Annotated in this window: 104 protein-coding genes, 5 tRNA genes, 3 rRNA genes, 1 pseudogene and 2 riboswitches (2 of these 115 only partly in view); of the genes and pseudogenes, 102 read left to right on the top strand and 11 right to left on the bottom strand. The window is 27.8% G+C overall.

Features of this window, described 5'->3' with window-relative positions; genetic code table 4:
- The 3 genes in view from pstA to phoU are tightly spaced (at most 11 nt apart) and all read left to right on the top strand, a layout consistent with a single transcriptional unit that may run on beyond the window.
- On the top strand, nt 1–410 hold the end of the coding sequence (gene pstA, locus SHELI_RS03895; protein WP_069116849.1) for a phosphate ABC transporter permease PstA. It extends 1,756 nt beyond the left edge of the window; the window shows 410 of its 2,166 coding nt (coding positions 1,757–2,166); its start codon lies off the left edge, out of view; the stop codon is at nt 408–410.
- Nucleotides 382–1,251: a phosphate ABC transporter ATP-binding protein PstB gene (gene pstB, locus SHELI_RS03890; protein WP_069116847.1), complete on the top strand. Its 870-nt coding sequence runs from the start codon at nt 382–384 to the stop codon at nt 1,249–1,251. The genes pstA and pstB overlap by 29 nt, the downstream gene beginning before the upstream one ends.
- An 11-nt stretch (nt 1,252–1,262) precedes the next feature.
- Entirely contained in the window at nt 1,263–1,961 is a 699-nt protein-coding gene (gene phoU, locus SHELI_RS03885) for a phosphate signaling complex protein PhoU (protein WP_069116845.1), read from the top strand.
- A 28-nt stretch (nt 1,962–1,989) separates the two neighbouring features.
- Here phoU and SHELI_RS03880 read toward each other — a convergent pair whose 3' ends face one another.
- Nucleotides 1,990–2,637 carry a hypothetical protein gene (locus SHELI_RS03880; RefSeq protein WP_157087587.1) on the bottom strand — a complete coding sequence of 216 codons (648 nt, stop codon included), beginning with the start codon at nt 2,635–2,637 and terminating at the stop codon, nt 1,990–1,992.
- A 72-nt stretch (nt 2,638–2,709) separates the two neighbouring features.
- Between SHELI_RS03880 and ftsY the strand changes: the two genes are divergently transcribed.
- The 8 genes from ftsY to SHELI_RS03840 all read left to right on the top strand — a co-directional run bounded on the left by ftsY (nt 2,710) and on the right by SHELI_RS03840 (nt 11,213).
- Entirely contained in the window at nt 2,710–3,699 is a 990-nt protein-coding gene (ftsY, locus tag SHELI_RS03875) for a signal recognition particle-docking protein FtsY (RefSeq protein ID WP_069116843.1), read from the top strand.
- Nucleotides 3,692–4,009, top strand: coding sequence for a YlxM family DNA-binding protein (gene ylxM, locus SHELI_RS03870; RefSeq protein ID WP_198146088.1), 318 nt, complete (start codon nt 3,692–3,694; stop codon nt 4,007–4,009). The genes ftsY and ylxM overlap by 8 nt, the downstream gene beginning before the upstream one ends.
- Nucleotides 4,009–4,770 (top strand): TIGR00282 family metallophosphoesterase, encoded by a 762-nt coding sequence (locus SHELI_RS03865; RefSeq protein WP_069116835.1) that lies wholly within the window; start codon nt 4,009–4,011, stop codon nt 4,768–4,770. The genes ylxM and SHELI_RS03865 overlap by 1 nt, the downstream gene beginning before the upstream one ends.
- An 89-nt stretch (nt 4,771–4,859) precedes the next feature.
- Nucleotides 4,860–5,225: a hypothetical protein gene (locus SHELI_RS03860; RefSeq protein WP_069116833.1), complete on the top strand. Its 366-nt coding sequence runs from the start codon at nt 4,860–4,862 to the stop codon at nt 5,223–5,225.
- Between the two features lie 96 nt (nt 5,226–5,321).
- A riboswitch (SAM riboswitch) is annotated at nt 5,322–5,414 on the top strand.
- 65 nt (nt 5,415–5,479) lie between these two features.
- Complete coding sequence (gene metK, locus SHELI_RS03855) at nt 5,480–6,625, top strand: methionine adenosyltransferase (RefSeq protein WP_069116831.1); 1,146 nt, start codon at nt 5,480–5,482, stop codon at nt 6,623–6,625.
- Nucleotides 6,626–6,674: 49 nt separating this feature from the next.
- A complete protein-coding gene (gene trmFO / locus SHELI_RS03850; protein ID WP_069116829.1) occupies nt 6,675–7,988 on the top strand; it encodes a methylenetetrahydrofolate--tRNA-(uracil(54)-C(5))-methyltransferase (FADH(2)-oxidizing) TrmFO in 1,314 nt (437 codons plus the stop codon).
- Nucleotides 7,989–8,058: 70 nt separating this feature from the next.
- Entirely contained in the window at nt 8,059–10,182 is a 2,124-nt protein-coding gene (locus SHELI_RS03845; RefSeq protein ID WP_069116828.1) for a biotin/lipoyl-containing protein, read from the top strand.
- 62 nt (nt 10,183–10,244) lie between these two features.
- Nucleotides 10,245–11,213, top strand: coding sequence for a 3'-5' exoribonuclease YhaM family protein (locus tag SHELI_RS03840; RefSeq protein ID WP_069116827.1), 969 nt, complete (start codon nt 10,245–10,247; stop codon nt 11,211–11,213).
- Between the two features lie 32 nt (nt 11,214–11,245).
- Here SHELI_RS03840 and SHELI_RS03835 read toward each other — a convergent pair whose 3' ends face one another.
- The 3 genes from SHELI_RS03835 to SHELI_RS03825 all read right to left on the bottom strand — a co-directional run bounded on the left by SHELI_RS03835 (nt 11,246) and on the right by SHELI_RS03825 (nt 15,779).
- Nucleotides 11,246–11,656, bottom strand: coding sequence for an HIT domain-containing protein (locus tag SHELI_RS03835; RefSeq protein WP_069116825.1), 411 nt, complete (start codon nt 11,654–11,656; stop codon nt 11,246–11,248).
- A 98-nt stretch (nt 11,657–11,754) separates the two neighbouring features.
- Nucleotides 11,755–13,476 (bottom strand): lipoprotein, encoded by a 1,722-nt coding sequence (locus SHELI_RS03830; RefSeq protein WP_069116823.1) that lies wholly within the window; start codon nt 13,474–13,476, stop codon nt 11,755–11,757.
- A complete protein-coding gene (locus tag SHELI_RS03825; protein ID WP_069116821.1) occupies nt 13,476–15,779 on the bottom strand; it encodes a lipoprotein in 2,304 nt (767 codons plus the stop codon). Before SHELI_RS03825 ends, SHELI_RS03830 begins: the two co-directional genes overlap by 1 nt.
- 141 nt (nt 15,780–15,920) lie before the next feature.
- On the opposite strand from SHELI_RS03825, the gene sufC reads away from it, so the two are divergent.
- Genes sufC through SHELI_RS03795 form a run of 6 tightly spaced genes read left to right on the top strand, consistent with a single transcriptional unit; the run spans nt 15,921 to nt 21,244 of the window.
- The gene (gene sufC / locus SHELI_RS03820) at nt 15,921–16,664 is read left to right on the top strand and encodes a Fe-S cluster assembly ATPase SufC (protein WP_069116819.1); all 744 of its coding nucleotides are present in this window, start codon (nt 15,921–15,923) and stop codon (nt 16,662–16,664) included.
- Nucleotides 16,664–17,434 carry a SufB/SufD family protein gene (locus SHELI_RS03815; RefSeq protein WP_069116818.1) on the top strand — a complete coding sequence of 257 codons (771 nt, stop codon included), beginning with the start codon at nt 16,664–16,666 and terminating at the stop codon, nt 17,432–17,434. The genes sufC and SHELI_RS03815 overlap by 1 nt, the downstream gene beginning before the upstream one ends.
- A gap of 1 nt (nt 17,435) precedes the next feature.
- Entirely contained in the window at nt 17,436–18,650 is a 1,215-nt protein-coding gene (locus SHELI_RS03810; RefSeq protein WP_069116817.1) for an aminotransferase class V-fold PLP-dependent enzyme, read from the top strand.
- An 11-nt stretch (nt 18,651–18,661) separates the two neighbouring features.
- Nucleotides 18,662–19,102, top strand: coding sequence for an iron-sulfur cluster assembly scaffold protein (locus tag SHELI_RS03805; protein ID WP_069116816.1), 441 nt, complete (start codon nt 18,662–18,664; stop codon nt 19,100–19,102).
- Complete coding sequence (gene sufB / locus SHELI_RS03800) at nt 19,102–20,514, top strand: Fe-S cluster assembly protein SufB (protein ID WP_069116814.1); 1,413 nt, start codon at nt 19,102–19,104, stop codon at nt 20,512–20,514. The genes SHELI_RS03805 and sufB overlap by 1 nt, the downstream gene beginning before the upstream one ends.
- Before the next feature lie 22 nt (nt 20,515–20,536).
- Nucleotides 20,537–21,244, top strand: a complete 708-nt coding sequence (locus SHELI_RS03795) for a DnaJ domain-containing protein (RefSeq protein ID WP_069116812.1) — start codon at nt 20,537–20,539, stop codon at nt 21,242–21,244.
- A gap of 27 nt (nt 21,245–21,271) precedes the next feature.
- Here SHELI_RS03795 and SHELI_RS03790 read toward each other — a convergent pair whose 3' ends face one another.
- Complete coding sequence (locus SHELI_RS03790) at nt 21,272–21,511, bottom strand: NifU family protein (protein WP_069116810.1); 240 nt, start codon at nt 21,509–21,511, stop codon at nt 21,272–21,274.
- An 88-nt stretch (nt 21,512–21,599) separates the two neighbouring features.
- On the opposite strand from SHELI_RS03790, the gene SHELI_RS03785 reads away from it, so the two are divergent.
- Nucleotides 21,600–21,929 carry a S1 RNA-binding domain-containing protein gene (locus tag SHELI_RS03785; protein ID WP_069116809.1) on the top strand — a complete coding sequence of 110 codons (330 nt, stop codon included), beginning with the start codon at nt 21,600–21,602 and terminating at the stop codon, nt 21,927–21,929.
- 23 nt (nt 21,930–21,952) lie between these two features.
- Complete coding sequence (locus SHELI_RS03780) at nt 21,953–23,233, top strand: glucose-6-phosphate isomerase (protein WP_069116807.1); 1,281 nt, start codon at nt 21,953–21,955, stop codon at nt 23,231–23,233.
- On the opposite strand, the gene SHELI_RS06195 is transcribed toward SHELI_RS03780, so the two are convergent.
- The gene (locus SHELI_RS06195) at nt 23,214–23,531 is read right to left on the bottom strand and encodes a hypothetical protein (protein ID WP_069116805.1); all 318 of its coding nucleotides are present in this window, start codon (nt 23,529–23,531) and stop codon (nt 23,214–23,216) included. The genes SHELI_RS03780 and SHELI_RS06195 overlap by 20 nt on opposite strands.
- A gap of 37 nt (nt 23,532–23,568) precedes the next feature.
- Here SHELI_RS06195 and SHELI_RS03770 point away from each other — a divergent pair, with 37 nt between their 5' ends.
- The 23 genes from SHELI_RS03770 (at nt 23,569) to ftsZ (ending at nt 48,691) form a co-directional block, all read left to right on the top strand.
- Entirely contained in the window at nt 23,569–23,937 is a 369-nt protein-coding gene (locus tag SHELI_RS03770; protein WP_069116803.1) for a hypothetical protein, read from the top strand.
- A gap of 74 nt (nt 23,938–24,011) precedes the next feature.
- Nucleotides 24,012–24,512 carry a dUTP diphosphatase gene (locus SHELI_RS03765; RefSeq protein WP_069116801.1) on the top strand — a complete coding sequence of 167 codons (501 nt, stop codon included), beginning with the start codon at nt 24,012–24,014 and terminating at the stop codon, nt 24,510–24,512.
- 29 nt (nt 24,513–24,541) lie between these two features.
- On the top strand, nt 24,542–25,753 hold the full coding sequence (locus SHELI_RS03760; protein WP_069116799.1) for a hypothetical protein: 1,212 nt from the start codon (nt 24,542–24,544) through the stop codon (nt 25,751–25,753).
- 26 nt (nt 25,754–25,779) lie between these two features.
- The gene (locus SHELI_RS03755) at nt 25,780–26,520 is read left to right on the top strand and encodes a TrmH family RNA methyltransferase (RefSeq protein ID WP_084449255.1); all 741 of its coding nucleotides are present in this window, start codon (nt 25,780–25,782) and stop codon (nt 26,518–26,520) included.
- 45 nt (nt 26,521–26,565) lie between these two features.
- Nucleotides 26,566–27,981: an NADP-dependent glyceraldehyde-3-phosphate dehydrogenase gene (locus tag SHELI_RS03750; protein WP_069116797.1), complete on the top strand. Its 1,416-nt coding sequence runs from the start codon at nt 26,566–26,568 to the stop codon at nt 27,979–27,981.
- Nucleotides 27,982–28,084: 103 nt separating this feature from the next.
- Nucleotides 28,085–28,858, top strand: a complete 774-nt coding sequence (locus SHELI_RS03745) for a MurR/RpiR family transcriptional regulator (RefSeq protein WP_069116795.1) — start codon at nt 28,085–28,087, stop codon at nt 28,856–28,858.
- Between the two features lie 97 nt (nt 28,859–28,955).
- On the top strand, nt 28,956–30,569 hold the full coding sequence (locus SHELI_RS03740) for a PTS transporter subunit EIIC (protein ID WP_084449254.1): 1,614 nt from the start codon (nt 28,956–28,958) through the stop codon (nt 30,567–30,569).
- A 3-nt stretch (nt 30,570–30,572) separates the two neighbouring features.
- On the top strand, nt 30,573–31,001 hold the full coding sequence (locus SHELI_RS03735; protein WP_069116793.1) for a PTS sugar transporter subunit IIA: 429 nt from the start codon (nt 30,573–30,575) through the stop codon (nt 30,999–31,001).
- Nucleotides 31,002–31,011: 10 nt separating this feature from the next.
- Nucleotides 31,012–31,911 carry a phosphogluconate dehydrogenase (NAD(+)-dependent, decarboxylating) gene (gnd, locus tag SHELI_RS03730; RefSeq protein ID WP_069116791.1) on the top strand — a complete coding sequence of 300 codons (900 nt, stop codon included), beginning with the start codon at nt 31,012–31,014 and terminating at the stop codon, nt 31,909–31,911.
- 142 nt (nt 31,912–32,053) lie between these two features.
- Nucleotides 32,054–33,403, top strand: coding sequence for an APC family permease (locus SHELI_RS03725; protein ID WP_069116789.1), 1,350 nt, complete (start codon nt 32,054–32,056; stop codon nt 33,401–33,403).
- Between the two features lie 615 nt (nt 33,404–34,018).
- A 16S ribosomal RNA gene (locus tag SHELI_RS03720) occupies nt 34,019–35,528 on the top strand.
- Between the two features lie 300 nt (nt 35,529–35,828).
- Nucleotides 35,829–38,739 (top strand): 23S ribosomal RNA (locus SHELI_RS03715).
- Nucleotides 38,740–38,846: 107 nt separating this feature from the next.
- Nucleotides 38,847–38,952 (top strand): 5S ribosomal RNA (rrf, locus tag SHELI_RS03710).
- The 16S, 23S and 5S rRNA genes sit together here, the layout of an rRNA operon.
- 59 nt (nt 38,953–39,011) lie before the next feature.
- The gene (locus tag SHELI_RS06045) at nt 39,012–39,620 is read left to right on the top strand and encodes a hypothetical protein (protein WP_232306375.1); all 609 of its coding nucleotides are present in this window, start codon (nt 39,012–39,014) and stop codon (nt 39,618–39,620) included.
- A gap of 35 nt (nt 39,621–39,655) precedes the next feature.
- Nucleotides 39,656–40,708, top strand: coding sequence for a phenylalanine--tRNA ligase subunit alpha (gene pheS / locus SHELI_RS03705; RefSeq protein ID WP_069116787.1), 1,053 nt, complete (start codon nt 39,656–39,658; stop codon nt 40,706–40,708).
- A gap of 12 nt (nt 40,709–40,720) precedes the next feature.
- Nucleotides 40,721–43,132: a phenylalanine--tRNA ligase subunit beta gene (gene pheT / locus SHELI_RS03700; protein WP_069116785.1), complete on the top strand. Its 2,412-nt coding sequence runs from the start codon at nt 40,721–40,723 to the stop codon at nt 43,130–43,132.
- A complete protein-coding gene (locus tag SHELI_RS03695) occupies nt 43,132–43,632 on the top strand; it encodes a YceD family protein (RefSeq protein WP_069116784.1) in 501 nt (166 codons plus the stop codon). The genes pheT and SHELI_RS03695 overlap by 1 nt, the downstream gene beginning before the upstream one ends.
- Before the next feature lie 21 nt (nt 43,633–43,653).
- Nucleotides 43,654–43,830 carry a 50S ribosomal protein L32 gene (gene rpmF / locus SHELI_RS03690; protein WP_023789849.1) on the top strand — a complete coding sequence of 59 codons (177 nt, stop codon included), beginning with the start codon at nt 43,654–43,656 and terminating at the stop codon, nt 43,828–43,830.
- A gap of 98 nt (nt 43,831–43,928) precedes the next feature.
- Nucleotides 43,929–44,243 (top strand): hypothetical protein, encoded by a 315-nt coding sequence (locus SHELI_RS03685; protein WP_069116783.1) that lies wholly within the window; start codon nt 43,929–43,931, stop codon nt 44,241–44,243.
- A gap of 135 nt (nt 44,244–44,378) precedes the next feature.
- Complete coding sequence (mraZ, locus tag SHELI_RS03680) at nt 44,379–44,810, top strand: division/cell wall cluster transcriptional repressor MraZ (protein WP_069116781.1); 432 nt, start codon at nt 44,379–44,381, stop codon at nt 44,808–44,810.
- Nucleotides 44,811–44,814: 4 nt separating this feature from the next.
- Complete coding sequence (gene rsmH, locus SHELI_RS03675; protein WP_069117615.1) at nt 44,815–45,756, top strand: 16S rRNA (cytosine(1402)-N(4))-methyltransferase RsmH; 942 nt, start codon at nt 44,815–44,817, stop codon at nt 45,754–45,756.
- Nucleotide 45,757: 1 nt separating this feature from the next.
- A complete protein-coding gene (locus SHELI_RS03670; protein WP_069116779.1) occupies nt 45,758–47,359 on the top strand; it encodes a hypothetical protein in 1,602 nt (533 codons plus the stop codon).
- Between the two features lie 24 nt (nt 47,360–47,383).
- Nucleotides 47,384–48,691: a cell division protein FtsZ gene (gene ftsZ / locus SHELI_RS03665; protein WP_069116776.1), complete on the top strand. Its 1,308-nt coding sequence runs from the start codon at nt 47,384–47,386 to the stop codon at nt 48,689–48,691.
- A 43-nt stretch (nt 48,692–48,734) separates the two neighbouring features.
- Here the strand turns inward: ftsZ and SHELI_RS03660 are convergent, their stop codons facing one another.
- Nucleotides 48,735–49,271 (bottom strand): hypothetical protein, encoded by a 537-nt coding sequence (locus tag SHELI_RS03660; protein ID WP_069116774.1) that lies wholly within the window; start codon nt 49,269–49,271, stop codon nt 48,735–48,737.
- Between the two features lie 159 nt (nt 49,272–49,430).
- On the opposite strand from SHELI_RS03660, the gene SHELI_RS03655 reads away from it, so the two are divergent.
- Nucleotides 49,431–49,628: a hypothetical protein gene (locus SHELI_RS03655; RefSeq protein ID WP_069116773.1), complete on the top strand. Its 198-nt coding sequence runs from the start codon at nt 49,431–49,433 to the stop codon at nt 49,626–49,628.
- A gap of 406 nt (nt 49,629–50,034) precedes the next feature.
- On the opposite strand, the gene SHELI_RS03650 is transcribed toward SHELI_RS03655, so the two are convergent.
- Entirely contained in the window at nt 50,035–50,517 is a 483-nt protein-coding gene (locus SHELI_RS03650) for a hypothetical protein (protein WP_069116771.1), read from the bottom strand.
- Between the two features lie 114 nt (nt 50,518–50,631).
- Here SHELI_RS03650 and SHELI_RS03645 point away from each other — a divergent pair, with 114 nt between their 5' ends.
- From SHELI_RS03645 to SHELI_RS03590, 12 genes are all read left to right on the top strand, one after another.
- Nucleotides 50,632–51,558, top strand: a complete 927-nt coding sequence (locus SHELI_RS03645) for an alpha/beta hydrolase (RefSeq protein WP_069116769.1) — start codon at nt 50,632–50,634, stop codon at nt 51,556–51,558.
- 24 nt (nt 51,559–51,582) lie between these two features.
- On the top strand, nt 51,583–52,986 hold the full coding sequence (locus tag SHELI_RS03640; RefSeq protein WP_069116767.1) for an ATP-binding cassette domain-containing protein: 1,404 nt from the start codon (nt 51,583–51,585) through the stop codon (nt 52,984–52,986).
- Between the two features lie 14 nt (nt 52,987–53,000).
- On the top strand, nt 53,001–54,026 hold the full coding sequence (locus tag SHELI_RS03635; RefSeq protein ID WP_157087584.1) for an ABC transporter permease: 1,026 nt from the start codon (nt 53,001–53,003) through the stop codon (nt 54,024–54,026).
- Nucleotides 54,004–55,035 carry an ABC transporter permease gene (locus SHELI_RS03630; RefSeq protein WP_069116764.1) on the top strand — a complete coding sequence of 344 codons (1,032 nt, stop codon included), beginning with the start codon at nt 54,004–54,006 and terminating at the stop codon, nt 55,033–55,035. Before SHELI_RS03635 ends, SHELI_RS03630 begins: the two co-directional genes overlap by 23 nt.
- A gap of 18 nt (nt 55,036–55,053) precedes the next feature.
- On the top strand, nt 55,054–55,908 hold the full coding sequence (locus SHELI_RS03625; RefSeq protein ID WP_069116762.1) for a MurR/RpiR family transcriptional regulator: 855 nt from the start codon (nt 55,054–55,056) through the stop codon (nt 55,906–55,908).
- Nucleotides 55,908–56,258 (top strand): hypothetical protein, encoded by a 351-nt coding sequence (locus tag SHELI_RS03620; RefSeq protein ID WP_069116761.1) that lies wholly within the window; start codon nt 55,908–55,910, stop codon nt 56,256–56,258. Before SHELI_RS03625 ends, SHELI_RS03620 begins: the two co-directional genes overlap by 1 nt.
- A gap of 339 nt (nt 56,259–56,597) precedes the next feature.
- Nucleotides 56,598–59,306 (top strand): isoleucine--tRNA ligase, encoded by a 2,709-nt coding sequence (ileS, locus tag SHELI_RS03615; protein ID WP_069116759.1) that lies wholly within the window; start codon nt 56,598–56,600, stop codon nt 59,304–59,306.
- A gap of 13 nt (nt 59,307–59,319) precedes the next feature.
- Nucleotides 59,320–60,135 (top strand): signal peptidase II, encoded by an 816-nt coding sequence (locus tag SHELI_RS03610; protein ID WP_069116757.1) that lies wholly within the window; start codon nt 59,320–59,322, stop codon nt 60,133–60,135.
- Nucleotide 60,136: 1 nt separating this feature from the next.
- Nucleotides 60,137–61,051, top strand: coding sequence for an RluA family pseudouridine synthase (locus SHELI_RS03605; RefSeq protein ID WP_069116755.1), 915 nt, complete (start codon nt 60,137–60,139; stop codon nt 61,049–61,051).
- Between the two features lie 9 nt (nt 61,052–61,060).
- Nucleotides 61,061–62,392: a hypothetical protein gene (locus SHELI_RS03600; protein WP_069116754.1), complete on the top strand. Its 1,332-nt coding sequence runs from the start codon at nt 61,061–61,063 to the stop codon at nt 62,390–62,392.
- 21 nt (nt 62,393–62,413) lie between these two features.
- Nucleotides 62,414–62,890 carry a deoxycytidylate deaminase gene (locus tag SHELI_RS03595; protein WP_069116752.1) on the top strand — a complete coding sequence of 159 codons (477 nt, stop codon included), beginning with the start codon at nt 62,414–62,416 and terminating at the stop codon, nt 62,888–62,890.
- Nucleotides 62,891–62,958: 68 nt separating this feature from the next.
- Nucleotides 62,959–63,054: riboswitch (purine riboswitch) on the top strand.
- Between the two features lie 69 nt (nt 63,055–63,123).
- Complete coding sequence (locus SHELI_RS03590; RefSeq protein WP_084449251.1) at nt 63,124–64,650, top strand: NCS2 family permease; 1,527 nt, start codon at nt 63,124–63,126, stop codon at nt 64,648–64,650.
- Nucleotides 64,651–64,829: 179 nt separating this feature from the next.
- On the opposite strand, the gene rnhC is transcribed toward SHELI_RS03590, so the two are convergent.
- Nucleotides 64,830–65,726, bottom strand: a complete 897-nt coding sequence (gene rnhC, locus SHELI_RS03585) for a ribonuclease HIII (protein WP_069116750.1) — start codon at nt 65,724–65,726, stop codon at nt 64,830–64,832.
- Between the two features lie 104 nt (nt 65,727–65,830).
- Here rnhC and SHELI_RS03580 point away from each other — a divergent pair, with 104 nt between their 5' ends.
- The 17 genes and pseudogenes from SHELI_RS03580 to SHELI_RS03500 all read left to right on the top strand — a co-directional run bounded on the left by SHELI_RS03580 (nt 65,831) and on the right by SHELI_RS03500 (nt 81,299).
- Nucleotides 65,831–67,456 (top strand): CvpA family protein, encoded by a 1,626-nt coding sequence (locus SHELI_RS03580; RefSeq protein ID WP_069116748.1) that lies wholly within the window; start codon nt 65,831–65,833, stop codon nt 67,454–67,456.
- 3 nt (nt 67,457–67,459) lie between these two features.
- Nucleotides 67,460–67,780, top strand: a complete 321-nt coding sequence (locus tag SHELI_RS03575; protein WP_069116746.1) for a holo-ACP synthase — start codon at nt 67,460–67,462, stop codon at nt 67,778–67,780.
- A gap of 13 nt (nt 67,781–67,793) precedes the next feature.
- Entirely contained in the window at nt 67,794–68,663 is an 870-nt protein-coding gene (locus SHELI_RS03570) for a thymidylate synthase (RefSeq protein WP_069116744.1), read from the top strand.
- Nucleotides 68,663–69,133 (top strand): dihydrofolate reductase, encoded by a 471-nt coding sequence (locus tag SHELI_RS03565; protein WP_069116742.1) that lies wholly within the window; start codon nt 68,663–68,665, stop codon nt 69,131–69,133. Before SHELI_RS03570 ends, SHELI_RS03565 begins: the two co-directional genes overlap by 1 nt.
- 5 nt (nt 69,134–69,138) lie before the next feature.
- Nucleotides 69,139–70,053, top strand: a complete 915-nt coding sequence (locus SHELI_RS03560) for a lysophospholipid acyltransferase family protein (protein WP_084449250.1) — start codon at nt 69,139–69,141, stop codon at nt 70,051–70,053.
- A gap of 20 nt (nt 70,054–70,073) precedes the next feature.
- Complete coding sequence (locus SHELI_RS03555; protein WP_069116740.1) at nt 70,074–71,381, top strand: thymidine phosphorylase; 1,308 nt, start codon at nt 70,074–70,076, stop codon at nt 71,379–71,381.
- A gap of 84 nt (nt 71,382–71,465) precedes the next feature.
- Nucleotides 71,466–72,692, top strand: a complete 1,227-nt coding sequence (locus SHELI_RS03550; RefSeq protein WP_069116738.1) for a PhnD/SsuA/transferrin family substrate-binding protein — start codon at nt 71,466–71,468, stop codon at nt 72,690–72,692.
- A 171-nt stretch (nt 72,693–72,863) separates the two neighbouring features.
- A complete protein-coding gene (locus SHELI_RS03545; protein WP_069116737.1) occupies nt 72,864–74,129 on the top strand; it encodes a PhnD/SsuA/transferrin family substrate-binding protein in 1,266 nt (421 codons plus the stop codon).
- Nucleotides 74,130–74,191: 62 nt separating this feature from the next.
- A pseudogene (gene phnC / locus SHELI_RS06270) lies at nt 74,192–74,959 on the top strand (phosphonate ABC transporter ATP-binding protein).
- A gap of 2 nt (nt 74,960–74,961) precedes the next feature.
- Nucleotides 74,962–77,601: a PhnE/PtxC family ABC transporter permease gene (locus SHELI_RS03535; RefSeq protein ID WP_069116736.1), complete on the top strand. Its 2,640-nt coding sequence runs from the start codon at nt 74,962–74,964 to the stop codon at nt 77,599–77,601.
- An 8-nt stretch (nt 77,602–77,609) separates the two neighbouring features.
- The gene (locus SHELI_RS03530; protein ID WP_069116735.1) at nt 77,610–78,557 is read left to right on the top strand and encodes a DHH family phosphoesterase; all 948 of its coding nucleotides are present in this window, start codon (nt 77,610–77,612) and stop codon (nt 78,555–78,557) included.
- 311 nt (nt 78,558–78,868) lie between these two features.
- Entirely contained in the window at nt 78,869–80,746 is a 1,878-nt protein-coding gene (locus tag SHELI_RS03525) for an ABC transporter ATP-binding protein (protein ID WP_069116734.1), read from the top strand.
- Between the two features lie 115 nt (nt 80,747–80,861).
- Nucleotides 80,862–80,937: transfer RNA gene (locus SHELI_RS03520), tRNA-Thr, on the top strand.
- Between the two features lie 7 nt (nt 80,938–80,944).
- Nucleotides 80,945–81,028, top strand: a tRNA-Tyr gene (locus tag SHELI_RS03515).
- A gap of 7 nt (nt 81,029–81,035) precedes the next feature.
- A tRNA-Gln gene (locus tag SHELI_RS03510) sits at nt 81,036–81,110 on the top strand.
- A gap of 17 nt (nt 81,111–81,127) precedes the next feature.
- Nucleotides 81,128–81,203: transfer RNA gene (locus SHELI_RS03505), tRNA-Lys, on the top strand.
- Nucleotides 81,204–81,210: 7 nt separating this feature from the next.
- Nucleotides 81,211–81,299: transfer RNA gene (locus SHELI_RS03500), tRNA-Leu, on the top strand.
- A 98-nt stretch (nt 81,300–81,397) separates the two neighbouring features.
- Here the strand turns inward: SHELI_RS03500 and SHELI_RS03495 are convergent.
- A complete protein-coding gene (locus SHELI_RS03495; RefSeq protein ID WP_069116732.1) occupies nt 81,398–82,330 on the bottom strand; it encodes a lipoprotein in 933 nt (310 codons plus the stop codon).
- A 233-nt stretch (nt 82,331–82,563) separates the two neighbouring features.
- Here SHELI_RS03495 and rpmG point away from each other — a divergent pair, with 233 nt between their 5' ends.
- From rpmG to SHELI_RS03375, 24 genes are all read left to right on the top strand, one after another.
- Nucleotides 82,564–82,707: a 50S ribosomal protein L33 gene (gene rpmG / locus SHELI_RS03490; RefSeq protein WP_023789764.1), complete on the top strand. Its 144-nt coding sequence runs from the start codon at nt 82,564–82,566 to the stop codon at nt 82,705–82,707.
- A 57-nt stretch (nt 82,708–82,764) separates the two neighbouring features.
- On the top strand, nt 82,765–83,835 hold the full coding sequence (locus SHELI_RS03485; protein WP_069116730.1) for an aminopeptidase P family protein: 1,071 nt from the start codon (nt 82,765–82,767) through the stop codon (nt 83,833–83,835).
- A gap of 16 nt (nt 83,836–83,851) precedes the next feature.
- Entirely contained in the window at nt 83,852–84,559 is a 708-nt protein-coding gene (uppS, locus tag SHELI_RS03480) for a polyprenyl diphosphate synthase (RefSeq protein WP_198146087.1), read from the top strand.
- A gap of 3 nt (nt 84,560–84,562) precedes the next feature.
- Nucleotides 84,563–85,639 carry a phosphatidate cytidylyltransferase gene (locus SHELI_RS03475; protein ID WP_069116726.1) on the top strand — a complete coding sequence of 359 codons (1,077 nt, stop codon included), beginning with the start codon at nt 84,563–84,565 and terminating at the stop codon, nt 85,637–85,639.
- Between the two features lie 14 nt (nt 85,640–85,653).
- On the top strand, nt 85,654–86,781 hold the full coding sequence (gene dxr / locus SHELI_RS03470) for a 1-deoxy-D-xylulose-5-phosphate reductoisomerase (RefSeq protein WP_069116724.1): 1,128 nt from the start codon (nt 85,654–85,656) through the stop codon (nt 86,779–86,781).
- Between the two features lie 3 nt (nt 86,782–86,784).
- Nucleotides 86,785–88,074 carry an RIP metalloprotease RseP gene (rseP, locus tag SHELI_RS03465; RefSeq protein WP_069116722.1) on the top strand — a complete coding sequence of 430 codons (1,290 nt, stop codon included), beginning with the start codon at nt 86,785–86,787 and terminating at the stop codon, nt 88,072–88,074.
- A gap of 12 nt (nt 88,075–88,086) precedes the next feature.
- On the top strand, nt 88,087–92,514 hold the full coding sequence (locus SHELI_RS03460; protein ID WP_069116720.1) for a PolC-type DNA polymerase III: 4,428 nt from the start codon (nt 88,087–88,089) through the stop codon (nt 92,512–92,514).
- A 107-nt stretch (nt 92,515–92,621) separates the two neighbouring features.
- A complete protein-coding gene (locus tag SHELI_RS03455) occupies nt 92,622–93,113 on the top strand; it encodes an LSm family protein (protein WP_069116718.1) in 492 nt (163 codons plus the stop codon).
- 33 nt (nt 93,114–93,146) lie between these two features.
- A complete protein-coding gene (locus SHELI_RS03450) occupies nt 93,147–94,016 on the top strand; it encodes a hypothetical protein (RefSeq protein ID WP_069116716.1) in 870 nt (289 codons plus the stop codon).
- A 39-nt stretch (nt 94,017–94,055) separates the two neighbouring features.
- A complete protein-coding gene (locus tag SHELI_RS03445) occupies nt 94,056–96,083 on the top strand; it encodes an ATP-binding cassette domain-containing protein (RefSeq protein ID WP_069116715.1) in 2,028 nt (675 codons plus the stop codon).
- Nucleotides 96,084–96,464: a hypothetical protein gene (locus SHELI_RS03440; RefSeq protein ID WP_069116714.1), complete on the top strand. Its 381-nt coding sequence runs from the start codon at nt 96,084–96,086 to the stop codon at nt 96,462–96,464.
- Nucleotides 96,465–96,490: 26 nt separating this feature from the next.
- Complete coding sequence (ybeY, locus tag SHELI_RS03435; protein ID WP_069116713.1) at nt 96,491–96,961, top strand: rRNA maturation RNase YbeY; 471 nt, start codon at nt 96,491–96,493, stop codon at nt 96,959–96,961.
- A 19-nt stretch (nt 96,962–96,980) separates the two neighbouring features.
- Entirely contained in the window at nt 96,981–97,385 is a 405-nt protein-coding gene (locus SHELI_RS03430) for a diacylglycerol kinase family protein (protein WP_069116712.1), read from the top strand.
- A 10-nt stretch (nt 97,386–97,395) separates the two neighbouring features.
- On the top strand, nt 97,396–97,803 hold the full coding sequence (cdd, locus tag SHELI_RS03425) for a cytidine deaminase (protein ID WP_069116710.1): 408 nt from the start codon (nt 97,396–97,398) through the stop codon (nt 97,801–97,803).
- Nucleotides 97,804–97,822: 19 nt separating this feature from the next.
- Complete coding sequence (locus tag SHELI_RS03420; protein WP_069116708.1) at nt 97,823–98,548, top strand: hypothetical protein; 726 nt, start codon at nt 97,823–97,825, stop codon at nt 98,546–98,548.
- 76 nt (nt 98,549–98,624) lie between these two features.
- On the top strand, nt 98,625–99,302 hold the full coding sequence (locus tag SHELI_RS03415) for a hypothetical protein (RefSeq protein ID WP_069116706.1): 678 nt from the start codon (nt 98,625–98,627) through the stop codon (nt 99,300–99,302).
- 13 nt (nt 99,303–99,315) lie between these two features.
- Nucleotides 99,316–100,497 carry a hypothetical protein gene (locus tag SHELI_RS03410; RefSeq protein WP_069116704.1) on the top strand — a complete coding sequence of 394 codons (1,182 nt, stop codon included), beginning with the start codon at nt 99,316–99,318 and terminating at the stop codon, nt 100,495–100,497.
- A gap of 26 nt (nt 100,498–100,523) precedes the next feature.
- Nucleotides 100,524–101,426 carry a GTPase Era gene (gene era / locus SHELI_RS03405; protein ID WP_069116702.1) on the top strand — a complete coding sequence of 301 codons (903 nt, stop codon included), beginning with the start codon at nt 100,524–100,526 and terminating at the stop codon, nt 101,424–101,426.
- Nucleotides 101,427–101,436: 10 nt separating this feature from the next.
- Nucleotides 101,437–102,219 carry a DNA repair protein RecO gene (gene recO, locus SHELI_RS03400; protein WP_069116700.1) on the top strand — a complete coding sequence of 261 codons (783 nt, stop codon included), beginning with the start codon at nt 101,437–101,439 and terminating at the stop codon, nt 102,217–102,219.
- A gap of 110 nt (nt 102,220–102,329) precedes the next feature.
- A complete protein-coding gene (locus tag SHELI_RS03395) occupies nt 102,330–103,703 on the top strand; it encodes a glycine--tRNA ligase (protein ID WP_069116698.1) in 1,374 nt (457 codons plus the stop codon).
- Nucleotides 103,704–103,724: 21 nt separating this feature from the next.
- Nucleotides 103,725–105,662 (top strand): DNA primase, encoded by a 1,938-nt coding sequence (dnaG, locus tag SHELI_RS03390; protein ID WP_069116697.1) that lies wholly within the window; start codon nt 103,725–103,727, stop codon nt 105,660–105,662.
- 2 nt (nt 105,663–105,664) lie between these two features.
- Nucleotides 105,665–107,086: a sigma-70 family RNA polymerase sigma factor gene (locus tag SHELI_RS03385; protein ID WP_069116696.1), complete on the top strand. Its 1,422-nt coding sequence runs from the start codon at nt 105,665–105,667 to the stop codon at nt 107,084–107,086.
- A gap of 2 nt (nt 107,087–107,088) precedes the next feature.
- Entirely contained in the window at nt 107,089–107,790 is a 702-nt protein-coding gene (locus SHELI_RS03380) for a tRNA (adenine(22)-N(1))-methyltransferase (protein ID WP_069116695.1), read from the top strand.
- Nucleotides 107,777–108,571 (top strand): Nif3-like dinuclear metal center hexameric protein, encoded by a 795-nt coding sequence (locus SHELI_RS03375; RefSeq protein WP_069116693.1) that lies wholly within the window; start codon nt 107,777–107,779, stop codon nt 108,569–108,571. The genes SHELI_RS03380 and SHELI_RS03375 overlap by 14 nt, the downstream gene beginning before the upstream one ends.
- Nucleotides 108,572–108,599: 28 nt before the next feature.
- Here the strand turns inward: SHELI_RS03375 and ispH are convergent, their stop codons facing one another.
- On the bottom strand, nt 108,600–109,469 hold the full coding sequence (gene ispH / locus SHELI_RS03370) for a 4-hydroxy-3-methylbut-2-enyl diphosphate reductase (protein ID WP_069116691.1): 870 nt from the start codon (nt 109,467–109,469) through the stop codon (nt 108,600–108,602).
- 109 nt (nt 109,470–109,578) lie between these two features.
- Between ispH and SHELI_RS03365 the strand changes: the two genes are divergently transcribed.
- The 6 genes from SHELI_RS03365 to SHELI_RS03340 form a co-directional block, all read left to right on the top strand.
- Complete coding sequence (locus SHELI_RS03365) at nt 109,579–110,316, top strand: hypothetical protein (RefSeq protein WP_069116687.1); 738 nt, start codon at nt 109,579–109,581, stop codon at nt 110,314–110,316.
- A 427-nt stretch (nt 110,317–110,743) separates the two neighbouring features.
- Complete coding sequence (locus SHELI_RS03360; RefSeq protein WP_069116685.1) at nt 110,744–111,601, top strand: HAD family hydrolase; 858 nt, start codon at nt 110,744–110,746, stop codon at nt 111,599–111,601.
- Nucleotides 111,598–112,701 carry a nicotinate-nucleotide adenylyltransferase gene (locus SHELI_RS03355; RefSeq protein ID WP_069116683.1) on the top strand — a complete coding sequence of 368 codons (1,104 nt, stop codon included), beginning with the start codon at nt 111,598–111,600 and terminating at the stop codon, nt 112,699–112,701. Before SHELI_RS03360 ends, SHELI_RS03355 begins: the two co-directional genes overlap by 4 nt.
- A gap of 1 nt (nt 112,702) precedes the next feature.
- Nucleotides 112,703–113,377 (top strand): 5'-methylthioadenosine/S-adenosylhomocysteine nucleosidase, encoded by a 675-nt coding sequence (gene mtnN / locus SHELI_RS03350; protein ID WP_069116681.1) that lies wholly within the window; start codon nt 112,703–112,705, stop codon nt 113,375–113,377.
- Between the two features lie 29 nt (nt 113,378–113,406).
- Nucleotides 113,407–114,141: a class I SAM-dependent methyltransferase gene (locus tag SHELI_RS03345; RefSeq protein WP_069116679.1), complete on the top strand. Its 735-nt coding sequence runs from the start codon at nt 113,407–113,409 to the stop codon at nt 114,139–114,141.
- A gap of 107 nt (nt 114,142–114,248) precedes the next feature.
- Nucleotides 114,249–115,343 carry the 5' portion of a hypothetical protein gene (locus SHELI_RS03340; RefSeq protein WP_069116677.1) on the top strand. 252 nt of this gene lie beyond the right edge of the window, so 1,095 of the gene's 1,347 nt are visible here — the first part of the coding sequence; it begins with the start codon at nt 114,249–114,251; its stop codon lies beyond the right edge, outside the window.

Here is a 115,343-nt window from a genome sequence, read left to right as displayed (position 1 = left end):
TCTCATCTGGAGCGACATTAACAACGCAAATCTACATGATGGCAGCAGAGGGAAGTAGTGCAGAAACCCTAGGTATTGCATATGAATTAGCAACGGTTACAATATTATTAGTTTTAGGATTAAATTGATTGAGTAAATATCTTGCTAAATTACTAGATCCTGCTAGAAACAAAGTTGGATTTAAACAATATTGAAAAAACAACTATAACAGAATATTTAAACATAGCTATAAAAATGATTTCATCTTTTTAGGAAAATCAATTAAGTCTAAATTTAAGAAATTAGCAATAATATTTAACTTTAAAAAAGCTAATATTTATTTGAAAAACATCAAAACTCGTAGATCGGTTATAAAAACTATAACCAAGGAGGCAAAAGAAAATGGCGGAAATAAAAAATCAACAAGATAACACGATTGAAGATACTGATTTAAAAGTACTTGATGAAAAAGAGTTACTAAGTAAACCAAAGAAAAAATCAGCTAGGGACAAAAAAGTTGTTATTGATATTAAAGATGTAAATTTTTATTATAACCAAGGTGCTAAACAAGCGCTTTCTAATATAAATTTAAAAATTGTTGAAAATCATGTAACTGCATTTATTGGCCCTTCAGGTTGTGGTAAATCAACATTACTTAGATCAATAAACAGAATGAATGATTTAGTTGATAATGCAAGTCTTGAAGGGGAAGTAATTGTAAATGGTAAAAATATTTATGAGCCAGGATTTGATGTTGTAAGACTAAGAACCGAAGTTGGTATGGTTTTTCAAAAGGCCAACCCATTTCCAATGTCAATTTATGATAATGTTGCTTTTGGTCCAAGAAATCAAGGAGTTACAGATAAAAAAGCTTTAAACCAAATAGTTGAAGACTCGCTAAAAAAAGCCGCTTTATGAGATGATGTTAAAAATTATTTAAAAGATTCTGCGTTAGGTTTAAGTGGGGGTCAACAACAAAGACTATGTATAGCAAGAGCAATAGCTATGAGACCAAAAATTCTCTTGATGGATGAACCAACAAGTGCATTAGATCCAATTGCCACTTTAAAAGTTGAAGAACTTATTTTAAAATTAAAAGAAGAGTATACAATAGTAATAGTAACCCATTCAATGGCTCAAGCCACCAGGGTAAGTGATTTTACAGCATTTTTCCTACAAGGAGAAATTGTGGAATATGATAGAACTAAAAAAATATTTACTAACCCGAAAAATAAAAAAACAGAAGATTATATTTCAGGAAGATTTGGATAGAAGGTGATATAATGTCATACAATAAAATATTGGACAATGATATTAAAGTTATTAAAAAAGATTTGATTAATATAGTTGAATTAACTAAATCTCAATATGCTAAAACATTTGAAGCGCTTAAAAATAATGATTATGATTTAGCAATAAATGTTGTTCGCGATGATTTAAAAATCAACGATGCACAAAACAACTTTACAAGAATGGCATTATGAAAAATTGCAAAGCAACAAATGGTTGCTGGTGATTTAAGGCTAGCGGTTGGAGGAGTTTTAATAAGTAGAGAGATCGAAAGAATCGCTGACGTTGCTAAACATATTTGTAATTTCACGATTAAATATAAACCAGCCACACTTGAAATTGACTATATTTCAAAAATGTTTGATCTAGTTAATGAAATGCTTAATATTATATCTTCTCTTATAGAAAATTTCGATAATGACCAACACGTCAAGGTTATGAGCATGGAAACTGATTTGCATAATCAATTTTCTGATCTAAGCCTTAAATTAGCAGAAAGATTACTTGAAGTAAAAGATAAAGCTGATTCTAAAAAAGTTATAACAATAATTAGACAGTTAAAAAACTTAGAAAGAGCCGGAGAACACCTAATAAATGTTGAAGAAACAGTTCATTTTATTAGATCTGGTAAATTTGAAGAATATGGTGAAACAATTTTAAATAATTTTGATGAAAAAACAAACAAAAAATAAAATAAAACCTCTTGATTTTCAAGAGGTTTTATTGTGGGATATCTTGATACAAAGGAAAGTAAATTGTATTAGAACCTAAAAATTGAGCCTTCAGATTTCCGTTATCATCAATCTCATAAAAGTTAAGATAATCAAAAAAATCTTTTTCGTTATTTAAAAATATTTTATCCGAACACGCTTTATTAAAGCTTTCTTTAAAAGTGCTTTCTAGATAATCAACAATTCCATCCATATATTTGATGTCGCTAGGGAGTATTATTTTATTACTTCTTAAAATTTCTTCTTGAATTTTTGTTACATTATCGTAATTATATAAAAATACATCAAATGTTTTTGTAATTGATTTACCTAAACAATATCTATTTTCTTTATCAGAGAACTTCAAAGTTAATTTAAAATCTTCGTAACTTACAAACTCGTAATTTGCTAGAGAATAAATAACTTTTCCTAATTCATAATCATGTAAATTGTTTTTTATAATTAAATCTAAATTACTGATAACAAACTCTTCAACAGTTCCTTGATAATTCATATCGTATTTAAAGTATAAATCTATTTCATTATCACGCAAAAAAAGTCTATGCTTACTAAGGCTAGATTCAGTATATTTATATAGTTCATTTAATGGATGTATATTTATTTTTAGTCCAAATAACATCTTCAACCATTTTTTCACTTTAATCACCTAATTTTTTCTAAAATTCACAATTTATTATACAATTAATTATATAGAAATTGGAGAAAAAAGATGGGTTTTTGAAGCAATTTAAAAAAAAGAAGAGAAGATAAAAAAAGAATAAAACAACATAAAAAGGAGCATAAAACAACTCTTACTTTCTCAAAAGACATAAAAAAATTAAGTAAAAAGTATAAAAATCCAAATAGTGATTTTTTTGAAGAACTAGAAAACATTTTAATTAAAACTGATATGGGAATGAAAATGGTTTTAGAAATATCAAATCGTGTTCAAAAAAAAGTAAAACCAAAGCATGAGTTTTCAGATATAAAAGAAATAATAGTAGAAGAATTATATGATGCATATACCGATTCAAAGAAGTACAACACAAATTTAAACTGAAAAGATGGCAGATTGAACATTTTTATTATGGTAGGTGTTAATGGTGTTGGTAAAACAACAAGTATTGCAAAAATAGCTAACTATTTTACACAAAAAGGAAAAAAAGTATTAATAGCAGCAGCAGATACATTTAGAGCTGGTGCCGTAGAACAACTTGAAGAATGATGCACAAAAAGACTAACAGGAGTGGATTTAATTAAAGGAAACTCAAGTGACCCAGCAAGTGTTGTTTTTGATGGTGTAAAAAAAGGAATAGAAGATAAGTATGACCTTTTGTTAATTGATACAGCTGGAAGACTCCAAAATAAACAACATTTAATGAAAGAACTTGAAAAAATGACCAAAATAGTTCAAAAAAGTGTCATTGATGGTCCACACGAAAGATTGCTTGTGATTGATGCTCAAACCGGACAAAATGGAGTTAATCAAGCGAAAGCTTTCTCTGAAGCAACAGATGTTACAGGCATTGTTTTAACCAAAATGGATGGTACAAGTAAAGGTGGAATTGCTCTTGCGATCAAAGATATACTAAATATTCCTGTAAAATTGGTAGGTTTTGGTGAAAAAGTTGACGATATTAAAGAATTTGATATTGATGATTATGTATGAGATTTAGCAAGTGATTTTATGGAAAATGAGGATGATGAAGAAGATGAATAATCTTTTAAAAACTAGTGAATCAACTCAATTGTATGATTATTACAAAGAAATCTTAACTGAAAAACAAAGACAATATTTTGAATTATATTATTTTGAAGATTTAACATTGCAAGAGATTAGTGAAGAACTAGGAGTTTCAAGAAATGCTGTTCATGACAGTATTTCAAAAACAATGAATTTACTAAATGATTTAGAATCAAAATTAAAATTAATGAAAAAGTCTGAAATTATTAAAAAAGGATTAGATGACTACAAAAATAAAAAAATTACAATTGATAACTTAAACGATATCATTGAAAGGGAATTATAATGAATTTTTTGATAATTGGAGATATTTACTCAAAATCAGGGCGAGATGTTTTAGAAAAACGATTACCTAATATAATTGAGGATGAAAATATAGACTTTATTATTGCCAATGGTGAAAATATATCACATGGTAAAGGTATTAATAAAAGTCACTACGATTTTTTAAAAAACTTAGGAGTTGATGTGATAACTTCAGGAAACCATATTTTTAAAGTTAAAGAAACACTTGAATTTATTAAAGAAACAAAGGATTTATTAAGACCAATTAATATGTATAGTGAGTTACCTGGAAATGGATCAATTGTTATTAATAAAAACGGCTTAAATATTAGAGTTACAAATATAATGGGTAATTCATTTATGGAGCATTCAAATAAAGCTTATGAAATAATTGACAATTTAATCCAAAAAGATAGTAGTGATATTCATATAATTGATTTTCATGCTGAGGCAAGTGCAGAAAAAATTGCTTTTGCTTGAAATTATGATGGAAAGATAACAGCACTTGTAGGAACTCATACGCACGTACCAACAGCAGATGAAAGAATTTTACCAAAAGGGACTGCTTTTATCACCGATATAGGTATGACAGGACCTATAAACTCTATTATAGGAGCAAATCCTGATGAAGTGGTGTTTAAAGATAGAACTGGTTTACCAACTAAATTTAAACCTAGTGAAAATCCAGGAAGAATAAATGCAGTTGTTATAAATGTTGAAAATAAAAAGGCAATTTCTATAAAAAGACTATCAACTATGTAGATAATATATTAAAATAGATTGTAGCATTTATGGTATAATTATTATGATAAAAATACCTAAATTAGTGATAGTAATGGGAGATGGCAATTATGAAAAGACATGACAAACTAAGAAATCTACATGAAGCGTTATTTGCCCTTGACAAAGAAGTTAAAAATGTTTGTAAAGGTATTGAGCAAAGATTAAGAACGGTTGCTAAATACAAAGATACTTACGAGAGGATTCTAACAGAAGTTGAATTTGAAAGAAAAAATGAAATGTATGGTAGATCTACGATTTATGATTTTGAACGAATGAGAATAAATCTTGAACAAGATGCTGGAAATGTTATTTATGAGGCAATAAATGTTATGGGTAATGATGAATTTATAATCAGAAAACAAAATGTCATCTTTGCATTCTGGTTCATGGGTCAATTTGATGTGTATGCATTAGACTTATCACATAATGACTAAAAATGCAGTAAAACTGCATTTTTTTATTTACAAATTTAGTAAAAAAGTTATATCATTTTTTAAATATTTTGTTATTATTAAGGAGATAAATATAACCTTTTATTCAGAACTACAGAGAGAATAAACTCGATGAAGTAGTAGCAACCTATTAATTTAGGTGCTTAAATTAGGGGAAACCAGCAATAAGAGAAAGACTGAGTTACTGTGGCCCCTTTGAGGTCATTTTTTATTAGTAAAAGGAGAATTTTAAATATATGAAAAGATTTTTTACAAGTGAATCTGTGTCTGAAGGGCACCCTGACAAGCTTTGTGATCAAATTTCAGATGCTATTTTAGATGCTTGTTTAAAACAAGACCCATTTTCTAGAGTTGCTTGTGAAACTGTTGCAAGTAAAAACTATATATTGGTAACTGGAGAAATAACTTCAAAAGCTAAGGTGGATTATGAAGAACATGTTAGAGCTGTTCTTAGAAGAGTAAAGTATTCAAGTGCAGAAACAGGTATTGATCCAGATAATTGTGAAGTACAAATTAAAATAAGTGAACAATCACCAGATATTGCACAAGGAATCTCGATAAAAGATGAAATTGGTGCTGGTGACCAAGGGATAATGTTTGGATATGCAATAAATGAAGCTGAGTCTTATATGCCTTACTCAATCCAACTTGCTCACGATTTAGTGCACTTAGCAAGTAGACTTAATAAGGCAGGATTATTCAAATATGCTCAACCTGATATGAAATCACAAGTCACTATGAATTATACAAACCCTAAAAATCCAACAATATCAACAATTTTAATGTCAGTACAACATGATGAAAATTATGATAAAGAAGAATTTGAAAGTTTTATTAAAAAAAATATAATGGATGTAATAGCAAAGAGACATAATTTGAATACAGACTTTGAATATTTAATTAATCCTACAGGTAAATTTGTTATTGGTGGACCGCTTGGAGATGTTGGTTTAACAGGAAGAAAAATTATTGTTGACACATATGGAGGATATTCAAGACATGGTGGAGGGGCTTTTTCTGGAAAAGACCCAACAAAAGTGGATAGAAGTGCTGCCTATATGGCAAGATATGCAGCTAAAAACATAGTGGCTGCTGGACTTGCAGATCAAGTTGAAATTCAAGTGAGTTATGCAATTGGTAGACCAAACCCAATTTCATTATTTGTTGAAGCTTTTGGTACAAACAATGTTCCAATGGATATTATTTATAAGGCTATAAATGAGAATTTTTCATTTAATGTAAAAAAAATAATTGAAACCTTAGATTTAAGAAAACCTATTTACTTTAGAACTTCAAAATATGGACATTTTGGAAAAAAAGAATTTAGTTGAGAAAAGCTTGATAAAGTTAGAGATCTAAAAAACTATTTAGAAAAAAAATAAAAACCAAAACTTTAATAGTTTTGGTTTTTATAATACGTTAGGAGAAATTATGGAAGTTACAATTATTGGAGCAGGACTAGCTGGTTGTGAATTGGCATATCAATTAGCTAATAATGGAATAAAAGTTATACTTTATGAAAAGAAAAAAAGAATAAAAAATGAAATTCAAAAATTAGATACTTTTGCTGAATTAGTTTGCTCAAATTCTTTGAGAAGCACATCGACACAAAATGCTGTTGGTATTTTGAAAAAGGAACTAGAACTATTAGGTTCTTTTGTTCTTGATTGTGCATACAAAACACAAGTTAAAGCAGATGACGCGCTTGCTGTAGATAGAGCAAAGTTTTCAGAACTTATAGATAAAAGAATTAGAAGCCACAAAAATATAACAGTAATCGAAGAAGAATTGATTGAAATAGATGATAAAAAAATTAATGTAATATGTTGTGGACCTTTGATAACAGAAAGCTTTCAAATTAAAATTAACGAATTAATTGGAAATCAAAAGCTATTTTATTTAGATGCCTCAGCTCCTATAATAAAAAAAGATTCAATTGATTTTGAAGTGGCATACTGAAATTCAAGACATAATAATGATAAAAGTTATATATGTTTACCATTAAATGAAAGCCAATTTGAGGATTTTCATAAGAACTTGTTAGAAGCTAAACAAGTTGAACTAAAAGATTTTGAAAAAAAAGTATTTTTTAGAGGATGCCAACCAATAGAACAACTTGCAAAACAATCTAAAAAACTTTTGTTAAATGGACCAATGTCTCCTAATAATTTAGCAACAAAAGAAATTGATCCATATGCTGTAATCCAATTAAGAAAGGATGATGCTATTGATGAACTATATAATATGGTAGGTTTTCAAACTAATTTAACTTGACCGGAACAAAAAAGAATATTTAAGTCTATTCCAGGTTTAAATAACGCTGAGTTTGTAAGGTTTGGAGTTATGCATAAAAATAATTATATTAACTCCCCCAAAATATTAAATAAAAAACTTCAAGTTATGCGAAATAAAAAAATCTTTTTTGCAGGGCAAGTAGTTGGCGTGGAAGGTTATATTGAGTCGTTTGCATCAGCAATGATAGTTTTTATAGCTTTATTTTGCCAACATCACGGAAAAAAGTTTGAGCCTTTTCCTCAAAAAACTATTTTAGGTTCTTTGATTGACTATGTTACTAATCCTAAAATAAAATATTTAAAGCCAATGAAAGCAAATATGGGAATTATTAACACACTTAATAAAAAATTTGATACAAGGTTTGAAAAAAATGAATATATTTATCAACAAAGTATGAAAGCTCTAAAAAAATATATTGAAAAACTTGGTTTAAAACCTTTACAAATATAAAACAAATGAGGTAAAATAAAAATAAGTGTTTATGGGCAAACATTTATCTTTATTTGAAGAGGGCTAAAATATGGAAAAAGTTAAATTCAAAAACTCGCGCAAATACAAAGGTATAGTAGAAAGTGTTTTGGTTAGTGATGGTCAACCAGTAAAAGCTGGCGATTTATTAGCAAAAGTTTCTACACAAGTTGAGAAGTTTGAAATCAAATCTCCTATAAATGGATATATTAGAAATATATATATAATTGAATCTTTAATTGTATCGCATGGAGATACGCTTTTTGATGTTATTAATTGAAGAGAGTTAGACGTTTTGTTAAGAAAACCTTCAGAAATGAATGATACTCTTAAAGAGGGTTTAGAAAATTTTAATGTTATTGAAAATTTAAACAGAACTGAAACAATAGAAGTTGATTCTGAAATTAATAATACTTATGATCTTGAGGAATTGAATTCTTTAGAGATTGAAAGCGAAGATACAACCAATGATTTTGAGTTTAATAAAGAATCAACAATTGATGAATACATTAACAATGAAAAAGAATTAGCGCATAATAATGAAAATAAAAATGATGGAGATTTTGAAATAAAAGAAGACATAGAGACTGAATCTTCTGAAGTTAAAGACATCGATGATGAACCTATAGTTATAGATGAAATCAGCATTAAAGAAACTATAATTGAAGATGATGAATCAACTAAAACATTTGACTTTAATGATAAAAAGCCATTTAGCATTGGAGAAGAAAACAACAACAAAAAAATAAGTTATGAAGATAATTTTAGCAGTATCAATAATAATGTTGTTGATGCTCAGGGGATAACAAAAGAATTAGATAATTTGAATAGTATTAATTTTGAAAGTTTTGAGAATTCAGAAAAAGAATACTTTCTAGAAAAAACTATTGATACAAATGAAGATACTAATTTTATAAATAAAAGTCCAGTTTTAAATAAAATTGATATAGAAGAAGCTTTGAAACATGAAAGTCAAGAACCAATAGTAGAAAATTCTAGATCAATCAATGTTATAGAAGAAAAAATATTAAAAGAAAACAATGAACTAAAATTAGCAAATTCTGAATTAAATGAAAAATCAGAAAAAAGTATTGCTCATGATGAAAAATCTTTAAATGATGCTGAAAAACCTGAGGAGCAAAATAAAAATTACGATTTTGATAGATTATCTCAAAAAAATGATCAATCACTAATTGAAGAATTCAATTTTGAAGATTTAGAACAAATTGATAAAAAAGTTGAAAAAGTTTTTGCAGAGAGACCTCAATTTAAAGAAGAAAATCATATTAAAATTTTGGAGCAACAAGGTTCAAAATTGCGTGAAGACAAAGACTTGCTACCTAATGAATTTAAAAAGAAACATGAAGAACATCACATTGATGGTAAATTAAAACATACAATTGAAGAAATGAAAAGGGATATATATAAAGCAAATAAACAAGTTTTATATTTAAAAGAAAAAATTAGAAGTCCTTTATTTTCAATGGGTAAAAATCAAGCTGTTTCAGAAATTCATACTCAAAGAAAAAAAATTAATGATTTAGAAATTGAAATTAGAAATTTGAATAATTTATTGCAAAGCTCATCTACTAATTTAAACAATGAAAGAGTTTCAATCAATAATTCATCAAGAAATGTAAGTGTACTAAACTTTGAGGTTGATATAACAGGATTATTAAATCTATATGCATTGATGGAAAAATCATTTTCTCTAAAAGGTATCGAATTTAATTTATCAAGTTTCTATATAAAAGCACTTAGAGTAGTTTTAGATGAATTTAAAGAATTAAATCTAGATGGTCTCAAAATGATTAGTCTTGGAAAAAAATTTAAGAAATTATTTGAATATAAAGATATTTCGATAAATAAAGATGACTCTATTTTAGAGATATCAAAAAGAATAATACATAGTCCATTTGGTCAAAAAACACAAAAAGTTGTTTTACTAGATTTATCAGATTATAATATACTTTCATCAAATTTACAATTAGCAAATAGTAGTGTGATTTCTTTAGCTATTGGTGATGTACATTCTAAAGTTAAAGGAGAAATGATTTTATCTAGCTATGTAAACGTAACATTGAGTTTTGATAATAACTTTATAGATTTAAATAAAGCAACGTTGCTAGTTCAAGAATTTAACAAAATAATTACAAATCCAGGGTTGTTAATTTAAAGCACCTTTAAAAAAGTGCTTTTTTTTGTTAAAATATATTATTGACAAGAGGAAATTATTATATGTGAATTAAGGAAATAAACGCAGATAGCAAAAGTATTGAAATAAACTCAAGAGTAGAAAAGGTTATACTTTCTACAGGTAATAATGGTTCAAATTACTTAATCTTAAACTTAGTGGACAAAACAGGCAGAATTGAAGCAAGGCTTTGAAATTGCTCTGAAAAAGATTTAGAGTTAATAAAAGAAGGGGAAATAATTAGAGTTGATGGTGTTGTAAATGTTTATCGTCAACAGCTACAAATAAAAATCAACTCGTATCATATTATAGATCCTGAAGAATATTTGAATTATGGTATAAATGACGATATGTTTGCAATAACAGCCCCATTAAATATAGATAAAGGTTTTGAATGGCTTTTAAAAACCATCGAAGAAGTAAAAAATGAAGTATATCGAAAAATTACATTATCAATAATAGATGATTATTTAGATGAGTATAAAACTTATCCTGCAGCAACCTCAATTCACCATAATGTAATAGGGGGACTATTTTGACACAGTTTTTCATTGCTAAAAGCAGCTAAAAATTTGCAAGAAATATATGCTTATGCACAAATAGATTGAGATTTAGTTTTTTGTGGAGCTGTTTTGCATGATATTGGTAAAGTTATTGAAATGAAGGGTAAGAACGCCTCTGAATATACTGATGAAGGGAAGTTAATTGGTCACATTTCAATAGGAAGTATGTTTGTTAATGCAAAAAGTAAAGAATTTAATCTATCAGATGAACAACACCAAGATGCTGTCAAATTACAACATATCATTTTAGCGAGTCATGGGAAACACGAGTATGGTTCTCCAGTTGAGCCAAGTTTAATTGAAGCTATAATAGTTTCTTCACTTGATGCACTTGATGCAAGAATTTATAGAGTGAATGAAGAACTACTAAAAACGGAAAAAAATGGTTGAACAGCAAGAATTATGACTGAAGATGGAAGAAGTTTTTTAAAGCATTTTAAAAAACAATAATAAAAAACCTAGCGTTGATGCTAGGTTTTTTATTATAAAAATCATTTGTGAATAACTTCAAAATCTTTTTCATCATTAGGATCTCTTTTAATTGAGAAACCATATCCATGTTCTTTTACATATTTTGGAATTATATGTTCATGGTAATGAAATACAGTTTGATATGCTTCTACACCTTGATTAGATACATAGTTAAATCCTACTGGCTTCTTTTTTAATTTAGATTTTAATAGTTTAACTATTTCTTTTTTAGCCTTAGCAACTTCAACAAGATATTGTTCATCTGTTTGTTCAAAATTTTCTGAGTGTTTTTTTGGAACTACTAAACAATGTCCCTCTGAGTTTGGATTTGCATCCAAAAAAGAAACTACATAGTCATTTTCATAAATTTTATATGTTTTAACTTCACCATTGGCTATTTTACAAAAAATACAATTTTCCATATTTATAACTTCCTTCTATAATGTTATTTTACAAAAAATCCAATTAATTACCTATATTTTTTAAATATTAAATAAAAAAAGTTTATTTAAATAAACTTTTATTTATCTTCATCTTTATCTGTTTTAATGTATTTTCCAATTGAATCATATAAACCAGCATAATAAACCAAATCAGCATCTAAGTATTTTGAATAAAGTACTGTTTTAGCTATTTCTGAAGTTGAGCTATCTTGTGAAACTAAATATTTAATTTGGTTTACCATAGCTCTTGCTTTTTCTTTTGAGTCTTTAATTAAATTTTGAACATCTTTTGAATGATATTCTTTATTATTGTCTTGATTTCAGATATCTGCATATTTTGTGTTGTTGATTCCAGATCAACCAAATTGAATTGCTTTCTTACTATCATCAGTTGCACCTTGAACTTCATAAGTGCTTTGTCCACTTGATTCAACACTTGCTCCTAATAATTCAATCATATATATTGGAAGTACAAAGACAATTTCTTCAATATTTTTATCGCTTGAATCTTCATAATATGGATTTCCAGATTTCATCAAGATTCCTGCTTTTGTAGCTGCTTTAACAGCACTTTCATAACTTTTTGAAGCAATTGGACTAGTTCCTAATGATGAACCATTATCATAAACTGTAAACCCTTTATATCCTTGATTTCCAAAGAATGAGTCATAAGCATTTGAGTTATCACCATTATATATTAGGTTATCTTTTTGCAAAGCGGTTGCAAGTTCACCCATAACATCTTTTATTAAACTTTTATCTTTTAATATTTCTCCATTTGTTGGGTCAACTGCTTTAGAATAAATATCATTTAATGCTGTAGTTACTTTAGTTTCATTTTTTCTTTCAAATTTATAAGATCAAACCATTCTAACGTTTGTAGTTCAATTTCTACCAGTTCCTGTTGTATTTGTTGTAAATCATGATTGAGTTTTTGCAAATAGGGGAGAACTAGTATTAATATATGCTCCATAATCTGTTGATTCGTTTGATGTTGGTAAAATTGAAAATGCATTTGAGTCAATGTAAGACATAGTCAAGATGTTATCGATGATATCTTTTACTAATTTATTATCAAAATAATCTTGAAATCTTAGTCTTAAAGCAGTTTTTGCAGTAATTTGATGTTCTGCACCTTTGTCGTCATTTACATAAAATGGATTTGTTGAACTAGTTAAATCAGCTAATTCTGGAGTATTAGATGGAGTGCTTTTGTCTTCCGCTCTAATTGATCAAACTTTTTTTCCACCATCTTTTAAAATACTTATTTTAGATTTAGCTTTAACTGTAAATGTGTTGTTTTTAACATCTTTTACAACAACATCTTCAGTTGGGTTTAATGAATAAAGTTTTGAGTCTATTTGAGTTAAATCTAATCTATTGCTTGATATCGATGTACTGTATTCAGTAAACAATAAATCTTCAGCTACAGTTCCTGCTTGCAAGTTATAGTTGTTTAAAAATGAATCAGGTAATTTACCATTTTCACCAAGGTCTTCATATTTTTGTAAACCTAATTTATCTAAATTTGCATTTGTAGATTCATAACCATATTTTTTACCTAATAAATCATTAATAATTTTTACAACAGTTGCTGTAATATCTGCATCAGAGAATAGATCTCCAAAATCTTTATATGCTAAAGATGGATCTCCACCAGCAATTGATGCAATTAATTGTCTTGCTAAATCACGGTTTAATTTTGCTGATGTTGGTCTATCTTTATTACATGCAACAGCAACAGCTGAGGTAGAAACAACTAATGATGCAGCTCCTAGTAATCCTAAAAGTTTTTTCATTATAAATTACCCCCTAATTGATTGCTTATGTAATGCATTGCAAGACTTTTTGATACGACTGGTTTTTCGATGCTTCAAATAGCAGATACAGTAGCATCTAAAGTATCAGAACTAAATTTTTCATTATTTATCATTGATTTTGGATATCCAGAAGTTGTATTTGCAGCAACTTCTTTTTTTCAATTTGTATATTTATCCATAAATCTAATAACTGGAGCTATAGATAAGTTTGTTTCTGCAACAGTTATTTTATCTACAGTTCAACCTTCAAGAGATTTTGCCACTTCATCCCCGTGTTGGTTTTTTGGATCATCTTGTCCAAAAACAACTAATTGTTTTACAAAGTTGTCAACTGTATCAATAGATGTTATATCTTTGAAATAAGTAAATACTGATGTCATTCAATATGTTTCACTATCTGTTGAACTTGTTAATGAAACTCATTTTTTCAAGTCAGAAACTATATCAAATGAAACAGGAGCATCACTAATACCTCCAATTAATGAGCTATTAACTAAATATCTTAGGTAATCACTTTTGATACCACTATTTAAATGTTTCATATAGTCGGTTTCATCAGTAACTCCAACCCCTGATAAATAAGCTACTTTTTTATTGTCATCTAATTTATGGAAATTATTAAATCATTGCAATTGTGTTAAATCAGATTCATTTGATTCTGAATAAGTTTTTAATTTATTGTAACCATCGATTGACACGATGTGTAACCCATCTGTTTCCATAAACATAAGTTTATCGTTATAACCTTTTAAAACACCATAAAAGTCTTTACCATCTGTTGATTTTCTAGATAATGGTGTAATTATTTGAGTTTCAAAGTTCTTTTTAAGAGCATCTTTGTCAACATTTGAAGTTAAATCTTCAACTTTAAGTTTTGGATCAATTGTTGCTGGTTTAACTTTATCGTTTCCAAATACGTAATCATAAACAACAGTTTTTAAAGTATTTGAAAAATCAGTTGATGATAAAGTTAATAATTTATCATATTTTTTAACTGTTGCTGTTGAAAGAATTGAAGTAACTCTTGTATTATCTCTCAAAGCAGAAATTCAAAATTGATTGTTGTCTTTTTGTCCAGCTTCATCCACTTGAACAAGATCTAAATCTGAATCATCTTCTGATTCACCTGGTTCACTTGGAGTAGGTAAATTTGTATCTCCATTAGATGTTAATGTTGCCAATAATTTAGTTGCATCAATTGCACTTAAATCATTATCACCTTTAAAGTCATCATAAGTTAATCCGTCATCAAATTTTCCATTTGTTGCAAATGGAATTGTGATTTCACTAATAGCTAATGGTGCTTTAGTTTCATAAAATTTATTTAAAAAGTATAGTTGAGATTTACTTAACATACCTTTTCTTGTATCAGAAGAGCTAGTTTGTCATTGTAAAATATCTTCTGGCACGTCATTTTTTATATAAGTTGTTTTAATGTTTTGGATTTTAGCTTTTGCATCAGCTGCTGATAAAGATACTTCTGAAGATGAAGAATCTGAAGGTTTGTTCAAGTTTACATCAACTCATTTGCTTGTATCATTAGTTTGTGCATTCAATATTTGTGATATTGCTTTTTTATCAGTGTTATAAACTTGTTCAAATTTTGCATCATCACCAATAACATCTAATAAGTTTGCTAATTTTGTTTTAACTGATTGAATTGAAACTCAGTTAACTCCATAGCTATCTGTATTTAGTAAAACATCTAAAATTGCTTTTGAAGCACTATTGGTTGAGTCTGATAATAGAATATTTGCTTTATATTTGTTTTCTAAGAAAGATTGATCCATATCTTTAGTATCTTCTTGATACACTGTATATTTCTCAACAAGCATTTTTCTTCATTCTTTTTCTCAGCTTTTACCATTTTTAACTCTGTAAGTATCTTTTTCTCTTTGCATTTGTAGATCTACAGATTTTTGTAAAGTATCTCATTTGTATTTTAAAGCTTCTTTAAGACCTTTGTTGTAATCTTTGTTACTATTGTAGTCTTTCTCATCTTTGTTCATAACTGTTTCAGAATTTGCTAATAATGAAACATTTAACAATTGAAGCATTTCTAATAAAAATGATTCTCTTTTTGTTGGTCCCGAACTATTTATCAATTCCCACAATAAGTCTGAGGAATCTAATTGGGCGTGTCCGTCTAATGAAGTTAAGAATTTAACTAAAACAGAGTTCCCGTCTTGTTTAATATCATATTTGCTACCACATGAAACTGCCATTGTTCCAGCACTTCCGATTAGTGATAAGCTGCTTAGTAGTGTTAATAACTTTTTCACACTATTCACTCCTTGAATTTTGTTATCAAAGTAATTATAAAGAAAAAAAGTCATTAAACAAAATAAATTTAAACTTTTTATTAACTTATAGAGTAAGTTTGCCAACTAACATTTATAATAAAATAAGTTAGGAGAACGTTTATGCATAAAATTGAAATAATTAATTTACATGTAAGTATTGAAGAAAAAGAGATTTTAAAAGGGGTTAATTTAGTTGTTAATTCTGGAGAAATTCATGCTTTAATGGGACCAAATGGTAACGGAAAATCAACACTGTTAATGGCGATAATGGGGCATCCTAAGTATGAAATCACTAAAGGTGATATATTACTAGATGGGCAAAGTATTTTAGAAATGAGTGTTGATGAAAGAAGTAAGGCTGGTTTATTTTTAGCAATGCAAAACCCTCAAACTATTCCAGGAGTTTCAAATCTTGAGTTTTTGAAGTATGCATTTAATTCTCATAGTGATGAAAAACACAAATTAAAAGACATTATTCAAGATATAAGAACTAATGCAAATCAACTTGATTTTGATCTAAATATGCTAAAAAGATTTGTAAATGATGGATTTTCAGGTGGAGAGAAAAAGAAAAACGAGATTTTACAATTAAAAATGTTAAATCCAATTTTTAGTTTGATAGATGAAATTGATTCAGGATTAGATGTTGATGCATTAGAAATTGTGTCTAAAAATCTAAATAGCATTGATTTAACAAAACAAGGGTTATTAATTGTTTCTCATTATGACAGATTTTTCAAGCAAGTTAAACCAACCCATGCACACGTAATTATTAATGGAAAAATAATTAAAAGTGGGGGTATTGAATTAGTTGATAAAATAAACAAAGAAGGTTACAACTGAGCTAAGGAAGTTAATGCCTAATGAAAGATATTTTTAAATCTGATAAAGTTAAAGATTTATCAAATAGTTTATTAAAAGAAATTGTTTATAAGAACTCAACAAATGATGTTGTAACCCTTGCTAATGTTGATGGAGATATAAATTTTATAATAGATAATGATTGTGAAGTTAATTTATCAATCTTGTTACTACCAATAACCAATAATGATAAAAAAATATTTAATCTTAACTTTGATTTACATCAACACTCAAAACTAACCTTAAATATTGCAAACTTAAGCAATGTAAGCTGTGATGATAATATTACTATTAACTTGATTGAAGAAGGATCATCAATTGAATTCTATAGTTCAACAATTTTAAATAAAAATACTGAAAAAAACTCTATTATCAAAGTTGTTCATTTAGCAAAAAATACAACTTCAAATATAAAAGCCTATGAAGTATTAAAAGATACTTCCAAAGGTTTTATTAGATGCATAAGTGATATTAGACAAGGTTCAAGCTCTAGTGAAGCGCATCAAGAATTAAGATTACTAGTTTTGGATAAAAATGCAAAAGCAAATTCAGATCCTGTTTTACTTATTGATGAAAACGACATTGTTGCAAGTCATGCAAATGCTATCGGAATGCTTGATCCTGACCAAATATTTTATCTTGAATCAAGAGGGTTGTCTAAGACTGTTGCCCAAGAATTAATAATTAATGGATATTTTGAACCTGTGTTTATTGGTTGTGAAAATGAAGAAATTGAGATTTATTTAAAAGAAATTTTAAAAGGAATGAATTAATATGAGCTTTAAAAAGGACTTTCCATACTTTAAGTTTAATAAACAAGACATTTATTTTGATTCTGCAGCAACAAGTCTTAAACCAAAAGTAGTTTTAGATGCTGAAAATTACTACAATACTCATATTGCTGCTAATGCACACAACAATCTTTTTCGTAATGCTTTTTATGCAAATAACTTAATAGATGAAACAAGACAGTTGGTTGCAAATTTTATTGGTGCTTATGATAAAAATGAGATTATCTTTACAAGTGGTGCAACTCAATCCTTAAACACTGTTGCTTTTGGTCTTAAAGATTATTTAAACAATGAAGATGAAATTGTACTAACAGATCTTGAACACTCTTCAAATTTATTGCCTTGAAGAGTTTTAGAAGAGAAAATAAACTTTAAAATAAAGTATTTTGATTTGAATGATGATGGATCAATATGTATAGAAAAAATTCAAAACTGTGTTACAAAAAATACTAAGGTAGTATCGTTTGCATCAGTTTCAAATACAGTGGGTGCAGCTAATAATATAAAAGAAATAGTTAAGAAAATTAGAAGCATCAACAAAGATGTTATTGTGATTATTGATGCAGCACAATCTATTTTTCATAAACTTACTAATGTAAAAGAGTGAGACATTGATTTTTTAGCTTTTTCAGCACATAAAATGTTTGGTCCTTTTGGTTTGGGAATTTTATGAGGTAGAATGAGTTGATTAGAAAAAATTAATCCCTTAATGTATGGAGGGGGAAATAACTCGTTTATTGAATATGATAAATTTAGGTTGGCAAAAATACCACATAAATTTGAAGCAGGTACCTTAAATTTAAGTGCTATTTCTGGACTTAAAGCAGCTATATGTTATATAAATCAGATTGGCTTAAGTAAAATTCAAAACTATTTGATAATGTTAAAAAATCATTTCGTTAAAGCGGTTGAAAGTTTAGACAAAGATAAATATATTTTTTACAACTTAGAGAGTGATGAACCAATAATTTTAATGAATATCAAAGGAATAAATGCCCAAGATGTTGGGGACTTTTTTAACAAAAAGTACAATATATTAGTTAGAGTTGGTAAACATTGTGCAAGACTTTCGCACCACTTTTTAAAAGTGGAGAACACACTTAGAATTAGCCTTTCAATTTACAACGAAAAAGCAGATTTAGATACTTTGATTCTAGCTTTAAATGATATTGATAACTGAATGGAAACTGTTTTATAAAGGAGTTAATTATGTTAGATAAAAAAGACAAAATAATGTTAAGACAAATAATTATGGAACACTATACTGAACCAGAAAATAAAGGTATATTAACTGATGCAAAAAACTCTTTTATCAAGTTTCAAGATTCTCAATCATGCGCTGATGCTATTGATGTGCAAATAATTTATGAAGATAGTAAAATTGTTGATGCTAGATTTGATGGAGTATCATGTTCTATAAGTGGAGCTGCAGTTGATATCTTGTGTAGTTTGGTTAAAAATAAAACTAAGCAAGAAGCTTTAAAATACTTAAATAATTATCATAATATGATTACAGGAAAAGAATATGATGAAGAATCGCTTGGTGAATTGATTGTGTTTTGAGAAATTCACCATCAAGGAAATAGAATAAATTGTGCTCTTTTAGGAGCTGATGGAATTAGATCTATTTTGGAAAATGAGGTCAAGTAATGAAAAAATTAAAACAAGAAAAAGAAATTAAAGAGATAAGTAATTATAAATATGGTTTCAATGAGGGAGAACTCTCATCGCTAAGTGTTGGTAAAGGTTTAAATGAACAAATTATTAGAGATATTTCAAAAATAAAACAAGAACCAGAATGAATGCTTAACTTTAGACTAGAAAGCTTAAACAAATTTGAAGGTATGAGTCAACCAAATTTTGGACCAGATTTGAACTTTATTGACTTTCAAGATTATTATTACTATACAAGGGCAACTGATAAAGTGGTTGATAGTTGAGAACAATTGCCAGATAACATCAAAAAAACTTATGATAGACTTGGAATTCCCGAAGCTGAAAAAAACTTTTTTATGGGTATTAATGCTCAGTGAGATGCAACTCCTGTATATGAACAACTAAGACAAGAAGTCTCTGACTTAGGAGTTGTTTTTACAGATTGTGATACCGCTTTAAAAAATTATCCTGAAATATTTAAAAAATATTTTGGAACACTTGTACCTAGTACAGATAATAAGTATGCTGCTCTAAATAGTGCTGTTTGGTCTGGAGGAACTTTTATTTATGTTCCAAAAGGGGTAAAAGTTGAAAGACCATTACAAGCATACTTTAGAATTAATTATCAACAAGCAGGTCAATTTGAAAGAACGCTAATCATTGTTGAGGATGATGCTGAACTTCACTATGTTGAAGGATGTACTGCACCGATTTACTCAAAAAACAATTTACATGCAGCAATAGTAGAGATTTTTGTTGGAAAAAGAAGTCATGTAAGATATACAACTGTTCAAAACTGAAGTGATAATGTTTTAAACTTAGTTACTAAAAGAAGTTTGGTTGAAGAAGATGGTCGTATGGAATGAGTTGATGGAAACATCGGTTCAAAAATAAATATGAAATATCCCTCATGTATTTTAAAGGGAGACAGAGCTCAGGGCGACACTATTTCAATTGCAGTTGCTAAAAAAGGGGTTTATCAAGATGCGGGAAGTAAAATGATTCATTTAGGAAAAGAAACAAAATCAAAAATTGTTTCTAAGTCAATTACTTTTCAAGGTGGTACTGCAAATTATCGTGGTTTAGCATTTATTGGTAAAGATGCTATCAATTCAAAAGCAAGAGTGGAGTGTGATACTTTGATTTTGGATAATCAATCACATTCAGACACTATTCCACAAAATAAAGTTCACAATAACGAGTCACAAATTGAACATGAAGCTACAGTATCAAAAGTTAGTGAAGAGCAACTATTTTATTTGATGTCTAGAGGAATTAGTGAGCAAGAAGCACTTGAATTGATTGTTATGGGGTTCTTAGAACCGTTTACTAAGGAATTACCTTTAGAATATGCAGTAGAACTAAATCAACTGATTAAAATGGATATGGAAGGTTCTGTTGGTTAAAACTATTTTGGGAGGATAAAGTATGGACAATATACAATATATAATTTCTGCAGTTGTTATTGCAGCAGGAGTTGTTGTTTGACTAGCAATCACTTTAATTAAAAAAAGTAAGGAAAAAGATGTTAAAGAAAAGTTCAAAAAAATAAAAGTCGAAGATGTTATTGTTCTTACAAAAGATAACAAAGAAAAATGAATGTTTTTATTAAAAAAACAAAACCATTTATTTTTAGAACCTTATAATAATTTTTTAGAACACCCATGATATAAAGATTTTTTTTATGATGAAGCAAATATTTTAATAAATTATGAAAATAACGGATTTATTAAAGAAGTTGATGAAATATGACAATTGAGAAAAAAGTCACTAAAGTTGTTTAAGTTTGAAAAAGATTATCAAAATTACTATTCTATATTTGAAGAGGAAAAAATGGATTTAGAAAAAGAAATTGAAGTAAAAATAAAAGAATTACAAAAAAATAAAATTGATAAATTAATTAAACTAGAAAAAAAGCAAATTTTAGAAACAGTAGAGATTCCAAAAGATTTAAATCCTTATGAGGTTTTAGGTGTAGACCCAAGTATGCCATTTAAAAAAATAGAAGAAGTATACTTTCAATTAGCTAAAATTTATAAAGACGATTTAAATAAAAAAGCTAATGATAAATATCAACAGTTAGAGTGAGCAATCGAAACAATCGAAAAAGAAAAACAAAGAACAGATAAAAAATAGGTTTAATCTATGATTAAACCTATTTTGTTACATTATTAATTCTACACCATCAATATCGTATGGAAATTCTTCAAAAAGTATACTCTCAATTCCTTCTTTGTAAGTAATTTCTGTTAATCCACATCCAACACAATTTCCCAATAATCTAATGTAAACAATGCGGTCTTTTAAGGCCACAAACTCCATATCGCCACCATCTTGTGTAACATATACTCTTAATTGATCTAAAATATCTTTAACTTTTTGTTCTAATTCTTTAATTTCCATTTTTTCCTCTAAAATCAATATTTTTGGTCTAAACCCTTAAATATTTCCTAAAATAAGTTTATAATTTTTATAGAAGGAGAGCAAGGAAATGTTAGAAAAAGGTCAAAAAGTTAAAGCTAAGGTAACAAGTATTGTTAACTATGGTGCCTTTTGTGAAGTTGTTGATAATGAAAGTGTTGTAAAAGGTTTGATACATATTTCAGAATTTTCAGATTATTTCGTTGGTGATATTAGTCAATTTGTTAAAGTTGGAGAAGAAATTGAATTAGAAGTCATTGATTTTCTAAGTGATAAAAATCAAGTAAAATTGAGTTTTAAAAGAATAAGACCACAACTTTTAAAAGAGAAAGAATCTAAAATTAAAGAAACTGGAGATGGTTTCGATAATTTAAAAAATATGATACCAAATAAAGATTAACAATTACATAAGGAGCAGGATTTATGATAAAAGTAGATTTTTCAAAATCAAAAGTAGAAGAAGAAATTAAAAAGTTTGATAAAAATAGAGTACAAAAAGTACATGAAATGATTGAAAACAAAACAGGTTTAGGAAATGATTTTTTAGGATGATTGGATTGACCGGAAAATTATAACAAAGAAGAATATGCAAAAATGAAAGAGGTTGCATCAAGACTCCGTAAAGAAATAGATGTTTTACTAGTTATTGGAATTGGCGGTAGTTACTTAGGTGCAAGAGCTGCTGATGAAATGATTAGAGGCCTATATCATACAGATAAAGTAGAATTGATTTATATTGGAAATACGATCAGTTCTAGCTACACAAAGCAAGTTTTAGATTACTTAAAAGGTAAAGAGTTTGCGATTGCAAATATATCTAAATCGGGAACAACTACTGAACCCGGAATTGCATTTAGAGTTTTTGAGAAATACTTGATTGATAGCAAATCAAAAGAAGTTGCTAAATCAAGAATAGTAGCTGTTACTGATAAAGCAAAGGGTGCTTTGAAACAATTAGCTGATGGAGAAGGTTACCAAACTTTCACTATTCCAGATGATATTGGTGGTAGATTTAGTGTATTTACACCAGTGGGTATATTTCCATTATTAGTTGCTGGAGTTGATACAGATTCTTTATTCAAAGGATCTCAAAAAGCTATGAAAGATTTAAAAAGTCTTGATAATAGCGCATACCATTATGCAGTTGCAAGATATATCTTACATACCCAAAAGGGTTATGCATCAGAAACACTTGTAAGTTATGAACTACAAATGCAAATGTTTAATGAATGATGAAAACAATTATTTGGTGAATCAGAAGGAAAAGATGGTAAAGGATTATTTCCAACTAGTTGTGTATTTTCAACTGATTTACACTCATTGGGACAATTTATTCAAGATGGAACAAAAAATGTTTTATTTGAAACAATTATTGATGTAAAACATCCACAAGAAGATATTAATGTTCCGACAAATGAGCAAAATTTAGATGGTTTAAACTATTTAACAAAAAATTCATTTCATAAAATTAATCAAACTGCACTTGAAGGTGTTTTAGAAGCTCACTCAATAACTGGGGGAGTGCCAAACATTGTTATTGAATTTGAAAAAATGGATGCAGAAATGTTTGGATATGCAATCTACTGATTTATGAAGGCGGTTGCTATGAGTGGTTATTTACTTGAAATAAATCCATTTAATCAGCCAGGGGTTGAAGTTTATAAACAAAATATGTTCAAACTTCTTAAAAAACCAGGCTATTAAAATAAAAAGTTTTAGAAAATTTTCTAGAACTTTTTATTTGAAATAATATATAAAATAAAAAAAATTTATGTCTAATATGAGGAAATATGAAAAAATTGTTAGCAATAATGAGTTCTTTTGGATTGGTTGCAACTAAGTTCTTTTTCAGCAGTGTTTGTGGATCGAAAGAATAGCAACCACAACTTTCATATGTTGAAGGTAAAAGTGATGCAGATGTTATAGCATACTTAACAGATTCAAAAAAAGTAAAAGTTGTTTTAAGTGACAAATTATCTGAAAATGGACCATTATCTATCATTTACAATAAATTAGGTTTAGATTACCCTGATTCAGATATGACACGTTCAGAATCAATGCTACATGTTAAAAATGTATCTGGTACATATGTTGAAGTTCAAGATAAAAATAGTGAGAGTTTTTTAGGATCATTAAAAAGTTTATTTGTAGAATTATCTGATTTAAAAGTTAAAGCAACTAAAGATAAAGATGATGCAACTTTAACTGATGAAACAATCTACTTATTCACAATTAAGGGTTCAAAAGATGATAAAAGTTTTACACTTTCTTTAATTTCTACAAAACCAACTTTAAAACAAAAAGGTGAGATTCAAAACACTGAAGAAAACCCAGTTCAAAACAAAGTTTTATTTGTAAAAACAATTGCAATACCTCAACCCAAAGCCGAAGATCTTGCAAAAGTATAAAAAAAATAAATTTATGTCAAAACAATAGTGTAAACTATTGTTTTTTATTTAAAATTAAAGTATTGGGAGGCAAAATGATAAATATAACAAATATTAAAAATCTTATAGAAAAACAAAAAAAATTGGATGCAAATATTGAAAGCACACATAATATACCTCAAAATGAAGAAACTTTATCTAAAAAAATAGTTGCTTTATTTGTAGAGTTTGGAGAATTTATAAATGAGCAAAGAGAGTTTAAATTTTGATCAAATAAAAAAGCTAGTGAAAAAGATGTTTTATTAGAAGAGTATGTTGATGGAATACACTTTATTTTATCAATTGGTTATACAATCGGGTTCAATCCAGATTCTTATAAATTTGATTTAAAAAATAAATCAATAATTGATATTTATTTAGAATGTTATGAAAAACTTGCAATTTTTAATAAAAATAGAAGTATAGAAAATTATATTAACCTATTAAATAGTTTTTTCTCAGTGGCATCGATCCTCAACTTCAGTGAAGAAGATATATTAGATGCTTATGATAAAAAAAATAAGATTAATTTTAAGAGAATAGAAGAAAAATACTAGTCATTGTTTTTAGAGAAGGAGGTTAATTTATGGCGAATAATAAATCAAAAAAACATAATAATGAAATTTATGATTATAAACCATCTAATCCAAAAGATCCAAAAATACCAGATCTATTTTTAGAATCTGAGGATTTAGCAAATGAAGAGTCAAATCATGAGTTTGCTGATTTTAAGACTAGCACAAAAACTATCGACTTAAGTGAAAAAGAGATTAAGAAAAGCTACTCTTTATATGACATAACAGCAACAGACAATAATGAAGATTATGCAAAATCAAAGTCAGATGCAAAAAGCTTGATTGATAGAATTAAAAATGCACAAAGGGAAAGTATAGAAAATAATCAACAAGAAATAATTTATGAAAATAATCCTGAAACTGGAACATCTGACTTTATGAATTCACAAGAAAACAGTGAAACAACTCCAACTGAAAACAAAACAGTTATGCCAGACCCAAATAGTAAAGACAGACTATTTAGTACATATAGAATTGACCAAGCACTTCCCAGAAGTCCGTTTAAAGATGCAAAAACAAGAATAGAAGAGGCATCAAGAAACTCTAGAGAAAGAATATCTAAACAAGATATCGAAACAATCGTAAATACTTTCAGACATAAAGTAGTGAAAACAACTAAATATGAAGTTGTTTTAAAAAATACAAAATTTGGATTTGAAATTTATAATAATAGTTCTGATGGTAGATGATGAGTAGCAACTGTTTGTTTTGAAGAAATATGAAACCCTAGAAAAGCTAGTTTTATAACTTTTTGAACTGGTAATACATTTATCGGCTATGGAATGCCTACTTTAGAAACAGTTATCAATAAAACCCATGAGTTGATGAATAACGGGAGAACTGGAAGGGTTGTATGAAAAGATTTTGTTTGTGATTGAGATGAAAAACATAATAGATTAATTGCGTCAGACACACCAAAACAGTTTTCTTGAAAAGAATATCAAAAAATTGTTAAATGATGAGAAACAAATAAAATATTTATTTTAGTAAAGCAAAAAGATGTAAAAGATTATGAAGACATTATGAATGAAGTTAAAGAAAAAAAACAAAGAGGCGAAAGAGTTAATCCTTTGATCAGCTTACAATCAAAATTAGTCGATCCACCAAGAAGAGCCCAACACCTTTATGGTTACCCAGTTGAAAATCCTGATTACAAGGGAATGGACTATTTAAACCCAGAAAATAAATTATATGAAATTGGTTTTACATTCACATCTGAATAAAATCCTATTTGAAGGAAGGAAAACATATGATAGAAAAAATAACTTCAGTTAAAAACAGTTTAATTCTAAAAGCACTTGAATATAAAACCAAAAAAAGTCAATTGGAAGATAAAAAATATTTGATAGAAGGATTAAATATTGTTAATGAAGCTATCAAAAATAATGTTGTTGATAAAATTTTTGTAACCAAAAAATTTGTTAATACCTTTCAAAACATTGATGTTATTGAAATAAGTGATAATGTTGCTCAAAAACTTAGTGATTTAAAAAATAGTCAAGAAGTTTTTGCTATTTGTAATATTGTAAAAAAAGATTTTTTAGATAGTAATGTTTTAATTTTGGATGATGTTCAAGATCCAGGTAATTTAGGGACATTGATAAGAAGTGCCTTTGCGTTTGGTTTTAATAACATCATTTGCTCTGAATCAACTGTGTTTCTTTTTAATTCAAAAGTTTTAAGAGCAATACAAGGTAATCATTTTGATTTAAACATAGAATATTGCGATTTAGAAAAAAGAATAGTTGAATTAAAAAATGAAGGATATACAATAATATCTACAAATTTAAAAGAAAAAAACAGTATTTTTGATTTTGAATCTCATGATAAAATTGCTTTAATTTTAGGCAATGAAGGTAACGGAGTTAGTGAAAGGGTTCAGAAATTAGCACAAAAAAATGTCATTTTAAAAACTTCTGAAAAAATTGATAGTTTAAATGTTGCAATTGCAGGATCAATTATTATGCATGACATTTTCAATGTGAAATAATTTTTTATGCAATAGTTGTATAATAATGGCGGAGGATTGAAATTAATGAGAGAATACAAAGCACTTATAAATAATGAATTTATTGATAATGGTCAATGAGTTGAAATATTAAATCCAACTACTCTTGATGTTGCAGGAAAAGTTAGCGCTTTAAAAGAAGAAGACGTCAATAAAGCATACAAAGCCGCAAGAGATGCGCAACCTCAATGAGAAGCAAAAACATTGCTAGAAAGAATAGCAATTTTAAAAAAATTCAGAGATGAAATTCTAAAAAATAAAGATGAATTAGCTCAAATTATGGCCGAAGAAATAGCTAAAGGGGTTAAAGAAGCTTTAAATGAAGTTATTAGAACAGTTGAAATAATTGATTACACTTTTGAAGAAGTTAAAAGATTAGACCCATTGGCAATGACAGGTGAAGGAATGGGGGCAAGAAATAAGTTAGGTATTTTTAGCAGAGTGGCTAAAGGTGTTGTTTGTGCCATTTCTCCATTTAACTATCCATTCAATCTAGCTTTGGCAAAAATTATTCCTGCCTTAGTTACTGGAAATACTGTTGTTTTCAAACCAGCAACAGCAGGTAGTCTTGTAGGGGCTTATATGGGTAAATTGGCGGTTGATGCTAATTTTCCTAAAGGTATTTTTAACATTGTTACAGGAAGAGGAAGAGATATTGGAGATATTATTACTTCAAATCCTGAAATAAATATGATTTCTTTTACAGGTAGTGTAAATATTGGTAAACAAATTCGTAAACAAGGAAGTTCAACAGATCTTGTTTTAGAACTTGGAGGAAAAGACCCTGCTTTAGTATTGGATGATAAAAATTTAGAAAAATATGCAGATGAAATAATTGCTGGTGCTTTTGGTTATTCAGGTCAAAGATGCACTGCAATTAAAAGAGTTTTGGTAAGTGATAAAATAGCTGATAAATTAGTTCCTTTACTAAAAACTAGAGTTGAAGCACTTAAAGTGGGTAGTCCTTTTGATAATGCAAACATTACTCCTGTAATTGATGAAAAATCAGCTGATTTTATTCAAGGTTTAATAGATGATGCCAAGGCTAAAAATGCAACCATTGTTTATGGTGACAAAAAAGAAAAAAACTTGATGTGACCATCATTAGTTGATCATGTGACAGTCGATATGAAATTAGCTTGAGAAGAACCATTCGGTCCAGTATTACCAATAATCAGAATTAATGATGTTGATAAAATGATTGAGATTGCAAATCAATCAGAGTTCGGTTTACAAGCCAGTGTCTTTTGCCAAGATTTATCAACAGCAATAAAAGTAGCTAAAAAAATTGAGACAGGAACTGTTAATTTAAACAGCAGACCACAACGTGGTCCAGATTGTTTTCCATTTTTAGGTATAAAAGATTCTGGAGAAGGTGTTCAAGGAATAAGAGAGTCATTAATTAGTATGACAAGATATAAGGGTATAGTTATAAACTATTAAAAAAAACTTCTTTTAAGGATTTAATTCTTGTAAGAAGTTTTTATTTATTTTAACCACTTAAAGTATATAATAGTTTTAATGATTGCTAATATAAGAGGTTGCAATGGAAATAAAAAATCATAATTTAATTAAAAAGTTAGAAATAATATCTTCTTCAAATGAAAATTCAGTTAAAAAATTACTAGCAAATTTTTTCTTGAGCAATCTTGATAGAATAAATAATTTAAGTATTGCTGAAGTATCTGAAAAATGCTTTTGTAGCAAATCAAGTATTGTGAAGTTTGCAAAAGAGCTAAATTTAAATGGATATAAAGAATTAATTTCAGTATTAACCTGAGAGCACTCAATATTTAAAACACTAAAATCAAAAAAAACAAACTTAAAATACAATTTTAATTTTTTTAACAATATTCAAGAAAATATTGATCAATTAAAAAATTATAATTTCGAAACATTTCTAGAAATATCTACATATTTAAAAGATAAAAAGCCAAGAGTTTTTTTGTTTGGTAAAGGACCAAATATCCACATAAATACAATTTTTAATAATTATTTAATAAAGTTAGGGTATAGTGTTTTTCACTCTAGTGATTTTGATGTGCAAGAAAAGTATGTCAATAATGTTGAAGAGGGTGATGTGTGCTTTGTTCTAAGCTATTCTGGTTTAACTTCATCTATAACTAAAATTTTTGAAATAGCTAAATCTAAAAATGCGAAAGTTGTATTGGCAACTTCAAATTCTAATACAGAAATGTTTAATGATAGTGATTTTACATTTTTAATTAAAAACAATGAAGAAGTTCTTGTCAATCAAAGAAACTCAATCATAAGTTTTAATATTCTTGTAATGCAAATAATTTATTTGCTAAGTAATTAGTGAACTAGTTTACTAGTATAATAACAAATTCAAGAAAAAAACTAATAAATGAGACTTTATTTTATCTTTATATAATTAATTCAAGGAGGATACTTGAATGAAAAACGTAAAAGAAAAAATAAAAGATGATACAAACATAAAAATGAAGCTTGATGAAATGAAAAACTCAAATATTAAAGCCAGTGATTCCTTTAAAATAAAATTAAAAAAATCAATTCAAAGAGCTGGAAGTTTTATGGCTGGAATGATTATGCCTGTTGTAAGTATTTTGATTGCATGAGGTTTACTAGCAGCTGCTTTTCTGGGTAGTTATAAAGTTGATGCAAGCGGAAATACTGAATGAGTTAAAAAAGGATGATTTAATTCAGAAGCAGTTGGTCAATTGATTGAACCCTGTATAAAATATTTGATTCCAATTTTAATTGGTTATACTGCTGGAAATATGGTTTATAAAGTTCGTGGTGGTATGATGGGTGCTTTTATAACAATGAGCATAATTATTGGTAGTGAATACATTTACTCAAATATGGCTGCAGATTGGGTGCTTGGAGATAAAACAGCTAAAGAAGTTGGATCACCTAATCAAATTGTTGGAGCTATGATTGTTGCGCCGTTAACAGTTTATGTATATAAAAAAATTGAATTAACTTATATAAATAAAATTAAACCTGGATTTGAAATGCTTGTAAGAAACTTTAGTTTAGCATTGTGAGCAATAGTATTTGGTTTAGCAACATTCTTTTCATGAGGATTTGTAATGTATGGAATAAGTTATGTAATGGTGGCAATTATTGAGCTATTTACAAAATTTAAATGACTATTTCCATTTATGTCAATACTAACTGAACCGTTAAGAGCTGTATTTCTAAATAATGCTTTAAATCATGGTGTTATGAGTCCCTTAGGTCTTACTGAGGTAGCTGAAAAAGACTATTCTGCATTCTTTATGGTTGGAGGTAATCCTGGTCCTGGATTTGGGCTGTTATTAGCATATGTTGCTTGAAGAAAACAACAAAGAGGAGCAGCAGCTGGAAGTAGTGCAATTCAACTTATTGGAGGTATTCATGAAGTTCACTATGTATATATTCTTGCAGAACCAATTATGATACTTTCAACAATTGGAGGTGCATTTGTTTCATTAACAATAGTTGCTTTATTTGGTGGGGGTGCCATTGCACCAATTTCACCTGGTAGTTTAATCTCTGTTATATCAATGTCAGGATCTGCTATGAGAATACTTATAAATGTTGCAGCAGTTTTTGCTGGAGCTCTAACTTCATTTGGAATAGCAAGTTTTATAATGATTTTCAACCGTAAAAAATCTGCAAATCTACAAGCTGTTACTGTAACTGATGAAGGAATAACTTTTGAAGAAAATAAAAAAGAAGTTATTCAACCGCAAGTCGCTTTCAATTTCAAAAATGCAAAAATCATTAAAGTTGCATGTGATGCAGGGGTTGGCTCTAGTGCAATGGCGGCAGGTATTTTAAAAAAATGAGTAAAACAAAATGAAATTGATGTAGATGTTAGCAATTGTGCAGTAAAAGATCTAACCCCTGATGTTGATATTGTTGTTACAATGCATAACTTTAAAGAAGTGGCGAGTGAAAACTCACCAAATGCTTACATATATACTGTAAAACAATATTTAGGTAAAGATGTCTTTACAGAATTGCAACAAAAATTGATCGCAGCTAAAAAAGGAGAGTAAAGAATGCAAATAAAAGATGAGTTTATATTTATTGATGAAGATTTAAAAAGTAAAGAAGATATATTTAGTTTTTTGGAAAACGTCTTGATTAAAGGTGAAATTGGTAATAAAGATTTTATCGATTCTATGAAACAAAGAGATAAAACTGCCAGTGTTGCTATCGGGAATTATCTTGCTATACCACATTGTGATTATAGTTTTTCATCAAATATCAAAAAACAAGAGCTAGTATTTATAAAATTAAAAAATAAAGTTATGTGAGATGAAAATGAAGTTTTATTTGTAATTGCTTTGATTTTAAAAAATGAAGGGCAACTAGAAATATTGGCAAATATCGGAATAACATTCAGTGATGAAGATTTAGTTTTAGAGTTTCATAAAAACTTAACAAAAAAAGAACAAGTTAATAAATTTATTGAAGAAAATAGCTAGGAGAAAATGTATGAAAAATATTGGACTAATAGGATTGGGAAAAATGGGAATGGGATTAGTTAGAAATCTACACAGAAACGGATATAACCCCATTGGATATGATAAAAACCAAGATATGTATCAAGAATTACAAAAAGAAAATATCAATATTGCACAAAATATGGATGATTTAATTTCTAAATTAGAAAAACCAAGATATGTAATTATGTTTGTAAATGCAGGAGCTCCAACAGAAGCTGTCTTTAAAGAACTGATTGAAAAATTAGAACCTGGAGATTGTATCATTGATGCTGGAAACTCATATCACAAGGATTCAGTTAAAAAATATCACATTGCAAAAGAACATAAATTAAACTTTGTGGATGCAGGAATAAGTGGAGGGCCATCAGGGGCTTTAAATGGAGCTTGTGCAATGGTTGGTGGTGATCGTGAAGTTGTTGAAGGTCTAGATAAAATGTTTAGTGATATTTGTGTTAAAAATGGTTATTTACATACTGGAAGTATTGGTAGTGGGCATTTTGCTAAAATGATACACAATGGAATTGAGTATGGAATGATGCAAGCAATTGCTGAAGGTTATCAAATTTTAGAAAATTCAGACTATGAATATGATTACAAAAAAGTTTCTGATTTATGAAACAACGGTAGTGTTATAAGAAGTTGATTAATTGAACTAATGAGTGATATTTTTAGCCAAGATAAGGATTTAAGTGGTTATACTGAAATTATGAGTATGAATGGTGAGGGTCTATGAACTATTCAAGATGCTTTATCACAAGGAACACCAGCCCCTGTGATTGGACTTTCTGTTATGATGCGTCAAGTGAGTCTTCAAGAAAAAAACTTTGCAGGTAAAGTTATCTCTGCATTGCGAAATAAGTTTGGTGGTCATGAAATTGTTAAAAAATAAAATGAGTTTTAACTCATTTTTTTGTATAATATTTTAAATTTAGTATAATAAGTGTAGTAAATTTTAGATATTTGATTAATTTACCATATATGTTAAAATAAGTGTGTAATTTTGGGTGCTAATTATTGATAGGGGAAATGTTATGAAAAAATTGAGCATATTTAATTTTGTTACAAGTATTTTTGCGGCATTATTTATTTTTGTTTATGTAATAGTGTTATATACAGGTAATGGTTATAAAATAATTTTTGGAACAGATCTAAAAAATCTTGTTGGTTTATCAATAGTTGGAATATTATTGATTTTATTAGCGATAGTTTTAGCAATAATGGGCATTTTATCACTTAGTTTAAGTAAAAATAAAAGTGTAAAAATCATCAATTTAGTATTTGCTTGTTTGCTATTAGCTTTAACATTTGTAAGTTTTTTTTCATTGCCATGAAAAAGTTTAATAGAAGGTACATATTTTGATTTAAGTAATGTTGTTTTTAGTCAAAAAATAAATTATTGATTATTCGGAATAGTAGCTATAGTTTTTTTAATATTTAGTGTAGTATTTTCATCGCTTATAAATCAAAAAACAGAAAGTACCAATAAACCTAAAGATAAACATGAAAAAATGAAATCTCCAAATAACCAAGCAATGCAAAACAATCAAAGTTATCAAGAAAATCAAAGCAATGTTAATATGGCTCAATTTGGTGTACAACAACAGTATCAAGATAATTCAATTGATCAGTCCTTTACATCAACCCCAAACGAAGAAACTGTAAATATTGCAGATAAAATTAAAAAATTGAGAGACGATTTGTCAGAAAACAAATTTGATGAACTTCACTCTCAAGAACAAGCAAATATGACCGAAGAAGAAAACTATGGTAATGATTTAAATCAATGAAATACACAAGAAATTGTAAATGATCTTGAATTACAACAAATTCAAGAGGATTTTTCTAATACAAACAATAATGTAAATAGTATCCCTAATAAGATTAATAGTGTGCCAGCACCACAACCAATTCCAGGGGGTTTATCAAAAAACTCTAACGTTGGAAATACAGCTGAATTCTATTATGATAACAATACACTTAAAGATCCTTACAAAGAAACTATTGTTCCAAGAAGGGTGGCTAAAGAAAAAGCCAATGATTATAAAGGCCCTATTGGTAATATACCTAGACAAGAAAGCAAGTATGTTAGCGAAACAAGAAGACAAGCTTTTGTTGATGAAAAATATCAAGGTAAAGTATTCTTGGGGGATAGTGACCGTATTTGAGAAGCTATGAAAAAACAAAATAGAAATATAGTTCCCCCAAAAAAGGAGAATAATAAAAACTTAGATATTTCTAATTCAGAATCCAACATTATTAATCAATTTAAAAGAGATGCAACAACAACTTTAGAAGTTGATACAAAAAATATTTTTGATCCCATTAATGACGTTGAAAATGATGATTCTAACGCTTCTTCAACTGTGGAATGAGATGATTAACCCTTAAGTGGGTTTTTTTTATTTGTTTTAAAATAGTTAAGACTAAAATGTCAAAAATAATTAAAAAATTAATATATATTTTGTATATTTAATAATTACTGTGCTAATATATGAAAGCTGACAAGTTTTCAACTTTCGGCGCAAAAGCAAAAAAAATTAAATATTTTATGTTTTTGCAAAATACTGTGCTAATATATGAAAGCTGACAAGTTTTCAACTCTAAGCAACATGTAATAATAAAAAAACAAAAAAAATTAAATATTTTATGTTTTTGCAAAATACTGTGCTATGATATGAAAGCTGACAAGTTACGAACTTGAAGCACAAAAAAATAAAAATAATTTACATTTTGCAAAATACTGTGCTATGATATGAAAGCTGACAAGTTTTCAACTCTAAGCAACGTATAACAAAAAAAATAAAAATAAATTAAGAAAAACTATTGACTTGATTTAGAATTTATTGTAAATTTATATATGGCTCGCTCATATGCGAGAAAACGATCTTTGAAAACTAGATAGAACAACAACAACCAAATTATTGTACAAAATACATTCAATTTTTTGAGTAAATAAACAGATATAGTCATGAATCAAAATATTCGCATTAATTTTTTTTAATGAGAGTTTGATCCTGGCTCAGGATGAACGCTGGCGGCATGCCTAATACATGCAAGTCGAACGGGGTGCTTGCACCCAGTGGCGAACGGGTGAGTAACACGTATCTAATCTACCTTTTAGTGGGGGATAACAGTTGGAAACGACTGCTAATACCGCATACGACACCATTATGGCATCAGAAGGTGTTAAAAGGCCCGTTTGGGTCGCTAGAAGATGAGGATGCGGCGTATTAGCTAGTAGGCGGGGTAATAGCCCACCTAGGCAATGATACGTAGCCGAACTGAGAGGTTGATCGGCCACATTGGGACTGAGATACGGCCCAGACTCCTACGGGAGGCAGCAGTAGGGAATTTTTCACAATGGGCGAAAGCCTGATGAAGCAATGCCGCGTGAGTGATGACGGTCTTCGGATTGTAAAGCTCTGTTGTAAGGGAAGAAATGCTAGAAGAGGAAATGCTTTTAGTTTGACGGTACCTTACCAGAAAGCCACGGCTAACTATGTGCCAGCAGCCGCGGTAATACATAGGTGGCAAGCGTTATCCGGATTTATTGGGCGTATAGGGTGCGTAGGCGGTTAGTTAAGTTTGAGGTTAAAGACTGGAGCTCAACTCCAGCGCGCCTTGAAAACTGGCTAACTAGAATGCAGGAGAGGTAGATGGAATTCCATGTGTAGCGGTGAAATGCGTAGATATATGGAGGAACACCAGTGGCGTAGGCGGTCTACTGGCCTGTTATTGACGCTGAGGCACGAAAGCGTGGGGAGCAAATAGGATTAGATACCCTAGTAGTCCACGCCGTAAACGTTGAGTACTAAGTGTCGGCATTAGTCGGTGCTGCAGCTAACGCATTAAGTACTCCGCCTGAGTAGTATGCTCGCAAGAGTGAAACTCAAAGGAATTGACGGGGACCCGCACAAGTGGTGGAGCATGTGGTTTAATTCGAAGCAACGCGAAGAACCTTACCAGGGCTTGACATCCAGTGCAAAGCTATAGAGATATAGTGGAGGTTAACATTGAGACAGGTGGTGCATGGTTGTCGTCAGCTCGTGCCGTGAGGTGTTGGGTTAAGTCCCGCAACGAGCGCAACCCCTATCGTTAGTTACTAACATTAAGTTGAGGACTCTAACGAGACTGCTAGAGGAAGGTGGGGATGACGTCAAATCATCATGCCCCTTATGTCCTGGGCTACACACGTGCTACAATGGCTGATACAAAGAGTCGCAATCTCGCGAGGGGGAGCTAATCTCAAAAAGTCAGTCTCAGTTCGGATTGAAGTCTGCAACTCGACTTCATGAAGCCGGAATCACTAGTAATCGCGAATCAGCAACGTCGCGGTGAATACGTTCTCGGGTCTTGTACACACCGCCCGTCACACCATGAGAGTTGGTAATACCAGAAGCACGTATCTTAACCGTAAGGAGAGAGCGTACCAAGGTAGGATTAGCGATTAGGGTGAAGTCGTAACAAGGTATCCGTACGGGAACGTGCGGATGGATCACCTCCTTTCTATGGAGTTAATCATAGTAAATTAGTTTATATAAGCTGAGCGAATCGATAAAACAGCTTATGACTAAATCTGGTTCTATCTAGTTTTCAGAGATTGTTTAGCATTTATTTATAAATGCTCATTCTCTGAAAAAAAATTGTTCTTTGAAAACTGAATATTAGATGAAAATAGACATTTTATTTTTCTTACGTTTCATATTAAAAAAAACGTATATAGTAACTTTAAAATTAAATTACTAAGAAAAACTGAAATTTCATATTTATTAGATTATCTATAATGCAAAATAGGATTTCTTTATATAGAAAGTATAGTAAGGGCATATGGTGAATGCCTTGGAAAATGGAGCCGATGAAGGACGTGACTACCTGCGAAAAGTTTCGGGGAGCTGGAAGTAAGCTTTGATCCGGAAATGTCCGAATGGGGAAACCCACTATGATTAATCTCATAGTATCCATAACTGAATACATAGGTTATGTGATGGGAACCTAGGGAACTGAAACATCTTAGTACCTAGAGGAAAAGAAAACGAATGTGATTCTGTAAGTAGCGGCGAGCGAAAGCGGAACAGGCCAAACCGGTCTACGGGCCGGGGTTGTAGGACTCTTGTTAGAGTTACAAAATTAGTGTATAGCAGAAACTGTTGGGAAGCAGTGGCGTAGAGGGTGATACCCCCGTATGCGAAATGCACTAATCTCGAGAGAGTATCCTGAGTACGGCGGGGCACGTGAAACCCTGTCGGAATCTACCCAGACCACTGGGTAAGCCTAAATACTACCATTTTACCGATAGTGAACCAGTACCGTGAGGGAAAGGTGAAAAGTACCCCGAGAGGGGAGTGAAATAGTCCCTGAAACCATATGCTTACAAGAAGTCAGAGCCCGTTAATGGGTGATGGCGTGCTTTTTGTAGAAAGAGCCGGCGAGTTACGATAACATGCAAGGTTAAGTAGAATATACGGAGCCGTAGTGAAAGCGAGCCTTAATAGGGCGTTTAGTATGTTGTCGTAGACACGAAACCAGGTGATCTAGCCATGAGCAGGTTGAAGTTAGGGTAAAACCTAATGGAGGACCGAACCAACGTTCGTTGAAAAGACCGTGGATGACTTGTGGCTAGGGGTGAAATTCCAATCGAACCTGGAGATAGCTAGTTCTCCCCGATATAGCTTTAAGGCTAGCGTCGAGGTTAAGAGTTATGGAGGTAGAGCTCTGAATGTATGATGGCCCCACCTAGGGGTACTGATTACAATTAAACTTCAAATGCCATAATTTCATACTCGGCAGTCAGAACATGGGTGATAAGGTCCATGCTCGTGAGGGAAACAGCCCAGATCTACAACTAAGGTCCCTAAATATACGCTAAGTGTGTAAGGATGTGAAGGTGCACAGACAGCTAGGAAGTTGGCTCAGAAGCAGCCATCTTTTAAAGAGTGCGTAACAGCTCACTAGTCGAGTGCCTTTGCGCCGAAAATGTACCGGGGCTTAAGCGTATTACCGAAGTTTAGGATTTACAGTAATGTAAGTGGTAGGGGAGCGTTCTAAGGGCGATGAAGTCAGACCGTGAGGACTGGTGGAGCGCTTAGAAGAGATTATGCCGGCATGAGTAACGTTTGGAGGTGAGAATCCTCCATGCCGTTTGACCAAGGTTTCCTGGGCAAGGTTCGTCCACCCAGGGTTAGTCAGGACCTAAGGCGAGGCCGAAAGGCGTAGTCGATGGACAACAGGTTGATATTCCTGTACCACCTAATAAAGTGATGGAGTGACGGAGAAGGATAGTGGATGCCGGCTGTTGGTTATGCCGGTCTAAATACAAAGGAGTGTACGTTGGCAAATCCGCGTGCTATAACTCTGAAGTATGATGGGGAGTGAACGCTTCGGCTAGTAACGAAGTCCATGACTCCACGCTTCCAAGAAAAGCTTCTAGCGTTAATTTATTAGGTGCCTGTACCTATAACGAACACACGTGGTCAAGGAGAGAATCCTAAGGCAAGCGAGATAACTATAGCTAAGGAACTCTGCAAAATAACCCCGTACGTTCGCAAGAAGGGGTGCTCACTTATGGTGAGCCGCAGTGAAGAGGGAGGGGCAACTGTTTAGCAAAAACACAGCTCTCTGCAAAGTCGTAAGACGAAGTATAGGGGGTGACGCCTGCCCAGTGCCGGAAGGTTAAGAGGAGATGTTAGCTTCGGTGAAGCATTGAATTGAAGCCCCGGTGAACGGCGGCCGTAACTATAACGGTCCTAAGGTAGCGAAATTCCTTGTCAGGTAAGTTCTGACCCGCACGAAAGGCGTAATGATCCCTTCGCTGTCTCGGCTATAGACTCGGTGAAATTTTAGTACCAGTGAAGATGCTGGTTACCCGCAACTAGACGGAAAGACCCCGTGGAGCTTTACTATAACTTAATATTGAATCTTGGTGTAACATGTAGAGGATAGGTGGGAGACTTTGAAGCGGTCACGCTAGTGGCCGTGGAGTCATCCTTGGAATACCACCCTTGTTATATTGAGGTTCTAACCTAGACCCGTTATCCGGGTCAGGGACAGTGTTTGGTGGGTAGTTTGACTGGGGCGGTCGCCTCCTAAAATGTAACGGAGGCGCTCAAAGGTACCCTCAGTACGGTTAGAAATCGTACGAAGAGCGCAAAGGTAGAAGGGTGCTTAACTGCGAGACTTACAAGTCGAACAGATGCGAAAGCAGGACTTAGTGATCCGGCGGTCCCGTGTGGAAGGGCCGTCGCTCAACGGATAAAAGTTACCCCGGGGATAACAGGCTTATCTCCCCCAAGAGTTCACATCGACGGGGAGGTTTGGCACCTCGATGTCGGCTCATCGCATCCTGGAGCTGTAGTCGGTTCCAAGGGTTGGGCTGTTCGCCCATTAAAGCGGTACGCGAGCTGGGTTCAGAACGTCGTGAGACAGTTTGGTCCCTATCTGTTGTGGGCGTAGGAAAATTGAGAAGAGCTGTTCCTAGTACGAGAGGACCGGAATGGACGCACCCCTGGTGCTCCTGTTGTCACGCCAGTGGCACAGCAGGGTAGCTATGTGCGGAAAGGATAATCGCTGAAGGCATCTAAGCGAGAAGCCTCCTTCAAGATGAGTTTTCCCATTCTTCGGAAGTAAGATCCCATGTAGACCACATGGTTGATAGGTTGGGTGTGTACGCACGGTGACGTGTTTAGCTTACCAATACTAATAGATCGAGAGTCTTTCTAGAAAGAAAACCTAAGTTAAAATTTTGTATTAAAAGAAATCTACATCTAATGTTCAGTTTTGAGAGAACAATTTGGTTTTTAAAACCTTTATCTCTCTAAAAAATTCAGATCTGGTGGTCATAGCGCTAGGGTCACACCTGTTCCCATGTCGAACACAGAAGTTAAGGCTAGCTGCGCCGACGATAGTATAATGCGAAAATAGGACACTGCCAGTTCAGAAATAAAAGACTCCATATTTATATGGAGTTTTTTATTAATTTTTTATAAAATTGTAATGACGGTTATGTGAGGTGATATTTTGTTAAACGATATTGTAGAGTATGTAAATCAAAAGTATACAAAAGAAAATCAATTTACAATTATTAATGAAGTTAGATTTAATTGGCAGTTTAAAGGTTTTCCAGAAATATTAAATATAAGTGAATTTTGCACATATATTGAAACAAAGCTACAAATTAGTTTAACAAAGCTACAAGAAGATGACTTTTTTACAAAAATTAAGCAAATGAGAACATTATTTTTAGACTTTATCAAAGATTTAAAAGGGTTTAAAAAAGAAAATCTTGAAACATATCTAAAAACATATATAAAAAAAATTTATTTTGCGATTAAGGATTTTATTAATAGTATTCTATTTGAGTACATATTTTTTTCATATATTCATGCAGATATTTATTTAAATTATAAACACTATGACATAGATCTTTTTTATATATGACAATTTACAAATCTTGAACTTAGTATGACTAAACTAAAAAAACAGTTATTTATTTCGATGAACAGAACAGAAAAAGAACTAGATTTTGTTATAAAAGAATTGGACCAAAAAATAGTATTTTTGAAATCAAAATCAAAGAAAGAAGAATTAGAAGCTATTATTTAGTATAATCAAATTGCAGAATATTTGGAGGACATTTTATGATCAAAAGATTAAATGAAATTCTTGAGGAATTTAAAGAGAAAGTAAAAAATTATAAAACAAAAGAACAATTAGAAAACTTAAAAAGAGAATATGGATCAAAAGACTCAGTTCTTAATGAAGTTTTAAGAAATCTTAAAAATGCTTCTCCAGAAGAAAGAAAAGAAATAGGTATTCGTGGAAATGAAGTTAAAGAAGAAATCTATGGAACTATTGGTGAATTAATTGACAAAATAAAATATAAAGATCTAAAACAACAATTGGAAAATGAAAAAGAAGACATAAGTATTACTGGAATAGATTTCAAAAATGGCACAAAACACCCATTAAATTTAGTAATTGAAGAAATAAGTGATATTTTTAGAGAACTTGGTTATGACATGGTTGCTGGAACTGAAATTGAAAGTGATGAATATTGCTTTCAAAAATTAAATATGCCAATTGGACACCCAGCAAGAGATATGCAAGACACATTTTATATAAATGAAAAACAAGTTTTGAGAACTCATTGTACAAATATGACAGCAAGAATGTTAACTCAATTATCTCAAACAAAAATTAAAGAAAAAAATATAGCAGCAGTTAGTTATGGAAATGTATACCGAAGAGATGACGATGATGCTACACATTCACATCAGTTTATGCAAATTGATGGTTTTGCTGTTGGTAAAAAAATAAGCTTTGCAAATTTAAAATGAACATTGGAATATATGTGTAAAAGACTTTTTTCAAATGATACAGAAATAAGAATGAGACCGAGTTTTTTCCCCTTTACAGAACCTAGTTGTGAGGTTGATATAACTTGTGTAAATTGTAATGGAAGTGGATGTAGAATTTGTAAATCTACTGGTTGAATTGAGATTTTAGGATCAGGAATGATAGATCCAGAAGTTATTAAACTGAATGGCCTAGATCCTAATGAAATTGGTGGATTAGCATTCGGTATTGGTGTTGAAAGAGTAGCTATGCTAAAATATGGAATTAAAAATATTAGAGATTTTTATGAAAATGACATCAGATTTTTAGAACAATTTAAATTTTTTGGGGAATAGGAGATAAGAAACATGGTTATTACTAGAAATTGATTAGAGCATTTTATTGATTTAGATAATATAGGGGATGATGAAATAACAACAGCTTTAAATTCCTTGGGGTTTGAAGTAGATGCTTATAGATCATATAAAGAAATAAATGACTCACTAATTGTTGGTCATGTTGGTCATGTAAGTCCAATGGAGGGTACGTCACTTAATTTTTGTTTTGTAGATTTAGGCGATGATTTAGTTAGTCCAATAGTTTGTGGCGCAACTAATGTAAAAGAAGGACAATATGTATTGGTTGCCCCACCAGGAACAACTATTGCTAATGGAATGACTTTAACAAAAAGAGAAATAAAAGGTAAAGTATCTGAAGGAATGATTTGCGCTTTAATTGAATTTGGTATGGATCAAAGCTTGCTTAATGAAGAAGAAGTTGATATCATTTATCCCATTCATACAAAGTCAGACCCTTATTCATTGATAGGAAGCCCTGAAGCTCTTGAAATTATTGGGTTTGAAGACTCTGTTTGAGAAGTTGATTTAACATTAAATAGAAGTGATGCTTTAGGGGCATTTCAATTAGCAAAAGAAATAGCAAATTATTTTGATAAAAAAATAAAAGATTATACTAATATATTTAAAACTAGAAAATCTGAACACAATGTGCCTGTTTCTATCAAAGAATCTAAAGACTTGAAAAACGTATTAAGAAGATGCTCGATGCAATTATTTGACATTAAACAAGTAAGTAGTATTGATAAAATTGAGCAAAAAATATTTTCTAATCAAGATATTTGAATGAAATTTTCTCAATGTAAAACACAAAACAATTTTTGACTTGATTTATCTAATGCAATAGCAATTGAGTCTGGTCAGCCAGTGATTTTATTAGATGCAGAAAAATTAAAAACACAGTTAGAAATAGTTAACAATCCAACAAAAGATAGACCTGTTAATTATCAACTATTATGTGCTGGAGAAGTTGTTTCAACATTGGGTGTAAGCGTTGAAAGTTATTTTTTACCAACCGAAGAAACAAAACAAGTATTAGCAATATATTTATCTTTAAATCCTATTGAAATGAGAAAACAACAAAAATCTTATAATAGTAGTAGTGTTTTTTTACAAAGATGAATGAAACCTATCAGTTCAAAAATACATAAGTTGGCCAGTGATAGAACAGTTTATTGATTTGATCAATATGGTTTGTATGGCTCAAGCACAGATTTAGAAACACAAATTGAGAGTGATGAACAAGATGTAACAATAGAGGTAAACTTGGAATTTATCAACAACTTGTTAGGAATGAGTTTGAAAACTAAGGAAATTAAAGAATTATTTAAAAATATTGATTTTGAAGTAGAAGAAGCTGATAAACATAATCTTAAATTTAAAGTTGACCCAAATAGAACTGATATAAAAAATAGCGCTGATATAGTGGAAGAGATAGCTAGATTATATGGGTACAATAATATTGAATCAAAAGCACCAGAAATAATAGCAACTGCTAAATCTAAAAAACTTGAAGATAAAGTTTTAGGCAATGTTGAGTCATATTTGTTAGGTCAAGGATTTAATAACATCAAATCTTATTCACTAACAACCAAAAATGATGCTTTAAAATGAGATTTATTTGATATTAAAGATCCTGTTAATTTAGCTTCACCATTAAGTCAATATAGAGAAACATATCGACTTAGTTTAGCGATGGGTTGTATAGAAAGTGCTAGTTTGAATTACTCAAGAGGAAATAAAAACATAAAACTTTATGAAGTTGGAGATGTATACAACATAAAAGGGGTTAGAGAAAAGCGTCTTTGTGCAATTGTAAGTGGTGATATTTTAAACCAAAAGGCATATGATTTAAATCTACATTCTTCATATGCTTATATAAAAGGAATAGCAGATAAGATACTTAATTGTTATCAAATATGCCCAATGGATTTAAAAATTGAAAATATTAATAAAGATAATGATGATATTCATCCTCATATAAATGCACAAATCAGTTATAAAGATGAACTGATCGGGTTTGTATTCAAACTTAATCCAAGATTTGAACAAGCAAAAAAGCTAGATGATACATATTTGCTAGAATTCAATTTGAGTTCTATTAATCAACTTTTTAGTAGAGAAATTAAAGCAATTGAAATACCTAAATTTCAAAAAACCTCAAGAGTTGTAACAATGTTATTGAGCTCAAATGACCAATACACAAAAGTAATAAACACAATAAAAAACGATGTTAACTACATTGTGAGCTTTAAATTAGTTGATATTTATCAAGATGAACAATTAGCTGAAAAAAAACTAAAAGCGGTTAGTGTGGGATTTGAGTTTAATTCTTCAGAAAAACAACTGTCTGATAATGATGTTTCTAAGGAATGAAACAAAATACTTGCAAATATTGATAAATTAAAGATTGAAGTGAAATAATGCTTAAAAAAGAAATAGAATCAAAAAAACAAATAAAGTTCGACAAATCTTTTATTATTCCTGAAGATTATGAATATAATAATGTATTAATTAAAAACATTAGTGATTTAAAAGTTAAGGGAGAACTAAATTATCAAAGCTCAATTAAGGGATTACAAGTTCAAGCCATAATTTTAGCAACAATTGAAGCAATTGATGCTAGAGATGGAAGTATTATTGTATTAGAAAACCAAGAGTTTGAGTGAGATGATGAATATTTTTTTGAAAATGTGAATGATGATCAGCATAATTTAATTTTAGGTGAAGAATTTAGCATATTAGACTATGCAATTGATCAAATACTTTTAAATATACCTATGAATTTAACAAATAATTATGGTAAAATCTCTCTTGTCGGTAAAAACTTTAAATTAATGACCGAAGAAGAATACGAGCAAGAACAAGAAAATGAAATAGATCCTCGTTGGGATAAATTAAATGATTTTAAGTTCAAAAAATAAGATTATTATGGAGGTGTAAACATGGCTGTACCATTTAGAAAGACCAGTAAGGCTGCTAAAAATAAGAGAAGAAGTCATCTTGCTTTAGTAAGCTCAGCAATTATCTCATGTCCAAACTGTGGTAGTATGATAAAACCACACCGTGTTTGTCGTGAATGTGGATATTACAAAAACAAAGAAGTAAAAAAAGTTGGTTAATAAAAAAACAAGAAGAAATTCTTGTTTTTTTATTAAAAAATTTAAAAAAAATTGTCAATAATTATAATTTTTATACGGTTATATAAGTGGAGGTAGATATGAAAACAAATTTAGAGATTTTTCACGAGTTATCTGAAGAGATAATGCGTTCAGCAATTTGCTTGGCTTTATTCGAGAATAAAATTGATGTAAATCTAATCGATGAAAATCAAATAAATTTGGGTCATCTATTAAGTAAATTAGACCCAGTAATATGCTTGGGTGTGACTAACTCTATATATTATCACTACACTAATTTAACTAAACATTTAACCATTGTTTTAAAAAGTGATGCAATAAAATATTTAAGAAAAATAGAGCAAAAATCATACCTAGATAGTGTAAGAAAACTAGAATCAAAAATTATTCACTAGTATGATTGATCAAAAAAGAGGTTAAAAAACCTCTTTTTATTTTTTAAAAAAGGGGGTAATTTTTGTTAAAATTCGCTTGAAAATAGAATAAAGTGGTATATAATAGAAATGTGTGGGAGAAAGTGGGGGGAAAGTATGTTACTTGGAACATTTGAACATAGTATCGATGATAAATTTAGACTTACTATTCCTTCAAAACTAAGAAATAAATTAGGCAGTTCAGTTTATGTTTCAAAGGGCGTTGGAAAGTACCTTGAACTGAGAACCCCAGAAAATTTCACAGAACTACTATCTGAAATAAAGAAAAATAGTAGTTTTAATGAATCTACAAGAATGATCGAAAGATTAATTTTGTCAAATTCTGATGAATTATCAATTGATTCATCAAATAGAATTAAAATTCCTACAATTTTGTTGGAAAAAATAGGAGTCACAAAACAAATCTATATCCTAGGGCTAGGTAATAGAATGGAAATTTGGGACAAAGCTACATATGATGAAGAACAAAAATTATTAAATGAAGAGAAAATCTATGCAGCTGCAGAAAAATTGGGCGGAGACAAGTAACATGATTCAAGAGCATATACCAGTTCTTTTGAAAGAATCAATCGAGTTACTTAATATTAATGAAAATGGAATTTATGTCGACTGCACATTGGGCCGTGCTGGTCACAGTAAAGAAATTTTAAAAAAACTTAAAAAAGGTCATTTATATGCAATAGATCAAGACAACGAGGCCATTCAAAGTAGCAAAGAAGCTTTAAAACAAGTTTCAAACAACTTTACTATTTTGGAAGGTAATTTTGCATATATGAAGACTTTGCTAGCTTTACAAAATGTTGATAAAGTTGATGGTATTTTATATGACTTGGGAGTATCTTCTCCACAATTTGATAATGATTCTAGAGGATTTAGTTATCGTTTTGATTCTGAGTTGGATATGAGAATGGATGTTCTAAATAACAGTTTAACTGCAAAAAAAGTTGTAAACGAATATGATCAAAAGCAATTAAGTGAAATATTTAAATATTTAGGTGAAGAACAATTTGCATTTGGAATATCTCAAAAAATTGTTGATTATAGAAAAACTAAGGAAATTAAAACTACGGGTGAACTTGTTGAAATTATTAAATCAGCATTGCCTCAAAAAATTCTTAAAAAGAAGAAACATCCTGCAAAAAAAGTATTTCAGGCTTTAAGAATACATGTAAACAATGAGTTAGAAAATTTAAAAAAATCTTTAATTCAGGCTTTAGAGATTATAAATAAAAATGGAGTTATAGTAGTTATAACTTTTCATTCTCTTGAAGAAAAAATTATCAAAAGTATTTTTAAAGAAAAAACTATTGATAATGATGATAAATTTTTGTCTAAATTACCTGTTCAAAATTTGATTAGTAAAAAAGAGTTTGAGTTATTGATTAAAAAACCAATAACTGCAAGTGAAGAAGAGTTGAGTGTAAATAGAAGAGCTCATAGCGCTAAACTTTGAGCCATTAAAAAGGTGGGATAATATGAATACAGAAGTCTACGCAATACTTGAGATTACAAAAAAAGAGTTTAGATTTATAGTTGGACGTTATAGAAATAATTTAGGTCTAAAAGTCATTTTTAAAGAGCGCTTTAAAGGTCAATGATTAAATGATAATGATGAGATAATTGATGTTAATTTAGCAAAACTAAAACTTGCAAAAGTAATTAAACAATATGAAACCACTTTTAATGAAAAATTAAATTCTATTGGTATTATTTATCCTACTAAAACCCTTAAGGTTAGAAGCGCAACAACAATTGTAACTACAGATCCAGAAACAAAAGTATTTAGTGCAAATAATCATAAGTATTTAATCAATCAAGCAAAATTACAAAATGAAAATGATTTTGATAAAGTTGTTTTAATAAGACCATATGAATATATGATTGATAGCAAGTTGAAAAAAAATAGTGTTAAAGAAGGAATAAAAGCTACAACTGTTGCAATGTTTTCAAATGTATACACAATAAACAAAAAAGTAGCGGAAAGTCATAATCAAATAATATTAAAAAATAATAAAGAAATACTTTTAAAAAATATACACACATATGCAACTGCAATACAATGTATAGATAGTGAGAATTTCAGAAAACCAACTATTGTTGTTGATTGAGGATATGAATACATTGATATGTCATTTTATTCTAAAGAAACCTTAGTTAAAAGAATAATGCTACCATTTGGAATAGAAAACATAATATCAAATGTTGCTAATTGCATGTTAGCTAAACCAGCGATTGTTGAAAGTTATGTTTTTAAAATGTTAAACTTTAAATCAAATAAAAGTGATGACAAAATTTTGTATCGAAAATATAATACTCAAATCAAAAAAAATATTGTATTTAGTGCAAAACAAATTAAAGATATAGTTATTTCAGAAATATTTAATGCAATTAAAAAAATAGATGCTGAAATACATAAAGAAGCTATCAAATCATCAAAAGGATTTAAAGTATATTACAATGGTAAAATCACTGAAATAGCAGGCTTTGCAAATATGCTAACATTTAGTGAATTTGGACGTGATTCTTTAATTTATTATTCAAAAATAACAGGTGCCAATGAAATATGAACAACTGCAATATGTGGATTGATAAAATTAGCAAATCAATTCAATAAAACTACAAGCAAGTTTATAACAAGTACTAAACATTATTCTAAAGATATAGGTACAAACAACCCTAGTAATAAAGGGTTTAAAAATACTCATTTTGGTCGATCAATTGGTCAAAATGTACCACCACATGGCTTCCATCCAAGTCAACAACAATTTGTGCCAAAAAATGTACCACCATTTGTAGCGCAAGCTACCAGAAGTATGCCAATGAATGGAAGAAATATCAACCAATTTAGTCAAGTAGATATGATTGCTCAAAATCAAAGATACAATAATGAAAAAAACAATTATAATAATTTTGATACCCATAATAATCAATTTATAAATAGAAGTAATGTTGCTTGAAATCAAAATTTTATAAATAATTCAAATGAGCAAATGTATAATATAAATGATAATCGAATGCAACAAAATTACCAAGGTTTAAATAATTTTAATCCTAATGGTCATTTTATAAAAAAATAGTAGATTGATAAAAGGAGAATTTATATGTCTAATAAAGAATTTAATCAAGCTGCCAATATCAAGGTAATCGGAGTTGGTGGTGGAGGTTGCAATGCTGTAAACCGTATGGTTGATGATGATGTCCAAGGAGTAGAGTTTATAGTTGCAAATACTGATGCTCAAGTAATTGCTGCAAGTAAAGCAGAAAAAAAATTAATACTTGGTAGAGAGATTTCAAAAGGTCTAGGAGCAGGGGCAAACCCTGAAGTAGGAAGAAAAGCAGCATTAGAATCAGAAAAAGAACTTAAAGAATTACTTAGTGGAGCCGATCTAATATTTGTTGCATCTGGAATGGGTGGAGGAACAGGTACTGGAGCTGCTCCAGAAATAGCAAGAATAGCTATGGAAACAGGAGCTTTAGTAATTGCAATTGTTACAAAACCATTTAGATTTGAAGGTCGTTTAAGAAACAGTTATGCTGCACAAGGTGTTAATGAGTTAAGAAAATATGTAGACTCAATTATTGTTATTTCAAATGATAGATTATTACAAATTATCGGAGGAATTCCAATTCAAGACTCATTTAGAGAAGCTGATAACATTCTTAAACAAGGTGTTCAAACAATTACGGATTTAATTGCTGTTCCTGCAATAATTAATCTTGACTTTGCTGATGTAAGAACAGTTATGAAAAATAAGGGTAATGCTTTATTCGGAATTGGAATAGGGACAGGCCCAGACAAGGCGATTGAAGCTGCTAATAAGGCTATAACAAGTTCTTTATTAGAAACTTCAATTAGGGGAGCAAAAGACGCTATTATAAACATCACAGGTGGTAAAAATGTGTCTTTAGTTGATGCTTATGATGCTGTTGATATTATTCAACAAGCTAGTGGTGCAGATGTAAACTTTATTTTTGGAATAGCTATTAATGAGCATTTAGATGATGAATTAATTGTTACGGTAATTGCAACTGGATTTGATGAAGATTATGAAAGTACCAAAGCAAAAAACAGCTCAGATTACGATAATGAATACAGTCAACAGCCTATTCAACAAGAGCCTCAACAACAAATAAACCAACAAATGCAAGCTACAAATGAAGTTGAAACTATGTATGCAAAAAGAACTAGTTTTATGGAAACTGACCCAAATAAAAGACCTAGTTATGCACAACAACAATCTCAAATAAGCGAAGATGAGTTAAGAAATGTTTCAAATAGAATGGATCAGTGAAAAGATGCTGCAAATTCTCCACAGCAACAACAAGCTGCTCCAATAGCACAAAAAATAGAAGAAACAAGTGATGATGAGGATGGAGACTTCCCACCATTTTTAAGAAAAAAATGATAATCAAAAATAATAAAAAAAATCAGTTTTACTAAACTGATTTTTTTTATGATGTAGCTCATTTATATACAAGTTCATAATATTTGTAATAATTTTCATTTACTTTATAAATTCCTAAGTCTTCTTCACCTTTTCCGATAACATTTTTATATTGCTCATCTAAAGCTTCTTTTGTAAATGGTTGTAAGTAAAATTCTTGATCCGCATAATCTTCATGTTTTTCAGATTTTATTGTTAAAATGTCACTCTCTTCAAATGTTGTATTTCAAATATAACCATAAACATATCTTCATGTAAATTCATAAACCATGTATTTTTGTCAATTTTCATTTCCTAAATTAAATTCTTCTAGAGTTTTTGTCTCATAACAAGAATTTTCTTGTTCACAATCTAAATTATATTTATTTAAATAGTCTATATGACCATCTAAATAACTTGTAGCTTGTTTAATTAGTTCTTCTTTTGTTGTTGGTTTATTAGTTGTTTCAATTCATGATGGCTCTGTATTCTTGCAACTCATTGCGCTACTTGCAGATCCAACCAAAACACTACTAAATGCTAATAATGATATAAGTTTCTTCATAATTTTATCCCCTTCATTACAAGTTTATTATACTAAAAAACTTAAATTATAAAAATAATAAACACTAATATATTGTAAAAATTTAAAAAAAAACGAGAAAAATTCTTGTTTTTTTCTTTTACATTTGTTATTATTTTTTTGGTAATGGAGGACCGAAAAATGAGACGTGTTAATCTATGTGAAAACAATGCTAGTTTAAATAACTCATTTTTTGTTGTACCGAAATTATCATTAAACAATATGTTTTTTAATGATATTTTAATGTCAAATAATTCTGTTGAATCAACAGTTTTATTTAATATTAAAAAAATTTCAGGCATTACAACTACCAAGTGTAAAACTGTATTTATGAATTAAAGAACTTATTTAATGATAATATAGACCTAATAAAGCGTTTAATTAAAACAATAAATAATTACTCAACACTTAATTTATAGATACATGATTACATTGATTACTCGATGTTTATATGTTATATAGATTAGGTGTTTTTTTATTAAATAATTGCTTTTAGTCAATATTATCAAAAAACACCCCCTTTAAAATTAAAACTTAGATTCATTAAAGATACATTTTTCCTTTAATGTGTATGTACTCCCTAATAATTTTTTCAAGTATTTTTAAGAATCTAAGTAAAAAAATTGCTAATATATTAAAAAAATAATGAAAGAAAGAACAATATAAACTAATTTATTAATTAAAACATGATATGAATATTAATTAAAAATGTTTATATAAAAACTCATCATAATGATGAGTTTTTTTATGCATAAACAACGATTCAATAAATAATACTTGTGATCAACATCAGTCCTGCAATGCTTATTATAATTTTACTTTTTCTTCTATTTATACCTTCATCTGTTGTAAAAGTTGATTGGTATCTTCTTCTAGAATCATTATAAAATTTTGCTGTTTTATTATTTCTTAGTCAACCCATAACTAACCAAACCAAAATACCAAGACCAGCTATTGCTGTTGTTATATATTCAGTTCTATCAATATCTTTCATAATAAAAACCGATACTATAAAACTTAAACCTAATAGTGCCAAAAAAGTACCAAATATTATTAAATAATCAAACCATCTTAATTTTTTTGCATCAATGTATTCTACTTCTTTTTGCACTCCCCCAGATTGAACTTCAGAAACAATATCTTCTCTTTGTTGTTTATAAGCTTGTTTTCGATCTTTTATGTGTTCTTTTAAACTATTTTTATAACTATCTTTATTTTTGTCTTTCATATAACAGATACCTCAAAGATTATTATAATTTAATTAGACAATTAATTATAAAATTAATTAATATTATATAATCTTTCATTTTATATTAAAATTATTTTTAAGAGGAACTTGATTATGAAAAAAGTCATAGTAGACAAATTAATAAAAATTATAAATAGTACAAAAGCGGGAAATGCCAATTTTTATACAACTTATGGTTGAGAGCAATTATTAAACTTATATAAAGATTCTTTAACAAGTGAATATAATTTAGATCCAATAAGTTTTGATAATTTTGAAAATTGAAAAAAAGTAATTGTTGATAATAGGATACATGCCATTTATCACTTAAATAAAGTAAAAACAAATAAATGAATTATAGGTTGTCATGGTTATAGTAGTTCAAAAGAGTCAAGTGCATTATCAAGTTGATTTTTAGAAAATTTGGGTTATAACATTATGGTTTTTGATTTTATAAATCACGGAGAATCAGATGAAGGGTTAGTTACTTTTGGTGTGCATGAGTTAGATGCATTAACAAAGGTTGTAAATTACTTACATAGCAACTTTAAGGTTAAAGAGATGGGTTTGATTGGTTTTAGTATGGGTGCTTTTACTGTTAACTTATTTTCACTGTTTGATAAAAAAATAATTAAAAAATCTAAATTAAAATTTGTAATATCTGACTCATCATATATGGATATAAAGCTAATATTTAAAAAAATTCTTAATTTTACAACAGACCCAATTCAGAAATATGTTGAGTCGCTTATGGATGAAGTAATCAAAAAATATAGAAAAGATTTTAATATAGATGTCTTAAAATATGATATTGTTAAATTAATAGAAATAAATAAAAAAACGGTTCCAGTTTTATATATTCATTCTAAAAAAGATCTCGTAACGTACTACAAAGATAGTGAAAAACTTTATGAGTTGAGAAAAGCAATTTCCAAAAAAGATAAACTTTTACTTTTTGATAACGGACCGCACGTCCAAACGCAGTTGAAGCATACTAAACAATATATTGAAGCAGTTAAAGATTTTTTGAAAAACATTTAAAATTTAGAAATGAGGTACACGCTTATGGATGTTAAAAAAGAACTTTTAGTTGAGTTAGAAAATGTTAGTAAAATATTTAATCAAAAGATTTGAGCTATAAAAAAAATAAACTTAAAAATCTATAAGGGTGAAGGAATGGCTATTATTGGTCCCAATCAATCGGGGAAAACAGTTTTGGGAAGACTTATAGCCAATCAAATTCCTCAAACTAGTGGGATAATTGAATATAATTTTACAAAAGATGACGCTTTATCATCTATTGGTTTTCAGTTTCGTCAAACTACATGACCAGACGGATTTACGGTTAAAGATATAGTTGAATTATACAAAGGAATTTATAATATAAGAGACCAAGAATGATTAGATAATTTGTCTAATGTTTTTGATATTAATTCAAGGTGAAAAAGAAGACTAGAAAGTTGTGCTACTTCATGATTGCAACTTTTTTCTCTTTATCTTGCTTTTTTACACAAACCTGAATTAGTTGTTTTAGATGAGGTCTCAAGTACCATTGGACTTGATATGAGAACTAGAGTAATTAATTTTTTAAAGAATTACAAAGAACAGCATAATGCAACTTATGTCATTGTTTCTCCTGATAAATCAATTTTTACTGAATTATGTGACAGAATATTGGTTATGGAATCTGGATTAATATTATCTGATGATCATATCTCATGTGAGGATACTAATTTCGATTATGACGATTACTGTTTAAAAATACTTTCTTCAATTGAAACAAAAGAAGCTAAATTAAAGCCAGACCCAGTTTTCAGACCGATATTAAAAAAATTTGAGTCTAAAATGGAAAAAGTAAATACAAGTTATGAGAAGTTAAAATCAAAAGAAGAAGTTTTGGATTTTTTTGAGATAGATGAAACTCTTATTTCAATTAGAAATAGCAGTTTTTTCTTACAAGAACTTTATTCAAAATTATTATATTTAGCGTCTAATGCATTGAACAAATCAAGTATTGATGATGTTAGAGAAGCCACTAAAACTTTGCTCATTAAAATAAAGCATTTAAATAAAATATATAAAAAAGTAAAAAACACACATAATTATAAAAAAGATATTCAAAAATATCTTCAAAAAATAAATGATTTTAAAATATATTTGAAAAAAGATTTTTTACCTATATTTAAATCGAACAAAATTATTATTTCAGGAAATGAATTAACAGTTGATTTATCTGAAGAAGAAATTACAAAACTAAGATTTTTGAAGAAAAAGTATATACAAGAAGAATTACGTATTATGAAACTTGAACAAAGAATTTTAAAAAGACAACAAAAATCGAAAGTTGATAACTTGACAAAAGAAAATGATCCAAAAGGAATAAAATTAGAAAAAGAATTAGCACATCAATTAGAAATAGAAATGGAAAAACAAATAGAAAAAGATATTGAAAAAACTATCGATGATTAGAAAGGCAAAAAATTATGGGAAAGTGGCATATTTATAAAGTTCTATTTAGAATGCAACTTCGCAATTATTTAAGAGATAAGTTTAACTTATTTTCTGGTTGAATAATTACTTTAATTACCTTGGTTGTATGATTGTCTTTTAGAGATACAACCGACGGGGGATTAACTTATGATCCATTCGTTTTAGCTGGTGCGATTGGAGTTTGTGGTATTAGAAATTGTTTATTTAACTTTGCTAAAACTATTCACGAGTTTAAAAATCGAGATTTTTTCAATAGATTGTTTTCTACAAATATTTCAAAAAAATTTATATTTTTTGCAATAGTATCATTTAACATATGTGCAAACTTTGTTGTGACGCTAGTAACTTTTTTGATTGCAATGATTTATCCTGAACAAAGAGACACAATCAAAAACGTTAACTGACTTTTATTCCTTGTAGGTTATTTTTTACTTTTATTAATTTCAAATTTAATGGCATTTATAATTGTTTTTGCAGCAAAAAAACTAGAATGAGTATATACAATCGGAAATATTTATTACTTTGGTTCAGTATATTTATTAGGTTTAGGGTTGCCATTTAATGTTATTGTTACACAACAGTGATTATTTTATATAACTTATCTTTTTCCACAAAGGTATATGTTGTCTATTATGGAAGCTGGTTGAATAAATGCTCCAAGCTTTAAATATAAATCTTCAGCTGGTAGTGATATTTCTTTTGGATATGGAGATCATCCTTGAATTCCATATGTTGCTTCAATTTTAATTGTGTTTGTAGCGGCAGTAATTGTGTTTGCTTCATTTAAAAAAGTATTTGAATTTGAAAATAGAAAATGAAAGAAATATAAAAATAAGAACAAACACTTGGGAATTATTTATTCTATAAGTAGAACTACATCATTGCAAGAATTAGAGAGTTTGATTGAAGTTAGAGACTCAATTGATTTAAATATTAAAAAATTAAACAATAAATTAAAAGAAATTAAAAAATCAGATAGTGCGAGGTGAAGAAATTATGGAAAAAAAATGAAGGATTAAATTAAGAACCGGATTAGTTTCTTTTAGTTCTCTTTATCGTTTATCATTTAAAACATACTTACGATCACCCATTAATGTTTTTTTAGGAATCTTTTTATTTTATTTTATTTGTTTAATGTGATTACTTTTTAGAAGTGACGATCCATTTATTTTAGCCTCAGCAACAGGAGCTATTATTGTTAGAAATAGTATTCATATGTTATATAGAAATTTAAGTATTCACAAAGTTACTGGTTTTAGTACTAAATTAGAATTTACACCCGTTAACCCTGTGTCACTTTTGTTAGCACATATTACAGCTAACTTAACAATTGTTTCAATTGCTTGTGCTGGTTTGATGGGTATTGTATCTATATTATTTGGTCACCAAAGATTATTAATTGCTAATGTAAATTGGTATATGTATATTTCAGGAGCATTGTTATTATATATAACTTTTGTTTTGATGTGTTTTATAATGTATATTTATGTAAATGATGTTCCTTTAGCGATGATATTTGCAAATATGTTTTATATTATTAGTTGATATTTTTTAGGTTGTGCTTATCCTTACTACATTCTTTCAAAATATCAAATTTTAAATTGAATTATGTATTTTTTTCCAGCTAGATATATGATGAATGTTATGCAAGCAGGGTGAGTTAACTCAACAAATTTGAAATATACAGACACTTTAAATGCAGGAAAATATAATGTTGATTGAAAATTAACAGATCATTTAACCTTACCATACTTTGTAACGCTTGGGATTATTATTTTCTTAGTTATAGTATTAGCAACAACAATTATTTTTAAATTAAACAAACACAAAAAAGATAGTTATGGTGCAAGCTTAATACAAAAATTGTCAAGTAGATATATTAGTGAAATTAAACGTTGTGGAAGTTTAGAAGATTTGAAAAATTTAAGAAACAATCACTTAAAAGAAATAGGGTATAATAAACGTGGCTTTAACTATGGTAAAATAAATAATAAGAGCAGTAAAGAAAGTAAGTCGAAACCCAATTAGTTAGGAGGGGATTGTTAAGTGAAAATTTTAAAATTAGATGAATCGAAATTGAATAGTACAGAGTTTGCAATTGTTAATGAAATAAATACCAATCCAGATTATTTTTGTAGTCATTCAATTCAAGAGGTATCAAAAGCTAGTAATGTTAGTCCAAGTACAATGACAAGGGTATGTCAAAAACTTGGGTTCAAAAGTTTTAAATCCGCACAAATGTTTGTGTATGAAAAATCTAGAATGGAAAGTGAATATTACAAGTTAGGTGAAGATAATACACCTCAACAAGTTATCCATAATGTAAAGGGTAGTGCTTTATTTACAATAAATGAAACATTAAGTAACCTTGATCCTGCTTATGCAGAAGAAATTTCGCATAAAATTTATCAATCTCAAAGAATAATTGTTTTTGGTTTAGAACAACAAGAAATTTCAGCAACATTATTTGTGCAAAACTTATCAAAAGTTAATAAAGAAGCTTATGCGGTTTCAAATATTCACCTTTTTGCCCAAAAAGCAATCTTTTTTACCGAAAATGATTTTTGTGTATTTGTTTCAAGAACGGGTTGAACCAAAGAGGTTATTGAGGCAGCTAAATGAGCTTTAAAAAGAGGTATTTCAATTTTAATTTTAACAACTGATTTAGATACAACACTTGAAATGATTGGCGAAGAAAATAAACACTTAATCTACGCTATTGAGACTCAAACTCTAAATTACGACAAAATCAAATATCCTTCTGTATCTTCTTTACCTGGTGAATTGATTATTTTTGATGTTTTATTTAATATTCTAGTTGTTCAGCATAAAGAATTCAAAGAAAAATTTGAAAAAACAAATGAAATATCAATGAGTTGAAACTTTAAAGGTCACATTTAATGGATAATTCAGATTTATTAAAAAGAATTGCTGAACTAGAACAAGAATTAGAAATATACAAAGAAAAAGAAGATTTTTATGAAAATGGAATGGCTAGTATTCAAGAAATGGCATTAATTGCAAGAAAAAATTCTGAAAGAATAATAGCAAGATCAGTTGAAATTGCTTTTAGAATCAAAGACATTATGCAAAAAGGATTAGCAAGAATAAATAATAACCCAAATGACTATGAAAAAATAGTTAAAGAGTTTTTAGAAGAAAACAAAGAGTTATTTGAATTGGACAGCGACAAAATTCAAGCCATGGCCAAAAACATAGCTGAAAAAGTTGAAAAATATGATATAGACTAGTTTTTTAAACATATGTACAAAAAACTATTGATTAGAATTTTTAGTTTGATAAAATAAAAGAGCATATTATTACATAAATTTATGTTTTTAATTTTCGAATAAGACAACAATTTATAATTTAAACTTCCAGAGAGTTAGTGTTTGGTGTGAACTAACAGTTTAACTATAAATTTATCACTTATTTTAAATGGAGAAGAAAAGAATTCATTTCTTAGTAGAACTCCACGGTGTTCGCGTTATAGAACATGAAAGATGCACAATAAAAATATTGTGTAAATAAGGATGGTACCGCGATCAAACGCTCCTTTTTTAGGGGCGTTTTTTTATTGAAAGGAATATATGGAAAAGAATTATAAAGACACGTTACTTATATTTCAAACAAACTTTGATATGAAGGCTGATTTGAAAAATAAAGAACCACTAATACAAGAAAAATGATTAAAAAATAAAATATATAACAAAAAAATAGAATTAAATAGCAAAAAACAAAACTTTGTTTTACATGATGGTCCACCATACGCAAATGGTGATATCCACGTAGGTCATGCTTTAAATAAAGTTTTAAAAGATTTTATTGTGCGTTGAAAAAACTCAAGAGGTTATAACTCACCATTTATCTTAGGGTGAGATACACATGGTTTACCAATTGAAACAGCGGTTACAAAAACTGGTGTTGATAGAAAGTCAATGCCACCAGCAGATTTTAGAAGTTTATGTAAAGAATATGCGCTAGGTCAAGTTAAAAGACAAGCAGTACAGTTCAGTAGACTTGGTATATTTACAGATTTTGATGTTAAATATATAACTTTGACAAAAGATTTTGAAGCTAGTCAATTAAAGTTATATGCAAAAATGATTGAAAAAGGTTTAATCTACAGAGGATTAAGACCAATATATTGATCACCATCAAGTGAATCTGCTCTTGCTGAAGCTGAGATAGAATATAAAGACATTAAAGGACCATCAATTTATGTTGGATTTCCTGTAAAAAATGATGAACAGTTCACAAATACACAAATAGTAATATGAACAACTACACCTTGAACACTTCCATCAAACCAATTAACTTGTGTTAATGCTGAAATGGATTATGTTTGAGTAAAACCAGCAAATAAAGATGTTAAATATATCTTAGCTAAAAATTTATTAGAAGAAGTTTCAGAAATAGTTGAGTGAGAAAATGTAGAAATACTTGACGAGTTTAAAGGGACTAGATTGAATAAAGTTGAATATCAACATCCTTGATATGATGACAAAAAAGCTTGAATAGTTCTTGGAGATCATGTTAGTGATTCAGCAGGTACTGGATTAGTTCATACTGCTGGAGGATTTGGGGTAGATGACTTTAACATTGTTGTTGAAAACGGAATGGAAGCATTTGTTCCAATTGATGACCAAGGAAAATTTAATGCAAAAATAAATGATAAAAGACTTGAGGGAGTTTTTTATGATGATTCAAACAAGATTGTTGGTATGACTTTAGAAGAAAAAGGCTTAGTGCTTAAATTAAAATTTGTAAAGCACTCATATCCACATGATTGAAGAACAAAAAAACCAATTATTTATCGTGCAACAAGTCAATGATTTGTTAGTTTAGAAAATGTCAAAAAAGAAATTGATAAAGTAATTGTTGATAATGTTACAACTTCTCCACCTTGAGCGAAAGAAAGATTGAGAAACATTATTGCTGAAAGAAATGATTGAACCATAAGTAGACAAAGACTTTGAGGTGTACCAATTATTGCTTTTTATGATAAGGATTTAAATCCAATTTATGATAAAGATGTTGTAAATTATGCAGTAAAAATTGTTCAAGAAAAAGGAACAAATGCTTGATTTGAATTAGATGCAGATGAATTTTTAGCACCAGAAAACAAAGGAAAAGGTTGAACTAAGGAAAAAGATATTTTAGATGTTTGATTTGATTCAGGAAGTACAAATATAGCCTTAGAAGATAACTTTGGATTAAAAAGACCTTATGATGTTTATTGTGAAGGAACTGACCAATATAGAGGATGATTTAACTCATCAATGATTAACTCAGTTGTTTATGATGGAAAATCTCCATATCGTCAATTAATTTCTCATGGGATGACAAATGATGAACAAGGTAAAAAAATGTCAAAATCAATTGGTAATACAGTTGACCCAATTGAATTGTCAAACGATTTAGGAGCAGACATTTTAAGATTATGAGTTTGTTCTGCAGATTATACTGATGATCAAAAATTAGGAAAAGAAATAATTAAACAAATTACTGAATCTTATAGAAAACTTAGAAATACAATTCGTTTTATATTGTCAAATTTAGTTGATTTTAATACTGAAAAAGATTATAAAAAGGAATTGGAACCAGTTGATAAATTTGCTTTACATACTTTAACAGTTAAAAAACAAAAATTTGTTGAACTTTTCGATAGCTTCAAATTTAATGCAGCTTTAAAAGTTTTAAACAACTATGTAATAAATGATTTATCAGCATTTTATCTTGACTTTATAAAAGATATAATTTATGTTTATGGAAAAGATTCTTTGAGAAGAAGACAAGTCCAAACAGTAATGTATGAGCAATTATGAGCACTATTTGATATGCTAAGACCTATATTGCCTCATACAATCGAAGAAGCTTATTTTAATTTGGAAGTTGATAATAAATTAGATTCAGTACATTTATTAGATGTAAAAGAACAAAACTTCTTATGAGATGAAAAAAACCTAGAAATTTGAAATAGTGTTTTAATGCTAAGAGACGATATAAATGAAGCTTTAGAAAAAGCAAGAAATGAAAAAATAATTAAAAAAGGTTTTGAGGCAAAATTAACACTTACTTTAAAACCAGGTTTTGAATATTTAAAAGATATTCAAGATTTACAACAAATCTTAATAGTTAATTCAATTGAATTTGATTCAAAAGTACAAGATTCAAGCAACAAGGTTGCACAAGTTACAGTTGAATTAAAAGAAGGTTTAAAATGTGAACGTTGTTGAGCAATCTATGATGAATTAGTAGAAGATATTTGTCAAAGATGCTATGATGTTATTAAATAAAAGGGTGAAGTAAATGGATAACATTAAAATTTTTTTTAAAAAACACAACTATGCTTTTAGATACAAACTACTTTGATGTCTACCAATTTTAATATTCCTTATAGCTTTAGATTGAATTTCTAAAGCTATTGTTGTTTCTAAAATGGAATATAGTTCAGATCCAGTTAGTGGAGTGCCAGGATTACTAAGATTTAGATATCTTTTAAATCCTGGGGCTGCGTTAAGTATGAATGCAGGTAAACCTTTTGTGGCTATTTTGTTAGCCACATTAGTAACTGTATTTTTAATGGCATTGTGATTATTTTTAAATCAAAAACTTTGGCTACAACCTATTAATTTTATGTTATCAGGAAGTATTGCTAATGTTGTTGGAAGAATTTGAGCGCCAGTTATTCCTGATGGATTTCCAAGTGCAGGAACCAAAGGTGGTGTAGTTGACTTTTTAGAATGAGATTTTAATTTTCTAGGGTCTCAAAGTTATACTTTTAACTTAGCTGATGTTTATGTAAATATTTCAATAGCAGTATTGATAATTGCTTTTATAATTTTTAGTTGAGGAGAAATTAAAGCATACATATACAAAAAACAAGATGTTTTTTATGAAGAGTTTTTAGAATTCAGAGATAGTTTGGCGATTTTAGAAAATAGTTATTTAGAAAGTGTTAGAAAAAAGTCAATTAAAAATCAATTTAGTTTATACAAAAACTATTTACAAAATAAAAAAACATTGAAGAGAAACTGAATTGAACAAAAAAAACTGCTGACACAATCTAAATTGAAAGTTTTAGATAAAACACAAAAAGATAACGATAAAGCTAAGGACTCATAAAATGAAAAAAATACAAATAATAATTGAACAAAACGGCGAAAGAATTGACAAGTTTTTAACAGATTATTTTAAAGAAGAATATGATTTTTCAAGAAGTTTTATTCAAAAAATGATTAGTGAAAATCTAGTTTTGGTTAATCAAAATAACATAAATTCTAACTATAATCTTTTGACAAATGACATAATTGACATAACTTTAAAAGAACCAGAAGAATTAGAAAATAAACCTCAAGACATCGATTTTGAAATTGTTTATGAGGATAGTGATATGCTAGTTGTAAATAAACCTAATAATTTAGTTGTTCACCCAGCTGCTGGAAACCCTGATAACACATTGGTAAATGGACTTTTATTTAAAGTTAAAGACCTTTCTTCTATTGGTGGTGTATTAAGACCTGGAATTGTGCACAGATTAGATAAAAAAACAACCGGTTTAATGTTGGTTGCAAAAAATGATAAAACGCATAAAAATTTAACAAATATGCTTTCAGAAAATAAAATACACAAAGAATATTTAGCACTTGTACAAGGAATTATCGAACCCAATAAAGGTACTATTGATGCGCCAATTGGTAGACATAGAAACGATAGAAAAAAAATGACTGTAACTGATATAAATTCTAAAAAGGCTGTTACTCATTTTGAAGTTTTAAAAAGATTTGAAAAAAACACGCTAATTAGATGTATTATAGATACAGGACGAACACATCAAATCAGGGTTCATATGAATTTTATTAAGCATCCTGTGGTGGGGGACAATTTATATGGTTTTAGAGAAGACCAAAAAAATGAATTTGGACAATATCTACATTCACACAAAGTTTCGTTTAATCACCCTATAACTGGGGAAAAAATGGAGTTTTCTTGTGATTTGCCAAAAGAATTTAATGATAAAATAAAAGAGTTAGAAAAATAGGTGTTTGCAATGGCAATTAGTAACAATGATTTAAAAATATCTTTAATTCATTACTTAGTAAAGGTTGAAAAGTATAAAGTTGACCCAAAATTAAGTAGTGATTTTAATGTTTTTTTATATAATAAAAACTCAATTTATCAAGTTATTTCCATTACAGTGGGAGAAGCATCCTTAGAAATAGAAAATAAAAAAATTGAAAAGCTTTCAATTTCTTTAAAAAGTGCAAAAAGAGAAAAGATTAATGTTCTTAAGATAGCAATTTTTGAAGGAAAACAAGATGGTGTAATTTGTATAACTAGCATTGCTGATGCAAAAGAAAAATTAAAACAACATTTTGCTAAAATCATTAACTTAAAAGAAGTTGAAGAAACAAAACAAAATGATGACGATGAAGAACTATCAGAAGAAGAATTATTAAAAACATTACAAGATCCTAACAGTTCAAGTAATATTAAGCTAAAAAAACTAGCTTCTAGAATGAATTCTAATAGTTTGGTGTCAATTATTTTAATGATTATGTTCTTATTATTACCTATTATTTGCTTTGGTATTGGAATCTATTGAGCACAGTCAGACCCATTGCTTTCTTCAGGACCTGTAAGTTCGCTATTTTTTGGAGCATCAAATAAAGCTCTTACAATCATAGGAAAACAATTTTGAAGGCTATTTACATATGGATTTAATGTTCAAAATTACGGAGTTATAGCTGGAGGTCTACAACTTTTATTAATAAGTGTACCTTGTCTAAAGTTGTCTAAATATACAGAAGGTATAGTGGGTTCATATAAATTTGCACTAGCAATGTTTATTACATATCCGTTAACAGGGTTATTTACATCTGTTTTGATGCCTTCATATATTTTTAGTGGAGTTTCGGTTTTTAGTGCTAGTGTTATTGGGTGTTTGGCTGTAACAACATGAACTAAAAAAAATGATCCAATAACTTTATTTTCTAAAAATAGATTATTTTTCCCTATAATAATTTTAATTTTATATAATTTTTTAGTTAATGATATGGGAGCGATGGTAGTTATAATTGTTGCTATTGGTATCTCTTCATCAATTACACTATTCTTCACATACAATTATTCAAAAGTTGATTTTTACATTGCTTTTCCTTGTTTGATAATTGGGTCAATTATCATTATTCCAATAGTTTTTTGAATAGTTCCTACTTATGGTTTAGCACCAGATGATATTAGTATGGCAGCATTACTATATTATGTTAGAAAAGGGATCTTTAGCAGCGATTATGTAAATAGCATAATTTTTGATGATAATGGATGGAAATACTATGTACAAGATACACCATTAGGTTCTTGATTAAGACCATTCTTATAATTTATAAAAGAGGAAGTTTTTATGAAAAAACGTAGTGATTACATAGATTGAGACACTTATTTTTTAGCAATGATCGAAATAAATGCTATGAGAAGTAAAGATCCCAATACTCAAGTTGGAGCTGTTATTGTTAATGATTTGAATCAAATTGTTTCAACTGGATATAATGGTTTACCAAGAGGTTTAAGTGATGATGATTTTTCTTGGTCAAGAGAAGGAGAATGACAAAACACAAAATACCCTTATGTAGTTCATGCTGAACTTAATGCAATTTTGTCTTCTTCATCAAATTTAAGAGGAACAATTCTTTATACTTCTCAGTTTCCTTGTTATGATTGCTCTAAAAATATCGTGCAAGCAGGAATAGTAAAAATTATTTACTCAGATAATAAGTACCAAGGAACTATTGAAAATGAAGTTTCTTTAAAGATATTAAAATCAGCTAATATAGAATTAGAATTTAAAAAACCAGTGAAAGTTACAATTGAAAAAGAATAGTAAAAACTATTCTTTTTTTATTCATTGAAAATGCATTTACCATTTACAAGAAAATATAATATATAATAAAAATGTAATTAAATGTAACTTATATAATTTGGCATAATGGGCCAAAGTCTCTACGCTAGACCTATCTAGACGCTACAAGTTGCTTTAAGAAGTACTTCATAGGTTATTGTTTAATTACACTCAAAATATTTAATTTTTACTATTCTAAATTTTATGGAGGTTAAATGTTAAACAATAATGATGATGTAAAAAGTAACAAAAAAAATAAATCAGAATTTGTTGAACAAAATATAATTATAAATAGCGCAGAAAAGTCAAAAAAGAAATATGATGAAGACAATAGCTCTTTAGCAAAATTTTTCAAATTCGCAAAATTTAATACAACTTTAAAAAAAGAAATTATTGGTGGAATTAGTACTTTACTTGCAATGATTTATATTTTATCAGTTGAGCCAAGTATCTTAAGTGGTGCTTCAAGTGTTGCTGATCAAAGTGTAAAAATGAATGCACAAGGAGTATTTTTATCAACAGCAATTGTATCGTTTATAGCAACTTTATTAATGGGATTAAGCAGTAATGTACCTGTAGCATTAGCTCCAAGTATGGGGATAAATGCAATGTTTACATATAGTGTTGCATCTAAGGGAATTGGATTTGAAGGAGCATTAATGGCTACAACCATTTCTTCAATCTTGTTTTGTATAATTAGTATTACCAATGTTAGAAAAATACTTATAAAAGCTCTACCAAAATCATTGCATATAGCAATTGGTTTAGGAATAGGTTTTTTTATAGCTTATGTTGGTATTAAAAATATCGGTTGAGTTGCTGAATCTAGAGATGGTCTTCCAAAAGCTGCTTTAAGTGATTTTAAACAAACATACATAGGAATCATCTTAGGAACTGTTGTTGTATTTGCGGCAATTGTTTTGCACTATAAAAAATTTATAGCACCAGTTGCAATTATGATGCTAGCGGGATTTATTATCGCTGTTATAATTGCAAATGTAGTTCCAAAAGGAAGTAACAGTGCTGTTGATCAGGCATTTTCAACCGCAAGATGAAAATCAGATGGATGAGACTATAATCTTCTTTGAAACGGATTTGTACATAACTTAAAAGAAACATATACAAATGCTGGTAATAAAGCTATTTGAACTAGTCCAACTATGTATGTTTCGATATTTGTATTTACAATATTAACATTTTTTGATGCTACTGGAACATTAACTTCTGTTAATGTAATTATTAATAAAAATAGAGAAAAACCAACCGAAATTCCAAAAGCAGCAATGATAATTGATGGGGGAACTTCAATAGCTGGTTCATTAGTAGGGATATCTCATATGGCTGTTTATGCAGAAAGTTGTGTAGGTATTTCACAAGGGGCAAGAACTGGATTTGCATCAGTGATAACTTCACTTGGTTTATTATTAAGTATTGCTTTATTTCCAATTTTTGGAATGATACCAGATTGCATTACTGGCGCTGCAACATTATTTATAGGAATAATTATGATTGGTAATATTACTGAAATAGAATGAAAAAAACCAGAAATTGCTTTATCTTCATTCTTTATAATTTTATTTATGATAATTACTTATAATATTGCAATTGGAATTTGTCTAGGACTATTTGCATATACAATAGGATGTCTAGCAAACAAAAAAAGCAAAGAAATCAGCCCGGTAATATGAATATTTGATGTTATTTTCTTAGTTTGCTTTGTGGCAATGGCTTTCGTTCAGTAAAAGATAAAATTATTTTTATATTTTAAAATAACTTTACAAATTGCTAAAATAAAAGAATTATTTATTTAAAGTTGTAAAATATCTATGTACGCGAATGTGTACGCTCGCTAAAAATTTTATTTGTTTTACATTAAATTAAAAATCCTGTTGAATATTCATATATGTATTCAATAGGATTTTTATTTTTTGATTTCACTATTGAAGTGCAATTTTAAAAAGTTAGCTAAATCATTTGCTTTACTTTGTTTGTACAAATTTACAAGATTTTTAACGTCATTGTTAGCACCCAATTTAATGTTTATATTATATTTTGCTTCTAATTTTTTAATACTTCGTAAAAAGAAATAACGCGCAATTATACTAGCACAAGCAACAGAGACAAACTTATCTTCTGCTTTGGTTATAAATTCCATATTACTTTTCATAACTTTTTCTTGATTTTTTAAGTAATTAAAGTAGTTGTTTGCACCAGCGAATTGGTCCATTACAATTTTGTCATATTCTAAATTGATATTATTTTTTAAAAATGCTATTAAAGTTCTATTGTGCGCAATGGCTTTTAAAACATGTGTATTTTTATAGATGTTATATAGTTCATTGTATTCAAAACAATCCATTATATATATTTCATAAATCACTTTATCTTTAATTAAGTCATATATTTTATAGATATTTTTATCATCTATCTTTTTTGAGTCTCTTAATTTTTTGTATAATTCAGGATATTTGATTATAAAGTCGTTATTAACAAAAGCACAACATGTAACTAAAGGTCCAAAAAAGTCACCAACTCCAGTTTCATCACAACCTATAATTTGTAATTTCTTAGAGTTTGCTCTAACTTCTTTTTTTTCCCTCAAGTTTGGACTGATTAAATTATACTTATTAGCTATAATTTCAGGGTTTAAACCTTGAATCAGAACTGTATTATTTTTATAAATATTAATTGTTTCATTATTTGTTTTTATAAAATAAGCTACACTTGGATTGGTGCTGGATACTAAATATTGCTGATTTTCTCTAATTATTTTTTTGATAGTCTCTATGTTGACATTTTTAATACTTAAGTTACTCATCTATCAATATTTCTCCTAATAAACCAATTATACTTTTAAAAAATATAATTTATCTATATTATTTAATTATTGATATAATTTTTTTAGTTAGGGAGGCATAATTAATGATAGTAAATATAGGACCTTGATGGCTTTATGACATTATTGCTCTCTCTATTATTGTTGGTGGACTAATTTTTGGAATTAAACGTGGTTTTTTTATGACTTTATACATAATCGGAATAGAGTTGATTGCTGTGATTTTGTTAATGTTTATACCAACTATGTTAACAAACGCAACAATTGACCCTGTTATGTCACTTTTAAGAAAAGCAGGTTTAGAAAGTAAATTTGATTCTGTAAGTACGCAGGTAGGTAATGTTTTTAGAAAATTGTTACAAGAGATTGTTGATAGATCTTCTTCAAACGGTGATTTTAATGTTCCTGATTTAAATTCAGAAAGCCTAGGTAGCTTGTTGTTAAAAGTTGCTGCTGGTCTATCTTTATACATAATATATAGTTTTGCAATATTTATCTTAGTTAATATAATTGGTTTTATAGTTTTTGCATGTATAAAAAATAAATTTAGAAAAATCAAAGTTTTGGGATATGCTGACAAAATTCTTGGGGGAATCAATGGATTTGGTGTTGGTATGATTTTTGCTATGATGTTTTCATGAATAATTTCAATGCCTTTTATAGCAACAGAAACACAAAAGTTTGGAACAATGAGTTACAGCCAATTAGATGAAGATCAACAAAATAATTGGGCAAAATATGGAAACTCATATTCTCGGTTTGCATTAAGTCACAAAATGACAACTGATGTACCAGTTGTTAAGTTTGCAGGATATTTATTCTCCAATGCTTGTATTCAAAAATACTTACTAGCTCCAGTGGCAACTATTGGTTCTCAGTTTTTTGAAAAGGGATTTAGTACTGACAGTATAAAATCTGTGCCTCAAACAGTTTTAGAAACTTACTCTGAACTTGTATTGGATGGGTATGCTTCTAAAGATCCCTGAAAAGCACCAATACCAATGTGTATTGAAATTATGCCAAATGATACTAGGGTATTGTTAAGATTTGCAACAGAAATGATGCTATTGCTTTCAAAAGTTATTTCACCATCTGACTCAACAACCACTGAAGGAACTGATCAAAATAGTGGTAACACAACCACAAATAATGCAGATGATGATAGTCAAAATATTTATAGTAATTTACCTTCAACAAAAGATATTTTAAATTCTTTTGAACAATTTAGAACAGAAAAACAAATAGAGTTTAATAAAAATGATACATTGATGAATTTGGATAATTTTACAAGTTATTATAATTGAGCTGGGGATGATGTTACAAAAAACCCATTCTTAAAAAACGTTGCTAATTTAGAAGGCAAAAACGCTAAAGCTTCTGATAAAAAATTAGCTTCAATTTTAAGAGATCCTGTTAGAACTTATAGTTTGTTTAGAAATATCTTTTATGTTAATTGAATAACTTCAGATAACTCATCAGTTCCAGGATTTGTTCCTTCAATTTGATCTTCAAATTTTGTTGCAGATTCACTTGAGTTATCATTTTCACCAGGAATTTATAATTTCTTAACTTCAAGACTTGCCAATGATTGAGATAATTTAAACGAAAATTCAAAACTTCTACTTGGTCAAAAACAAGATGCAAAATATGAAGACTTTAGAGGATTTTGGTTACAATATTACTTTGATTTTGCAAAATTGGAGGACAAATAGTAAATGAAAAATATTGGAATAGATATAGTTCAAGTTAACAGAATAAAACTTGACAAAGATTTTATTGCAAGAATTTTGCATAAAGATGAATTTGAGTTTTTTAACAACATTGTTGATGAGTCTGAAAAAATAAGATTTGTTGCTGGTAGATGGGCTGTTAAAGAGGCAATTTTTAAAGTAATAGATGAAAATATAAGTCCAAAAAATATTTCAATAGGTTATAAAAATAAAAAACCAATTATTTTGAATGATAATCTTCAAAATATAATAATATCAATATCACATGAAAAAGATTATGCGGTTGCAGTTGCACTAAGCTTTTAGAAAGAGGTTGTTTATGAAGCAATATTTGAATTTGGTAAAAGAAGTTTTAAGAGATGGTGAAAAAAGAGAAGATAGAACTAATACAGGAACAATATCAAAATTTGGAATTCAAACAAGATATGACTTAAGAGAAGGTTTTCCACTTTTAACAACAAAAAAAGTTTATTTTAAGGCAGTTGTTCATGAAATGCTTTGATTTATAAAAGGAGACACAAATATTAAATATCTTGTTGACAATAATGTAAGAATTTGAAATGAATGACCATATGAAATTTTTAAAAACTCTACAGATTTTAAAAATGAAACTATTGAAGAATTTGTCCTAAAAATAAAAAATGATGATGACTTTGCTAAAAAGTACGGCGAACTAGGACCTGTTTATGGAAAGCAATGAAGAGACTTCAATGGAAAAGATCAACTTAAGTCACTAATTGGTCAAATTAAAACAAATCCATATTCAAGAAGATTAATAATAAGTGCTTGAAATCCTGCTGAGGTTGATAAAATGGCATTGCCACCTTGTCATGCTTTATTTCAATTTTATGTTTCAAAAGAGGGATTCATAGATTTGCAACTTTACCAAAGAAGTGGAGATATATTTTTGGGAGTACCATTTAATATTGCTAGCTACTCACTTTTATTAACTTTGGTGGCTTTAGAATGCAACTTAACTCCTAGATATTTTATTCACACAATCGGAGATGCTCATATTTATTCAAATCATCTTGAACAAATTAAAATTCAACTTGAACGAGAACCTAAAAAATTAGCTAGTCTAAAAATCAACTTTAAAAATAAGAGTATTTTTGATATTAATTTTGAGGATATTGAATTAGTAAATTATGATAGTCACCCCACAATAAAAGGCAAGGTGGCTGTTTAATGATAACTTTAGTTTGAGCACAATCACAAAATGAAGTAATTGGTAAAGAGGGTAAATTACCTTGAAACATTAAACAAGAAATGCAACATTTTATTGATTATACAAGAGGAAAAACTGTATTGATGGGCAGACTAACCTGAGAATCACTCAAATTAAAACCATTACCAAATAGAAAAAATATAGTAATAACCAGAAAAGGCTTAGATTTTGAACATAAAAATTTAGAAATCAATAATAATTTAGAAATAGTGCTAAAAGACTTTAAAAATAGTTCAGAAGAACTTATAATTATTGGAGGAAAGCAAATATTTGACATAGCAATCAATTTTGCTGATAAATTAGTTGTTAGTTATATTTATGAAAATTACGATGGTGATATATTTGCTACAAAAATACCAGATAATAGCTTTAAAGTCTTAGATATAAAAAAATTTGATGAATTTGAAGTAATAACATATGAAAGGAAATAAAATAAATGCCAACAAGTTTGAAGAACGCTTCTAATGAAAATAACATTGATTTGAAGCAAACAAAAAATGAATTAGAAGTTTCAAATGGAGAAAATGAACAAAAGTCACAACGTAAATTAAAATATCAATTAAGTAAATGAAGACTTTTTTTAAAATTATGATTCTTATGAAGATTAGTTTCAAAAGCTAAAAAAATGACAAAAAGAATTAAAACAGACCCAAACTCATATTCGGAAGAATACCGTTATAACTGAATTAAGAAAAAAGTCGTTAAATTATTAAAAATTCCAAATGTAGCTTTACATGTTTTTGGAATTGAAAATTGACTTGATAGAGGTGTTGTTTTAGCTCCAAATCATCAATCAAATGCTGATCCACTAATTTTGCTTGCAATAAATGATTTCCAATACCAACAACCATTATCATTTATTCCAAAACAAGAACTTTGAACATCAAAAATTTATAAACATTTTATGAATTTAATAGATAATGTTCCTTTAGATAGAAATAGTCCGAGAAGTGCTTTAAGGGCTATGAAAGAAGCTAAAGAATTAATTAACGAATACAAAAGAAGTGTTGTAGTTTTCCCTGAAGGTACAAGAAGTCAAAAAGCAGAGATGAATGAATTTCATGGAGCAAGTATGAAATTAGCACAAATGGCTTATGTGCCAATTGTGCCTGTAACAATTATTGATACATACAAACTTTACTATAAAAGAAAAAAAAGATTGGATATTAAAGTAATTTTTGGTAAACCAATGATGCCAGATAAATTTATATCTATAAAAACTGAATTATTAACTCAAAATGTTAAAAAAGAGGTTCAAAAAAATATGGATAAATATTTAGACTTTGATGTACATTCAGATAAAAATCCACCTAAAAAAGTTGATAAAAAAAGAAAAATCTATTACTACTAGATAGCGCAAAGGAAATTAAAATGAACTTTACTTCAATCATAAACAAAAAGAAAAATAAGATTAATCTTACAAGTAAAGAAATAACTTGACTTGTAGAATCATTTTTAAACGGTCAAATCAAAGACTATCAAATGTCATCTTTTCTAATGGCTGTTTGATTTAATGGAATGAATGATGAAGAGTTGGCTGTTTTTACAGAAAACTTGATTAATTCAGGAATAACATATGATTTAGACGGAGTTGAAGGTCCATTCGCTGATAAACATTCGACTGGCGGAGTTGGTGATAAAACTAGTCTTATATTCGCTCCTTTAGTTGCACATTTTGGTGTAAAAGTATCTAAGTTATCAGGAAGAGGTTTAGGACAAACCGGTGGAACAATCGATAAATTAGAGAGTTGTAAAGGTTGAACCGGAGAAATAGAAGAACAAAGATTTAAAGAAATTTTAAATACTGTTGGTATGTCAATTATGAGTCAGTCAAAAAATGTTGTTCCAGCAGATAAAAAACTATATGCTTTAAGAGATGTAACAGGAACAGTTGATTCTGTTCCTCTTATCGCTTCAAGTATTATGTCAAAAAAATTAATCATACCAGCACAATCAATTATTTTGGATGTTAAGGTTGGAAGTGGTGCTTTTATGAAAGATCTTCAATCTGCTGAGGTTCTGGCAAACACAATGATATCGATTGGGAAATCTCACAATAGAAATGTAAGTGTTATGTTAACAAATATGGATAGACCACTTGGTAGAGCGATTGGTAATGCCATTGAAGTAAAAGAAGCTTGAGAAACTTTACACGGCAAAGGACCAGATGATTTAAACGAACTTTGTGTTACAGCAGCTGCAATTACACTTGTGAATACTAAAAAGTTCAGTTCTCTTGATGAAGCTAAACAAAAAGTTTATGAAGTTTTAAAATCAGGAGAAGCTGCTCATTTTTTAAAGGATTTTGTAGAAGCTCAATCAGGGGATTTTAGTTTAATTGAAAATTATAGTAAAAACTTTTTAACCCTTCATAAAATTGAGGTTGTTGCAAAGAAAGAAGGATATGTCTCATTTAAATCTGCTGAAGGACTGGGTTATTTATCAATGAAACTTGGTGCTGGTAGAGAAAGAGCAGAAGATACAATAGATTTTTCGGCTGGTATTTATTTAAACAAAACAAATGGTGACTTTGTAAAAAAAGATGAAGTTGTAATGACTTTATTTACAAATATATCAAATAACGATGAATTCTTGAATGAAGCAAATGATCAAATAGTTATAAGTGATAAAAAAGATGATACACCAGTTATTTTGAAATTAATATTAAATAGCAATTAAAACCTGTAACAAAAAAATATTACAGGTTTTTTAATATAAAGGTAAAATAATAAAGAATAGATTTAAAGATAATAGGAGAAAGATATGAAAAAAGTTTTATCATTACTTGCATCAATTTCAGTTATTTCAACTTCTGCAATAAATGCTATTGCATGTTCTCAAGGTCAAGATGATTTTGAAATATTATTTGTTCCTTCAGTTAACTCAAGTGAGATATTAAATACAGTTAAACCATTGGAACAAAAATTAAAAGAAAAATTAAAAACAAAAGCTGAAAAAGATGGAAGAACTTTTAATAAAAACGTAGTTATTAATACTTCTACAAGTTACGAAATTGCAGCACAAGCACTTAAAACAGGTAAAGCTGATCTGGCTTTTTTACCTGTAAATACATACTATTCTTATAGAGGTGAGCAAGATAGTAAAACAGGATTGTATAGTGATGAGGGTATTTTATTGTCTTCATCAAGAAATGGTGCTACACCAGACACCACTTTAGAAGAATTTATGGGCTCAGATAAAAAGTTTGACACAAATAAAGCACAAGACCTTATGGATGGCTCAATATCGCTTGCACTATCTAAAAATTACAACAAGTTGACAAAAAGTATTAGTTCAAAAAAGGATGCAGATTCTAAATTACAAGATTCAAATAATCCAGCAACCTATTATAGAACTTATATAATTGCAAATTCAGCTAAATTGCAAAACTTAAACTTTGATTTAGAGTCATTAACAAGTGATAATTACGTAAAAACTTTGAAAGACTTATTTATAAATAATAGTTTTAAATTTACTTTTGGTAAAAGCACAACATCAAGTGGTAGTGTTTTATATCCAATAATGTGATTAAGTAAAGTTGTTGGTTTAACAAATGAAGAAATTCACAATATGTGAATTTCAAGCAATAAGCAAGAAAATTATCAAGATGGTGCTTCAAAAGTCTCAACTGGATCATATGATGCTTCTGTAAATTATAGTGATGCAAGAAGTCAATTGGGTACTGAAGAAGCTGTTGTAGATGCATACAAAAACACACAAATCATTGGTACAAGTAGTGCTATATTAAATGATGGAATAATGTACTCTAAAAAAAGACTAAATGATGAAAAACAATTAAATGATTTAAGAGAGTCATTTAAAGAGTTGGTTGTTTCTGAAAAAGAAATATTTAGTGTATATGAACATACTGGGTATGTAGGACCAGACTCTATTGATAATTCTGATGCGTGAGAAAAAGCACAAGATGAAACAATTACTAAAAGTAATGTTGAGGCTCAAAAGGTTAGAGAAATGATAGAAAATTGATAAATTTTTTATTTTTTTAAAAAATCATAATTTTTATATATAATCAAATTGAGGGTAGTTTATCCATATGCTTATAATGCATAGAAGGAGGTAAATATACTATTAAGAATTTTTTATCTTAATTGGTATTTTGCCTCTTTTTTTTGTAAATAAACTATTCACTCAGGAGGAAAAATGAAGAAATTATTATCTATATTAGGTGTTGTTTCACTTATATCAACTTCTGCCGCAACTTCAGTTGCTTGTGGAAGCTCAGAAGATACTTTGGAAATATTATTTATACCTTCAAATAATTCAACTGAAGTTATAAATACTGTTAAACCACTAGAATCAAAATTAGAGGCTAAACTAAAAGAGCTAGCCAAAAAAGATGGTAAAGAATTTAACAAAAAAATTAACATAAATACTTCTACAAATTATGAAGTAGCATCTCAATCATTAAGAGATGGTAAAGTTGATTTAGCATTCTTACCAATTAACTCATATGCAGCTTATTGAGGTGATGCCAACTCTGAAACTGGTGTTCATGATAAAGCAGGTTTATTATTAAGTGCATCAAGAAATGGAGCAGTTGCAGACACTACATTAAGTGATTTTCAAACTGATAAAAATTTTGATAATTCTAAAGCACTTGCTTCAATGGATGACACAAAATCAAAAAACTTAGCTATTAATTACAACAAATTAGTAGGTCAAGGATTTGCATCAAAAGATGAAGCAAATAAAAAATTGCAAGATTCAGAACACAAAGCAACATATTATAGATCATATATTTATGGAAATGTAGCAAAAATTAAAGATAAAGCTAAAGATAATAAAATATTAGATATTATTAACCCAAGTTCTGCTACAAAAGCAGACGAAGCTTCTTACAAAGATGCATTGAAAGATTTATTCACAAATAAAAGTTATGGTATTAAATTTACATTTTCAGCAAGTAATACTTCAAGTGCTGGAACTCTATATCCAATTATGTGATTAAAAAATGTAGTTGGTTTAGATGACGCTCAAATTAAAGATTTATGAACTGGTAAAAATACACAAAAAGATTATCCAGGTGGAGCATCAAGTGTTTCAACAGGACAATTTGATGTGGCTGTTGGATTTAGTGATATTAGATCAGAAATTAAAGATGAAACAGAATCAATGCAAGCATACAAAAATACAGTAGTTTTAGGTGCATCTGATTCAATTATTAATGATGGAATTATGTACTCAAGAAAAAAATTAGCTGATGCTGATCTTATAAATGAATTGAGAGATGCATTCAAATCATTAGTAACAACTGAACAAGATATATTTAAAATTTACAATCATACTTCATATGTTGGACCAGATTCAAAAGAAGCTGCAAATGCTTGAGAAAAAGCAAATGATGAGGCTATTGAAAAATCAACTAAAGGCTCACAAGAAGTATTAAAAATGATAGAAAATTGATAATAGTATAGATAAGGAGCGAAGAAAATGTAGAAAGTTTTGCTTTCTATATTTTTTTAACTAAAATGATAAGTTTTAAAAACGTAAATAAAGTTTGACCAAATGGAAAACATGCTTTAAAAAATATTAATTTTGAAATTAAAGAGGGTGAGTTTGTAGCGATTATTGGTTTATCTGGTGCTGGTAAAACAACACTTTTAAAAACTATTAATAAAATTAACTCAATCACAAGTGGTGAAATAAAAATCGATTTTTTTAATAAAAAAAATGAAAAAGAAGAGTTTATTGTAAATCAAGTTAAAGGTAAAAAGTTAAGAAGATTAAGACAAAAGATTGGATTAATGTCACAAGAATACAACAACATTGATAAACTAAGTGTACTTAAAAATGTTTTGAACTCAAGAATTGCTAAACTAAATTTCTGAAGATCTTTAACAGGACTATTTTCAAAGCATGACAAAACAATTGCTCTTTCTTCACTTGAAAAACTTAATTTATTAGATTATGCATATGTTAGAGTTGAAAACTTAAGTGGTGGTCAATAGCAAAGAATTGCTTTGGCAAGAACCATATCACAAGAACCTGTTTTAATAATTGCAGATGAACCAGTTTCAGCTTTGGATCCAATCCTTGCAAAACAAGTAATGAGTGATTTTGCATCAATTAATAAATCTGAAAAAATGACAGTAATAATAAATATTCACCATGTTGAGTTGGCAATGAAGTATGCTTCAAGAATAATTGGTATTAAAGATGGAGAAATTGTTTTTGATGGTCCATCTGAAAAACTAACCAATGATGTTCTTGAAAAAATTTATGGAAAGAATTATTAGTTATGTTAAACAGAAAATTTAATTCATTAATTTCAAGAAATGTTTTTAAAATAAACAATAAATATACAAAAGCACCTAAAAAAGTTTTTTATTACTCATTTTGATGTTTTGTTATATTGCTGTTAGTATTTGGTTTTTATTTTTTAGACGCAAAATGAATGACTTTTTTCAAAAGTATGAAAGATTTTGGTGACAGAATAAAAGAAATGGTCTCTTGAGACTTTAAAGATTTTAATAATACCGATTCTTTTGGAAACTCATTTATGAAAAATGTTGTTAAGTCAGTTTGAACAACAATTTCAATGGCATTTGCAGGTTCCATACTAGGAGTAATTATTTCAATTCCCATTTCAATAATGGCTGCCTCAAATATGGTTGCCAATAAGTTTTTAAATAATTTTGCTAAATTTATAATTGCAATTTTTAGAACAATTCCATCATTTACTTATGCATTAATATTGGTGGGTTACTTTGGACAAACAACTTTAACCATTACAATTGCAATTACAATATTTAGTTTTTCAATTACTTCAAAATTCCTCTTTGAAAGAATAGAACACATTAATACAAAAATTTTTATTTCAATGCAAGCAACAGGTGCTGGGAAAATAAAATCTTTTAGAGCAGCTGTTTTACCACAGATATCATCACATATAATATCAGCTGCTTTTTATGCACTAGAGACAAACATTAGATATATTTCAGTTATTGCTGGAGTTACAGGAATTGGAATTGGTCAATTAATTGATAATAGTGTTAACTATGGAAAGTATGGCAGAGTAGGATTTTTATTATTTATATTGATCTGCATTATCATTATGTTAGAAATTTTAATATATGTTGTTAAAACTTATATAGTTTTTGACAAAGATTATTTATTAGATCAAAAAGAACAGAAAAAAATTAGAAATAAAATTAAAAAAATTAAAGAAGAAAATAATTTAGTATTTTATATAAAAAATGTTTTATTAAAAGATTGATATGTAAAGTACAATCAATTAAAAAAAGATAAAGTTAATAATGCAGAGGAAATTCACACTCTTTTAAAAGAGAAAAAAAGTTTAGTGAAAAATTTTAAAGTAGAACATAAAGAAAAAATTAAGGCAGATAAGGCAAGTTTTCAAAAATATAAATTAGAAAACGTTAACTCAAAATCTTGATTTATATTTGATGAAAAAATATCTTGTGACATCAGACTTGATAAAATATATATAACAGAATTTACTTTTAATGTTTTAAATTTAAAATCACAAATGCAAGCTGATTTAAAAGATCAAGCAGATAATAGTCATAAAAAATTCAATGAAAGTTTGACAGTTGAGAAAGTGTTAAAAGCAAACCCATTAGGATTTATAAAAAGAGTTGTTATGTATTTAATAATTTTAGTTTTATTTTGTTATTCACTTTCATTAATTGAATTTAAATTAGAAAATGAAGCTACAATTACCCAAACAAATAAGCACTTGATAGAAATGTTCAAAATAAATTGGGCAAGTCTATTTTCTAAGGCTGGTTCAGCTCCTTATTCAGTTATTTACTTACTATTTGAAGGAATTGCAATTTCAGTAGTTGGTACAACTCTTGGAGCTATTATAGCTTATATTTTAGGAATTGTTAGTTCACAAAACATAACAAATTTTTTTGTTGCTAAATTTTTTGTTGGAATAACTTCAGCTCTTAGAGCAATTCCTTCATACATATATGCAATTATCTTTATTTCATTAGTTGGAATGGGTCCATTTACTGGTGCTTTAGCTTTAATGATGGGGACAGTTGGGATGCTTTCAAAATACAATCGTGAAGTATTTGATGAAGTTAATATGAAATTAGTAGCACAACTACAAGCAACGGGTTTGAATTCTTGGCAAAGAATTAGATATGGAATTTTACCTCAAACTTCAAGTAGTGTTGTATCATATATAATTTATCGTTTTGATATTAATTTTAAAGAAGTATCGGTACTTGGAGCGGTTGGTGCAAGCAATATGGGATACTTACTTAATAGTTACTTTCAACAACAATATTTCCCAGAATTTGGTGCATTATTATTAGGTATAATCTGTGTTACATTATTGGTTGAAACTATATCAACAATTTTAAGAAACAAAATTAACTATGGAATTAATCCAAAATGAGTTGATTATTTAATTATACAAATTAAACAATATTGATTTGCAATTTATAAAGCTAATGAAAAACTTGTAAATAAAAAGGATTCACTAGAATTCAATGAATCGTATGCTTTTTATGGTTATACAAATAAATTTATTGATAAAAAAGCTAAAGAAATTAAAAATGAGCAAAAAATAAGCTATATTTTAGCTTGATACAAAGCATATTGTCAATATTTTGAATTGAAAGTAAGTGATGAAAATAATGTTTCATATAAAGAAACTTATAAAAAACATAATAAGTTATTTAAAGAAACTATTTATGAATTTAAATTAAAAAGAAAAGAACTTGTTAAATCAATCAAAACTAAACAGTTACTACACAGAGATGAACTTTTAAATAACTTTGGAAGTGAGTTATCTCAAATTCAAGATATAGAACAAAAAAAAGCATTTAAAAAAGACTTTAGAAATTCACTAAAATATATTAAAAAGAACACAAGAATTCAGATTAATAATCTTGATTATTAGGAGAAAATATGACCAATAAATTATTCGAACTTATTAAAAATACAAGCAAAATAGTTCTTTTGAGACATATCTCACCAGATTTTGATGCTATTGGTTCGCAAATGTCTTTGTATCAATTTATACATGATAATTTCGAAAACAAGACAATCAAATTAGGAACATCATTACCTGACGAATATAAATGTATAGGAATAGTTGATGATTTATCTGAAAAAGATTTTGAAGATGCTCTTGTTATAATCACTGATACTGCAACTTTTGCAAGAATTGATATTCCTAATTTCGATTGACTAAAAAAAGCAAAAACTATCTTTAAAATTGATCATCACGTTAATGTTGATAAATATGCAGATTTTGAAATAGTAGAACCAAGCTTTCCAGCAACTTGTGAGTTATTAACAAAAATTTATGATGAATCAAATTTGCATTTTTCTCAAAAAACAGCATTTTATCTATATCATGGATTAGTTACTGACACAGATCGTTTTATGTATCGTAATGTAAGTCAAAATACTTTTGCAATGGCTAAAGTTTTATTAGAAAAAGGTATAAATATTCATCAAGTATACAAAAATATTTACTCATTAACTGATGATGAAATGAAGTTAAAAGGGTATATATTATCTAATTTTTTAGTATCAGCAAAAAAAGTAGCATATATCGTATTAGAAAAAAACATCTTAGATAAATATAATGTTAAAAATCCTGATAAAGTTGCTCTTTGGGTAAATATGTTGGGAGATATTAAAGATATAAAAGCTTGGGTATTTTTTGTTCAAAAAGAAGATCATGTAAGAGTTGAGTTTAGAAGTAATCAAGTAAATGTAAGAATAGTGGCAGAAAGCTTTAATGGTGGGGGTCATATAAGTGCCAGTGGGGCCAAAATAAGGGCAATTGAAGACCATAATGAAGTTATTCTCTATTTTGATAAAAATATTGATAAATTGGCTTTATAATTGGAAATTTATAAAAAATTTTTTATAAAATAGAAAATATTTAACTTGCTATTTACATAAAAACTATGTATATTCATAAACTTTAAATTTAAAAAAAGGTTGAAAATAAAAAACTTTTGTTCTATAATATAAATTGTCTAGGACAGGTTAAATCATTAGCCCATAATGTTTATTTAGCCCTATCAAATGAACATAAATTTATATTTTAATAATACATAATTAATCACTTGTTCTAGATCAAAGTACTCCGCCCAGAGTGCTTTTTTTATTTTTATTGTTATATACTTAATTAAGTAAGTGAGGAAATATTTATGATAAAAAACTTTGATAAAAATTTGCGTGTTATTAATGAAGAACAGCCATCAGATGAAATAAAAAAAGACTCTTTTGACGCTAATGCAAATTTGTTGAAATTAATCCATGAAAAAGGAAAACTAAAATTTCTATGAATAATTATGAATTATGGGAAGAAGTATAAGCTTTTATTCTACTCTTTAATCAGTGTTATACTAATAAACTCGGTTTTAATAAGTATTAATGCATATTTGATCAATATTGCGATTCAACAAACTTTATATGATGTTGCTGGGTCAGGACAAAATTACTGAGACATTAAATATTGAGTTTGAATGATTATATGTGGAGCTAACTTGATTGTTATGTATATATTTACATATTATCGAAGCGCTTTATCTGTGAGGTTAGCAGTAAGAGTAGAAGTTGAGTTGAGATTACTAGTTATTAAAAGACTTTTAGATCAAGACATTAGTTACTATAGTGATAAAAAAACTGGTGAGATAATGACTAAGGTTGTTGGAGATACTAATGTTATTGGTAATGAAATAAATGGTTTGATAGTTTGATCAATTCAAGTTCCATTTGTATTAGTTTTTGGTTCAGTTAGCATAATGCTTGTTGACTGAAAAGTTGGACTAGTGGCAACTATTTCAGTAATTGTATTGGGAATATTTGTTGCTTGTTATTCAATAACTTATCGTAAAAAAAATAAAAAAGTAAGAGAAACAATTTCAAGCATTAATGGTGATGTGGTTGATAGAATTGGGGTTATTAAGTTAATTAAATCAAGTGCGACTAGAGTTTATGAAGAAAAACGCATTAGAGAAATTCATAGACCTTATATGTCAATTTTTAAACCAGTTGCTAAAATTGATGGTAATTTATTTGCAACATTGATTGCTTCAGATATTCTTACTAATTTGCTTGTAATTGCAGCATCTGTGATTTTTTACAATCAAGATGTTACAAAATTTTTATCTATTTTAATTCCAATTACAACAGCAACAGTGACTTTAACAAGACCATTGTGACAAATGGCTGCTTTAATACCTGGAATATCTAGAGCAAGTGCATCAACACAACAAATATATGAAGTAATTAAAAGAGACCCAATTTTATATGATAATGAAGAAGACGGGGTTTTATTTGATGAAGAAATTAGAAAAATTGAATTTAGAAATATAAAATTTAGCTATCCAGAAAAAACTAATGTAACAATAATAAGTGATTTGAACATAGTATTTGAAAAAGGTAAAAGTTATGCTTTTGTTGGTGAAACTGGTAGTGGTAAATCAACAATTTCAAAATTACTTTTAAGATTTTATGATCCAACTGATGGTGCAGTTCTTGTTAATGACAAAGATTTAAAAGCATTAAACTTAAAAAGTTACTTATCTCATGTTGGCTATGTTGAACAAGAACCGCAAATCATCTATGGTAATGTATATGATAATGTTAGATATGGTTATTTTGATGCAACAAATGAAGAAATTCATGAAGCTTGTAAAAAAGCACAAGTTCATAAAATAATAAGTTCATGACCAGAGGGGTATGAAACAGTTCTTGGTGAAAGGGGATTGTTACTTTCTGGGGGACAAAAGCAAAGATTAGTAATTGCAAGAATATTGTTAAAAAATCCAGAATTACTGGTTTTAGATGAAGCTACAAGTGCTCTTGATAATATTGTTGAAAAAGAAATACAATCACAGTTAAATGAGCTGATGATTGGTAAAACAACAGTTGTAATTGCTCATCGACTTACAACTATAAAAAATGTTGACAAAATTTTTGTTATTTCTCCGGGACAAGGAATTGTTCAGTCAGGAACTTTCAATGAATTAATTAACCAAGATGGCCATTTTAAAAGGTTATATGAGGCCGGAAACTCATAATGAAAAGCTAATATTAATTATTAGTTTTTTTTATTTAAAAATTTTAAAATTTATTGACTTTTCTTTAATTTTTTTTGTATAATTGAAAAGGTTCTTAAATTTGAAGGACACCCTTGCTGACTTAGCTCAGTTGGTAGAGCAATTGACTAGTAATCAATAGGTCGAAGGTTCGAGTCCTTTAGTCAGCACCACTATAATGGGGAGATAGCGAAGTGGCTAAACGCGGGTGGCTGTAAACCATCTCCTAACGGTTCGGCGGTTCGAATCCGTCTCTCCCCACCATCTTAATTGGGCTATAGCCAAGCGGTAAGGCAATGGACTTTGACTCCATCATGCGCCGGTTCGAATCCTGCTAGCCCAGCCATTATTTTTTATATTAGCGTCTCGTTAGCTCAGTCGGTAGAGCAACTGGCTTTTAACCAGTGGGTCATAAGTTCGAGTCTTATACGGGACACCATTAATAACCCCAGGTGGCGGAAGTGGTAGACGCACTGGACTTAAAATCCAGCGGCTCTTAAAGGCCGTGCCGGTTCAAGTCCGGCCCTGGGGACCATTTTAGGACTTGATAAAATGACATGCTAAGCATGTTTTTTTTATTTTTATTTAAATAACTTGAACAATAAAAAAATCAGTTTAATTAAACTGATTTTTTTATTTGATGTATTTATTCATATTGATTGAACTGTAATCAAATGAAGGTAATCTACTAGAACTTGATGAAGATTCTCCTGAACCTCCAGATCCACTTGAACTTCCACCAGAAGATTCTCCTGAACTTCCTCCAGATGATGAACCTCCAGATCCACTTGAACTTCCATCACTTCCACCACCAGAGTTTGAACCACTTGATTCATCAGTATCTGTCGCAGCAGTTGTAATTTTTTTACTATTAGTTTTAACAATTAATGGGTTTAAAAAATCTGATCTAATGTTTTGGAATCATGTATTTAATGATGCTTCATAATCAACTGGTGTTGATTGTTCAAAACCATTAATTCAAGATACTAATTTACCATTTCTTATTACAAGAAATAGTGGAGTACCCTTAACACTACTACTATTAAAGTAGCTTTTTGTTTTTTCTTTAGCTATATTTCTATAACCTTGTTTTCATGAATCAAAATTTGTTTGATTTGAAAACTCATCATTCATGTACATTTCTGTAGCTTGACTAATTACTCATTTTAATAGATTTTCGCTTCATTTTTCGTTAAAGTTATCTGCTTTTGAATCTATTACAAATTGTCTAAAATCAATTTTTGAATGAGACAATTTTTGTCCATAATCAGTTAATGGTTCTTGTTCAACTTCTTTAGTATCTAAAATAGTTGTATATTCATTTAATAATGAATCAAACTTACTTTGAATAAAGTCATAACCATTATATTCTTTAACCATTGTTAAAGAATCTTCAAATTTATTACAATAATCACAATCTTTTGCCCCAATATATAGAACAAAACTCTCTTTGTTAGCTATTCAACCTTGAAACTCAGTAAAATTCCTATTTGAGCAAGATACAACAGCCACTGTAGAAGTACTTATTAGTGCTGACGCCGCTAATACGTTTAATAACTTCTTCATTTAATCACTCCTAAAATTCCTAATATAATTTTACACATTTTTTATAATTAAAATTAATTTAATTGTAAATAATTGTTTTTTTTTAATATTCTTATAAATAATAATACTTAAAACTTAGATATTGTAAAAAAATGTAAAAAAAATTAACCTAAATACTAATATTTTTGATATTATTATTTTGCTTATTAATAAATTGTATTATTCAAGTAAAAACCATTAAGGAGGAATATATAATGCGTGAAGGAGTTATTCTACGTTGTTCAATTTGTAAAGAAGAAAATTACATTGCAAAGAACGATAAAAGAAAAGAAAAAATCGAGGTAAAAAAACACTGTTTCAAGTGTAATGCTCATCAAGTACATAAACAAAAAAAATAAGAAAGAATAGTTTATAAGTGCTTTTCTATTCTTATTTTTTATTAATAGGAGAAAGTTATGAAAAAAGAATTATTAAACAAAATTTTAGAAGAAACAAAAAGTGATGCAATTTTATTTTATTCACCTCAAAATAGATACTGATTTTCAAGATTCCCATCTAGTTTAGGGTATTTATTATATACAAAGCAAAAAACTTATTTATTTTTAGATGGTAGATATATTACTGCTGCTAGAGAAAGTGAATTATTAAATAATGTTGATGAATTGATTGAATTTGGTAGTGTATTTGAATTATTAAATGAAAAAATTAAAGCTCATAATATTAAAAATATAGTTTTTGAATCAGATTGAGTTTTTGTCAAAGAAGCAAAAACATTTGAAAATAAACTAAACGCTGATTTACATCCTTACGATTTTACAGATTTAAGAATGATCAAAGATGAATGAGAAGTTGAACAAATCAAAAAAGCTTGTGAAATTACTCACAAAGTATTTTTAGATGTATTAGATTTTGTAAAACCAGGAATGACTGAGTTAGAACTTGCAAGATTTGTTTCAGATAACTTCTTAAAACATGGAGCTGAAAAATTAAGTTTTGACACAATTGTTGCTAGTGGAGAAAATGGAAGCAAACCTCACGCTGTTCCTAGTGAAAGAGTTATGAAAGAAGGAGACTTTGTAACTTTAGATATGGGATGTTATTATGGTGGATATTGTTCAGATCAAACTAGAACATTTGTTTTGGGAAATGATAATAATCAAAAATTAAAAGAAATTTATGATATTGTTCATACTTCTCAACAAATGGGAATTGAAGCTATAAAACCAGGAGTATTTGGACATGAAATTCACAAAATTTGCTTTGATTACATTGAAAGTAAAGGTTATGGGAAATACTTTACCCATGGAACAGGTCATGGAATTGGAATTGAAATTCATGAAGCACCAAACAATGCGCCTTCAGGTAATATAGCATTAACTCCAGGTATGTGTGTAACTGTTGAACCAGGAATTTATATTCCTGGAGTTGGAGGAGTTAGAATTGAAGATGATATTCTTGTTACAAAGGATGGATATGAATATTTAACTAATGACTTTAGAGATTTACAAATCGTTAAAAATAAATAAAGAGAGAGTGAGTTTTTTGAAACCTTTAAATCATGTAGCAATTATTCTTGATGGTAATGGTAGATGGGCTAAACAAAAGTCAAAACCAAGAACTTTTGGCCATAAAAAAGGTTTTGAAAAAATATTTGATACTGTTATTTTTGCAAAAGAACAAGGTATTAAGTATATAACTCTCTTTTGTTTTTCTACAGAAAACTGAAACAGACCTAAATTAGAAGTTGGTTTTTTGATGGATTACTGTGCCACAATTTTTAATGAAAAAAATAAGAAAAAATATAAAGATAATAATATAAAATTTATTTGAATAGGGAGAAGATCAACTGTACCTGAAAAAGTTAAAGACGCTCTTGAAAATCTTGAAAAATTTACTTTTGACAATGATGGAATACAATTAAATATTGCTTTTGATTATGGAAGTTATGAAGAATTGGAAAAAGTATTTCAAAAACTATTTAAAGATTTAGAAGAAAATAAGTTAAAAGTCAATGATATAAATTTTGATTTAATTTATAAAAATTTGTACACAAAAACAGTACCTCCAGTCGATTTATTAATTAGAACTGGTGGCGAGCAAAGACTAAGTAATTTTTTATTATTACAATCAGCTTATGCTGAATTATACTTTACAAAAACATATTGACCAGATTTTCAACAAAAAGATTTTTTAGAAGCAATTGAATCTTATAAAAATCGAGATAGAAGATTTGGAAGAATAGAGGACTAAAAAATGAAAGAAAATAACATCAACAAAAACGACTCGCAAAACAAAGATAATGATCAAGAGTTGGCAAATAGAAAAGCTGTCAATCATTTTAAAACAAAAGAAGGAAAAGCAACCTTCAACAAAAGGCTAGTTTCTTCAATTGTAATGCTTGTGATATTAGTTTTTTATTTAGCAGCTGGTGGAATTTATTCATACATGAACTACTTAAAAAATATTGACATAGCCTCTTATTTTTCTATTCTAATCAGTTTAGTTATTTGTGGAGCAGCAATCTTCGAAATGAACAAAGCTACTGGTTTTAATAAAATTTATCAACAAATACCTTTGATTTTAATATCACTTGTTTTATATCTTTACCCAATATCTACTACACTGTATAATTTTTCTTTTTATAAAAATTTAAATTTAAATGAATGGTTAAATAGTTGACATATTTTAGTTTTATTTTTACTTACTTTCTTTATTTATGCAATTTTAGGTTATTTTAAAAAAGGAATAACAATGACCAACATAATGATGAACTATATTGTAATGATTATAATTGTAGTTGCATTTAAAACATTTAGTATTACAAGTATGGATCTTTTAAAAAGTGGCAACAAACCAATATTTTCATTTAACACAATTGTTTGAATATGACTAATGATAATTTTTGGAGATTCATTTGCTTACATTGGGGGAATGTTATTTGGTAAAACAAAACTAGCTCCAAAAATAAGTCCTTCAAAGTCATGAGAAGGGGCTGGAATTGGTTTAAGTGCAGCATTTTTAATTGGTTTAGTTTATGTTTTTATATTCTACTTTGTAGATCCTTTAAATAATTTTAAACCCTTAAATGTCGGGATTGATTGAGTTGCTTCTGAGTGACTAAGAATAGTTTTATATCTTTTATTAGCAATCATTTTCCCATTGATTGGAATGTTTGGTGATTTATTGTTTTCATGAATTAAAAGAAGTGTCAACATAAAAGATTATTCTAATTTAATCCCTGGTCATGGTGGAGTTTTAGACCGATTAGATTCAATTATTGTTTCATTGTTTGTTTTATTTCCGATTATATTAATTATTCCAGTTAAATAAAGCGAGCTGAAAATATGCAAAAAGTTGTTTTATTTGGTGCATCAGGAAATATTGGAACACAAACTTTAGAAATACTAGAACAAAATAAAGATAAATTCGAATTAGTTGCCATAAGTATTGGGAATAATACAAAAAATTTAGAACATATCCTTGAAACTTTTGACAAAATATCACTGGTTTATTTAAACGTTATTGATATAAAGATACAAAAAAAATTTAGCAACATTACTTTTATTGATAAAAACATAGAAACTTTAATAACAGATGATGCAAATATTGTAATAAATGCTTTATCTGGTTTTTTTGGTTTAAAAATAACTTTAGAAACTATTAAAAAAGAAAAAACTCTTTTAAATGCAAATAAAGAATCACTTGTTGTTGCAGGTAACTTAATAAATGATTTAATTGATAAACATACAAAAGCAAAAATTTATCCATTGGATTCTGAACACTGTGCAATATTTCAATGCTTAGAAAGTAACGACATCAAAAAAATATATTTAACTGCATCTGGTGGGCCATTTAGAGATTTAAGTCTTGAAGAAACAAAAAAAGTCAAATTAGAAGATGCTTTAAAACACCCCAATTGAATTATGGGACCAAAAATAACTATTGATAGTGCAACAATGTTTAACAAAGCTTTTGAAATATTAGAAGTTTATCATTTATTTAAAACCAAAGATATAGTGACTTTAGTCCACCCACAATCAATCATTCACTCAATGGTAGAATTTAGTGATGGTTCAATTAAAGCTCAACTATCAGTTCCTGATATGAAACAAGTAATAAATTATTTTTTGCATTATCCAATTAGAAAAGAATTTAAAAATCAAAAGTTTATGAGTTTTGAAAATCTTTTAAGTTTAGAGTTACAAGTAATTGATGAAAATCGTTTTTTACCAATACAGTTTGCCAAGAAATGTATAAACGCTCCAAATTCATTGGCAATAGCTATAAATGCTGCTAATGAAGTTTGTGTTCAGGCTTTTATTGAAAATAAAATAAGTTTTTATCAAATAACTGAAATAGTTAATAAAATATTTTCTAGCGTACCAAAAATAAACTATAATGATTATAATGATATTGATAATTTTGACAAAGAAGTTAGAAATCTAACGACTAATATTATAAAGGGAGATTAATTTATGGATGCTGGTTTATTTTTATTAGGTTTTTTTGTAGGAATTTTAGTCTTACTAATTCTTGTAACAGTTCATGAATTTGGACATTTTATTATTGCTAAATTATCAGGTGCCTATGTCTATGAATTTGCAATTGGTTTTGGGCCTAGACTTTTTACATTCAAAGGTAAAGAAACTTGAGTTTCTATAAGAATCTTTCCGCTAGGGGGATTTTGTTCTATTGCATCAGAAAAAGTTGATCCACCTTCAGATAGAGAAGATGTTGATGTTCCGCCAGAAAGGTATATGGATTACATTGCAAGATGAAAAAAATTATTATTTATCTTATTTGGACCATTAATGAACTTGTTTGTAGCAATTTTTTTATTTACTATTATTTTTGCAGCAACTCAATCTAAACTTGATGATATGAGTTTTTATGGAGCAAAATATGGTCAAAATCAAATTGCATATAAATTAATCAATGAAAAAGCATTAGAAGTTGAAAAAGAAAAAGATAGTTCTCTGACAAAAGAAAATTTCTCAATCGATCAAAGTTATGTTATTTGAGGTTGAAAATTGGTTGCTAATTCTGAGACTTCAACAGATGGTCAAACAAAAAGTGAGCAAGTTGTATTATTTAATAATATTGATAATACTAATCCAGAATTAAATAATGAAAAAATTAATGATTCAGACAATCAACAAGCAGCAACTTATGAAAAAACTGTTTATAACTTTATTAACAATTTAACTTTAGGAAAAGAAAAAGAAGGTTTACAAATTCAATTTAGTTTTAAACACGTTGATAAATTTTCTGGAAGAGCACTTGATGGTTACAACTCTCCAATAGTTACTAGATTTTCTACAAGTGATGAATATAATAAAGATTCATTATCAGTGGGTATAGCACCACCAATAAGATATTATGCAAATTCTTCAATCGCTTATTTAGCTGGTTGAAAAGAAACTTTCACTCAATCTATATCAATTTTAAAGTCTATTGGAATGATATTTACAGGTAGTTTTAGTAATTTATCAGGACCAGTTGGAGTTGCAACTCAAACAGCAAATATGTTAGGTGATGCACATAAGTTTTTCTTATACGTTGCAATGATTAGTGCAAACTTATTTATTATTAACTTAATATTTATTCCGCCACTTGATGGATATAAGGTCATTGAAATAATAATTGAAATGATTATAAGAAAAGAATTATCTCAAAAATACAAAATTATTGTTTACTCAATTGGTGCAATATTATTTTTAACAATTTTTGCAACAGTAACAATTCTAGATTTTATACGGGGCTAAGAGAGGTGTGCAATGCAAGATAATTTAAAGACCTTTTTAGAAAAAATGAATATTTATTTTAGTGAAGAAGAAGAGAAGTATTTTGAAGATGCTTATATTTTTGATGCTTTTTTTTCAATAAACGAAAATTATTTAAGAGTATTCATCAAACTAAAAAATTTTTTACCAATTAATATATTGCATAAGTTAGAAAATGAACTAATTAATAATAGTTACATACCAACAAAAATAAACTTCGAAGTAGAAGAGCGAAAATATGATGAAGAATTAATTTGAAAATACATAGAGTACATTAAAGATTTAAAAGCTGAGGTAAAAAATGGTGTTATCAAAACCCTTTCACCATCAACTGTAAAGTATTTCTCAGATTATAATCTTGTAAAATTTATAACTGGAAATGATATGCAAAAAGATTTATTAGAAAAGCATAAAAATTATTATAAAAACAAATTAATAAAGTACGGATTTAAAAGCATTGATTTAGAAATTGAAGTTACAGATGATATTAATGAAGATGTCTTAAAAGATGTTAATAAAATGTTTGAAGAGGCAAGTAAAATAAAATTTGTTCCAGTCCAAGAAACTAAACCAATTTTTGAAAAACCAAAATATAAGTCCAATAAAGATATTCTAGATAATCCAAGTTACGAAAAAATTATAGATTTAGAAGAAAATGCAAAAAACGTTACAATTCATGGAAAAGTAATTTCAAAAAATATTAGAGTCTCAAAAGCTGGTAGAAACATTTACTCAATAGCAATAAATGATGGTTCATCATCAGTGCAATGTACATATTTTGGTAAAAACGATGCACCAACTTTTTTTGATGAAGTAACCGAAGAAAATAAAGAAAAGTTTGAAGGTTATGAAAATAAAATAATCAGAAAAGGTGATTGAGTTTCTTTCAATGGTAATTACACATATTCTACTTTTGATAATTGTTATATTTTTTATATTGATAAATATAAAAAAATTCAGTCAAAATCAGTTGCAAGAAAAGATACAGCTGATTTAAAAAGAGTGGAGTTACACACACACACTAAAATGAGTGTTATGGACGGAGTAAGCCATGTCAATGATTATATTGAAACTGCCCATAAGTGAGGATGGAAAGCAATTGCAATAACAGATCATTTAAATGTACAAGCATTTCCTGAAGCATTTTATTCAGTAAATAAAATTAATAAATCACTAAACGATGAAGAAAAATTTAAGCTAATTTATGGATGTGAACTTTCAATGATTGAAGATGATTATTGAATGGTAAAAAATCCACATAATCAAAAAATGCGCGAATCTAAATTCGTGGTTTTTGACTTGGAAACAACAGGACTTTCTCCAGAGTTTGATGAAATAATTGAGTTTGGAGCAAATGTGTATGATTATGCAAAGGGTAGTTCAAAAAAATACGATATACTTATAAAACCAAAAAAACCAATATCACAATTCACAACAGACTTAACTCATATTACAAATGGTATGTTAGAAGATAAACAGTCAATTGAAATTGAATTCAAAAATATTATGGAAATAATAAAAGATGGTATTCTGGTTGCTCATAACGCAAACTTTGACTTTAATTTTTTAAATGTCTATGCCAAAAAGTTAGGATATGGAGAATTAACAAATACAGTAATTGATACATTGACAATTTCAAGAGAAGTAAAACCTAAATTAAAAAATCATAGATTAGGAACTGTTGCTAAGGAATTTGGTATAACATATGATGAAAAAATAGCTCACCGTGGAGATTATGATGCAGAGGTTTTAACAAATGTTTTTGAGCATTTATGAACAGAGGCTAAAAAAACACATTTAATAGATTATGTGGAAGATTGAAATAAATTTAATGTTGATAAATACATAAATGAGAATCCTAAGAGAGTGCGTGGTCAACATATCAACGTTATTGTTAAAAATCAAGAAGGGTTAAAAGATTTATACAAAATTATTTCACACACACATACAAAAAGTTTTTTTGGTAGTCCTAAAATATTTAAGTCTGAGTTATTAGAATTTAGAAATAAAAAAAATCTTTTGATTGGTTCTGGTTGCTCAGGGGGTTTAATTTTCGACTTAATAAGAACCGGAACTTTTGAAATGCTAAAAAAAGAAATAGCCAATTTAGATTATGTTGAAATACAACCCTTAAGTGCATATAAACATCTTATTCAAACTGGTGATTCAACTTTAGAAGATATAAAAATGTATATTAAAAAAATAATTGAAATTGCAAAAGAAATGAATGTTTTAGTTGTAGCTACAAGTGATGCTCATTATGTTGAACCTGAATTAAAAATTGTTAGAGAGATATATATTAGCACAAAAGGACTTGGCGGTCAATATCACCCTTTATACGACTTTAGACAGAGAATAAAAGATTATCCAGATCAACATCTTAGAACTACAAACGAAATGCTAGAAGAATTCAAATGACTTGAAGACAGTGAATTAATTCATGATGTAGTTATTAATAATTCTTTAAAAATAGCAAATCAAATTGATAATGATATTAAACCTATCAAGAGCGGATCATATCCTCCTAACATTGAAAATGTTGATAAGTTATTGACAGAGGAATGTTATAAAAATGCAAGAGAAATATATGGAGAAGATTTACCTGAAATAGTTAAAAACAGATTAGAAAAAGAATTACAATCAATCATAAAACATGGTTTTGCAGTTGTTTATTGAATAAGTCATTTACTAGTTAAAAAATCACACAATGACGGTTATTTGGTTGGTAGTCGTGGATCTGTTGGTTCTTCATTTGTGGCAACAACTTCAAAAATAACAGAAGTAAATCCACTTAAGGCTCATTACATTTGTAAAGAATGTAAGTTCTCTGATTTTGATACACCACCAGAATATAAATGTGGTTATGATTTACCAAAAAAACTTTGTCCAAAATGTAATAGTGAGTTAGTTGGAGAAGGTCACGATATACCTTTTGAAACTTTTTTAGGTTTCGACGGAGATAAAGTTCCTGATATAGATTTAAACTTTTCTGGCGAGTATCAAGCTGTGGCTCACAATTTCACAAAAGAAATTTTTGGTGAAAATAATGTATTTAGAGCGGGAACTATTTCAACAGTAGCTGATAAAACCGCATATGGTTATACAATGGGTTACTTTGAAAAACAAAATAAAAATAATGTACCAAAAGTAGAAATTGATAGATTAGCAGAATTATCTACAGGAGTTAAAAGAACTACAGGTCAACACCCAGGAGGGATTATCATATTACCTAAAGAGTATGATGTTGAAGATTTCACACCAGTGAACTATCCTGCAGATGATGAAACTAGTGGTTGACTAACAACTCATTTTGATTTCCATTCCATTCATGACAATTTATTAAAAATGGATATATTAGGTCATGTTGATCCAACAGCATTGAGAATGTTACAAGATTTGACAGGTGTTGATCCAATATCTATTCCAACAAATGACGAAAAAGTATATTCGCTCTTTTCAAATCTAGATGCATTAGGTTTAAAACCAACTCAATTGTATGGTGAGTCAACAGGTGCGATTGGGTTACCAGAATTTGGTACACAGTTTGTTAGATCTATGTTAAAAGAAACACAACCAAAAAATTTTGCCGACTTAGTTCAAATATCTGGATTGAGTCACGGTACTGATGTTTATGTTGGTAATGCACAGGTGTTGATTAAAGATGGGGTCGCCAATATTTCATCTGTAATTGGTTGTAGAGATGATATTATGGTTTACTTGATGTCAAAAAATATTGACCCTTCAACAAGTTTCACAATTATGGAAAGTGTGAGAAAGGGTAATGGTTTAAAAAAAGAATGAATCGATATTATGAAACAACATAATGTCCCAGAATGATATATTAATAGTTGTTTGAAAATAAAATATATGTTTCCAAAAGCCCATGCCACTGCTTATGTATTAATGGCTTATCGTGTAGCGTGATTTAAAATATATTATCCAGAGGAATATTATGCAACTTGATTTTCAACAAGATCAGACTTCTTTGATTTAGAAGTTACTATTGGTGGATTAAATGCTGTAAGAGCAAAATTAGAATCATTTAAACAAAGAATAGCAGATAAAGAGAAGTTGTCAGCCAAAGAAGTCGGTCTAATATCAACATTTGAAGTATTAATAGAAATGTTTGAAAGAGGGATTTCTATTAATAATCTTGATTTTAATATCTCTGATGCAACTAAATTTGTTATTGTCAAAGATAGCAAAGGTAAAAAAATTATTTACCCACCATTTAATGTGATTGATTCATTGGGTGAGGCTGTTGCAAAATCTATTGTTAACGCAAGAAAAGAAAAACAAATAACAAGCATTAAGGATCTAAAAAACAGAACTCAAATAACACAAACTCAGATGGCAATTTTAAATAAACTAAAAGTTACAGACAATCTAAAAGATGATGAACAACTTTCATTTGATTTTTAAAAAAATACTTTATTTTTTTAAAAATTTTTTTTTAGTTTAAATAAGATGCAGAGAATTTCAAAATATGTCACTTTTTGATATAAAATAATAAAGTTAAGGGGTAAAAAATGTCTAAACAAATTGTTGAACAAAACTACTTAGGAAAAATTAATCAAATATTAGAAAGTAATAATCTGAAACTTTATGAATTAAACTGAGTTTTTGAGTATGAAACTGATGTATTACAGATTTTGGTTGTTAATAAAGATGAAAGTATTAAAAATGTTGAATTTGATGCTTTAGTAAAAAGTAATGAAGCAATATCTGCTATGCTTGATGAAGATACATTGTTAAAAAATGCTTATGTTTTAGAAGTGTCAAGTGCAGGTGCTGAACGACAGGTAAAAGACAAAGAAACATTGTTGAATAATATTGGTTCATACTTTTATATTAAAAGTAATTTAGGTATAGAGAATATTTATGAATTTAATGCCACATTGAAAAGTTACGATAAAGAAAGTGATGAATTTGTGTTTGAATTTTTTATAAAAGGTAGACCAAAAAAAGCAAAATTGAAGTTTGATGATATAAGTTTTATTAGATTTGCAATAAAATTTTAAATAAGTGATTTACTAAATTAGGAGAAAGTTAGGATGGAGAATTTAAAAGCTTTAAAAGCTGTTTTAGATAAAAATGAAAGTTTAAGAAAAAAAAGATATGTAGATTCTATAAAAGTATTAGATCAATTTATTGATGACAATAACTTTTTATTTTTGCAATGAAATAAACGTAAACCATACATAGTTAGAGGTTCATTTGCTCATGGTTTAGATAGTGATTTTACAACCAACATTGATGTTTGAATATTACTTAAAAAGGTTTCAAAACCTAATGATAGCAATCATAATTTGTTTATTTATAATTGATTTGAAGGACTTGTAAAAAACTACTTTAGTAATTATAAAGTTGAAACACATCCTAATAAATCTAGCATTAACATTTGATTAGAAAACAACTTTAGCATTTCATTAGTTCCATTTGTACTTGACTCTAAAAGTAATATAACAAGACTTTATAAAACAAATGATGGAAATTTAACATTAATTTATGAAAATGATATTGAAGAAGAGTCTTTATTTTTTAAAAAACTTAAAAAAGTTAGTAAAAAATCAACGTTAGCAAATTTGATTTTGTTTATAATTTCTGCAAAAATAATAATACAATCTCGCTTTAATCAAATAAGTGGAATAGCTATACAAAACTATATTCTGGATAAATATCTTAGTTTAGGAAAAGTTGAGAGAAGTGATGCAATAAAAATATTTTTAGCTAGCTTACAAAAAGGGGAATTACTAGATTATATAAATCAAAACTATAGTCACTGAGAGTTTTCTAATGAGATGGTTAAACAAATTGAGCAGTTACAAAAATTAGCTGAAGATATGCTTAAATCATTAGAAGCTGGCACTACTTATGAAAATTTAGTTATAAATTATATAAATAATTCTAAAAAATTGACTTAAAGTCAATTTTTTTTACGACTAATTATTTGAGGAGATAATATGGAGTATAACTTTACAAGGCAAAAAAGTATTTATGATTGCGGAGTTGCAGTTTCGACTATGCTTATAAATAGTTTACAAAAAAAACACTTTACTATTGAAGAAATTAAATACGAAAATCAAATCTCAGATAGCGAGCTTAGTTTTTATAACATTGAAGAGCTTTTGAATAAATATAAAATAGAGTTTAAAACTTATCATGCCAATTTTAATGAATTTATTGAACTTAATGTTTCGGATCCTGTAGTTCTTAACATCAATGAAGAATCATCTGGAGAACACTTTATAATTATTTATAAACGCAAAAAAAACTTATTTTTAGTTGCTGATCCAAATAATAATGACTTAACTTGAGTTTCTTTTTCTGATATTGCAAAAAAATACACAGGCTATTTTGGAATAGCTCGAAAAACAGAAACCATTATTTTTAAAAATAAGTCTTTTTTTAATTGGATAAAATTATTTAGTGACTATATAAATTATATTGTTTTGTTTTTTGTGCTATCTATCCTTTTAAATTCATTGATAATTATTTCTAACAGCTTTTTAAAAGTTTATTCGAATAATGTTATGATAGATGATAAATATAATTTAAATATATTATTTTTATCTTTTTTGTTATTGTTTATGATACAAAATGTAGTAGGTTTATTTAATAATATAATTTTGTTTAATATAAAAAAACTTATTAACAAAAAAATAATAAAGATATATATAAATAAAATAATTTTAATGAATATAGAAAAATATGATTCATTAGGAAAAGAAGAATGAATAAAAAAATTGCAATATATAAATTTGATTTCTGATAGACTAGTTAATTACTTTTTATTTATACCAACACAATTTATTTTATTTTTAATGTCTCTTATAATAGTGGCAAGTATTTCTAAATCTATATTAATATTTATTTTAATCGAAAACTTAATATCTGTTTTTATTTCTTATCTTTTTTATAATTGAGTTAAAGATAAAAATATCAAACATAGTACAGATGAAATTAAGTTTTTAACTACATTTAGAGAAATAATAGATGGAAATTTTGAGATAAAAGCAAAAAACTTAAACAATCATTTCGAGTTACAATTTTTAAAAAAGTATAAAAAAAATATTAAAAATGAAAAAGATTTAAATTATATTAAAAATTTTAATGAGTTAGCTACAAAAACAATAGCAAGGTTTTTTTATTTATTAATCTTTTATGTTAGTGCAGACCTAATTGCTAATAATTTAACAAACTTTTCTCAATTACTATTTTATGTATCAATCTCTAATTATATTTATATATTCACCAATTCAATATTTAACTTAATTATTAGTAAAGAAGAAAATAAAATTTGTATCAAAGAACTAAAATTTTTATTTGAAAAAAATGAAGTTGAAGAAAATAAAAGTTTGTTAGAAATAGATAAAATAGAAAAAATTGAGCTACAAAATATATATAAATTTCAAAATGAGAATAAACTTATTGATAATGTAACTCACACATTTAGCGCAAATACTTTCATTTTTGGTAAAAGTGGGTCTGGTAAAACAAGTTTACTAAAACTATTATCTGGAAACATTGAAAACTATGAAGGAAATTTCCTTATAAATCAAGTTGACTTTAAAAATATAAATAAACAGTGTTTAAAGAATAGAGTAACATATTTAGGACAATATGACTATTTATTTAACGCATCTGTGTGAACTAATATTCAACAATTTAAAAATAAAATAGACTTAAATATATTTAAAGAGTACAAATTATTTGAACTAATGGAAAACAATAATATTGATATAAATAAAAAAATAATTGACAATGGGGCTAATTTAAGTAAAGGTCAGAGACAAATAATAAGCTTTATAAGTTTATTTTTTACAAGTAAAGATGTTTATTTAGTTGATGAACCATTAAGTAATGTTGATAAAAAAACTGCATACTACTTAATGCGAGCATTTTTAAGCTTAAAAAAAGATAGTTTGATAATTATGACCGATCACGATAATGAATATCAAAAGTTATTTTCAAATAGAATGGAGATATAGATGAAAAAATCAACAACAAGAAGTTTTTTTCTAGGAATATTTTTAATTATTTTTACCTTTGTTTTTATGTTAATTGCAAACAAAAGAACTATTTATTCAGCTCAATTAATAATTCAACAAAAAGTAGATGAAGAAGGAGAAATAAAAATAAATGGATATTTATTTTGTGATAAAAAAATTAATTTAGCAGAAGTAGAATATTTTAAAATTGATTATATAAATGGTTATGAACTTTTATCGAACAAATACTTATATTTCGATAAAGGAATCATAGCATTGAAAAATGTTGATTTGATTAATTTAGATCCTAACAAAAATAGAGTTATTTTATACGGAAATAAGATAAATTTGTTAAATTATTTAATATCTTCTCTTTATTAATACTATAATATAAATGAGGTTTATTTATGGACGAAATTAGCTTTATTTATGAAGACAATAATAAATTACTTAAAAATTATGAAATGATTTACGCAAAACTTTTAGCATCTACAAAAAAACATTTGAATATTGAACAAAACTTATTGTTATCAGTTTTTTTTATACTTCCAGAAAAATCACTTGAATTAAATAAAAAGTACCGAAATAAAGAATATGTTGGAGATGTAATCTCATTCCCGATTGATGACCCATTAGGGATATATCAACAATTGGAATTTAGAGAGATTGGAGATATTTTCATAACATATGAAGAGGCTCTTAATAAGGCTAAAAACTACGATCACAAAATTGAAGATGAAATGGCATGACTATTTGTACATGGAATTTTACATATTTTAGGCTATGACCATGAAACTAACGAAGAAGATGAAAAAGAAATGTTTAAATTAACTGATAAAATACTAAAAGACATAAATGTATCATATAAAATAGTATAATTACAATAGGAGTAAGAATATGGCAAGTAAAATTAAGAAAAAAACTAAAGTTGGTACAAGAGTAAAAAACAAGTTTGGTAATGCTGCAAGAGGTATTTTTACAGCATTTAAAGAAGAATCGACCTTGATAGTTTATATATTTGTAATTATTTTTTGTATTGGTTTTGGTATTTGACTTAGATTGACAGAAGTTCAATGAGCAGTGGTTATTTTAACTATTGGAGTACTTTTAGGTTTTGAATTTGTAAATACTTCAATTGAAAATTTTGTTGATTTATTAAGTTTTGAATATAATATTCAGGCTAAAAAAATCAAAGACATATGTGCTGCTGCAAGTATAATAAATGCAGTGTTTTCTGTCGGAATTGGTTTTTTAATTTATTTACAACCATTTATCGAAAAGGTTAAGGAATTATTTAATTAAAGGTAAAAATATGAAAAATGAAGATATTTTAAAAGAACTTTTAGTTTTGAAAGAAAACTCCTACTCACCATATTCTAATTTCAAAGTAGCTTGCATAATTTATCTTAAAAATGGAAAAAAAATAAAAGGTGTTAATGTTGAAAATGCTGCCTATAATCCCACAATCTGTGCTGAAAGAACTGCACTATCACAAATGATAACTAAAGGGTTTGGTAAAGAAGATGTTGATTTTGTAACATTATACACAGATTCTAGTAAGTTTGGATCTCCTTGTGGAACTTGCAGACAAACTCTATATGAGTTACTAAAAAAAAGTCAAACTATAAGTTTTTTTAATAAAAATGGTTTTTTGGGATCATATAGTGTAAGCGAATTATTGCCATATGCTTTTAATAACGATAATTTAAAAGATAAATAAGGAAAAAAGAGGTAAGATTATGTTTAAGAGTGATTTGTATAGAAAAGATGAAGTTTGAAATAATATAGGCGCCAAAATGATTCAAGAGTATGGGTCAAAAATAGGTATAAAAACTTCTTACCAAGAATTATTTGATAGTTTATCAGAAGATGAGTTTAATAATGAAGATGTTTTTAATTACTATGAGAAAGAAATAGTTGATGTGGCAAAAGCATGAATGTTTTTAAAAGAAAGAATTTCTTATTATGCAAATTATCCAAAGTCAAATAATGATGAAATATATGACCTATTACTTGATGATTTTTTAAAAATATATGATATTTTGAGCACAAATTTAGATGATAAGAAAAAATTGTATGAATCAACAGCTATTGATAGAGATTTTATTTACATAACAAAAGCAATGATAATTAGAATTTGAAATCATAATGCAGTTTTTGAAACAATTATTGAGGATCTAGCAATTTGGAATGTAAGAATTCTTGCTAATGGTTTTTTAGGTAGTATAGAAAGTATTTATACTATTTTGATAATAAATGGAATTTTAATTCTAAAAGACATACCACCACTTCACCTTACTGAAAAAGATGAAGAAATACAGGCTATTTCTAAATTGCTTAATACAGTTGTTTCTGAAGCCAAAATAATGCCTGTTAAACAATGAGCTAATAATAGTAATTTTAAATCTTATTTGAAAACTTTGATATCAAACGCTGAATATTTTTTTGAATCTACATCTTTTTAAATTTTAAATTAATAAATAAAGGTTATTTTGTTTATTAATTTTTTTTATATATAATTGAAATATTGGAGGTAAAATTATGAATAATATTTTTCAATTAGACACATTAGTTACAGATATACTATCTGCAGCTGGTTTTTTAATGATAATATTTTCACCTCTATATTTCTTATCTTTGAATAGAAAAGTTTTAAATCAAAGACTCCATACAAAAATAGATGGAGAAAAGTTGTTTGAAAAATTGAAATATGATTTAAGAATTCCAAGGGTAACAGGTATTGATAAAAAAAGATTATACAGAGATATTCATTATGCAAGAACAATTTTTAGAGGGGCTATGGAGTACAATCATAGAGATATGGTTTGGTATTTCAATGAATTGTATGCAAAAATATATATTCATAGCGTTATTTCTAAAAGGGCATGAATGGTATTTTGAATATGAATACTAACAATATTAGTAATTGTTGGGGGTTCAAGAGAAGATATTTTATACTTTTTATTCAACCAAAAAGGATTGACTAAAGTTTCAGGTCATGTTTCAATTTGAGTAATGTTTTTAATGAATTTTGTAATATTTGGATTAAATAAATATTATGAGTGAATAAAAGTTAAAAGAGCAATAAACGATGAAGTTAGGCAGATCAATTTGGCAAAAAAAGAAAAGGTTTGAAAAGACTATAAGATTATATATTTTGCTTCAATTGCACCTGTTGTTGTTGGGTTTATGTTTATTTTAATAAACATAGCATTTTAAAAGAGGTTTTTATATGGCAATGGCTAGAAAATTAGACAATCAAAAAGTTAAACGTGGACCTCTAGGAGATAGATTAATTCACGGTTTTTTGGGTGATTTTTATACAAAAATATTTTTAAAATCAAAGCATGTTAATATGGTTTCTGAAGGTGATTTTTTAGCTAGAGTTAGATGCTTATGTGCAGCAACATATATATTACCATTTCAAATAATTTGAATTGGATTTTTCTTGTATGCTAGAATATTTGTGCAAAAAAGCTTAGGTAGTTCTACTATTGTAGATTCAGAAGATTCTTATTTGTATTATGATCAAATTAATATATTAAATATTTCAATGTATTTAATGCTCTACCATATATTTTTATTATCGACAGTAATTATAGTTCTTTTAAATCAAACTATGGGTAAAGGAACAGTAATATTTACAGTTATTTATAATTTTTTATTTATATCAGAATCATTACTTTATGGAAGTTTTTTGTTTATTTTAGATTGAATTGGTTTATTACATAAATTTACTGATTTAAATTCAGCTTTAGATATGCTTAAAACACAATGATTGTGGATTTTAGCAATAGTATTTTTACTATGATCTTATTTTCCATTGATATCTATTTTTAAAGATTTAAACATGTGAAATAGAGAATGAATGAGAATTGATAGATATAGAAAAACTGAAGATAAAGAAAATGCTTTTGTATTTAAAACTTGAGTTACACCAGGAGAAGTTAAAGCAAGAAAATGAATGATTTTTGCTGGATGGTTAGCTATTTTTATATCATCGACTTTTGAATTGATGGATGTTTTTGCATCAACAAATTATAGTATTATGAAGTACATCATTTTAGGGTTTGGATATATTGTTTTTCTAGGTTCATATATTGTTCCTTATAATAAATATAGTTTGATTTTTTATTGATTAAATCAAACAGTGCTTATGGGTATTTTGATTTATGGCTTAGTTATAATGAATAGAAGTGCTCATATTCCAGGAAATTGATTTATGTATTTGTATTGGTTGTTAATAATACCTTGAATTTTAAGTTTTAAATCAGCTATAAGATATACTTGAACAATAAAGGATGCAGAAGAAATTAAAGCAGTTGTTTTAAACATGTTTGATAATAAAGATGACTTTGAAAAATTTTTAGATAAAAGAAAAGAAGATAAAAAAGTTGATGAAAACTCAATTTAAAATTTTTAGAATGCGAGAAATTAAATATGGATAATATTAAATCGGGATTTATTGGAATTGTTGGTAGACCTAATGTTGGAAAATCAACTTTGATGAATACTATTTTGGGTAAAAAGTTAGCAATAGTAACTCACAAAGCTCAAACAACAAGAAATAGAATAAATGGTATTTTAACAGAATCAGATTGTCAGTATGTTTTTGTAGATACTCCAGGAGTGCACACAGCGCAAAACGAATTAGATAGATATATGAATAGGGTAGCTTTGCAATCAACAAAAGGTGTTGATGTAATTTTATTTTTAGCACCAAGTAACGAATACATTGGTGAAAATGATAGTTTTATTTTAAAATCATTAAAACAACGAGATGTGCCGGTTTATTTGGTCTTAACTAAATCAGATCTTGTGACTAATGAACAATTAGATCAAAAAATTAATGAATGAAATCAACAAGACTTCAAATTTGATGCAGTAATTTCTATTAGTGCAACCGATAATAAAAATATTGATATTTTACTTGAAAAAATCAAAGAAAATTTACCTGAAACTGGTTTTAAATTTTATCCAGATGACCAATATACAGATCAACCAGATAGATTTCTTATAAGAGAGATTATTCGAGAGGAACTTTTATTACAAACCGAGCAAGAGATTCCTCATAGTATTGCAATATTGATTGATAAATTTGAAGATAAACCTCATATAACTTCTGTTATTGCATCAATTGTTTGTGAAAGAGATAGTCAAAAAGGGATAGTTATTGGAAATAAAGGATCTAAAATTAAAAATGTAGGTATTAAATCTAGAGAAAAACTAGAATTGATTTTTGGTAAAAAGTTCTATTTAGAATTATTTGTAAAGGTAAAAGAAAAATGAAGACAATCAGCTTCATTACTAAAACAACTTGGTTATGACAAAGATACATATTAGGTGATAATTTATGTCTGCTATAAAAATTGAAGGAATAGTTATTAATAGTTATGATTATCGCGATTATGATAAGGTTATAAAAGTTTTTTCAAAAGAATTTGGAATTTTATCTTTTTATGCTCCAGGTGTTAATAAGGAAAGTTCCAAAAATAAGTATTCTATACAAACTTATTCACTAAGTGAATTTGAAATATTTAAAAGTAGAGGTGCCAATAGAGTAAGCAAATTAAAAACTGGCAATTTGAAAAAAGAGTATTTTGGTCTTGCCAAAAATTATACAAATTATATTTATATTTCTGTTATAACATCAATTTTTGAGCAACTTTTATCTTCAGAAGAAAAGTCGCCAATTATTTACAAAGCTTTTAAAATAGTTCTTGAAAATATAAGTAATTCAATAGATGTTTTTAAGAATTATGTTATTTTTTTATTATTCTTTATTCAAAACACAAATTATAAATTTAATTTAGAAAAGTGCTCTAGATGTAAAAAAAGTAACTATGAAATAGTACGATTTGAATTTAGTGATAAAACACTCATTTGCAAAAAATGTTTATGGCCAGGCGAAAAAATACAACCTGAAACATTTGTTAATATTTTTACAAATTTTAATAGACACACATTTCATTACTTAATTGAAAAAAAGTATGAAATACACGATCTTGTTGTATTGCACAATTTTTTGCTTGATTATTATGAAAATGAATTAGGTATATATATTAGTGCTTCAAAAATACTTAAACAAAATGCTTCAACATATCTTAGCGAAGAAAATATTAATAAATATAAATAACACTTATAGTAGGTTGACAAATACCTTCAAAGAGAACAAAATCTCATAGAATGCAACTAGTAGTATTTTGATACCACTAGTTGTTTTTATTTTAGGAGAGTTAAATAAAAATGAAATTAGAAATGGAAAAATTGATATCTCATCTAAAAACAATGGGATTTGTATTTCAAGGCTCAGAAATATATGGAGGCTTAGCAAATTCATGAGATTATGGGCCATTAGGGGCAGAACTTAAAAATAACATAAAACAAGCTTGATGGGACTTTTTCATCAAAAAAAATCCTTATAATATCGGCCTAGATTCATCAATCATTATGAATTCAAAGGTTTGAGAAGCAAGTGGGCACATCGGAAACTTTAATGATCCACTAATCGACTGTAAAGCTTGTAATTCAAGATGAAGAGCGGATAAACTAATAGAAGAAAAGTTTACTGAAATGAATGTTGGTGGTTGATCTAACGAGCAATTAGAAAATTTTATCGAAGAGAAAAAAATTAAATGTCCAAAATGTGATAAAACTAATTTTACAGAAATTAGAAAGTTTGCATTAATGTTTAAAACTAATCAAGGTGTAATTGAAGATATGACATCTACAGTGTATCTAAGACCTGAAACAGCTCAGGGAATTTTTGTTCAATACAAAAATACACAAAGAGCTTTAAGAAAACAATTACCTTTTGGTATAGGTCAAATTGGTAAATCATTTAGAAATGAAATTACGCCTGGAAATTTCATTTTTAGAACAAGAGAATTTGAACAAATGGAGTTAGAGTTCTTTTTTTCACCAAATGACTCAAAAAATTGATTTCAGTACTGACTGGATAATGTTCAAGATTTTTTAGAAAACACTATAAAAATAAAAAAAGAAAATTATCTTTTAAGGGAACACGATAAAGATGAATTATCACATTATTCATCTAGAACAGTTGATATAGAATTTAAGTATCCTTTTGGTATAGGTGAGTTGTGAGGGATTGCACATAGAGGTGATTATGATTTATCACAACATCAAAAAGTAAGTGGAGAAGATTTAACATATTTAGACCCAGTTACAAATGAAAGGTATTTAGCTAATGTAATTGAACCAAGTGTTGGTGTTGAAAGACTTTTATTGGCTGTGCTTTGCCAAAGTTATAAAGAAGAAGCATTAGAAAATGGTGAGAGAGTTGTTCTAAGTTTACCTAATAATTTAGCACCATATAAGTTTGCTATTCTTCCTTTACAAAAACAACAAGTAGAAAAAGCGAATGAGATTTATTTAAATCTTATATCTAAAACCGGTATTTCTGGAACTTTTGATGATAAAGGAAACATTGGTAAAAGATATAGAAGACAGGATGCAATAGGTACTCCATATTGTATAACAATCGATTTTGATACAGATAATGACGGTTGTGTTACTGTTAGAGAAAGAGATTCAATGAATCAAAATAGAGTACCTATAAATCAGTTAGAAGAATATCTAAAAGAAAATACAAAATAAAACTCTAAAGGGGGTGTCATTTTGGCAATTGATCAAAAGCAAATTGATAATTTGATTCAAACTGCAAACATTGTTGATATTATTGGACAATATGTTGATATCCAAAAAAAAGGTAGAAACTATTTAGCAGTATGCCCATTCCATGATGATTCAGACCCTTCGCTAAATATTTCACCAGATAAAAAAATTTTTAAATGTTTTGTCTGTGGAACAGGTGGAAATGTAATAAGTTTTGTACAAGAATTTAAAAATATTAATTTTTTTGAAGCATTATCCATTGTTTCTAAAGAAGCTAATTTTAGAATTGATGGATTAAATGATTTTAGTTCTAAACCAAAGCATACTACCGAACAAGAAAAGTTATATGAAATAAATAAAAAGGCGACTATGTTTTTCAATGGTATGATAGCAACAAATTTTGCAAAAAGAGCAAAAGAATATTTAGCCAATAGAAACATTACAAAAAAAGAAATAACAAAATTTCAAATTGGATATTGTCCAAAAGAAGCTGAGTTGTATGAATATCTTTTAAAAAATAATTTTGAGCAAAAAGATATATTAAATTCAGGTCTAATCTATTCTAAGGGTGTAAATTATAAATGTTTTTTTGAAGGAAGAATTATTTTTCCCATCACAGATGAAGATGGGAATGTAATTGGATTTTCAGGTAGAGCTTTTAATGAAGGTGATACTCCAAAATACAAAAACAGTTCAGAGAACTTAGTTTTCAAAAAATCTCATCTAGCCTATAACTTCTTTAATGTTAAAAATCAATTAAGAATTAAAAATGAAGTTTTAATTTTGGAAGGTTTTATGGATGTTATAAGTTTGGAAAGAATAGGTATTAAAAACTCTATTGCTATAATGGGTACAAGTTTTACTGATTATCATATCAAGTTAATATCAAAATACACAAAAAACTTTAAGTTATTTTTGGATGGAGATAAAGCTGGAGTTAATGCAACTATAAAAACTGCAAAGTTTTTAATGGATCGAAAAATCAATGTTTCAATAATATTAAATGAAACAGGAAAAGATCCTGATGAACTGGTTGTTAGTGGTAAAATCAATGAAATAAATAACATGATTGATAATGCAAAACATCCAATTGATTTTGTTATTGAATATTTCTCAAAAGAATTAAGTTTAAATGATTCATCTAAAACCACAGAATTTATAAAAAATGTTGTAGATATGATTAATCATGAATCAAATTCAATTCTTAGAGAAGCTAGTTTGGTGAAGTTAGCTGTCATCACAAAAATAGATAAAAATATATTATCCGAACAAGTAAAGTTAGCTAATCCAATAGATAAAAATCTTAATAGGCAAATTGAATATGAAAATAATGGTTTTAATATAAATTACGAAAATGAAATACCGATGTTTCAACCCGAAATTCCAGATGTTTCAGAAGGTTATCTTTTTAAAGAGTATTGGGAAGCAGCCAAAAATAATGATGAAGAGATAATTTATATCAAGAAAAAATGAAAAGAAGCAAAAATTGGTAAGAGACTAGCAGAGGCATCTTTAATAAAAGTTTTGTTAAAAAATGATGATCATCTTGAGTTGATAAATCAAAATATACAATACTTTGACAATCCTAGAGTCAAAATGATTGCTTTACTTTTAATAGAAAAATACAAGAACAATAACAATAATGAAGATATTGATTTTCAAACATTCGCTGATGAAGTGTTAAAGGTTAGTAAAGAAATTTATGAAACATTCTATGATATAAAAAATATTTTATTTTTAGATGTTATTAAAAATTATAGTCAAAAATCAATAGATGATATGTTTTGTCAAATAAAAATTTATAGCATTTACACTGAAATGTGTAATATCGATGACAAAATGAGAAACACAAATGACTTGTCTATGAAAAAAATTCTTGCAGAAAATAAAGAAAGTTTTCAAAAACAGTTATTAGAATTAATAAACAAGAATAGAGGTTAATTATGGCATTAAATTTAAAAAAGTTTGAAACAGTTGAGGAATTTAAAGATTATCTATTTAAATATCTTGAAAAAAATGATAATGAAATAGCGCAAGAAGAAGTCCAGGATGCAATAAATAAAAAGTTTCCAGATATTGAAGAAGATGAACTATCTAACATTTTTCAAGAGTTAGCTAATAGAAATGTTACATTCACTGATGAAGAATTAGATGAAGAAGATTTGGAAAGTTTAAGTAGCATCCAAGATGATGATGACGAAGATGATGAAGAAACTGCAGATGAGTTAGCAAAAGATTTTACAAAACGTAAAAAACAAAATGCTAAGCTAAAAGAAAAAAATCAAAGCTCTGGGCCTGTTAAATACAGGGTTGGTGGAATTAGTAATGATACAAAAATACAAGACATTATTAAATCTTATTTTAATCAAATTGGATCTTCAAAAATTTTAACTAAAGATGAAGAGGTTGAATATGCTAAAATGCTTGAAGATGATGATGACTTAATCAAAAAAGAGGGAAGAGATAAGTTAATCACTTCCAATTTAAAATTGGTTATATCTGTTGCTAGAAAACATTTAAATCGTGGTTTAGATTTTGCAGATTTAATTGAAGAAGGAAACATTGGTTTAATGAAAGCAGTAGATAAGTTTGATTATAAAAAAGGTTTTAAATTTTCTACATATGCAACTTGATGAATTCGTCAAGCAATAACAAGAGCAATAGCAGACCAAGCAAGAACAATTCGTATTCCTGTGCATATGGTTGAAACAATTAATAAGTTAACAAGAATAGAAAGACAATTAACTCAAGAATTAGGTCGTGAACCCACTTCGAAAGAAATTGCAAAAAAATTTGGTAAAGGTATAACTGCACAAAAAGTGGTTGAAATTAAAAAACTTTCAATTGAACCTGTAAGTTTAGAAAAACCATTTGGAGATGAAGATGATACTCATTTTGGTGATTTTGTTGAAGATAAAGACATAGCATCACCAGACGAATATGCTGAAAAAGAAGCTTTAAGAGAAGTTATAGATGATGTTTTTGCAGAAATTTTACAACCAAGAGAAGAAAAGGTTATAAGAATGAGATTTGGTATTTTACCTACAAAATTAAGAACATTGGTAAGATTGGCAAAAGAGTGTGAAGATGAAACTTATGAAGAGCTAAAAGATACAATAAATGAGTTAGATATTCATTATGATACAACTATTGAAAAGGTTCAATCAAATAAAAAATACAAAACAAAAATGATACAGTTGCATTTATCTAAATATGATTCACCTAAAACTTTAGAAGAAGTTGGTAAAGAACTAAAAGTTACAAGAGAAAGAATTCGTCAAATTGAAGCAAAAACTATTAGAAAATTTAAACCATCTGCTTCAAACCCAAAAGCAAAAGTATTAAGAGACTTCTTTAAAGGGTAGTTATGAGTTTTTTAACGCCCAGACTTTTTGCTATAACGGGTATGATTTCTGACGGAGAAACAGTAGCAGATATTGGAACAGATCACGGTTATATTGCAATTTATCTTGCAAAAGATAATAAAGCAAACAAAATTTTTGCAACCGATATTGCAGAACAACCATTAAATGTTGCCAAAAATAATATCAATAGCTTTGGAGTTAGTGAAAAGATTGAGACCATTTTAGCTGATGGAATATCTTGAGTCAAAGAAAAAAATGTGAAGATTAGTTCATGTATAATTGCTGGAATGGGCTCAAACACTGTATTGCAAATTCTTAAAGAAGATAATGATAATATTGATTGTTATGTTATTTCATCAAATACAAATGCTGAATCCATTAGACTATGGGTTAAGAAAAAAAAGTATTTTATAGAGAGCGAAACATTAGTTAAAGATAATGGATTAATTTATGAAATTTTTAAAATTAATAAATTTGCCGGTCATAAAGTGAAGAGTAAAAAAGATATAATTTTTGGACCCATAATAATAAAGAATCCTAAAAATAGTTTATTTATTGAAAAATGGTTAAACGAAGAACAAAAATTAGTTACTTTGATTAGCAAAATTCCTAAATCTGAAGTCAAATACAAGCAATTTACAAAACGTAGAAAGTTTATTGCCAAAATGTTAAAGAAGGAGAAAACAATTAATGTCAAAAGTTAAAATTAATAATCTTATAAATTATTTAAAAGATTTATTTCCACAATCTAATGCCGCTGAGTGAGATAAAGTAGGTTTTCAAATTGAAGATGTATATAATTTGCCAAGTCAAGATGAAGTTGAAAATGTTTTGGTTTGTATGGATCTAACTAAGGACGCTCTAAAAAAAGCAATTGACAAAAAAGTTAACTTTATAATCACAAGACATCCTTTCTTCTTTTTAGAAAAAGAAGAGGAGTTAAAGAATCCTGCAAAAAAAGAAATTTTTGATCAATTAGTAGAAAATCAAATTCAAGTTTATTCTATACATACAAATTATGAAAGTAGTCCAGATAATAACTTGATGGATTTGATTGAGACTCAGTTTAATATTAATGAAAATCAAAAAGTAGGTGAGTTTTTAGAAGGAAATAAAATAAAACTACTTAGAGAAATCAGTTTAAAAGAAGTTATTGAAAAAATGAAATTTATATTTGGCAAAGAAACAACTCTTCTAACTAGAAACTCAAATCTTGAAAATCAAATAAAAACAATTTATATAACCCCAGGTAGTGGAGCAAGTACAATGGTATATCTTCATTTAAAAGATACAGTTTTTATAACAGGTGAAGCAAAATGAAGCGAATGACTATATGCTGATCAAAATAATGTAGATATGTTAGTTTTAGGTCACTATATGGAAAATCATTTTATTGATGACATAGAAAGCAAAATTAATAAAACTTTTAATGGTGAGATAAATGTATATACTTTTGATATAAAAAATCCCTTTAAATATGTTTAAAAAAAGCATTTGTAATGCTTTTTTTAATTTAAATTGTTTCTAAAAATTTGATTACATCATTTTGAACTACACTAGCTGTAGAAGCCCCAGCAGTCACTGCCACAACCTTAGTATTTTTTAAATCATTTAAGTCAATTTCACTTTTATCATTAATTCTAAGACTTTTTATGCCTATAGAATTACCTAATTCAACTAATTTCAAAGTATTATTACTTCTTTCATCGCCAACAACATACAACAAGTCAACTTTATTTGAATCAAGGTCCAGAACAGCTTTTTGTCTAACTAAGGTTGCTTCGCATAAATCGTTTTTAAATACACATTTTGGATATTTTGCTTTTATTTCTTTGTATATCAAATCGGTATCTATTATAGATAGAGTTGTTTGGTTTGTCACAAATATTTTTTCATTTTCTATTTTAAGTTTATTAACTTCATCTATATTTGTAACCAAATGTACTTTATTAAAATCAATACTAGTTAAAGCAATGGTTTCAGGGTGATGATGTTTACCTATAAAAATAACATCGTAATCATTTGAGATATGCTTTTTTATTAACTCTTCTGTTTCTAAAACTCATTCACATTTTGTATCTATGATAATTAACCCAAGTTCTTCTGCTTTTTTAATCACTTTTTCATCGGTTCCATGAGCAGAAAAAATTACAACACTATTTTTAGGTATAGTCTTAATAATATCCATTCTAGATTTTTTTCAATCATCTATTACTTTTATTCCTTGTTCTTCTAACTCTTTTACAACTATTTTGTTATGAACTAATAAACCAATCATATATATAGATTTATCTCCATATTTTTTTAAAGCCTCTTTGGCCATTTTTATAGATTTAACAACACCCAAACAAAAACCTCTTGGAATAATCTTAATAACTTCCATAATATGACCTCACTATGTATATTTTAGTCAATTTTTAAAATAAAACTAATAAAAATTCATTATATTTTTGAAAAATAATTTAAAATAAAAGAAATAGATGGGGAATAATATGAAAAAATTTGCAGATTTTATAATAAGAATCAAGCCTTATAGAAGACTATATAAAATGTTTTGATTATCTTTTGCCTTTTTTTCATTAGTACTTTTTCAAATTCTAATGCTAATTATTTGTTTATTTGTTCCTTATAATAAACATACTGGATTTAATTATTGATGAAAAGGAATAATGAATATGCTTGACTTATCATGAACAGAAGAAGAACCAAAATCTCTAGTTGGATTTGTTTTTGCTGTTGTTATTTTAGGAACTATTCCTTCAATTCCTATTTTAGTTGTTTTGTACTTTACATTTGCAAATTGATTAATTGAAGAAAAACTGAGTGATAAATTTATTAATGTTGAAAAAGAAAAATATCTTAAATGAGCTAGATATTTTCATTTTCTTATAATTGGCGTTTTATTTACATTAATACCAGGATCATTAAGTTATTTAAACGGGGGAGGATTACTGCCTCACAAAACTTTTATGGCGCTCAAAGGTTTAGGGGATGATAGCTTAACCAATAGAATAGCAGCAAATTGTTCAATAGTTTATTACACTATAGGTTTATTATTTTTGTTAATAACATTTTTTTGAACAATAGGATTATTTTTCCAATGAATTTGGTCAAAAATAATGATAGTTGTTGATAAATACAGATCTTACCTAGATATTAAAAAACAAGAAAAAAGAGCAAGAAAGCTTGAAAAAGTATCTCAAAAAAACTCTAAAAAAAATAATAATTAGTTTTATAAAAAAATAAAAAAAAGAAAAAAGCATTTATAACGCTTTTTTCTTTTATTATTTTTGTATGCTTTCGCATATTATAAATTGTTGATTTGCTAATAATTAAAAAGATATGAATGAGTAATGAATAAGACTTATATCAATTTTCATTTGTGGCACTTGATACAAGTCAAGTCGAAAGAAAGGATGTTATATTATAAATCAAATCTTTAATGAAAGTGATGTAAATAAAAGACTTGATTTCCACAAATGCGTCCAAAAGGACAATATAAATATAACAAATTAAAAAAGTTTGTCAACAAATTTATAAAAAAAAATAATTTTTTATATAAAAATTTGAGTAAATTATTTGAATTTTATTTATAATTTGTTTTAAATTAATTGGTGTAAAATATTTCTAGAATTAACTAAAAGGAGAATATTTATTATGGGATTACCTTATGTAGGCTGTGATTTGGATGGAACAATTGTTAAAAACTCAGACTTTACAATGTTGGATAAAACAGTTGAAGATATAAATTTTTATCAAGAAAAAAGTAATAATAAGTTTTTTATTGTTACAGGAAGATTATATGAAACTAGCAAATTATATATACATAAATTGAATGTAAAATTACCAGTAGTTTTAAGCAATGGAGCTACAATAATTGACCCAACAACAAAAGAGGTTTTATATGAAAATCAATTGCCTATAAATACATGCGAAACTATACTAGATTATGCAATTGAAAATAATATTGAACTTATTTTTTATTCAGCAACGGAATTTGTAAGTTTAAAAGGAGCTGAAAGAGCAATATATTTTGAAAATACTTATGCTCATTTAGAAAAACAATTTAGACCTGTTATAAAATACTTTGATAATCTTCAAGATTTACGAAAATATGCTATAAATGCAAAACACAAACCTGTCAAGTTTTTGTTTTCTTTTCCAGAAAAAGGTAGTGAAGAAATTGTAGAAAAAACAAAATCTTTATTAACAAAATTGAACTTATATTTTCCAATAACAAATATGAGTGAAAGAATATTGATTGATGCATTAGATAATTCTTGTAATAAAGCAAATGCATTAAAAAAAATAGCTAAAATTCTTAAAGTGGATGTTAAAGAAATTCACACAATTGGAGATAATAATAATGATTTAGAAATGGTAGAACAATCTAATAACGGCTGTACTCTTCAAAATGGTGTAGAACCGCTTAAAAAAATCGCAAAACATGTTTTAGATAGCATTGACAATAATGGTGTTGGTAAATATCTAAGGGATTTAGTTAATAATAAATAATGAAAAAAGTTGCTATATTTGGAGGTTCTTTTGATCCTATTCATACCGACCATGTTAACATTATTAAAACTTGTCATTACAAACTAGGTTTTGATGAAGTTTGGGTTCTACCTGCATATGTAAATCCTTTTAAAACAATATCTTCTTCTAGTGTTACACAAAGGCTTGAAATGATAGAGATTGCAATTAAAGGATTAGATTTTGTTAGAGTAGAAACATTTGAAATTAGAAAAACTGAACGAAGCTACACTTATGATACTGTCTGTCATTTTTTAAAAAAATACCCTAATATAAATTTTAGTTTTATTATGGGATCTGATCAATTGGATACGTTTGAAAAATGAGATCACTTTAGTGACTTGATAAAAATAATTGATTTTAAAATTTTTCTTAGAACTGATGTAATAAATGAAGATATTGTAAAAAAATATAATTTAGAAACATTTGAGTTTGATAATAATCATCTTAGTTCAACAAAAATAAGAAACCTTATAGATATTAAACTTCAAATAAAAGAAGTAAATGATTATATAAATAATTCTCTTATGTATGTTTATGAAAGAATAGAATCAAAAATGGATCAAGATAGATATTATCATTCACTAAATGTTGGACAAGAAGCGCTATTGTTGGCAAAGTTAAATAATTATAATTTAAATAAGGCTTTGTTAGCTGGAACTTTACATGATATTGCAAAAAGATGAAGTTTTGAAGATACAAAACAAATAATTGAAAGTTATGATAAATCACTAATGCTAGAACCAAAACCGGTTTTACACTCATTTGCAGGTGCTTTTCATTTAAAAAGGGATTGACTTTTTGATGATCAAGATATTATAAATGCAGTTTTTAAACATACGGTAGCAGACAAAGAAATGAGTGTTCTTGATATGATAGTATTTTGTGCAGATAAAATATCGGTTGAAAGAAATTATCCTGATGTTGAAAGATTGAGAGCCTTAGTAAGATCTGATTTAAAACTTGGTTTTATTGAGTTGTTAAAAAATCAGTATGAAGTCTCAATCGCTAAGAATGATGATAAAACTATTGGAGAAAAACTACTTATTGCCTATAATCATTGAGTGAAAGGTAACAAATAATATGAATTTATGCATTTTGTTTGCAATGATTGATGAAGCTCAACCATTAATATATAAATTGAATCCAAGTTTAATAATTGAAAAACCTTTTTTAGTGTTTAAAAAAAATAACATTATAATTGCTATAAGTGGAATTGGCATTTCAAATGCATCATCATGTTTTACTTATATTGATGGCAAGTTTAATCCAGAAATATATATAAATGCTGGTCTTGCAGGGTGTATTTCTGATGAAAATAATGTTTTAGATGTTGTTTTAGTTGATAAAGCTTTTTATAGTTCTGCCAATACAACTGGTTTTGGATATGAATACGGTCAAATTCCAAAAATGCCTGCATTTTATACATCTGACCAATCACTATCAAAAAAAATTAGTCAAATAAAAAACTTTAAAAAATTAAATATAGCCACAAGTGACATTTTTATTAATAATTCTGAAGCTGTAAATACTTTAATAAAACCGATTAAAACTAAAATTGAAATCGTTGATATGGAGTGTTGTGCTTTTTTTCAATCAGCTTACTTATTTAATAAACCGATATTAGCAATAAAAATTATAAGTGATGTTCTAACAAAAAAATCAAACGAAAATCAATTTAATGAAATTTTAAATAAAGCAAGTAATAAAATTTCAGAAGTTATCTATGCTTTTTTAAAAAGTTTCAATGTAGTTTAGTAATATTTTTTTTAAAATTGGAGATTCAAATGGAAAATAAGTACTTAAAATATAGTAGTTTATTTTATAATGACACAAAACCTCCTGGAACAAGTGTTGATGGAGATTTGGAATTTTATAAAAACCTTTTATTACCTATTGAAGGAAAAATTTTAGAAGCAGGGGTAGGTAATGGGAGGTTATTGATACCATTTTTAAAGTATAAAATGGATATAGAAGGTATTGATAAATCAGATGAAATGATAGACTTGTGTAACGAGAATCTAAACATAAATAACCTTTCTGCAAAAATAATTAAGCAAGATTTATGTGACTATATAAAACAAGATTATTATGAATTTATAATTATGCCTAATGCAAGTTTTTGTTTAATAGAAAGTTATGAAAAAGCTATAAAAGTTTTAAAAAATTTTTATTGCAATTTAATAAAAGATGGAAAGTTAGCTATTGACCTTATCTGACCAAATGATTTTCATAAAGGTTATAAACATGAAATGATTCATAATCTAAAAAATAAAAAATTAAAAGTTATTAATTATAGTAAAGAAATTGATTGATTGTATCAATTCACCATTAATGAAATAGATTATTTCTATGAAGATAAACATGTAGAAAATCAAAAAATAAAAATAAGTTGATACGGAGTTAATGAGTTTAAAAATATGCTAAAGAGTATTGGATTTGTAGATATTGAAGTAGTAATAAACTATAACTTTAAAAGTTTAATAAATATCAAAACTATAACTTTTATAGCTAAAAAATAATCACATTTAAAAAAAATAAGCATTTTATAAGTTTAATTTTATTTAATACCTTAAAATGCATATTTTTTGATAAAATAAAAAAAGAGTTGATGTTTGAGGAAAAATTGATGGAAGCAAAAATGGGTGTTAAAAATAAAGAAAGCGCTTTATTTAGAAAAACAATTCATGTCATGCACATGTCTTTTTTAGTCCTTGGTTTTTTTGTAATCTATCATTTTACAAGATTTTTTTATGATAGAGATTTTTATGAAGATCAGATAGAGGCTGCTTTTAGAAATGTTAATGATTCATATTCTTTAATAAATGACACAAGTTCTTTAAGTTTATTTAAAATTGGTACATCTGTTTTTAGTGTAGTTTATTTAATAATAGGTTTTTATATTTGAGTAAATTTTTTTAAATCAAAAATAAGCTCAAAAATATATGTTTTAGTTACAATTGCCATAGTGACATTGATATTATTTTTATTTTTAGAAATAATATTAAATCTTATATTTTTAATAAAATTAATAAAAGCTGATTTTGATATTGATTTTAGCGACAGAATTATTCCAAAAGGAGAATTTGCAAATTATTGAATATTAGATCAAGAAACAGGTTTTTATTATAGAAATACCAGTTTGGTATTAGTTAAAATTGCTGATGCGATAGTATTTTTTTACTATTTTAATTTTTTTATTATTTTGTTTTTAAATAGTTATTCTATATATTTATTAAATTTGAAAGATAGCAAAAATAAAGAAAATTTAAAGACTGAATTAACACAAGAAAATAAGGGTTTTAAAAGCTTAAAAATAGAGGATATTATACCTCTACCACCGATTAAACATGTTTTTCCAGTTTATAATCCAGAAAACTTTAGTTCAGATAGTGAAGTAGATTTGAATTTGAAGTCTTCATTAAATTTAGAAGAAAAAAATTATTGAAAACATACATGTTTTGTTGATGAAAAAAATAAGTTTCAAGCAATACAAAAAATTATAGATAAACATAAAGCAAGTTTTAACTCTGTTATAGATTTTTTATCTTTTAGTTTTCAAAACTCAGATTTTGACATAGTAGTTTTAGAAAATAAAATAGAATCTACAAATATATTTTTTAATTTTAAAGAAAATGAGTTTATTAAAAAGTACGGAAAAATAAATTGTTCTAAATTGATAAGTTTATCTCAAATCGCTGCAATAACTAAGTTTAAATTTTAT

Origin of the sequence: Spiroplasma helicoides (genome assembly GCF_001715535.1) — a bacterium.
In the GTDB taxonomy this organism is placed as follows: domain Bacteria; phylum Bacillota_I; class Bacilli_A; order Mycoplasmatales; family Mycoplasmataceae; genus Spiroplasma_A; species Spiroplasma_A helicoides.
The sequence above is the reverse complement of the archived record's forward strand: the minus strand, read 5'-3'. Positions and strand labels throughout refer to the sequence as shown.